Below are 112,298 nucleotides of genomic sequence, written 5' to 3'. Positions count from 1 at the left end.
CGTACGCGGTCGCCAGGGCGGCGAGCGAGCCGTTGAGACCGGTCGAGACCGCGAGCCCCGCGATAACGATCGAGAACTCGCCCCGCGGCACGAGCGCAAAGCCCGCACGCCAGCGGCCGGCCTCGCCGATGCCGGCCTTGCGCGCGGACAGGTAGCCGGTGAGGATCTTGGTCGCCGTCGTCACCACGCCGAGCACGACGGCCGGGATCAGCATCGGCACGAGGTCGGCGGGGTCGGTGGACAGGCCGAAGAAGAGGAAGAACACCGACGCGAACAGGTCGCGCAGCGGAGTCAGCACGCGCTCGGCGTGCTCGGCCGCAGGACCCGAGATCGCGATGCCCACCAGGAATGCGCCCACCGCCGCAGACACGTTCGCCTGCGCGGCGATGCCGGCGACCAGGAGCGTCAGCCCGAGCGCCGACAGCAGCAGCACCTCGGCCTCTTTCGACCACACGAGCTTCGAGACCAGGCGCCCGTGCCGCAGCGCCACGAACAGGATCACGAGCACCGCGACCAGCGCGATGAGCACCGCGGCGGTGCCGCGCGCAAGATCCATGTGCAGCAGCAGCGCCACCATGATCGGCAGGTAGAACGCCATCGCGAGGTCCTCGATCACGAGGATGGCCAGCACGACCGGGGTCTCGCGGTTCGACAGGCGCCCGAGGTCCTGGAGCATCTTCGCGATGACGCCCGACGACGACGCCCACGTGATGCCCGCCATCACGACGGCGCTGATCGGCCCCCAACCGAGCAGCAGCGCGATCGCGGCGCCCGGGACCGCGTTGAGCACCATGTCGAGGAATCCGGCCGTCTTGGACGTGCGCAGGTTGCCGACGAGCTCGCTCGCGTTGTACTCCAGACCGAGCATGACCAGCAGCAGGATGACGCCGATCTCGGCGCCGATCTCGATGAACTCGCCGCCCGCCGAGAAGGGGAAGATGCCTCCCTCGCCGAAGGCCAGTCCCCCGATGAGGATGAGCGGAATCGGCGAGATGCCCAGGCGCGAGGACAGCCGCCCGAGCAGACCGATGCCGAACAGCAGGATGCCGAGTTCGATCAGCGCGACGGCATCCTCATCCATGTGCGGGGGCTTCTCCGCCGATGATGCGCACGAGCTTGTCGAGTCCCTCGCGGGTGCCCACGACGATGAGCGCGTCGCCCGCCCCGAGGAGGTCGGCCGGCTCGGGAGAGGGGACGACACCGGCGTCGCGCACGATCGCCACGATCGAGCATCGCGTGAGCGTGCGCGCGCGCGTGTCGCCCATCGGGTGGCCGACGAACGGCGAGTCCGCGCGCACCGGGATCTGCTCCATGAACAGCCCCGCGATGTGGTCGCGGAGCCCCGCGACCTGCGTGAGGATCAGCGACCCTCCGAGCACTTCCGACAGCGCTGTCGCCTCGTCGTCGGTGAGCTCGATCGACTCGTCCGCGCGGTCGGGGTCGTCCTCGTCCGAGATCGCGAGCACGCGCCCGCCGTCGCGCATGTTGACCACCGAGAGCCGTCGACCCTCGTCGGTGAGGATGTCGTGACGCACCCCGATGCCGGGCAACTCGGCCCGCTCCACGTGAACTGGCATGCGAACATCATGGCATCCGCTGGTCCGGGGGTAGCCTTGGCTCGCACCGCAACGTCGCGGCGCGGCATCCGCCACCGCACCGGATGCCGACACCGGTCGTTCACCGAAGGAACCTAGCGTGACGAACATGGAACCCGATCCGTCCGCCGCCCCCGTCGTCTCGCCCGTGCCCGCACCGCCGGCCGCCGCGAACACGCTCGCCCTCGCCGCGATCGGGGAGGTGTTCGAGAACGCGGGCTCCGAGACGCCGGTCCCCCGCAAGCAGGTGATCTCGTGGGCGTTCTGGGACTGGGCGACACAGCCGTTCAACTCGGTGATCCTCACCTTCGTGTTCGCGTCGCTGTACCTGGTGTCGGCGAACTTCCTGCCCGACGCCATCGCCGCCCTGCCCGACGATGACCCGGTCAAGGATCGCGCGCTCGCCGACCTGTCGAGCGGCTACAGCCTGGCGACCACGCTCGCGGGCTTCCTGATCCTGCTGATCGCGCCCGTGCTGGGGCAGACGGCCGACCGCTCGGGCCGCAAGAAGCGCTGGCTGCTGGTGTTCACGGTGCTGCTCGCACTCGTGCAGTTCTCGCTGTTCTTCGCACAGGCCGACCCGGCGTTCTTCTGGTACGGCGCTCTCGTGCTGTCGGTGGGCGCCGTCGTGAGCGAGATCGCGGGCGTGAACTACAACGCGATGCTCGTGCAGGTGTCCACGCCCAAGACGATCGGCCGCGTCAGCGGGCTCGGATGGGGTCTCGGCTACATCGGCGGCATCGTCGCGCTCACCCTCGTGGTCGTGCTGACCCAGCTCGGCTGGTTCGGCATGGACACCTCGAACGGCATGGCCTACCGGGTGATCGCGGTCGGCTGCGCGGTGTGGACGATCCTGTTCTCACTGCCGCTCTTCTTCAACGTGCCCGAGGCCCCGCCCGCCGTCGGCCACGGCGAGAAGGTCGGGTTCTTCCGCGCGTACGTGGTGCTCGTGAAGGACATCGTGGCGCTCTACAAGGTGCACCGCCCGACGTTCTGGTTCCTCCTCGCCAGCGCCGTGTACCGCGACGGGCTGGCGGGTGTCTTCGCGTTCGGCGGCATCCTCGCCGCGGTCGCGTTCCGCTTCTCGAGCAACGAGGTGCTCATCTTCGCGATCGCCGCGAACGTGGTCGCGGGGCTGTCGACGATCCTCGCCGGACGAGCCGACGGCCGCTTCGGCGCTCGCAACGTGATCATCACCGCGCTCGTGGGCCTCATCGTGATGGCGCTCGCGGTGTTCTTCCTGCACGACACCGGCAAGCTCGTCTTCTGGATCGGCGGACTCGTGCTGTCGGCGTTCGTGGGCCCCGCGCAGGCGGCGAGCCGGTCGCTGCTGGCGCGCGTGACGCCGGCGGGCATGCAGGGCGAGATCTTCGGCCTCTACGCGACCACCGGGCGCGTCGCCAGCTTCCTCTCGCCGACGCTGTGGACGCTCGCGATCCTGTGGTTCGGCTCGACGATCTGGGGGGTGCTCGGCATCGCGATCGTGCTCGCCGTGGGCCTGGGACTGCTGCTGCTGGTGCGTTTCCCACAGCACGTGCGGGGGTAATCGGCAGGCTCGCTATCGTTTTGCGTATGTACAACGACTACTCCGCCTTCGCCGGGCTCGGCATCGGCATCTTCATCTTCGGCATCGTGCTCTACCTCGCGGTTCTGGCACTCGTTCTGTGGATCGGCTATCTCCTCATGCGCACTGCGGTCAAGAACGGAGTGCTGCTCGCGATGCGCCAGAGCGGCCAGCAGTTCCCCCCGACCTATCGGCCGCCGCAGCAGGGCGGCCCGACCTACCCGGGCGCACCCGGCGCCTGAATCCGTCGCACAGCGACCCCCGCGGCCTGAGCCTCGGGGGTCGCTGTCGTTCGAGTGCCCTCGGCATCCGCCCCGATGGCTCCGTCCGGCATGCGGTCAGCGCGGCCAGGCCTCGGCGAGCTTCGTCAACAGCCGCGCGAGCTCGGCACGCTCGGCATCCGTGAAGCCGCGCAGCGCGCTGTCGACCGCCTCGCGCCGCTCACCGCGAAAGCCCGTCACGATCGCGCGCCCCGCGTCGGTGAGCGCGACGCGCGTGCGCCGGGCATCGTCGGGATCGGCCTCGCGGCGCACGAACCCCAGTTCGACGCTCTGCTGCACGAGCCGCGAGGCCCGCGGCTGATCGACCCCGATCGCGTCGGCGATCTCGCCGACGGAGAGAGGGTCGGATGCCGCCACCAGCGCCTCGAGCAGGCGCAGCCGCGCGGGGCCGCCCATGCGCCCGGCCATCGCCCACGGCGAGACTCCGCGCCCGCGATGCGGGCCGCCGTGCGGGCCGCCGTGGGGGCCGCCGTGCATCCAGGGCGGGCCGCCGAAGTGCCCCTGATCGCCGTGTCGCGGGTCGTGTTCGCGGTCGTGTTCGCGGTCGTGTTCGCGTTCGCGCGAGGGATCTTCGGAGTCCCACGGGGGTCGGGGCATCCGGCGCCCGCGCAGCCTCGCGAGGGCTGCGGCGATCGCGTCGACGGGGTCGGAGGCGGGAGTCGGCATGCTCTCACGATACATGTCGCTTGACATGTATCCATATCCATGTCACACTACAACTACATGCGATATGACATGCAAAGTCCCACGGGCGATCCCGCCCGACGCGGACTCCCCACGAACTCCGCCGCCCCGTGCGGCAATCGAAAGGACCACTCATGAACATCGAGAACGAGAACAACGACACCCCGGCGCCCGAGGAAGGCGCCATCCCCACCGACCGTCGCCCGCTCGGCTTCTGGCTGCGCGCCGTCGACGGTCTGATCACGCGCGCGTTCGCCGAGGCGTTCGCCGGCGAGGGCGTCACCCGACGCGACTGGATGGTGCTGAACGTGCTGTCCGGCGACGTCGACGCACCGGCGCTCCGCGATCGCCTCGCCCGCAAGGGCAAGCGCCTGCGCGACCTCGAGGACCGGGGCTGGGTCGACCAGCAGGGCGACGGCACCTGGGTGCTGACCGACGAGGGCCGCGCCGCGAAAGAGCGCCTCGGCGCCGTCGTCGACGGCATCCGTCAGCGCGTCGCGGGCGCCGTCCCGCCCGAGCACTACGCGACCACGATCGCCTCGCTCGAGGCCATCGCGCGCGAGCTCGGGTGGAACCCCGAGTCAGGCGCCGAGCGCGGCCCGTGGGGTCGGCGCTTCGGCCGCGGTCGCCGGTTCAGCCCGAGCTTCGGCCCCTCCGGCCGCGGGCTGCGTCCCGAATTCCGCCCCGGCTTCGGCCCGGGCTTCGCGCCGGGTTTCGCGCAGTGGGCCGAGAACGGTCGCGGCTGCGGCGAGGGCTGGGGCGCCTACAGCGAACGCCACAGCGACGGATGCCGCGGCCACGGCGCCCACGCGCACGGCCACGGGCGTTCACACCACGGGCACGGCCACGACCACCGCGACCAGCACGGCCACGGGCACGGCGACCACGCCGAGCACGCGTACGAGCGCGGCTTCGACGCCGGCTACGCGCGCGGAGCCGCCGAACGCTGAGACGGCGGGCGCGGCCGAGCCGCGGCATCCGTCTCGAGAACAGGAAGGTCGGCCGACGTCAGGATGAGTCCGCTCAGAACGTCCTGCGTTCAGCCGCCTCACCTGTTCTCGGCGCCCGACGAGGGCACCGGCCGGTGCCCTCGTCAGCGTCGCGTCTGCTCGGAGCCCGACAGGCGCTGCGCGAGGTAGATCGGCACGATCGAGACGACCACGAGCACGACGGCGATCACCGACACGATCGGCGCCTGGTTCGGGCGGAACATGTTGTTCAGGATGAAGATCGGCAGCGTCGTGACCCCCGAACCCGCCGTGAAGGTCGTCACGATGATCTCGTCGAAGCTCAGGGCGAACGCGAGCAGCCCTCCGGCCAGCAGCGCCGACCGCAGCTGCGGGAACGTGACCAGGCGGAAGGTCGTCCACACGCCCGCACCGAGGTCGGCCGAGGCCTCTTCAAGGTTCGTGCCGGTGCGGCGCAGCCGCGCGATGACGTTGTTGAACACCGTCACGATGCAGAACGTCGCATGCGCGATCACGACCGTCCAGATCGACAGCGGCACGCCCAGGATCGTGCGGAAGAAGTTGTTCAGCGCGATGCCGGTGATGATGCCCGGCAGCGCGATCGGCAGAATGATCAGCAGCGAGACCGAGTCGCGCCCGAAGAAGTCGAACCGCTGCAGCGCGAACGAGATGAGCGTGCCCAGCACGAGCGCTACCACGGTCGCGACGAGCGCGACCTGCACGCTCGTGAGCACCGCCTCGATCGCGCCGGTGCTCTGGAACGCCTTTACCCACCATTCAAGGGTGAAGCCGGGCGGCGGCCACGTGAGCGACGTCGACGTCGAGAACGAATTGACGAGCACGACGAACAGGGGCACGTAGACGGCCAGCAGAATGAGGCCGGTGACGATCGCGAGCACCACGCGCGCCGAGGTTCCGAGTCGCATGTGCGCCGCCTAGAGGTTGTTCAGGGCACCCGTGCGGCGCACGAGCGCGAGGTAGCCGAAGATGATGACGATCGGAATGAGCGCGATCGCCGCCGCGAGCGGCAGGTTGTTCGCCGCGCCCACGTTCGTGTAGACGAGGTTTCCGAGCATCTGGTTCGCGCCGCCGACGATGTTCACCGTGATGTAGTCGCCGAGCGACAGCGAGAAGCTGAAGATCGTGCCCGCGATGATCGCGGGGAAGGTCAGCGGCAGCACGACGCTGCCGATCGTGCGCCACGTCTTGCCCCCGAGATCCGCGGATGCCTCGAGCAGCGAGTCCGGCACGCGCTCGAGTCCCGCGTAGATGGGCAGGATGACGTACGGCAACCACAGGTACGCCAGCGTGATGACCGTCGCGGTGATGCCGTAGCCGGGCGTGTGCAGGCCGAACGGGGCGAGGACCCACTCGAGGATGCCGTCCTGCGACAGCACCGAGCGCCACGCGTACGCCTTCACGAGATAGCTCGCCCACAGCGGCATGAGCACCGCGATCACGAGGAGGCGCTGCACGCGCGGCGAGGCCACCTTCGCCATGAAGAACGCGATCGGCAGCGCGAGCGCCACGTCGATGAGCGTCACGAGCAGCGCAACCCCCACGGTGCGCAGCGTCACCGTCTGGTACAGCGTGCCCGTGATGACGGTGACGATGTTGTCGAATGTCCAGTCGGTGACGATCTCGCCCGTGAAGCTGTCGACGGTCCAGAACGCGGTCACCAGCAGCAGCACGAGCGCGACGATGTAGACGATGCCGAGCCAGAACAGCGGCGCCGACAGCAGCAGCGCCAGGCGCGTGCGGGGGTGCGTGCTCAGGTAGGCCGAGATGCGGTGCGGCGCCGACTGACGCGGCGCGGGCACCGCCCGCTCGGTGCGGGTCGATTCGATGGTCATGCGTCTCCTCGCGTGATCGCTTCGTGCGAAGGCCGGGGGCGGGCCGCGCAGGCGCCGCCCCCGGCACGACGTCAGCCCTTGATCTCGGACCAGGCCGCGGTCCACTGCGCGTAGTCGACGCACTCGACGTCGGTGCGGCCGTCGACGCAGTCGGCGATGGGGGTCGTCCAGTACCAGATCTGCGACGCGTACTCTGCGTCACCGGCGTGGTACGCCTCGCAGTCATCGCGGTAGTCGCACGCCTCCTGGCTCGACGGGGCCTCGCCGAAGTAGGCGGTCGCCTGCGCGTTGACCTCGGGACTCGCGATCCAGTCGAGCCACGCGTATGCACAGTTCGGGCTCTTCGCCTGCGACGCGATCATCCACGTGTCGGACCACCCTGTGGCGCCCTCTTCGGGCAGCACGACGTCGGTCGTGGCATCCTCGCTCTCGAGCACGTTCTGGATGACCTGCCACGTCGTGCCCACGGCCGAGTCGCCGGTCTCGAACGACTGGATCTCCTTGAGGTAGTCCGACCAGTACTCACCGATGTGCGCGCGCTGCTCCTTGAGCAGGTCGACGGCGGCCTGGAACTGCTCCTCGTCGAGCGCGTACGGGTTCTCGATGCCGAGGTCGGGCTGATGCGCCATGAGGTACACGGCGGCGTCGGCGATGTAGATCGGCGAGTCGTACGCCGTCACCTTGCCGGAGTACTCCGACGCCTTGTCGAAGACGAGATCCCACGATGTGGGCGTCTCGGTGACGACCTCCGTGTTGTAGAGGAGGAGGTTGGCGCCGTAGCCGTGCGGAACCCCGTACGACTGGCCGTCGACCGAGTTCCAATCCTTCTCCTTCAGAAAGTCGAAGATGCCGGCGTAGCTCGGGATGAGATCGGTGTTGACCGGTGCCACGTTGCCCGCCGCGATGAGGCGCAGGGTCGCGTCGCCCGATGCGGCGACGACATCGTAATCACCCGTCTTCATGAGGTTGACCGCCTCGTCGGACGTGCCGTACGACTTGGACGTGACCTCGCAGCCGGTCTTCTCCTCGAAGCCCGAGACCCAGTCGACGCCGGGGTCGTTGCTGCCGTCCTCGACGTAGCCCGGCCACGCGAGGATCGAGACGCTCCCCTCGTAGTCGCCGAGCTCGGCAGCCTCCTCGCCGCCGCCGCTTCCGCCTGATGATGTGCCGCAGCCGGCCAGGAGGGCGATCGAGCCGATCGCCGTCGCGGCGACAGCGGAGATACGCGTTCCGCGTGTCATGAACATGTCTTGCTTCCTCTCGCGTGCTGTGTGCTGGGGTGCTTCCGGGGCGTGTGCCCGCGGTCTCGGGCCGGGCTCAGGCGCCCGGCGGGATGAGGGCGACGACGTCTTCGTCGTGCCACGTGACGTGCACCCGGTCCCCGCGGGCGTCGTCGCTCGTGCGGGACCGGTCGTTGGGCTCGAGCACGGTGACGCGGGCCCCGGCGTCGAGATCGATGACGCGACGGATGCCGCTGCCCACGTAGATCGACTCCACGATGGTCCCCAGCGCAGAGCGCTCGCCCGCCGTGGTCACCGGCACGGTGGCGAGGGTGAGCTTCTCGGGCCGGATGGAGTGGTGGCCGGCGCGTCCGATCAGGGTGGCCGACAGCTCTTCGTCGAACAGGTTCGACGTGCCGACGAAGTCGGCGACGAAGCGGGAGGCGGGGCTCTCGTAGAGCTCGCGGGGCGTGCCGAGCTGCTCGATGCGCCCATCGTGGAAGACCGCGATGCGGTCCGAGAGCGTCAGCGCCTCCTCCTGGTCGTGGGTGACGAAGATGAACGTGATGCCGAGGTCACGCTGAATCTGCTTGAGCTCGACCTGCATCTGCTCGCGGAGCTTGAGGTCGAGGGCACCGAGCGGCTCGTCCAGAAGCAGCACCTTCGGCTGCACGGCCGTCGCTCGCGCGAGCGCGACCCGCTGGCGCTGGCCGCCCGACAGCTGCGACGGCTTGCGGCCCGCCATCGCCTCGAGCCGAACGGCGGCGAGCGCCTTCATCGCGCGGTCGCGCCGCTCGCCGCGTTTGATCCCGCGCACGCGCAGACCGTACGCGACGTTGTCGAGCACCGTCATGTGGGGGAACAGGGCGTAGTCCTGGAAGACCGTGTTGACGTCGCGGTCGAAGGGCGCCTTCTTCGTGACATCCTGCCCGAACAGCTCGATGGTGCCGGCAGTGGGCTGCTCGAACCCGGCGATCAGGCGCAGCACCGTGGTCTTGCCCGACCCCGACGGGCCGAGCATCGAGAAGAACTCCCCTGCGCCGATCTCGAGGTCGACGTGGTCGACCGCTGACACGGTTCCGAACTCCTTCACGAGTCCGGTCAGCCGGATGGCCGGATGCTGTTCGGTCATGGACGATCTCCCTCGACGTCGATGAACTAAATCATATGGATCCATATGTCAAAAGGGCACCGCCCGTGTTACGGTCTTGTCACGGTTGGGGAGGATGGGCTTCCCGGCCCGCCCCTGGGAGCCCTGATGCCGCACGCCGCCGGACGCATCGACGCGACGCGCGCCGTCGTGTTCGCCCCGCTCGACGGCGCCGGCCGTGCCGAGCTCGTCGAGCAGCGACTCACCGACGCGATCGTCAGCGGCGTGCTCCACGACGGCGAGCGCCTCCCCAGCGAGTCCGACCTGTCGAGCAGGCTCGGCGTGGCCCTGGTGACCGCGCGCGACGCGCTCGAGACACTGCGCGACAAGGGGCTGGTCACCACCCGGCGCGGACGCGACGGCGGCAGCTTCGTCACCTTCGACAGCGAGGCGGCCACGCGCCTGCTCGCGCGGCGGCTGCGCGACCGCAGCCGCATCCAGCTGCGAGACCTCGCCCTGCACGTCGCCGCGATCGCCGGGACGGCGGCCGAGACGGCCGCCGGTCGCGCGAGCGACGACGACGTCGCGAACCTTGAGCGCATCGCCGGGAGCGCCGACCTCGAGACGGCCGGCGGCGCGCGGCGTGCGGTCGGGCGCTTCCAACTCGAGATCGCCGCGATCAGCCAGTCGCCCCGGCTCGTGCGCGAGGAGATCCGCCTGCAGAGCGAGGCAGGGCCGCTGCTCTGGATGTGCCTGCGCGATCAGGAGCACCGTGACCGCAGCGCGCTCGCACGCACACGGGTCATTCACGCGGTCCGGCGCAACGAGTCAGATGCCGCCCGCGCGGCGACGATCGCGCACATCGACGGCGCCTTCGAGTGGCTGATCGACGAAAGGGCGCGCATCGAGGCGCGCGAGGACGAGGCATCCGCCGTCAGTGTTCGGGAGGAAACATGACCGCCGCCACGAACCGCAGCCAGGTCGAGGTCGCCGCGCACGTGGCCGCCACGATCGACGGCATCTTCGCGATGATCGACAGCTGGAAGGCGCTGCTCGAGGCGCGCCTGGCGACCCTGGACGCGCCGTCCGCCGCATCGCTCGACCCGGTCGTAGAGGGCTTCGCCGTAGAGGCCGTGAACGGTGACACCCTGCTCACCGGCGCGGGCTTCGTCGCGGCGCCGGACGCGCTCTCCGACGCGGCGTGGCACCTCGCCTGGTGGCTGTCGGGCAGCGGCTCCGCGCGGGACGTGCGTCGGCTCGCGACGATCGACGACCCCTCGCACGAGCAGTTCCGCGACTACACCGCCCTCGAGTGGTGGCGGGTGCCCGCCGCCACCGGCGCACGGCATCTCACCGGCCCCTACGTCGACTACGTGTGCACCGACGACTACACCGTGACGATCACGGCGCCGGTCGTCGCCCGCGGCCGCCTGCTGGGCTTGGTCGGCGCCGACGCGCTCGTGGACCGGCTGGAACGCGAGCTGCTGCGCGTGCTGCGCAGCGGCGCCATGCCGGCGACGGTCGTGAACGCCTCGTGCCGGGTCGTCACCTCGACCGACGCGCGGCGCGAGCCCGGGTCGATCCTGCGGGTCGAGGGGCTCGCCGAGGCCGTGCGAACGGGCGGCACGGTGCCGCTCGTGCTGAGGGACGGGGCATCCGTCCTCGCGTGCGGCGACACGTCGCTCGCGCTCGTCGTCGGGATCTGACCCGACGCCCGAGGTCGAGACCCTCGGATGCCGCACCCCCGGCACCTCGTCGATCGAGCCGGCCCGCACCGAGTTGCCGTTTGCGACGCACACCGGCGGCTGCCGTGTCGCTCGTCACGCACCACGAGACAGGCCTCAGGCGCCGCGGGCCCCCGCATCTGTCGATCCCACGTCGGTCAGGTGGAAGTTCTGGAACGAGCGGGATGCCGTCGGCCCGCGCTGGCCCTGGTAGCGGTTGCCGTACGGGCCGGAGCCGTAGGGCGACTCGGTCGGCGACGACAGGCGGAAGAAGCACAGCTGCCCGATCTTCATTCCCGGCCACAGCTTGATCGGCAGCGTCGCGACGTTCGAGAGCTCGAGGGTCACGTGGCCAGAGAACCCTGGATCGATGAAACCCGCGGTCGAGTGCGTGAGCAGGCCCAGCCGGCCGAGCGACGACTTGCCCTCGAGCCGCGCGGCGACGTCGTCGGGCAGCGTGATCTGCTCGAACGTCGAGCCGAGCGCGAACTCGCCCGGGTGCAGGATGAACGGCTCTTGCGGCGCGACCTCGATGAGGTGCGTGAGGTCGGGCTGATCGAGCGCCGGGTCGATGAAGGGGTACTTGTGGTTGTCGAACAGCCGGAAGTACCGGTCAAGCCGCACGTCGACGCTCGAAGGCTGCACCATCGGCGCATCCCACGGGTCGAGGGCGATGCGCCCCGCTTCGATCTCGAGCCGGATGTCGCGGTCACTGAGCAGCACGAACCTCAGCGTAGCCGGGGCTCGCGCGACCGCGGTTACCCTGCCCTGGTGCTCGATACGCGGACCTGTCCTGCCGCGGCGATATTGAGCATCAGCCCGTCGCGGCTTCGTCACCACGTGCGCCTGGGCGACTTGACTCCGCACTTCTCCGGATCCAAGCCCCTGTACTTGCTCTCAGAACTGGAGCGGTTCGTCGCCGCGCTTCCTACTCGACCAGAACACCTGATGTCCCCGTATCGAGAACAGGGCACTCTTTGTCCGCGAGCGATAGGACCCCTGCGGGTCCTACCGTTCGGCGGAGAAGCCGAGGCGATCGGACATCGGCTCGCCGTCCCGTGATCGAAGAGCCGGGCTGCAGCTAATGGGGACGGCTCAGCCGCTGAACGAAGCAGCCTCGAATCCTGTCGTACGACACGTTTGCTCTGGCAACGCGCTCGTCCCGCGGCTCAAGGTAGAGCTCAGTCCGGTCGCTGAATGGATTGAGGAACCAGAACATCGGAGGACGGCGCCCTGAGCGGGCCGCGAACCAACTGCCATCCCTGCGTACGGCAACCTCTGTCGACGCGTACGACTCATTGTCTTCGTAGGTGGGCACGCCCACGAGCCACACATCAGATCCGCGATAGCGAAGGTCAGGTTTCACGCGCAACTCGGCTGCCGCCTTCGCGAACTCGCCCGCGCACGCGTCGACCGCGCGCTCCCATTGCTCGCTCGCAGAGCGTTCGGCTTGCACCGCTGCGCCTCGTTGATCCCCAGCCCGCCGTGCTTGCGCTCGTGCCTCGTCAGCCATCCCCACGAGCGAAAGAGTATCGGATCGCGTGGCTCCGCCGCCGAGCCGCTAACCCCGGCATTCCTGGCCGAAGTGTCGACGGTTCAAGGCCCTTACGCATACGCCCTCGGTTCGTTCCGGGCGTGTTCATCGCCTCGCGCTGGTTAGTATGGAAGCGTGACAACGGCTTGCTGGCGTCACACGCATGTGAACACCAATGCGTATACCTCGCCTTGACGGGTTCTCGAGATCCCAGTAATTTCAAGGCTTCGGGGCTGTAGTTCAATGGCAGAACTTCTGCTTCCCAAGCAGACAGCGCGGGTTCGATTCCCGTCAGCCCCTCCAATGACCCGAGATGGCACCGCAGGTGCCGGCTCGGGTCATTCGCGTTCTGCCGCAGGAATCGATCCGCGAGGCGAAGTCTCGCTCTGTCGGAGGGCGGGTGGCCGCGAACTGGTCGCGTTTGTAGGCTGGCTGTGAACAGGGGGGTCGAGGATGAGCGGACGCATCGTCGTCGGCGTCGTCGATTCGGCGGCGAGTGAGCGGGCGCTGGAGTGGGCTGCGGCGCGGGCGCGGGCGCGCAAGTCGCCGCTGCTGCTGGTCACCGTGGTCGGCGGGTCTGTGGGCGCCGTCGGCGAGGGCCCCGTCGTCGAAGGCGCGATCAGCGCCGCGAGCACCCTGCTGGTGGAGCACGCGACGGGTCTGAGGGCCTCCGGCATCGAGGTCGACACCGTCGTGCTGCGCGGGGATCCGGTGCGCCAGCTCGTCTCGGCGACCTCCGACGCGCAGCTGCTGGTGATCGGCAGCGACTTCCAGGGCGACGCCGGCGGGCCGCGGCGCGGGGTGCACGGGCTGCGGATCGTCGCGGGCGCGTCCTGCCCCGTCGTGGTCGTGCCCGATATCGACCTCGAAGGCCGCAACGGCGTCGTCGTCGGTGTGGACGGCTCCCCGACGTCAGAAGGGGCGGTCGCGTTCGCCGCCGCCGAGGCGGACCGGCTGGGGCAGCCGCTCGTCGCGATCGCGGTGTGGACCCCGCTCGTGGCACCGCGCAACCCGATGGTCTATCCCCAGCAGTACCTCGCCTCCATGCAGGCACTCACCGAAGAGGCTCTGGCCGTCTCGCTCGCGGGACTGCGGCAGACCTATCCCGATCTCGACATCCAGGCGCGTGCCGAGCGCGGCTACCCCTCGCAGGTCATCAACAGCGCGGCATCCGGCGCCGTCCTCACCGTGGTGGGCTCGCACGGCCGGGGCCCCGTCGCGCGATTCCTGCTCGGCTCCATCAGCCACGAGGTGCTCTCCGCCCTCGCCGCCCCCACCGTCGTCGTGCGGTGACGGCGCCGGCCTACTCCCGCCCCGGCGCCACGAACCCCGACTCGTAGGCCCAGACGACGAGCTGCGCGCGGTCGTGGGCTCCGATCTTGGCCATGATCCGGTTGACGTGCGTCTTCGCCGTCAGCGGCGAGATGACGAGCTCGGTCGCGATCTCGTCGTTGGAGCGTCCGCGGGCGACGAGTGTGAGGATCTCCTCCTCGCGCGGGGTGAGCGCGTCGAGGGGAGCCTGCGGGGCGTCCACGGGGCGTGCGGGCGCGGCCGCGAGGTACTTCGCGATCAGCCCGCGGGTCGCCGCGGGTGACAGCAGGGCGTCTCCGGCGTCGATGGCGCGCACCGCACGCACGATCTCGTCGGGCTCCGAGCCCTTGCCGATGAAGCCGCTCGCGCCCGCCCGCAGCGCCGCGACGACGTTGTCGTCGTCTTCGAACGTGGTGAGGATGAGCACGCGCGTGCGGGCGAGCGCCGGGTCGCGGCAGATGCGCGCCGTGGCTTCGATGCCGTCGAGCTGCGGCATCCGAATGTCCATCAGAACGACATCCGGATGCTGCGCCATGGCGACCGCGACGGCTTCGGCCCCGTCGACGGCCTCGCCGACGACCTCGACGTCGGCGGCTGCGCGCAGGATCTCGCGCACCGCGGTGCGGATGAGCGCCTGGTCGTCGACGATGAGCACGCGGATCATGCCGAGACCTTTTCGTTCGATGAGCGCCCGCACGGCAGCGTGATCGCGAGTCGGAACGTGCCGCCCGTGCGGCCGGCATCGATCGTGCCGTGCAGCGCGTCGACTCGTTCACGGATGCCGCGAAGACCGTGCCCGCCGTCGCTGCGCGTCTCGCCGCCGGGGTCGACGGGGTTGCTGACGATGATCGCGAGTTGGTCGGCGTCGGCGCGCAGGAGCAGGTGCGCGCGCCGTTCGATCCCGTGCTTGAGCACGTTGGTGAGGCCTTCCTGGATCACCCGGTACGCGACGACGTCCAGGCTCGTGGGAAGGTCGTCCAGCGAACCCTCGCGGCGCACGGTCACGTGAAGCCCCGAGTCCTCGAATCCGGCCACCAGTTCGTCGAGGCCGGCGAGTCCCACCGCGGGTGAGCGCTCGGCCTGGTCCTCGGGCAGGCGCAGCGTCGCGAGCAGGTCGCCGATCTCACCGAGCACGGCGCGCGACGCGGTGCGGATGGTCGACAGCGCCTCGCGGGCGACTTCGGGCCGGTCGTCGATCGCGGAGCTGGCGACTCCCGCGTTGAGGCTGATCACCGAGATCTGGTGGGCGACGGCGTCGTGCAGGTCGCGCGCGATGCGCAGCCGGTCCTCGACGACCCTGCGAGAGGCCTCCGCTTCGCGGGTCTGCTCCGCGGTGATCGCGCGTTGCACGATGCCCTCGACGTAGGCGCGGCGGGAGCGGGTGGCGTCGCCGACCGCGAAGGCGAGACACATCGTCACGACGACCTCGAACACCGCGGGAACGCGCATGTCGGGCCGCCACAGCAGAGCGACGAGCGTCATGACGGCGACTGACCCCGCGAGCGCCCACGCGGCAGCCTTCCGCTCCTTCTGCAGCGTCACGGTGTACAGGGCGATCACCGACGCGAACGTCGAGCCCGGCGTCAGCGGGAAGCTCACCATCGCGACGCAGAAGCAGGCCACGCATGCGATCAGCACCGGCCACGCAAAGCGCCGCCGCACAAGCACGAGCAGCGCCGGCAGCACCGAGACGATCCAGCCGAGCGTCGTGCGGTCGGCTGGCGACTCGGGAAACCGACCGGCCGCCGACAGCAGCACGACCAGGGCGGCGGCAATGTCCCACACGACCGGTGGCACGCGCAGCCCGGGCGGGCTCGGACGCAGCGGTTCGAAGGTCACGCTCTCAGCTTGCCCGCGGCTGCGGGCGTTGTCATGTACCCGGCACGGTAGGCCGGGTACCGCCAACGCGGTACGGCAATGCCCGCGCTGGGTGGATGCTTCGACCCGCGGCATCCGTGAGGGTGGAAAGAGCGGGCGCACTCGATGCCCGCGCCGTCAGGAGGCTCCCATGGGCACCCCCGTTCTCTCGGCCCGCGACCTGTACAAGACGTACGGGTCCGGCGCCGGCCGTTTCGACGCGTTGAAGGGGGTGGATCTGGACATCGCCGAGGGCGAGAGCCTCGCCATCATCGGCAAGTCCGGCTCGGGCAAGTCGACGCTCATGCACCTGCTCGCGCTCATGGACGAGCCCAGCTCCGGCGAGATCCTGCTGGAGGGCGCCGCGACCGACCGCCTGCGGGGCCGAGCCCTGAACCGCGTGCGCAACAAGACGTTCGGGTTCGTGTTCCAGCAGTTCTTCCTCACCGCCGGGCAGACCGTGCTCGAGAACGTGGTGCTGCCGTTGAAGATCGCCGGCGTCCCGGCCCGCGAGCGCCGGCGCCGGGGCATGGCCGCGCTCGAGCAGCTCGAGCTGGACGACAAGGCCAGGAACAAGGCCCTGAACCTCTCGGGCGGGCAGAAGCAGCGCACGGTCATCGCGCGCGCCCTCGTCAACAACCCGCGCATCATCTTCGCCGACGAGCCCACGGGCAACCTCGACTCGAACACCGGAGCGGTGGTGGAGGACATCCTGTTCGGACTCAACCGGGAGCAGGGCATCACCCTCGTCGTCGTCACGCACGACGAAGACCTCGCTGCGCGCTGCGACCGGCGCATCCACATCCGAGACGGACGCATCGTCCAAGAGGAGGCGGCGGCGTGAGAACCCTCGACCTGATCGGCACCGCGGTCGGCAACACGTTCCGCTCGAAGACCCGCACGATCCTGACGATCCTCGCGATCTTCATCGGCGCTTTCACCCTCACCGTCACCAACGGCCTCGGCACCGGCATCAACCGCTACATCGACGACACCGTGGCCACGTTCGGCGCCAGCGACGTCATGACCGTCACCAAGAACGCCGACGACGCTCGAACCGGCGACGGCCCTCGGGAGTACGACCCCGACACCGTCACCGCGGGCGCCGGGGGCGGGAGCATGCCCGGCACGAGCATCGCCGTGATGACCCAGGACGACCTCGACCAGCTCGCCGCCATCGACGGCGCCGAGAAGGTCGAGCCGGTGCGGTCGCTGTCGGTCGACTTCATCCAGTACGACGGCGGTACGAGGTACACCATCGGCGCGGGCTCGATCGTGCCGGGGCAGACGCTGCAGCTCACCTCCGGCGCGCAGCCCGACGACAGCGCCGGCGCGTTCGAGCTCGCACTGCCGGTCGCGTACGTCGACGCCCTCGGGTTCGCGGATGCCGATTCCGCCGTCGGCCGCACGGTGACGCTCGCCGTCACCGACGCGACGGGGGTGCGCCACACGCTCGAGGCCGAGATCACCGGCGTCGCCGAGGATACCTTCGACCTCACCGGAGGGTCGGGCAGCTTCACGCCCAACGACGCGCTCGCGACCGAGATCCACGACCTCGGTCAGACCGGGCTTCAGGCGGACCAGCAGGGCAGGTACCGGCAGGCCCGCGTGTGGTTCGACTCCGACGCGACCCCGCAGCAGGTCGACGACCTGAAGGCGGCGCTGTCCGACGCCGGGTTCACCGGCACGACCGTCGCCGACCAGCTGGGCACTTTCAAGACCGTGATCGACGGCATCGTGCTGGTGCTCAACGCGTTCGCGATCATCGCGCTGCTGGCTGCGAGCTTCGGCATCATCAACACGCTGTACATGTCGGTGCAGGAGCGCACGCGCGAGATCGGGCTGATGAAGGCCATGGGCATGGGCTCGGGCCGCGTCTTCAGCCTGTTCAGCCTCGAGGCGACCTTCATCGGGTTCCTCGGCAGCGCGCTGGGCGTCGTGATCGGCATGCTCGCGGGCACCGCGATCAGCGGTGTGCTGTCGTCCACGCTGCTGGCCGACCTGGCAGGCCTGCAGCTGATCGCCTTCGACGCGACCTCGATCGCGGCCATCGTGCTGCTCGTCATGGCGATCGCGTTCCTCGCCGGCACCCTCCCCGCAGCCCGCGCGGCCCGTCAGGACCCGGTCGAGTCGCTCCGCTACGAGTGACCTCGGCCGGACGGGGCATCCGTCCGGTCCGCTCGTCCCGGGGCGCGGGAGGATGATGGACCCATGCCCGCCGCCCACCGCCCCGGTCTCAGGGTGGACTCTGCGATCACGATCCCCGAGTCCGAGCTGACCTGGCGGTTCTCGCGATCCTCAGGGCCTGGCGGGCAGGGTGTGAACACGGCGGACTCCCGTGTGGAGCTCGCGTGGGATGCGGCGCGCTCGACCGCCCTCTCGCCGTTCCAGCGAGAGCGGCTTCTGGCGCGCCTCGGCGGCCGCCTCGTCGGTGGAGTGCTGACCATCACCGCATCCGAGCACCGCGCCCAGTTGCGCAACCGGGAGGCCGCGCGCGCTCGGCTGGCCGCCGTCGTGGCCGACGCCCTGCGCCCTCCCTCGCCGTCTCGCCGACCGACGGCTCCGAGCCGGCGCGCCAAGGAACGGCGGCTGGAGGCGAAGAAGCGACGCACCGACGTCAAGCAGCTGCGCCGACCCCCGCACGACTGACGACGCAGAGGCAGCCCGACGGCCCCCTTCGGGCTCGCCGGGCCTGGGGCACGGCAGCATGAACGGGTGAATGTCTTCGAGTTCTCGCCGCGGGACGTCGGGCGCCGGCATCCGTCGACGACCATGCGTTCCGAGCCGGCGCTCTGAACGGCCCCGCGACCGGTCGTCAGCGCGCGATGCCGCTGCGCGAGCGCAGCACCTCGGCGAGGCGCTCGAGCTGCGAGGCGTTCTCGAGGGCGGAGCCCACGGCCGCGACCCGCACGCCCGCGGCGAGGTATTCCTCGACGTTCGAGGCATCCAGCCCGCCCGTCGCGACGAACCGCACCTGCGGGAACGGCCCGCGCATGTGCCGGAACCACCCGCTGCCCAGCCACGTCGCGGGGAAGGCCTTCAGCCACGTGAGGCCGAGCGACACCGCGAGCTGCACCTCGCTGGGTGTCGCGACGCCGGGCAGGATCGGGATGCCGGCCTCCTGCGCCGCCCGCACCACGACCGGGTCCAGGCCGGGCGAGACGAGGTAGGCCGCGCCCGCGTCGGCGGCGAGCGCCACCTGCGCGGGCGTGAGGATCGTGCCGGCCCCGACGCTCTTTGCGCGCTGCGCGCCGAGGGCGACCACCGCGCGCAGGGCGCGTTCGTCCTCGTCGGTCTGCAGCGGCACCTCGACAGAGTCGATTCCGAGGTCCCACGCCGTCTCGGAGAGCCGCGCCGAGCGCTCCAGGCCCATGCCCCGCAGGATCGCCATGAGCGGCGCCCCCGCGAACGCGGTGTCGAACCAGTCGCCGCCGGTCGCGGCATCCGTTGTGATCGTCATGGGCGTCCTTCCGCCGGGGGCGTCGTTCAAGGTGTCGGATTCGGGATGCCGCCGGCCGGCGCGTCGTCGAGGGAGTCGGTCGTGGTCTGCAGGGTGCGCGCTGCGCGCTCGTGGCCGGCGCGCAGGCGATCGGCGACGGAGTCCCCCGAGAGGAGTCCCGCGAGATACCCGCCGGCGAACGCGTCGCCGGCCCCCACGGCCTCGACGACCTCGACCACAAGCGCCGGCTCGAACACCTCGTCGGCGCCGACGTACGCCGTCGCTCCCACGTCGCCGTCCTTGACGACGAGCTCTGCGACCCCCGGCAGCAGCGACCGCACGTCGGCCGCGGTGGGGGTGCCCCACAGGGTCTCGGCCTCGTCGCGGCCGACGAGCACGATGTCGGCGCCGCGGGCGAGCTCGAGCAGCACCGCGGCGGCCGGGGCGGCCTCGTCCGGTGCCGTCGAGGGCTGTGTGTCGAGACCATGCCACAGCGCAGCCCGGTGGTTCACGTCGAATGAGACCGGCACGCCGTGCTCGCGGGCGCGGGCGATCACGCGCGCGAGGAACGCGCGGGCCGACGTCGAGATCGCCGCCGTGATGCCCGACACGTGCAGCAGGTCGATGCCGTCGAACGACACCGCGTCGGCGTCGCGCAGGTCGAGGGCCGAAGCGGCCGAACCGCGGCGGAAGTACAGCACGCCGTTGCCGGGGTCCTTCACGTACAGGCCCGTCGGGCGCGCGGAGTCGTAGGCGACGCGCGACACGTCCACCCCCCGCTCGGCGAGCTGACGCGCGATGCGTCGCCCGAGCGCGTCCGCGCCCAGCCGGCTGAACCACACCGCCCGGTGCCCGAGCGCGGCCACATGGACCGCGACGTTCGACTCGGCCCCGCCGGCATCCAGCAGGAACGCGTCGGCGTCGGCGACCGGCTCGGCCACCACGGGCGCGACCATCGCCATCGTCTCGCCGATCGCGAGCAGGGTCTTCAGCACGGATCCAGCGTAGCCAGCGCGCGGGCTGCGGCCCGCCGCATCCGCTCTGCTCCCGAAGCCCGCCCCGACTCGGCGATCCGGCCGAACTCGGACGAGTCCCCCGCACTCGCCCGAATCCCGGCAGCTCCCCGAGCACCGGCCGGGCGAACGCCCGTCGCCTCCACGCAAGGCGGAACCGGCGGCAGGCTCATCGCAGCCCGGTGATGGGCGCGGCGTCCATGTCGTCGAAGGACTGGTTCTCGCCGGCCATCGCCCACACGAACGAGTACGCGGCCGTGCCGACGCCCGAGTGCAGCGACCACGACGGCGAGATGACCGCCTGCCGGTCGGCGACGATGAGGTGCCGGGTCTGGTCGCGCTCGCCCAGCAGGTGCACGACACGGGCGTCTTCGGGCACGTCGAAGTACAGGTAGCACTCGGTGCGGCGGTCGTGGGTGTGGGCGGGCATCGTGTTCCACATCGACCCCGGGTGCAGCTCGGTGACACCCATCACGATCTGGCAGCTCTTCACGCCGTTCTCGTGGATGATCTGCGTCAGCGTGCGGCGGTTCGAGGTGAGCTGGTCACCGAGCTCGCGCACCGTGCCCTCGCCGGGCGAGACGAGCGCGGCGGGGTACGCGGTGTGCGCGGGCGCCGAGAAGAGGTAGAACTGCGCGGCCGCGGCATCCCCCGCATCGGCGAAGACGACAGACCGGATGCCGCGCCCGAGGTACAGGCACGCGCCCTTGACGAGCGTGTGCACCTCGCCGTCGGCGGTGACCGTGCCGGTGCCCCCGACGTTGACGATGCCGAGCTCGCGGTGCTCGAGGAAGTACTCGCTGCGGATCTCGGGGTAGCCGCCCAGCGCGAGCGCTGCACCGGCGGGCACCGCTCCGCCCAGCACGATGCGGTCGTGGTGCGTGTAGGTGAGGCGGATCTCGCCCGGCACGAACACGTCCGGCACGAGATAGGTCGCGCGCAGTTCGTCCGTGGTCATGCCGGGGATCTGGACGGGGTTGGTCGCGTAGCGCTGGGGGATGCGGGTCTCGGTCATGGGTCTCTCCTGGTTCGGTGTCTTCGGTCGCAGTCGCGCTCAGCGCACGAGCCAGCCGCCGTCGACGGGGATGATCGCGCCGGTGACGTAGGCGGCGGCATCCGATGCGAGAAAGACGACAGCCCCCTGCAGGTCGGATGCCTCGCCCCAGCGCCCCGCGGGGATCCGGCCGAGGATCGACGCGGCGCGGTCCTCGTCGGCGCGCAGCGGCGCGGTGTTGTCGGTCGCGATGTACCCGGGCGCGATCGCGTTGACGGTGACCCCGCCAGCCGCCCACTCGTTCGCGAGCGCCTTCGTAAGCCCCGCGACCGCGTGCTTGGACGCGGTGTAGGCCGGTACACGGATCCCGCCCTGGAACGACAGCATCGAGGCGACGTTGATGATGCGGCCGCGACCCTGCGCGAGCATGTGACGGCCGGCGGCCTGCGAGAGGTGGAACACCGCGTCGAGGTTGACGGTGAGCACGTCGTCCCAGTCCGAGGCGGGATGGTCGACGGCGGGCGAGCGGCGGATCGTGCCGGCGTTGTTCACGAGGATGTCGAGGCCGCCGAGTTCGGCGATCGCCTCATCGACCGCCGCCGACAGCTCGCCGGGCGTCGCCGAGACGAGGTCGCGGCCGATCAGGTGCGCGCGTCGCCCTGCCCGGCGCACCAGATCGGCGGTGGCGGAGGCGTCGCCGCGGTCCAGCAGAGCGACGTCGGCGCCGGCTTCGGCGAGCGCGACGGCGGCGCCCTGCCCGAGCCCGCGGCTCGAGCCGGTCACGAGCGCGACGCGGCCGTCGAGGCGGAACGAGTCGAGGATCATGCGAAGGCTCCCGTCAGGGTCGATGCGCGACGGCGGGTGCTCACCAGTACTTCTTCCAGTCCGGCCGGGTCACCCGCATGAGCGCCTCGACGAAGAAGTAGTCGCCCCACAGGGTGCCCTCGTCCACGCCGTTGTCCCTGGGCAGGTCGTACACCGAGTGCAGGATCAGGGCGTCCGAGTCTTCGGGGCGGGCCGGCGTGTAGTGGTCGACGAGGGCTGCGAGCATGGCGTGCGCGCGAGCGGTCCACTCGGCCGCGGTCGCGGCATCCGTCTCGACCTGTGCCAGTTCGAGCAGCCCGCACACAGCGATCGCCGCCGACGAGCTGTCGCGCGGCGCGTCGCTGCCGTCGGTGTACACGAGGTCCCAGAACGGCACGCCGTCGGCGGGCAGGTGCGCCAGGAGGTAGCGGGCGCAGCGGCGGGATGCCTCGAGCAGGCGCTCGTCGCCGGTGGCGGCGTAGCTCAGCGCGAAGCCGTAGACGCCCCACGCCTGCCCGCGCGCCCAGCAGGAGTGGTCGAACGCGCCCTGCTCGGTCGCCCCGCGAACAGGTTCGCCGGTCTGGGCATCCCAGTAGAAGGTGTGGAAGGTCGAGTCGTCCTCGCGAACGATGTGCTCGCGCAGCTGCGCCGTGTGGCGACGGACCGCGTCGGCGTAGCGCTGGTCGCCCGTCTGCTCGGCTGCCCACGTGAGCAGCGGCATGTTCATCAGGCTGTCGATGATCGTGCGCCCGCGCTGGGCGGGGTCGGAGAGATCCCCCCACGCCTGGATGATGCCGGCCGGCTCGAGGAATCGGCGCATGAGCGCGTCGGCGGCCTCGATCGACGCGCGACGGGCGTCCTCATCGCCGAGCAGCCGCCACGCGGCGACCGTCGACAGCGTGTATAGGAACCCGAGGTCGTGCGTCTCAAGGTCTTCCTCGGCGCGTACGCGGCGGGCGAAGTCGCGCGTGTCGACCAGGGCCGCGTTCTTGAACGCGTCGTCGCCGGTGAGCTCCCACGCGAGCCACAGCTGCCCCGTGCGGAAGCTCGTGGTCCAGCCACGGTTGCCGCCCTCGGGGATGGCGCCCTCGGCCGGGCGGCGCTCGTAGCGGTCGCCCGCCGTCGTGTCGTCGGGGTACGCGGCGCCGAAGGTCTCGGTGTTCCGGCGGATCGTCGTGAGCGCGGCCTGCACGGCGGAGTCTGTGGTGGTCGTGCCCGGGATGGGCGACAGAGTCGTCATGGAGGGGATCCTTCGTGGGTCGTGACGGAATGGATGCCGGGGCTTCAGGCCCGAGCGGCGGCCGATCCGTCGATTCCGGGCGCGGGCCTGCGTCCAGGTCGCGCGGTAGCCGTACAGGGGCCCATCGATCACCGGTCGGTGCCGGAGGCGCCTGCGGGGCGTGCGAGGCGACTGGTGGTCGCCGTGCGGTCGGGCCACGTGACCCGGACGGTGGTCTGCGCGCCGCGCTCGTCGATCTCGACGGCCGCGGCGGCGGTGTCTGCGGCGCTGTGCGCGCGGGTGAGCTCCACGAGCGTCGCGACCCAGACGCCGACCACGAGCGGCTCATCGGTCACGGGCACGGCGGCGTCGCGGCCGAGCGGGCTCGCGTCTGTGCGGCGCTGGAGGCCGGGCGCGCCGGCGCCGAGAAGGGGGCGGATGCTGCTGCGCACCCCGTTCGCGCACGCCGAGGCGCCTCGCGACGAGACCCCGGCGGCCACGGCGCCGGCGGCGATCGCCCACCCGCCGACGCGCAGCCGCAGCGACGAGGCGTCCAGGCCGGGTGCGAGGGACTCGACCCGTGAGAGGCGCACCTCCCATGGTCCGCGCAGAAGCGAGTGGACTACGAGCGACGCGGCGACCTCGGCGTCTGCGGCCAGGCCCGAGCCGTGGCGGTGCTCGATCGGGTGCGGGGCGATCCAGTGGGCGCGGGCGCGGGATGCCGCGATCCCGACGATCCCGCCTTCGTCGTCCTGCACGCGCACGTCGATCAGCTCCATTGCGGCGCGGTGCGTGGCGCGGCCTGCGGCATCGACGAGTGCGACCGACTGCTCGAGCGGCTCCTCCCACGCCGACGCGTTCGCGAGCGGGCTCGTCGAGGTGGAGTAGCCGATGCGGGCATACAGCGGCGAGTCGCCGACGAGCGTGTCGGCGGCGGCGTGGTCGGTGCCGTGGTTCGCGATCCGCACGATGCCGTCTGCCGCGGTGCCCGACACGATCCATCCCGCCGAGCGCACGGCGCGCAGGTCGTCGCCGGTCTCGATCGGCAGCGGCTCGCTCGGGGCGCTCCACACGGGGTGATCCGCTGGCAGAGCCACGCCGAGCAGTCCCTTCACGGCCCAGTACGGCGACCCGGGGCCGGAGTAGGACTGGGCGAGGTCGCGCCATGGGCCGTGCCATCCCATCGTGAGCACGCCGTCGTCGTCCGGGACGCCCGCGTCGGCGAAGTGGCGCACGACCCTGTCCGCCGCGCGGCGCAGCCGTCCGAGCGGCACCGACGGCACCCCGACGAGCGCACCGGCCCAGAACGGGGCGGCGGCGGCGTAGCGGTAGATGAGGCTGCGACCCTGGATGAGCGGTGAGCCGTCCGCGCCGACGAGGGCGACGGCATCCTGAACAAAGCGGTCAAGGCGCGCGATGTCGCCCGCGGTGCGGCCCGCGGCGAGCTCGTCCGCGCCTTGCATGCGTGCCCACAGCACGGGGTACAGGTGCAGCGCCCACCCGACGTAGTGGTCGTACGAGCGCTCGAAGCCGTCGGAGATCCAGCCGTCCTCGCGCACGAGCGCGTCGTGCAGCGCGAGGTCTGCGGCGATGTCGTCCTGCGACCACGGGCCGCCGACCGAGCGCAGGAAGGTCTGCACCACGACCCGGAACCACAGCCAGTTCGTCTTGGGGTAGGTGTCGTCGCCGACGACGGGGGCCAGCCACGCGATGGCCCGCTCCTGCGTCACCGCGTCGAGGCGGTCCCAGATCCAGGGGCGGGTCAGATCGAGCACCAGGGCGATCGAGGCCGCCTCGACCTTCGCCTGCGCGTGCTCGTCGATGCGCACCCAGCGGTCCGCGGCATGCGGGTCGACACCCGTGGCAAGGCCCCGCGCGTAGAAGTCGATGAGATCGTCGACGCCCTCGCCGCGAGCGCCTGCGATACGGAAGCCGGCGAGCAGGAAGGTGCGCGCGAACCCCTCGAGGCCGTCGACCGCGCGGCCGTAGCCGCCCTCGGCACCGGGGAAGGTGATGCGGCCGTTGCCGGTCGAGGCGTACTCGCGGGCGGTGTCGAGAAGGCGGTCGGCGTACGCGAGCCATTCGTCGCGGGTCCAGTCGGCGCCCGTGAGCTGCTCGGGCGTGATGTGCTGGACCGACACGGCCTCTCCTTCGATGGCATTCCGTCTCCGCACGGTGCGGCGACCGTTTGGGAGCGTAGCAATCCATTTCGATCATTGCAAGATTGAATGCGGTTCGTTATGATCGTTTGTGATCGCTTGACGGCGAGGAGTCAACGAGGCGAGACCGACGACCCGGTGCTCGCGCACTCGTGGGGCGCGCGAGTGACCGCCTCGATCTCGGCGTCACGACGCGCGAGAGCGCCACGGTCGCGATAGAACTGGACCAGCCCTACCCAGAGGACGCCCGATGACCGACAACTCCCCGGCGCTGCTCGCCGCCGAGCGACACGCCCGCGTGCTGGCCGCCCTCGCGCGCGACGGCGCCGTGCGAGTGTCCCAGCTGCTGGACGAGCTCGGCGTGGCCCCCGTCACGCTGCGGCGCGACCTCGCCCAGCTCGAGCGCGACGGGCTGCTGGTGCGCGTGCACGGCGGCGCAGTGCCGCCGACCGAGAGCACGGCGCGCGAGGCCGGCGCGACGCGGGCGGCATCCGCAGCCGCAACCGGATCGATCGCCGTCCTCGTGCCGTCGCTGAACCACTACTGGCCGGCCGTCGTTCGCGGCGCCGAGGCCGAGGCCGCGCGCCAGGGCATGCGCGTCGTGCTGCGCGGCACGTCGTACGAACTGCAGGACGAGCGCCCCGTGCTGGAGCGACTGGTGCACGTCGAGGGGGTGCGCGGGCTCGTCGTGGCCCCGAACACCGACACCCCGCACGCGCAGGACGTCGTGCAGTGGCTGGCCGACTCGGGTCGGCCGAGCGTGCTCGTCGAGCGCGATGCCGTGCTGCTGCCCGGCGGCGCGCCCGTGGAGTCGGTCACGACCGACCACGCGCTCGGCGCGGTGCTGGCCGCGCGCCACCTCGCGGCGCTCGGGCACCGCCGTGTCGGGCTGATCCTCGCGCGCGACTCGCCCACCTCGCGCAAGATCGCGGCAGGCTGGCAGGCGGCGTGCGCCGAGCTGGGGCTGACTCCCACCGACCACTTCGAGACGAGCCTTCCGCCGCGCACCAGCCCGGACTTCTCAGCGGTCGTCGACACGGCGCTCGACGCGGCGCTGCGACACTCGGTGACGGCGCTGCTCGTGCACTCCGACCCCGAGGCGATGGCCTTCGTCGACCTCGCTCTCAACCGCGGCATCTCCGTGCCGGGCGACCTGTCGGTCATCGCCTACGACGACGAGGTCGCCGAGCTCTTCGCGCCTGCGCTCACGGCCGTCGCCCCGCCCCGGGTGCACCTCGGCCGCGCCGCCGTCGACCTCGTCACGCGGCGCCTCGACGACCCCGACCGGCCCGTGCATCGGGTGGTGCTCAGCCCGACGCTCAACGTGCGCGGGTCGACCTCGGCGCCCCGCGGCGCCTGACGGAGGGCGCCCCCGCCGGCCGGGGGTCGGCGATCCGCCGACCGGGGTCGGCGATCCGCCCAGGTCGGACAGCCCCGCCGCATCCGCCCCAATCCCGGCATCCGCCCCAATCCCGGCAGCCGCCCGAGTCTCGGCCGCCGTCAGCCGATGGGTTCGGCCGCCTTGCGCGCGGCGCGCGCCGACGAGCGGACCGCGCCGATGCTCGCGACGATCACCAGCGCGATGCCGCCCAGCTGCAGCGGCGTCAGCTGCTGGCCGAGCAGCGCGAAGCCGGCCAGGGCCGCCGTCGCGGGCGAGAGGCTCATGAGGATCGCGAAGGCGGCCGCCGGCAGTCGCCGCAGCGCGATCAGCTCGAGCGCGTAGGGGATCGTCGACGACAGCAGCGCGACGGCGGCGCCACGACCGAGCAGATCCAGCCGCAGGAGCGCGTCACCTGCCGACACGATGCCCAGCGGAAGCGACAGCACCGCGCCCACCGTCATCGCAAGCGCCAGCCCGTCGAGCTTCGGGAACTCGCGACCCACGCGCGCGGCCACCAGGATGTACAGCGCCCAGCTCGCCGCCGCACCGGCCGCGAAGAGCACGCCGAGCGGGTCGAGGCGGTCCCACCCCCCGCCGCCCAGGGCGGCGACCCCCGCCAGCGCGAGCGCCGCCCACAGCCACGCCGACGCCCGGCGGCTCGCCACGATCGACAGCACGAGCGGGCCGAGCACCTCGATCGTGACCGTCACTCCGAGCGGCAGCCGATTGAGCGCGAGATAGAACAGGCCGTTCATGGTCATGAGCACCAGGCCGAACAGCACCACCGCCCACCAGGCGGCACGCGAGTGCCCCCGCAGCGAGGGCCGCGCGACGAGCAGCAGCACGATCGACGAGAACACCAGCCGAAGCATCACCATGCCCAGCGGCCCGACCTCGTCGAACATCAGCACCGCGATCGCCGCGCCGATCTCCTGACACACGAGCCCGACCACGACCAGGAGGATCGCGGGGGTCGTGCCCGCCCGGGCGCTCACGGCCGCCCCGCGCGAGAGGTGCGCGTCAGGGCGCGGGGATCGGGCAGATCGCCCCCTGCGTGACGGCGTCGTGATACTGCTCGGCCGTCCAGGGCAGCCCCGCCTCGGGCAGGGTCGCGCCGGGCGCCGCAGGCGCCTTGGACGCGATCGCGGCCAGTTCCCACGCGAGCGCGGTGACGAGGTTGCCGCCGGAAGCGGAGTTGTTCAGCACGACTGCCACCGTGAGCCCGCTGTTCGGATCCGACCACGCCGAGACAGCGTACCCGAGGGTCGAGCCGGTCTGGCCGACCAGCGCCCCCGCGTGCAGGGCTCCGCCGTCGGCGGTGTACCACGTGGGCGCCCCCGCATAGGCCGGCATCACGTTGTCGAAGCGCTCGGCGCCCTCCTTCTGGAGCGCCCCGACCGCCAGCGCCCGAACGTACTTGCCGACGTCGTGGATGTCGGACACCACGCCGGTGTCGCCGTAGCCGACGCTCGCCGACAGCTGCGTGCGGTCGACCGGTTCGGCGCAGTCGAGCTCGCCCGCGCCGTCGGGCAGGGAGTGGTGCCCGGTCAGCACGGGCGCGTCGCTCGCGACGGCGGTCGTGCCGAGGCTGGGCAGCTGGGTGGCCGCGAGCCCGAGCGGAACCGTGACGTGCGACGCGATCAGGTCCGACAGGGATCGACCGGTCGCCCGTTCCAGCGCCAGGCCCAGCAGCACGTAGTTCGTGTCGGCGTCGACGTAGGTCGCTCCCGGCGCGGAGGCGCGGGGCTTGGCGAGCCCGTAGCTGACCTGCTCGCGCGGATCCCAGCGGCGGGTGGGGTTGCCGATCCAGATCCCCTGCAGCCGGTCGGCGAAGCTGCCGACGCCGCTCGTGCTGTCGCACAGGTCATCGAGCGTGACGTCGGACAGATCGGGCACGCCGGGAACATAATCCGTGACGCTGTCGGCGAGGGCGACGGTGTCCGAGTCGACGAGGTCGTACAGCACGTCGCACACCATGGGGCGGGTCAGCCGCGCCGCCCGGAAGCGCATGTCGTCGGTGATCTCCGCTCCGCCGCCCATCTGCTGCGTGCCCAGGCCCGTGACCCATGTGCCGCTCCAAGGCGCCCACACCCCGACGACGGCACCGGATGCCCCGGCCGCCGCCATGGCGTGGGTGACGGCATCCTCCAACTGGGCCTGGGTCTCGTCGGGGAACGCACGGTCGATCGGGGTCGGACCGGCGATCGGCACCTCGGCCGGAGGTGCGCACGCGCTCAGCCCGACGGCTGCCGCGAGCGCGATGGATGCCGCGACTGCCCGATGCCGCTTGCCCTGGCGCATTCTCACCCCCCGATGATCGTGCATTTCATTCAAACACAGCCCGCGCGATGCACGCGCCACCATCCGTAGGCTGTCGGGTATGACCCATCAGTTCGACGCCGACGCCATCGCCGGGGTGCTGCACCACATGAACGCCGACCACACCGACGACAACGTGCTGATCACCCGTGCTTTTCTGCCCGGCAGCGAGGTCGTGTCGGCGACGATGGGCGGCTTCGACGGCGACGGCGGCGACTGGACTGCGACCCTCTCGGACGGGCGCACGGTCGAGGTGCGGGTGCCGTGGCCCGGCGGCGGGATCACCGAGCGGCGCGAGGTGCGCCGCGAGATCGTCGCACTGTACGACCAGGCCTGCCGTGCGCTCGGGGTAGAGCCGCGTGCGCACGATTGACCGGCAGACCGGTTAGGTAAGGGTAGCCTCACCCCCTAGACTGACGGCATGTCTGAGGTGATCCCCTTCTCCACCGCGCTGCGCGAGCGGTCCAGCACCGCGCACTCTTCGAGCGAGGGCGCCGGATTCATGTCCGACCTCATGAAGGGCGAGGGCACGCGCGAGGACTACGTCGCGCTCGTCGCGCAGCACTGGTTCATCTACGCCGCACTCGAGGCGGCGACCGAGCGCATGCGCACCGACCCCGTGGCATCCGTCTTCATCAGCGACAAGCTGACGCGGCTTCCCGCGCTCGAGGCCGACCTCGAGTTCCTCGTCGGCCCGGACTGGCGCGAGCGCATCGAGCCGCTGCCGACCACACGCCGGTACGTCGAGCGCATCGAGAAGGTCGGCTCCGTGTGGCCGGGCGGCTTCGTCGCCCACCACTACACCCGCTACCTCGGCGACCTGTCGGGGGGCCAGTTCATCGGCCGCCTGATGGCGCGCCGCTTCGGCTTCGAGACCAACGGCATCGGCTTCTACGTCTTCGGCGACATCGCCGACCCGAAGGCCTTCAAAGACGTCTACCGCGAGCAGCTCGACGCGGCGCCGTGGGACGCCGCCGAGCAGGAGCGCGTCATCGATGAGGTGCTTCTCGCCTACCGCTTCAACACCGAGCTGTTCGAAGACCTCGCCGCCGCGAAGGCGTCGCAGGTCGCCTGAGCGCGGGGCCGCCGATTCGGCTCAGGATGCCGCGTCCCGCGCGAGCGACATCCACCTCGCGACGTCGGGGTCGACGCGGATGTCGCTCGGCCGCAGCGGCCGCGTGAGGTACAGGCCGTCGAGCGACGTGAGACGCGACAGTGCGACGTAGGTCTGCCCCGGAGCGAACGCGCCGGTGCCCAGGTCGATGATCGCGCGGTCGTAGGTCTTGCCCTGCGACTTGTGGATCGTGACCGCCCACGCCAGCCGCAGCGGGAACTGCGTGAACTCGGCGACGATCTCGCGGGTCAGCGACTTCGTGCCGGGGTCGTAGGCGTAGCGGAACCTCTCCCACACGGCCGGTTCGACGTCGAACTCCTCGCCGTCGACGTCGACACGCACGGTGCCGCCCGCGATGCGCACGACAGTGCCGATGGTTCCGTTCACCCACCGCGGCGGCTCGCCGAACGCGGCGGTGTCGTTGCGCAGGAACATCACCTGTGCGCCGACCTTCAGCTTCAGCTCGAGGTCGGCCGGGTACGCCGCATCCCCCCGCCCGAAGTCGCCGCTGACCTCGGCCGTCGCCGTCTGCTCGCGGCCGATCAGCTCAGTCAGGTGCCGGCGGTTGATGTTGTTGACGATGTCGTTGCGGGTGGCCAGCGTGATGATCGGATGCTCGCCGTCGGCGGGGTCGGGGGGCGTGCGGGCGCCCGTCTCGTTGAAGACCCCGGCGATGTCGGCGGTGACCCGGCCGTGCCGCACGGCGTTGAGCATCGCCTTGAATGCGGGGTCGTTCTGCCGATGGATCTCGGTCAGCTCGCGGATGTTCAGCTGCGCGCCGAACGGCCCCAGGTCGGCGAAGCCGTCGAGGGCGGAGCCGGCGGCGAGGGCGTCCTGCCGGCCCGTCCACACGTGCGCGTCGAAGAACCAGAACGACCGGTAGTGATCGCGGATGTAGCGCAGCTCGTCGCCGCGCGGCGGCACCGGCGCCAGCTGGTACGGGTCGCCGAACATGACCACCTGCACGCCGCCGAACGGCTCCGATCGCCGCCCCCGCGCCTGCCGCAGCGACCGGTCGATGCCGTCCATGAGGTCGGCGTTGACCATCGACACCTCGTCGATGACGAGCGTGTCGATCGCGTTCAGGATGCGCCGGGTCGCGTCGGACTGCTCGAGCTCGGTCTTGGCGATGAGCCCGATCGGCAGCCGGAACAGCGAGTGGATCGTCTGGCCCTCGACGTTGAGCGCCGCCACCCCGGTCGGCGCGCACACAGCGATCTGCTTGGACGTGTTCCATGCCAGGTGCTGCAGCAGGGTCGACTTGCCGGTGCCCGCGCGCCCGGTCACGAACACGTGCTCGCGCGTGTCTTCGATCAGGCGGAAAAGCGCCTCCTGTTCCGCGGACAGCGCAGTCGTGGTCATCGATTCATGCTAACGACGACGGATGCCTCACCCGCTGTTGTCCACACCCTCTGCGTCCTTCCGCGTCGCGCATCGGGCGGTCTGTCGGCGGTGTTTCCTAGACTGTCACGCGTGGAACACGAGGACACCGGCGCCTCCCCCGGGCGCGCGACCCCGCCCCCGGGCGCCACGGCGACCGCTGCTGACCCTCCCGGCGGGACCGCTCCGGGCGATGCCGTCTCGACTCCCCCGCTCCCCGCAGTCGCGCGGCGCTCCGCCCGCGCCGCGCGGCGCCGTGCCCCGCTGGGCGTCGACCTGGCGCTCCTCGGCGTCGTGGGCGTGCTGCTCATCGGCGCGATCGCGGCGGGCGCGGGCATCCTGTATCGCACCTTCTACAGCCCGTCGGCGTTCGTCGAGCGGTACGTGTCGCTGCTGGCCGAGGGTCGCGCGAGCGAGGCGCTCGCGGTGCCGGGGGTCGGGGTCGACTCTGCGCAGCTCGAGGCCGCGGGCCTGGCTCCGGATGCCTCCGACGCCCTGCTGCGCCCCGCCGCCCTCGCCGAGATCTCAGACGTGCACGTCGTGTCGGAGGTGGCCCACGACGACGTCTTCGACGTCACGGTCGCCTACTCCGCGGGCGGGCACGACACCACGAGCATGTTCAAGGTCGAGCGCTACGGCTCCATCGGCGTCGCCCCGACCTGGCGGTTCGCCCACAGCCCCCTCGCCGTGATGAGCCTCCAGGTGATCGGGTCGATGGTGTTCGAGGTCAACGGCTTCTCGATCGACAAGCGTCAGGTCTCGCCCGACGGCGTCGACGCCGATCCGGCCGCTCCCGTCGCGCTGCTGGCCTTCACCCCCGGCGTGTACTCCGTGGCGGTCGACACCGCGATCTCGCAGACCCCCGGCGTCGTCGTGGTGTCCGACGCCCCCCGGACCACGGTGCCGGTGGCGATCACCGCCGAGCCGACGGCAGAGTTCGTCGCGGCGGTGCAGGAGCGCGTCGAGCAGTTCCTGTCCGAGTGCGCGACCCAGCAGGTGCTCCAGCCGACGGCGTGCCCCTTCGGGCACTTCGTCCAGGACCGCATCGACTCCGACCCGGTGTGGTCCATCGGCATCCAGCCGGACGTCACCGTCGAGCCCGACGGCGCCGGATGGCGCATCCCGCCCACCGACGCCGTCGCCCACCTCTCGGTCGATGTGCGGTCGCTGTTCGACGGTGAAGTGACCCGCCTCGACCAGGACGTGCCGTTCGTGGTCACCGGCAAGATCACGGTGCAGCCCGGCGGCGCGGTGTCGATCCTCGTGGGCGGACCCGACACTCCGTAGCCCGCCGCGCCGCGAGCAGGTCAGGCGGACGGCATCGCCGCCGCGTCCTCCTGCTCCGCGGAGCCGGCCCGAAGCGGCTCGTCGTCCAGCATGCCCCGCAGCGTCGCGATGAGCGACAGCGGCTCGTCGAGCATGATGTGGTGCCCGGCATCCGGGATCTCGATCTCTGTCGCCGTCCCGCCCAGGCGCTCGCGCAGGGCGGCGCTCATGCGGCCCGTGAGCATGCCGTGCTGGCCGCGCACGAGCACGACGCGGCACTCGACCGGGTCGACCTGCCCCGGCTCGAGGAACTCGCGCCCGTAGATGCCCGTGTCGAACTTCCACACCCAGCCGTCCGGCACCGGCCGCAGCGAGTGACGCGCGATGTGCGCCGCGACGTAGTCGAGGACCTCCTGATCCGGAATCGGCCGGAACCGGCGCACCGCGGACTCGAACGACTCGTGCACCTTCGGCTGACGCGGCACGACCCGCGCCGCGCGCAGTTCGCGCTCTTCCCGGGTGAGTTCGCGCACGGGGGAGTCGACCACGATCGCGGCGGCGAGGCCGCGGCCGAGACGTGCGGCGAGCTTGAGCGTGACGAATCCGCCCATGCTGTGGCCGATCACCACCGGCGGCGCGCGGAAACCCATCGCCGCGACGACCCCCGCGACCTCGGCCGCCCACGCGTCGAGGTCGTACTCCTCGCGCCGGCCGCTGTCGCCGTGACCCGACAGGTCGACGGCCACCACGCGCCGCCCGCCCTCGACCAGCGCAGGGGCGATGTGGTCCCACCATCGCGCGTGCGCGGCGCCGCCGTGCACCAGCACGACCCCCGCCCCACGCGCGGGTCCCCACGCCCGCCACGCGACCGAGGTCCCGTCGACGACGGTCGTGCCGGTCTCGGGCTCGTCGGCGAGCGCGGCGACGAACCAGTCCGGCGCCTCGGCGCCGGGCGAGCGCCGCTTGCGCGCGCCCGCGGGCGTCGACTGCAGCTCATAGCGGAACTTCTTCTCAGACGTGGTCGTCATCCTCTCCTGGCTTTCTCCCCTTCGCGCACCGGCGCTCAGCGCCCCGCGCGGGCCTCGCGCTCGTCCTTCGCCGCGAGCGCCGCGAGGTGGGCGTTGTACGCCTCGAGCTCGGCATCTCCCGTGCGGTCCGCGTGCCGGTCGCGGCGCCTGGTCTCGCGGGTGTCGCTGCGGCTCCACTGGATCGCGACCGTGATCGCGAGGATCAGCGTCGGGATCTCGCCGATCGACCACGCCACGCCGCCGCCGATGTACTGGTCCTCGAGCGGGGTGGCTCCCCACGTGCGGCCCATCGCACCGAACCACTCCGAGACCATCAGGCCCGACTGCATCATGATCGCGATGCCGAAGAACGCGTGCATCGCCATGACCGCGATCAGCAGCACCAGGCGACCGGGGTACGGCAGACGGTACGGCGCCGGATCGATGCCGATCAGCGTCAGCACGAACAGGTACCCCGAGATCAGGAAGTGCACGACCATCCACTCGTGGCCGATGTGGTCGTACAGCGACCAGCGGAACAGGTCGGTGAAGTAGAAGACCCACAGCGACCCGACGAAGATGCCGGCCGCGACGAAGGGGTTCGTGACCACGCGCGCGAACGGCGTGTGCACGGCCCACAGGATCCACTCGCGGCCGCCGCGCGTGCCGTCATCGCGCTTGCGGATCGCGCGCGCCGCGAGCGTCACGGGAGCACCCGCGACCAGCAGCACCGGGATCGCCATGGTCAGCAGCATGTGCCCGATCATGTGCACGCTGAACAGGTAGTCCTGGTACGCGTTGACCGCGCCGCCGGTCACCCATGCGAGCAGCACCAGCCCGGCGACCCACAGCACCGTGCGGTACACCGGCCACGCATCGCCGCGGCGGCGCAACCGCCACACGCCCGCAAGGTAGAAGAACAGTCCGAACGCGGCCACGAACGCCCACAGCAGGTCGATCTCCCACGAGGTGATCCACCGCAGCGGCGTGAGCTCGGGAGGCAGCGCCGACCCGGTGAGGATCTCGGCCGGCGTGCGCACCGCGGGCAGGTTCGACGTCGTCGGCGGGGGCGTGCGCGCCAGCGCCGCGGCCACGCCTGCAGCCACCCCCATGAAGGCGAGCTCCAGCGTCACCAGACCCCAGAAGCGGGCGGATGCCCTGCCCTGCGTCATCCGTCCGATCAGGCGATTGCGATAGACGGCGCCGAGCACGCCGATCGCGATGAGGGCCGTGACCTTCACGAGCACGAGCACGCCGTACGCAGAGGCGAACAGCGCCTCCCACGTTCCGACGCCGATCGCCGCGCGCACCGTCCCCGACACGGCGACCACGATGAAGGCGACGAGAGCGATGCTCGAATAGCGGCGCAGGGCGGCGGCCGTGGCATCCGCAGTCAGCGCCGGCCTGACGACCACCATCAGCACCAGCCCGCCCAGCCACACCGCCGCCGCGATGGTGTGCAGCACGATCGCCATGACGGCCGCGTTGTGGTTGGACTCCTCGCCGGAGTGGCCGAGCGTCGCCATCGGCACGAGGGCCGCCACGGCGGCGATCGCCACGATCAGCGTCGGCGTCCACGACCGTACGGCGAACGTGAGCACCGTGAGCGCGGCCCCCGCGATCATCGCGATGAGCCACGCGCGGCCCGTCTCGGTCTCGACGAGGAACCTGCCCAGCTGCGCCCCGAACTGCGGCCCCGCGTCGATCGCGGGGTTGAACGCGTCGACGAAGGTGAGAAAGCCCGTGAGGCCCGCCGCGACCGTGAACACCGCTGCTGAGACGGATGCCAGATCCAGCGCGACGTCGAACTCGCGCTCGCGCGCACGCAGGGTGAACAGTGCGGTGACGAGGGTGCCCACCATGCCGGCCGCGCTCAGGTTGACGAAGAGCTTCGCGATCGGCACGCCCCAACGCGCGAAGGGGCCGGGGTCGCCGTACACGAGCGGCGCGGCGCCGCCGCCGTAGGCCAGCGCCGCCACGAGGGCGATCAGCGCGGCCACGACGAGGATCGCCGGCCCGGCGGCCCGCAGCGCGCGGGCGGTGTCACTGCGCCCCGAGGCGTCGCGCGGCGCATCGGCGACGCGGGAAGAGGGCGTGGAGATCACCCGTCCAGCCTAGTTCGCCGATTCCGGGAGGCCGCCGCCCGCCCCCGCCCCGCCCCGCCCGCGCCCGCGCGCCGCGCCCGCGTCGGTGCGGCGTCGGCGTCGAGATCACGCGAACTCGCCGAGTCCGCATGTCTTCGACGTCGACAGCGTGTGCTCTCGGCGAGAACACGGCTTCTCGACGGGCGGAGCAGGGCGGGTGGTGGGAACGACGGAGGGGGGATGCCGCGGGTCGCGGCATCCCCCCTCTTGCAGTCCTTCGGTTACTTGACCGCGGCCTTCAGCTTCGAGCCGGCGGTGACCTTGACGCGCTTGCCCGCGGGGATCTTGATCTCGGCGCCGGTCTGCGGGTTGCGGCCCGTGCGGGCGGCGGTGGCGACCTGTTCGAACGAGAGCCAGCCGGGGATCGAGACCTTGCTCCCCTTGGCGACCGCCTCGGAGACGGTGGAGAAGAGGGAGTCGAGCACGCTCGACACGGCGGACTGGCTCTGCCCGGTGGCGCTGGCGATGCTCGCGACGAGTTCGGTCTTGGTGATGGACTTGTCGGCCATGTGTTGTCCTCCACGGCGGCGGTCGCCGCCGTTTCATTGCGTGGACCGAGAGGCAGACACCCCCCGGGCGGTCTGTTCGACCGCCCCCGAATATACCCACGTTCCGCGGAATTACGCGGATTTCAGGCGATCGCGACGGATTCTTTCGCGTGTCGCGAACACGGGTGGGGTTCGTGAGACCAATGTGACGACGGCCCCGGGCGCGGCATCCGTCGTCTGTCCTCTCGGGTCGTTCGAGCGTTGTCGGGTCGAATGATGAGCCGACAACGCTCGGATGACCCGCCCTGCGCCGCCGGGATCAGGCCCGATGCGCGGCGAGCACCGCACGCGCGGTGCGTTCGAACGCCGGCGCGACGCGATCCTCGCCGTCGAGGTATCCGCCCACGAGCGCCGCGTCGCGCAGCAGCACGAGCGCGGCCGCCGCGGCGTCCGGGTCGGCCAGGCCCGCGGCATCCGCCAGCTCTCGCAGCGTCTCGCGGAACCACTCGCGATGCTCGGCGATCAGCTCGCGCACCGGCCCGTCGTCGGGGTACTCGGCGGCGGCGTTGATGAACGGGCAGCCGCGCGTGTGCCGCTCGCCGATGTCGGTGGCGATGCCGTCGATCACGAGGGCGAGCAGGACAGAAGGATCGGATGCCTCGGCCCCCGCCCCCGCGAACAGCGCGCGCAGCTGCTCGTCCTCGCTGCGCAGGTAGGCGAGCACGAGCTCCTCCTTGCCGCCGAACTGCTTGTACATCGTCGCGCGTGTGACGCCGGCCGCGCCGATGATGCGGTCCACGCCCACCGAGTGGATGCCCTCGGCGTAGAACAGCTCGGTGGCCGCGGCGAGAAGCCGCGCGCGAGCGCCCGTGACGGGTGGGGCGACGAGGGCGGTGCTCATGGTCCTGCTCGCTTTCGAGAAACTTCGTGAATCTGGGAATCAGTTGTGTAGATAGAACGTTCGGTCTACCATCGTAGGTTACCTCAGTCGAGACACACCGGCTCCGGGAACCGCAGCTTTCTCACAGAAGCACCGCCGACCAAGGAGAACCGCAATGAGCACGACCAAGACCCCCATCGTCCTGATCCACGGACTCTGGATGACCCCCAAGAGCTGGGACACGTGGGCCGAGCGCTTCCGCGCGGCCGGCCACGACGTCATCGTGCCCGGCTGGCCCGGCATCGACGACCGCTCGGTCGAAGACATCCGCTCGCACCCCGAGCCGCTCAAGGGCATCGGCCTCAAGCAGATCGCCGACCACTACGAGCAGATCATCCGCGCCCTGCCCGACAAGCCGATCATCATGGGCCACTCCTTCGGCGGCGTCATCACGCAGATGCTCGCCGACCGCGGGCTGGGCGTCGCCTACGTCGGCGTCGAGCCGGGCCAGACGGCCGGGGTCACCGCGCTGCCGCTGTCGACGCTGTGGACGGGCACCCCGATCCTGTCGAACCCGTTCGGCAAGAACGGCGCGAAGCCCCTCTCGAAGGGTCACTTCCACTTCACGTTCGGCAACGACCTGCCCCGCACCGAGTCCGACAAGCTCTGGAAGGAGTACGCCGTCAACTCGTACAACCGCGTCTTCTTCGAGGGCGTCACCTCGGTGCTCAACGAGAAAGGCGGCGTCACCCACGTCGAGTACGGACGCACCGACCGCGCTCCGCTGCTCATCATGACCGGCGAGATCGACCACGTCGTGCCGCCGGCGATCGGCAAGGCGATCGTCAAGAAGTACACCTCCTCGGGCAGCGGCGCGGTCGTCGAGTACAAGCAGTGGCCCGGCCGCACGCACCGCATCATCAGCCAGGACGGCTGGGAAGAGGTCGCCGACTTCGCCCTCGCGTGGGCGGTCGAGCACGCCCAGCCGGTCGCGGCCGTGTAGCCGCGGCATCCGTCATCGGTCTTCTCGGCTCATTTCGCTGTTCTGGGGTCGCGAAATGAGCCGAGAACCACAGAAAGAGCCGACGAGCCGGTCACGAAACCCCCGGTGACGGATGCCGCCACCCGGCGTCCGTCGACGCGAAAGGCCCGGAGTTCCGACGGGAACTCCGGGCCTTTCGGACGCGGATGCGCGGGCTGTCACCCGCTCGACAGTGCTTGTCGAAGCCTCGCTATTACCAGCTCGACTTGGTCACGCCGGGCAGCTCGCCACGGTGCGCCATGTCGCGGAAGCGCACACGCGAGATGCCGAACTTCGACAGCACACCGCGGGGGCGGCCGTCGATGACGTCGCGCGAGCGCAGACGAACGGGCGACGCGTTGCGGGGCAGCTTCTGCAGGCCCACGCGAGCGGCCTCGCGCTGCTCGTCGGTCGAGTTGGGGTCGATGAGAGCCTTCTTCAGCTCCGCGCGCTTGGCGGCATAGCGGTCGACGACCACCTTGCGCTGCTCGTTGCGCGCGATCTTGCTCTTCTTGGCCATGAGATCAGCGCTCCTCTCGGAATTCGACGTGCTTGCGGATGACCGGGTCGTACTTCTTCAGCACGATGCGGTCGGGGTTGTTGCGGCGGTTCTTGCGCGTCACGTAGGTGTACCCCGTGCCCGCGGTCGAACGCAGCTTGATGATCGGACGGACGTCCTGTGACTTCTTGGCCATCAGAGCTTCACACCCTTCGCCTGCAGGTCGCGCACGACTGCCTCGATGCCACGGGCGTCAATGACCTTGATGCCCTTAGCCGACACGTTGAGCTTGATGTTGCGGCCCAGCGACGGCACGTAGTAGGTCTTCTTCTGCACGTTCGGGTCGAAGCGGCGCTTCGTCCGGCGGTGCGAGTGCGAGATGTTGTGACCGAAGCCGGGAACAGCACCGGTCACCTGGCACACTGCTGCCATAGTGATGTCTCCTTAGTACCGTGGAGCCGGACGGCCCCACCCAAGATCCCTTGTCTGCACCCCGCGCCCGACCCGGCCGGTGAAGGCCCGATCGAAGAGGGGATGCGAACTGCGTGCTGGAGTGCGCGCAGACAAAGAGTCAGTCTAGCACGGATGCCTCGGCCCGCCTGATCCGGCCGGATCGGAGCCGATCCGCGGCGGCCTCCCGCGGCGCGCTCGTCGGTGTCCCCCATTCGGCCGACACCGTGCGTCTTTGTCGATGATAGCCAACCGATCTGGCCGCTTCCTGTTGTGGAGCGCCACAAATTTCCCCGATCGCAAAGGATGGCCTGCCAGCATCGTCGAACCCGGCAGAGGCCGGTTCCCGACCTCAGGAGCACCATGACGTCCTCACCCGTCGACACCGCAGACCCCGCGTATCCCGGCGTCCTCGCCGACGTCGGCCGCTGCCCGTCCTGCTTCGCCGCCGCGCCGGGCGCCCTCTGCGCCGGCTGCGGGCTCGACCTCGACGACGCGCGCATGCCGCGCGTGCGCAGTCTCGGCAGGCAGATCCTCGGGCTCGAGCGCGAGCGGTGTGCGACGATCCAGGCGATCCGGGCGACGCAGGCGGATGCCGCAGCCCGCGCGCGCGAGGCCGACGCGGCGCGCGCGGCCGAGGCGGCGCGCGAGCGCGAGGTCGCCCGCGAGCGCGAGGCCGAGCGGGTGCGTGCGGCCGAGGCGGCCCGAGCCGCCGAGCAGTCCCTCGAAGCCCAGTGGGCGTTCGAGGCTGAGCCCGCCCACGCGGACGCCGCGGTCGCCCTCACATCGATGCCGCCCGCGCCGGGCGGCGAGCCTTGGCCGTCACCGCGGCCTCCGGTGGAGGCATCCGCTCGCCGTCGGCGTCTGACGGTGCCCGCCCTCCTGCTCACGGTGGGCGTCTCGCTCGTCGGGATCGCGGCGGTGTTCTTCCTGCTGCTCGCGTGGTTCGTGTGGGGCCTCGCGGTGCGAGCGATGATCATCGGCGCGGTCACGCTCGCGGTGATCGGCGTCGCGACGTGGCTGCGGCGCCGGTCGCTCACGGCCACGGCCGAGGGCCTGGCCGTGCTCGGCATGGTGCTGCTCGGCCTCGACGGCTGGGCGATCCGCGCCAACGACCTGTTCGGCACAGGCGCGACCGACGCGGCGATCTACACCGGCGTCACGGCGCTCGTCGTCGGCGTCGGGGCACGCGCGTGGGCGTCGCTCTCGGGGCTGCGCGCGCCCGACCTCGCCGCCGCGGTCTCGGTGCCGGTCGGCGTCGGCCTGCTCGTCGGGGGCATGCTGCCGCTCGCGCCCGCCCCCGCCGCCGCGGCGGGTCTGCTCGCCGCGTCGGCGGCGACGCTCGGCCACGCGCTGCCGGTGCCGTGGTCGACCGCCGCGCGGGAGCGCGCCGGGGCGGCGACCCGCGTCGTGCTCGCGGGGCTCGGGGTCGCGGCGCTCGCCGCTGCCGCGGCCGTCTCGTTCGCCGCGATCAGCGGGGTCGCCGGGATCGTCGTCGTGAACCTCGCCGTGTGCGCGCTCGGGCTCGCGCACGCGCGGCTGCTGCCGCGGACCGCCGAGCGGCGCGTGCCGGCGGGCGACGTGCTCGCGGGCGTCGCGTCCGGCCTCGCGGCGGCCGTGGCGGCCCTCACCGGGTGGCAGCTCGCGATGCGCGTCGGGCCCACGCCCGACCCGCTGCTGTACGCACCGGTGATCGCGGTGGCCGTCGCGGTGGCGTGCGACCTCGGGCGCGTGCGGATGCCGCGGCTGCGCGCCGCCGCCGTCAGCGCCGGTGTCGTCGGGGCGCTGTCGATCCTCACGACGGTCACCGTGTGGTGGGCGTCGGCGGGCGCCGGGATCGCGGCATCCTGGATCCCGTGGCGCACCGCTGCCCTCGCGTGGCCGGCCACCGCCGACTGGCCGAGCATCGCGGCGATTTCCGTGGCCGTTGTGCTCGGCGGTCTGCTGTTCGTCTCGCCCACGCTCGCCCGGCCGGTGCTGCGCGACGTGCGCGTGGTCGTCGCCGCAGCCCTGCTGCTGTGCGCCGCCGCGGCGCCCGCCCTCGCCCTGCCGGCCGTCGCCGTGACCCTCGCGGTGGCCGCCGTCGCGGTCGCGGCGCTGGCCCGCGGCCGTGCCCGCACGCGCTCCGGCGCCGACCCGCGCTCACGCACGGGCTGGATCGTCGCAGGCGTCGGGGCCACCACGGCCGCCTACCTCGAGTCGACGGCCGCGCCCTGGCTGTGGGGCATCGCGGTCGCCGCGGCTATCGCCCTGCCGATCGCGCTTCGCCTCGCGCTGCGGCCCTCGAAAGCGGCATCGGTCGCACTCGCCGTCGCGCCCGTCGCCGTCGCCGCCGTCTCGGCCGTCGTCGCACCGGCCGCGCTCGGGGCGGTGCTGGAGGTGACGGGCCCGGGCGTGCGGGCCGCGACCCTGCTGGTGCAGGCGATCGCGTTCGTCGCGCTCGCAGTCGCTCTGCTCGTGCCGATCGACCGGGCGAGCCGGGCGGCGCTCGCGCTGGCGGCCGAGGTGATTCTCGTGATCACGATCCTCTCGGGAGCCGGGCTGGCCGCCGCGGGCTCCCACGACGAACTGGCAGCGCGGCTGGGCGGGCCGGTGACGGGATTCGCGATCGGATGCCTCGTCCTGGCCGCCCTCGTCGCGGCGGCGCGCCGCGGCTCGCTGCTGTCGGCGTCCGCCGCGATCGGGGCCGCCGCGCTCACCGCCCCGGTGCTCGCCCTCACCCTTCGCGCCGGGCTCGCCGCGCTCGCACTCGACACGCGCGCCTGGACGGCGGTCGCGCTGCTCGCGTCGGCGGTCGCCGTCGTGGGGCTGGCCGCGTGGACTGCGCTGCGCACGCCCGTCCGCGAAGGGATGCCCACGCTCCGCGTGCCCGCCGAGATCGGCGCCGCCGCCGCGGCGCTGCTGGCGGTGTGGCAGGTCGGCGCGACGTGGGCGTGGGCGGCCCTGGGCCTGACCGCGCTCGGGTTCGCCGCGATGAGCGTCACCCGGGGCTGGACGGGAGCGACGACCTCGCCCGAGGACGACGTCTTCGCGACGAACGCCGACGGCGCACCGCTGGCCGCCGCGCCGCGGCGCCTGTTCGTGTGGCCCGCGGCGACAGCCGCGGTGGGGGCGTGGTGGCTGTGGCTCGCGTTCGCGGGCCCCTCCGGCGCCCCGGTCGAGGCGTACGCGATCCCCGCGGGCGTCGCGCTGGTCGGGCTGGCCGGCGCGCTCGTGCGGCTGCGGCGCCGGGGCGAGGCATCCGTGTGCCTCGCCCTCGGTCTCGCGATCGGTCTCGGCATGCCCGCGCTGGCGAGTGCGGGTGCCGATGCCCGTGCGATCGCGGTCGCGGTCGTCGCCGCGGGCGCGTGCCTCGCGCTCGCCCTCACCCCCGTGCGGCGCGTGCGCCCGACGGCGCCGGTGGGTGCTGTCGTCGCGCTCGCCGCGCTCGGCACCGTCGCGATCGGGCGCGCGGTGACGGGCGGGGCGGGGGATGCCGCGTGGCTGGTGCTGCTCGTGGGTACGGCGATCGCGTCCGGGCGCGGGTTCGCGCTCGCCGAGCCCGCCCGCGCATCGTCGCGCGCCTTCGCCGCTGCCGTCGTGCCGCTCACGGTCGCCGCGGCGACGCTCGCGGTGCTCCCCTCCGGCCGGAGCGCGGCGGTCGTCTCGGCGGCGCTCGCGCTGCTGACCCTGCTGCACGTGGGGTGCGCCGCGCTCGGTCGCGAGCCGCTCACCGCCGCGACGCGCTGGACGGCGTTCGCCGGGGCCGCCGCGGTCGGCATCGCCGGTCTCGCGCTGGGCGGGCTGGCGCAGGTCGAGGCCGCGACGCTGCCTCTCGCTGGGGCGCTGCTGGCCGCAGCGGCGCTGTCGACGGCGCGTCGCCGCCGCGACGGGCAGCCGTGGCCGGCCGGTGAGACGTCGGTGTGGCTCGCGGGCCTCGCGCTCGCGACGGCGCCGAGCCTGTTCGCGCCGATCGACGCGGTGCGCGCGACGACCGTGATCGGCGCGGCGCTGGCGGGGGCGGTGGGCGTCGCGCTCGCGCCGATCCCGGCTGCGTGGCGCGTGCGCGTGCCCTCGGCGGTGCTGCTTGCCGCCTCTGCCCTGGCGATGGGCGCGCGCGTCCTCGCCGCCCCGTCGCTCGCCGGGAGCGAGGTGCTGGCACTGGGCGCCGCGCTCGGCGCGATCGCGGTCGCCGCCGCCCTCATCGCGACGAGCGCGCCGGCAGGCACGACGCCGGTCACGACCCCGCTCACCGCGGCCGGCGTCGTGCTGGCCGTCGCGGTCGTGGTCGTGCATGCCGACGGCGACCTCGTGCGCACGACCGTGACCGTGCTCGCGGCGGGACTGGCCGGCGTCGCGGTCGCCACGGTGCTGCGCTCGCGCACGTGGCGGGGATTCGCGGGCGTGGCGGCGATCGGCGCCGCGGTCGTCGCGACGGCGGCAAGCGGCATCCGCTTTCTCGCCGTCGGCGGGCGGCCCGGGCTCGAGGCGGACTTCTGGGTGCTCATCGCGGCGCTGGTCGCCACGTCGATCGCGGTCGCCGCGCTGGGCTCGACGCGGTCGCGGACGGTGTGGACGGCGACGGGCAGGCTGCTGGCGGCGCTCGTCGCGGCGCTGTCGGCGGGCGAGCTCCTGCTGGTCGCGCAGGCCGACACGGCGGACGTGCCCCGCACAGCGATCACGATGACGGCGCTCGTCGCCGCCACCGTCGCCGGCCTCGCATGGCGTCGCCGGTGGGGTTTCGCGCTCGCGCTGACGACCGGCGTCACGGGCGCGGTCTTCGCGCTGGCCACGACGCTCGCCTTCGGCGTGCGGCCGTTCGAGATCGTCGCGCTGCCGGCCGCGCTGGGCGGGCTCGCGGTCGGCGCGCACGTGCTGATGCGGCATCCCTCCGCGCGTTCGTGGCCGGTGCTCGGGCCGTGGATCACCCTGCTCACGCTGCCGTCGCTGTGCTATGACGCCGCCGTGGCGCCGGGGCTCGTGCGCGTCGTGACGCTGGGCGTCGCGGCGTTGGCGCTGGTCGTCATCGGCGCGCTGCTGCGGCTGCAGGCGCCGCTCGTGCTCGGATCGACCGTGCTTCTCGCGCACGGCGCCGCCCAGCTGTGGCCGTGGATCGCGGCGGCCTACGCGACGGTGCCGTGGTGGCTGTGGCTGGGCATCGGCGGTGCGGTGCTGATCTTCCTCGCCGCGACCTACGAGCGGCGCGTCCGGCAGCTGCGCACCGCCGTCACGGCGGTCGCGTCTCTGCGGTGACAGGTGGGCGGGCGACGGATGCCCCGACCCGCCCGCCTCAGGTTCCGTCGGCGCCGCGCCCCCACCGGAAAGGCGACACCGTCGGGTCTCCCGGAATCCAGAACCGCCACGGAAAACCCGTTCCCCCGGCGACGCCGGCGACCCCCACCCGGGGTCCCGAGGCGAAGTCGGCCACGGGTTCGGCGGCGAGCGCCAGGCGCGCCACGGCTCCGTGAAGAGGGGTCCCCGCGATCGCGTCGATGCCGTCGTGCACCGGATGCCGCAGCCCCACCGCGTCACCGAGGCGACCGGGCCCGCGCGCGAGGTCGCGCGGCGAGCGGGCGGCCGGACGGCGGCCGGTGGCGGCATCCGCGCCCTCGATCACCTCGCCCCCGCGCAGCAGGATTCCGCCCGCGACCCCCTCGGGGCCGCATACGACGTTGACGCACGAGTGGATGCCGTGACTGAGGTAGACGTACAGCCGCCCGGGTTCGCCCCACATCGTGGCGTTGCGCGCGGTCGGCCCCATGCGCGCGTGCGACCCTGGATCGGGCACGGAGCCGGTGCCGCGCCCGTGGTAGGCCTCGACCTCGGTGAGGCGCACCGCCACAGTCTCGCCCCGGACGGTCGTCGTCAGCACGGCGCCGAGCAGCCGCGGCGCGACGTCGACCGGCAGCCCCGAGAGGTCGGCGCGGGTCGCTCTTCGCAGTCCCGCCTCCGCCATGGGGCGAGTCTACGGCGGGCCCGCTGCGGCACGGATTCACCCGGCAGCCGCTCCTGCGGCGTTGCGACGCGAAGGCCGATTGCCGCAGCGCGGGAGACGGATGCCTCAGCCCGGCGGCACCTGGCACCACGAGATCGACGACCCGGCGAGCGCGACGACCTCCGAGCCGTCCGAAAGGTTCAGGATGTGCGTCTCGACCTTGCGCGGCAGGGGCAGCAGGTACGTGTCGTACCCGTTCGACACCGCGTCGGGCGCGACGAGCACGGCGACGTAGCGTTCGCTGGGCGACACGCACGTCTGCAGCACGGCGTCGGTGTTCGGAACGTCCATGAGCGGGCGCGTCGCGCCGTCGTCGCCCACGAACCCGACGATCGTGCGGCCGGTGGGCTGGCCGCTGGCCCCGTCGAGCTCGGCCGACGCCCGCACCGTCCCGCCGGTGGTGAGCGGCGTCACCGACGTGATGAGGCCCTTGCCCGCGGCGGCCACGAGCGGCTCCTCGCTCGCGTCGTTCAGGTCGATGACCGCGCGCGCCTCGGGGCGCATCACCACGGCAGCCGACGTGCCGCGGGCGATGCCGTCGATCCCGAACGCGAAGCCCAGCGCGGTCGGCGCGGCCGCGGCATCCGCGCCCGAGGTCAGCAGCAGACTGCCGTCGAACGACAGCAGCAGCAGGCTGTCGGAGTCGGGCACGAACTGATACTCCGAGACGCGGGCATCGGCACCGGCGACCTCGACCGCGCGCGGCTGGGCATCGGCCTCGGAGTCGTTCGTCGAGGCCACGAACAGCGTGCTCTCACGGCCGCCGTCGTGCGAGAGGTCCTCGTCCGAGAACGTGTAGCCGATCAGCTCGCCCCGGTCTGCGGTCTGCAGGTTCGAGACGAAGCCCTCGCCGGGCAGCTTCAGCGTGCGCTCGTTCTTTCCGTCGAGGTCGGTCACGATCAGCTGCGCCTCGTCGTCGTCGGTGCGCACCGACATCACGAGGTGGCTGGAGGTCGCGCGATAGTCCTCGATGTGCGGATGCCGGAACACCGGCCGCGCCTGCTCGCCGGTGAGGTCGGTGCGAAAGATCGCGTCGTCGCCGCCGCTGCGCTGCAGCAGGAAGACCTCGGCGGGCGGCGTGCGGAACGTCTCGGTGATCGTGGCCGCAGGCCCCGCGCCGGCGCCTGTCACCCCGGCGAACACCACCTTGTACTCGGTGTCGTCCCACAGCGGCAGCGTGAAGCGCACCCCCACGGAGCGGCCCGAGGTGTCGACGGCGAACGGCGTCGCGGGCGTGATCGTGACCTGCGACGGGTCGACCTCGGCGAGCGGCTGCGAGGTGGTGACGATCAGACGGGCGCCGGATGACGCGGCCGCCGCGGCCGGATCCACCTGCACTCCCGTCACACGCGGACCCTGCACGACGTTCGCCGTCGCGCCCGCGAGACCGACCACCGCCAGGATCGCCGCGACGGCCGTGAACGCCACCGCGAACGCGCGAAAGCGCCGCGTGCGCTTTCGGGTTCGACGGGTCGTGGCGTCAGTACTCATACGGGTCCGTCGGCTCGTCGATCTTCTCGACCGAGGACGCGTCGATCACCAACCGACCGTCCGAGGTGGCGCGTACGACGCCGGTGACCTGCAGCCACTGGCCGGTGTCGGGCGATGAGCTGCCGCCGGCGACCGGCACCCCGGCCGGCTGGGCGTCGATGACGCAGTGCGAGATCACCAGGCGCGTGAGGGTGAAATCCCCCTGGTCGGTGGGCGTCGCGAAGCCCGTGAGCTGCACCGTGTCGCCGTCGAAGGCCTCGGGGTTGGTCGCGGTCGCGAAGACCGTGGCCCACTCGCCGATGCCGAACGACGCGGTGTCGCCCGTCGCGGCGAGGCTCACGGCGTCGGCCCCTGCGAACAGCGGGGGCGCTCCCGTGTCGCGCGCCATCGCCAGGTCGGCCGACAGCGTCGCCGGCGGCAGCACGAGAGTCGCCACGACGACGGCGGATGCCACGACCCCGCCCGTCACGGTCAGAGCGAGCCCGAGCGGCGAGGCGCGGTGGCTGTGGTGGTCGTGGTCGGCGCGCGTCGCCCCGCGAGCGGAGCGAGACGAGTCGTCCCGCGCGGACGACCCGGCGCCACCGTGATCGTGTCCGTGGTCGGCCTCCGCCCCGAGCGGCAGCGCGAAGCTGGCGACGGCGCCGAGCAGCACGACGATCGCCATCAAAACGGCCCACCACGCCGACTCGGGGTTGATGTAGAGCCCAAGTCGCCCGGTCACACCGAGCCCGAGCGTCACGACGGCGAGCACCGACGCGAGGCCCACGCCGAGCCAGCGCGTGCCCAGCGAGGCGGCCCGCATCCGCCCGGATTCTCGCGAAGCGATCTCAGACAAGCAGGTTCACCGCCGTTCCGATGGCGAACGCCGACAGCACCACGATCACGACGATCCCGCCGAGGGTGCGCCAGGTGAAGGTCGTGCGCATGAGGGCGAGCATCTTGACGTCGACCAGCGGCCCGACCAGCAGGAACGCCACGATCGCTCCGGGCGTGAACGTCGACGCGAACGACAGCGCGAAGAACGAGTCCACGTTCGAGCAGATCGCCACGACCATCGCAAGCAGCATCATCGCGATGATCGACAGGGCCGGGTTCGATCCGATCGCGAGCAGGGTTTCACGTGGAACCAGCACCTGCACGGCCCCGGCGAGCGCCGACCCGATGACCAGGGCCGGCATGACCGCGCGCAGTTCGATGACGAACTGGGCGAGGCTGCGGCGCCACTGGCCGCCCGGCTCATGCACGACGAGTTCGCACGTGTCGCGGAAGCGCTCGGTCAGGAGCGAATCGGGTGACGGATGCCGCGAGTACAGCCACCCGATGAGGTTGGCGATCGCATACCCGCCGAGCAGGCGCGCGACGAGGATGCCGTCCGAGAACCCGAATGCCTGGTGCGTGGTGATGATCACGATGGGGTTCACGATCGGCGCGGCGATGAGGAACGTCATCGTCTCGGCCACGCTGAACCCGCGCATGAGCAGTCCCCGGGCGAACGGCACATTGCCGCACTCGCACACCGGCACGATCATGCCGAGCAGCGACAGCACCATGCGACGGGCCCACGCCCGCCGCGGCATCCATCGCTCGATCACTCCCGGCGGCACCCACACCTGCACGATGATCGACAGCGCCACCCCGAGCGCGACGAACGGCAGCGACTCGATGAGCACGCTGATCGCGAGCGTCAGGCCGTCCTGGGCGCGGCTCGGCAGCGATGCCGGATACAGCTGCGGCAGAAGCCAGTCGATGAGGAACAGCGCGCCGACGACGACGAGGCCGATCGCGATCGCGACGGCCGCCTTCGCCGGGGGCGAGGGCTCCACGCGCGCGGCGCGCGGCATCCGTGTGTCTGCCTGGCCCATGCCGGGGAGTCTACCGAGGGCAACCTCAGCGCCCGCCGAGAGCGGCCGCCCGCGACCCTACGGTCGCGCGCGTGTGCGCAACTCCTGAAGATCGGGTGCAGGACACCGTCGTCCGGGTTCCTGCGGTCGCGCCGAGGATTGCGCCGAGAACTTCAGGAGTTGCGCACGGCGTGCGTGCGGCATGGCTGGCGCAGCGACGGCGTGCCGGCCCTATGCGCGGGATCGCGCCCGCGCGCACGTCGCGCACAGGCCGAAGATATCGACGATGTGCTGCGCGTCGCTGAATCCGTGCTGCTCGGCGGTGCGGCGCGCCCAGACCTCGACCTGGCTCGCCTCGATCTCGACCGCGAGGCCGCACGAACGGCAGATCAGGTGATGGTGGTGGCCCGGGCTCGCGCACGCGCGGTACAGGTTCTCGCCCTCGGGGCTCTGCAGCGAGTCGGCCTCGCCGGTGGCGGCAAGACCCGCCAGGGCGCGGTACACGGTCGCGAGCCCGATGCCGGTGTTGTCTTCGCGAAGGGTGGCGTGCAGGGTCTGCGCGCTGACGAACCCGCGGGCGTCGGCGAGCGCCTCGCGCACGCGCTCGCGCTGCCACGTCGTGCGCTGGGGGGCTCGGGGTGTCGGGGTCGTCATGGGTGCACCTGGGCTCGCGTGACGCGATCCTTGCGCGCGCCGACTCCGCGACACACGAGGTAGATCACGAACGAGATGGTCGTGATGTAGGGGCTCACCGGCAGGGTTCCCATGACGGCGAGCAGGATGCCGCCCACGGCCGACACGAAGCCGAACAGGGCCGCCAGCAGCGGCACCGACAGCGGCCCCGCAGTCACCCGCATCGCCGCGGCGGCCGGGGTGACCAGGAGCGCCATCACCAGGAGCGCCCCGATGATGTGGACCGCGACGGCGACGATGAGGCCGAGCAGCAGCATGAACAGCAGCGAGACGGCGGTCGTGGGCACGCCGCGCGCGGCGGCGGCGTGCGGGTCGAGCGAGTCGAAGCGCAGCGGGCGCCAGATGAGCAGCAGCCCCACCAGCACGGCCGCGCCGATCACGATGAGCCAGCCGAGCTGCCCGGACTGCACCGAGACGATCTGCCCGGTCAGCAGGCTGAACCGGTTGGCGCTGCGGCCGTCGTAGAGCGACAGGAACAGGATGCCCAGGCCCAGCCCGAACGGCATCAGCACGCCGATGATCGAGTTGCGGTCGCGTGCGCGCGCTCCCAGCCACCCGATGATCGCGGCGGCGATGAGCGAGCCGACGATGGATCCCGTCACGACGTCGGCGCCGATCAGCAGCGCCGCGGCGGCCCCCGCGAACGACAATTCGCTGATGCCGTGCACCGCGAAGGCCATGTCGCGCTGCATCACGAACACGCCGACGAGCCCGCCGACGAGCCCCAGCACCGCGCCCGCCCACACCGAGTTCGACACGAGCGCGAGGATCTCGCCGTAGTACGGCAGCCCGCCGAACAGCGCGTCCCACACGTCGGGCCAGTTCATGCGGTGGCCTCGCCGTCGTGATGATGGTGGGATGCCTCGGCGTCGGGTGCCCCGACGACCACGAGCCGGTCGCCCGCGCGCAGCACGAACACCGGCGCCCCGTACAGCTCCGTGAGGGTGCGCGAGGTGAGCACGTCGTCGGGGGTGCCGAGCGTGAAGCGGCCGTTGGCGAGGTAGAGGATGCGGTCGACCCGCCCGAGCACCGGATTGATGTCGTGCGTGACGAGCAGCACCGCCGCTCCGGTGCGCCGGTGCTTGTCGATGAGGCCGACGACGGCCTGCTGGTTGGCGAGGTCGAGGCTCGTGAGCGGCTCGTCGCACAGCAGCAGCCGCGGATCGTCCGCGAGCGCCTGGCCCACCCGCAGTCGCTGCTGTTCGCCGCCCGACAGCGTGCCCGCCGGGCGGTTCGCGAAGCCCTCGGCGCCCACCGCGCGCACGAGCCCGTCGATGCGCGCGCGGTCGCCGCGTCGCGGCCACGGAAACCCGAAGCGGTGCCCGTCGACCCCGAGCGCCACGAGGTCGCGCCCGCGCAGCGCCGTCTCGGGCGGCAGCGGCCGCTGCTGCGGGATGTACCCGATGCGGCGGTTCCCGCGCGTGCGGACCGGTTCGCCGAGCGCCGTGATGGTGCCGGCGCTCAACGGCTCGAGGCCGAGGATCGCGCGCAGCAGCGTCGTCTTGCCCGACCCGCTCGGCCCGAGCACGGCGATGAGCTCGCCGGGCGCGACGTCGAGGTCGAGCCCGCTCCACAGCGCGCGGTCACCGCGCTGAAGGGCAGCGCCCCGTATGCGCAGCGGGGCCGCCGCGTCGGCGGGGTCGGTCACGCCGCGAGCGCCCCCGCGAGCGCCTCGATGTTCGCCTGCATCCACGAGAGGTAAGTCTCGTCCTCCGGGAGCGTTTCCGAAAACGCCAGCACCGGGATGTCGCGGCCCTGGGCCTCTTCGGCGATCTCGGTCGTCTCGGCGCCGCCGGTCTGGGTGTTGGTGAGCACGATGCGCACGTCGCCCGAGTCGATCAGCGCGAGGGATTCCAGCAGCGTCGCGGGCGCGACATCCTGCCCCTCCTCGACGGCCTCGCTGAACGCGTCGGGCGTGACGTTCACGAGCCCGGCCGCCTCGACGAGGTAGCCGGGGACCGGCTCGGTGAGGAACACCTTCGCGCCGGCGTGCTCGGCCGCGATGTCGGCGAGAGAGTCCTCGAGCCCTTCGATCTCGGCGGTGAAGGCATCGAGGTTCGCCGTCAGGTCGGCGGCGGCATCCGGAATCAGGGTCTCGAGCTCGTCGGCGATCGCCTGCGCGAACGCACCCATGGTGGCCGGGTCGTACCAGACGTGCTCGTTGAAACCCTCGATGTGGTCGTGGCCGTGCTCGTCGCCCTCGTCGGCGTGCTCGTCACCTTCGTCGGCGTGCTCGTCACCCGGCCACGCGGGCGAGAACTCGACGGCGGTCAGCACGGGGGCCTCGGAACCGGATGCCTCGATCAGCGCGTCGACGAACGCGTCGTAGCCGCCGCCGTTCTCGATGATGAGGTCGGCGCGGCTCACAGCGAGCTGGTCGCGGGCGCTGGGCTCGAACGAGTGCGGATCCTGGTTCGAGCCCGACACGATCGCGGTCACCTCGACGAGGTCGCCGGCGAGCTCGTCGACGATCTGCGCGTACACGTCGGTGGAGGCGACGATCTCGATCCGCCCGTCGTCGGCACCTCCCGTGGCGGGTGCGGCGCAGCCGGCAAGAGCGAGGACGGATGCCGCGGCGAGCGCGGAGACGACGAGAAAGCGACGAGCCATACCGCAACCCTATCGCTACTGATAATCGTTCTCAACTTTTGCGTTTCGTTCGCACGTCGAATACGCGGCTTCTCGCCGAGCGACCCCGTTATCCACGTCGACGACGGGGAGTCTCGGCGAGACAGCGGTTCGTCGACGCGCGGGAGGGCGGGGTGCGACGCGCGGCTCAGTCGAGCAGCAGCGCCGGCTCTTCGAGCACCGAGGCGACGTCGGCGATGAAGCGCGACATGCCGTCGCCGTCGATCACGCGATGGTCGAACGATCCCGCCACCGTCGTCACCCAGCGCGGACGCACCTCGCCGTCGACGACCCACGGCTTCTGGCGGATCGTGCCGAGCGCGACGATCCCCGACTCGCCGGGATTGATGATCGGGGTGCCGGCATCCATCCCGAACACGCCGATGTTGGTGATCGTGATCGTGCCGCCCTGCTGGTCGGCGGGCTGGGTCTTGCCCTCGCGCGCGGTCAGCGTGAGCTTCTCGAGGGCGCGGGCGAGGTCGCGCATCGAGAGGTCCTGAGCGTCCTTGATGTTCGGCACGAGCAGGCCCCGCGGAGTCGCGGCGGCGATGCCGAGGTTCACATACCGGCGCACGCGGATCTCGGCGCCGGCATCCGTGTCGATCCAGGCGGCGTTGACCATCGGCGTGCGCCGCACCGCCCAGATCACCGCGCGCGCCATGACCAGCAGCGGCGAGATGCGGATGTCGGCGAACTCGGGCGACGACTTCAGCCGCTTGACGAGTTCCATCGTGCGCGAGGCGTCGACATCGGTCCACACCGAGACGTGCGGCGCCGTGTACGCCGAGAGCACCATTCCAGATGCCACGGCCTTGCGCACGCCCTTGACGGGAATGGTCTCTTCACGGCCGTCCGGCGCGGGGGCGACCACGCGCTCCTCGGCGACGGCCGGCGCGAGCATCGACGGCGCCTGCGCCATCACGGGAGCCACAGCGGATGCCGCGACCGCCGGCTCCACCGGGATCGTCTCTTCGCGCACATCGCCCCAGTCCGGGGTGGTGATGTTGCGAAAGACGCTCGCCTGGTCGGCGCGCGAGAGCACGTCCTCGCGCGTGACGACACCCCCGGACCCCGTGGGGTTCACCTCGGCGAGGTCGACCCCGAGATCGCGCGCGAGCTTGCGGATCGGCGGCTTCGCGATGATCCCCACCGTCCCCGCGCCGGCTCGCCACGGCGCCGGCGCGCCCTGGCGAGCCTCCGGGCGCGTGGGCCCGGCCGCCACCTGCGCCGCGGCGGGCTCGGGCTTGCGGCGGCGGGACTGCACGTGGCCGCCGGTGCCGTAGCCCACGAGCACCGCACCCTCGCCGGCCTCGGGCTCAGGCGGGGCCCCGTGCTCGGAGCGGCCGACGGTGACGTCGTGGTCTGCGGCGGGCGAGGCATCCGTCGCCTGGGCCACGATCGTGATGATCGGCGTGCCGACGATCACCGTCGTGCCCTCGGTGACGAGCAGTTCGCCCACGGTGCCCTCGAACGGCGACGGCAGCTCGACGAGCGACTTGGCGGTCTCGATCTCGACGAGCACGTCGTTGACGGCGACCGTGTCGCCCGGGGCGACCTGCCACGACACGATCTCGGCCTCGGTGAGCCCTTCGCCGACGTCCGGGAGCACAAAGGTCTGGGTGGTCATGGTCGATCCTTTCGTCTCCCGTGAGACTCCACCTGCCGGCCGGGACCACGGGTGTCACCCGGTGTCTGGGCTATCGGATGGATTCTCACGGTAAGCGGGACGGAGCCGGGTCAGAAGGCCAGAGCCCGGTCGACGGCTTCGAGGACGCGGTCGGCATCGGGAAGGTAGAGGCCCTCGAGCTTGGCCGGGGGGAAGGGGGCGTCGAACCCCGACACGCGGATCACCGGCGCCTCGAGCGCGTAGAACGCCTGCTCCATCACGGTCGCCGCCACCTCGGAGCCCACCGACGTGAAGCCCGGCGCCTCCTGCGCGTAGACCATGCGGCCCGTTCGGCGCACCGAGTCGAGGATCGGCCCGTAGTCCAGCGGCGACAGCGAGCGCACGTCGATGACCTCGCACGACGTGCCCTCGGACTCGGCGATCGCCGCCGCCTGCAGCAGCGTCGTCACCATCGCGCCGTGCCCGACGAGCGTGATGTCGGTGCCGCGGCGCACGACCCGGGACGCGTGCAGCGGCAGCGCACGGGCGCCCTGGTCGACCTCGCCCTTCAGCCAATACTTCGACTTCGGCTCGAGGAAGATCACCGGGTCGTCCGAGTCGACGGCGTCCTGGATCATCCAGTAGGCGTCGTTCGGCGTCGACGGCGACACCACCCGCAGGCCCGCCGTGTGCGTGAAATACGCCTCGGGGCTCTCCTGGTGATGCTCGACGGCCCCGATGTGGCCGCCGTACGGGATGCGGATGACCACCGGCATCCGCAACGCCCCCTCGTGCCGGTTGGTGAGCTTGGCGAGCTGCGTCGTGATCTGGTCGAAGGCGGGGAACACGAACCCGTCGAACTGGATCTCGACGACCGGGCGGAAGCCTGCCATCGCGAGGCCGATCGCGGTGCCCACCAGGCCCGACTCCGCCAGCGGCGAGTCGATCACGCGGCGCTCGCCGAACTCGGCCTGCAGTCCCTCGGTGACGCGGAACACCCCGCCGAGCCGTCCGATGTCCTCGCCCATGAGCAGCACGCGGTCACTGCTTGCGAGCGCGCGGCGCAGTCCCGCGTTGAGCGCGCGGCTGAAAGGGAGAGTGGTCACGCCCGCGGCCGGCTTCGTCTCGCTCTGTTCGTGCAGCGACCGGGTCTCGCTCATGACGCCCCCTCCTCGAACGATGCCTCGTAGTCCGCGAGCCACGCCTTCTGCTGGTCGATGAGCGGGTGCGGCTCGCTGTACACGTGGTCGAAGATCGTGCCGGGCGGGATCGAGCCGAGCGCGTTCGTGCGCACGCGCGTGTCGTCGGCGACGGCGGATGCCTCGGCCTCGACATCCGCGAAGAAGGCGTCTGCCGCACCCCGCGCCCGCAGGTATGCGCGCATGCGGTCGATCGGGTCGCGGCGCGACCACGACTGCTCCTCGTCGGAGGTGCGGTACTTGGTGGGATCGTCGCTCGTCGTGTGCGCGCCCATGCGATAGGTCAGCGCCTCGATCGCGCGGGGCCCCTCGCCGGCGCGCGCATGGTCGAGCGCGACCTTCGTCACGGCGTAGCTGGCGAGCACGTCGTTGCCGTCGATCTGGATGCTCGGCATGCCGTAGCCCTCACCGCGTCGCACGAGCGGAACGGGCGACTGGGTGGCGACCGGCACCGAGATCGCCCACTGGTTGTTCTGCAGGAAGAACACCTCGGGGGTGCGGTAGCTCGCGGCGAACACCATCGCCTCGTGCACGTCGCCCTGGCTGGACGCGCCGTCGCCGTAGTAGACGATCACCGCCTCGTCGCGCTCGGGGTCGCCCGTGCCGCATTTGCCGTCGAACACGAGCCCCATGCCCAGGCCCGTCGCGTGCAGCGTCTGCGAGCCGAGCACGAGCGTGTAGATGTGGGTGTTGCCGTTGCGGGGATCGTACGGGTCCCACCCGCCGTGGGTGAGGCCGCGCATCACGCGGATGATGTCGAGCGGGTCGACCCCCCGGATGCGGGCCACGACGTGCTCGCGATACGAGGGGAACACGTGGTCCTGCGGGCGGGCGGCGCGGGCCGAGCCGACCTGCGCGGCCTCCTGCCCGAAGCTCGGCGGCCAGAGCGCCAGCTGCCCCTGCCGCTGCAGGTTCGTCGCCTGCACGTCGAACGCGCGGATCACGGCCATGTCGCGGTAGAAGCCCTCGAGCTCGGCGTCGCTGAGAGCGTCCACCACGGGCAGATAGGGCTCGGCCGCGGGGGTGGGGGCGAACGATCCGTCGGGTGCGAGCAGCCGCACCGGCTCGTCGTGCCTCAAGGTGTCCGAAGTCACCGTTCTACGCTAGCCGCCTGGCCACGTGCCCCTCTGGGAGAGTCCGAACAACGGATGCCGCGATCCCCAGTACCTTCTCGACAGATGCCTCCTCGCCCACCGACACCCGGATGCCGTCGCCGGCGAACGGGCGGACGATGAGCCCGGCCTGCTCGAAGCGCTCGGCGACCGCGAGCGTCTCGTCGGCTGCGGGGAACCACACGAAGTTGCCCTGCGCGTCGGGGATCGCCCAGCCGAGGTCGCGCAGCGCCGCCACGAGACGGTCCCGTCGCTCGGCGATGACCTCGACGCGCTCGAGCAGTTCGGACTCGGCGTCGAGGCTCGCCAGCGCGGCGACCTCGGCGTGCGCGGTGACCGACAGCGGGATGGCGGTGCTGCGTGCCGCGTCGAGGATGCGCGCGTGGCCGACGGCGTAGCCCACGCGCAGGCCCGCGAGGCCGAACGCCTTCGAGAAGGTGCGCAGCACGACGACGTTCGGGTGCGCGCCGCGCGACAGGATGCGCTCGCCGCCCACCGCGTCCACGTCGGTGACGAACTCGGCGTACGCCTCGTCGAGGATCACCAGGATGTCGGCGGGCACCTTCGCGATGAACGCGTCGAACTCGGCCTGCGTGACGATCGGGCCGGTCGGGTTGTTCGGCGTGCACACGATGATCGCGCGGGTGCGGCCGGTGACGGCATCCGCCATCGCCGCAAGATCGTGCCGGGCGCCGGGGGCGAGCGGGACCATCACCGGCGTGGCGCCCGCAAGCACCGCGAGCCACGGATAGGCCTCGAACGAGCGCCACGCGAAGACCACCTCGTCGCCGGGGCCGGAGGTCGCCAGCACGAGCTGCGCGAGGATCGAGACGCTTCCCGCGCCGATGTGCACCTCGTCAGAGGTGACGCCGTACCGCTCGGCGATGCGCTCGCGCAGGCGCGCGGCCGTGGCATCCGGATACCGGTTCAGCGCGGACGCGGCGTTGACGGCGTCGAGCACGCCCGGAAGCGGATCGAACGGGTTCTCGTTGCTCGACAGCTTGAACGCGTCGGCGCTGGCCTGCTTGCCCTGCTTGTACGGGGGCAGCGCCGCGATCTCGGGGCGCACACGGACGGGGATCGGCAGAATCTCGGGGGCGTCGGTCACGCGTCGAGTCTACGAGCGGGCGCGGGAACGGCGAGCGGATGCCGCAACGAGGCCTTTTCGTACCGACGAGGCATTCGAACTCGTGCTCATGGTGGCGCCGAGCCGCCTGAATCTCGACGAGATCGCGGCGGCGCTCTCTGGCCACCTCGAACACGGCGTCTAAACCACCCGCGCCCCGCCGCACAGACCTTCCGGCCCATCCGGCCCCCGTGCCAGACTCCCCCCATGGGCTTCCTCCTCCGCGTCGTCGTCAACGCGTTCGCGATCTGGATCGTGACGCTGATCCCCGCGCTGCAGGTCACCGTGATCGCGTTCCCCCCGGACGAGACGCTGCAGTACATCCTCACCCTGCTGATCGTCGCGGCGATCTTCGCGATCGTGAACACGATCATCGGCACGGTGATCAAGGTGCTCGCGTTCCCCCTCTACATCCTCACCCTCGGCCTCATCGGCCTGATCATCAACGCGTTCCTGCTGTGGCTGACCGCGTGGCTGACGCACTGGTGGAGCTGGGGCCTGCGCGTCGAGGACTTCTGGTGGGGCGTTGTCGCGGCGATCATCATCTCGCTCATCAACTGGCTGGCCGGCATCATCCTGCGCCCGAAGAAGTCGAGCTGACCTTCGCGGCCGAGTACTCGGTCACGGTGACCGATGCCGCGTCCCCGAGCCGCTCGAACACGTCGTTCACGCCCGCGAGGCGCGCATCGCCCGAGGCGTCGACGACCGCCGCAGTGCGGGTGTAGGCGTCCAGGCTGTGCGCCGGCATCTGCATGTCGTGGATCCCCGTGGCAGGGTCGTACGTGCGCTCGGCGACGAAGCTGCCCTCGGCGCCCACCGGCGTGAAGTGACCGCCTCCCGCAAGCGCGGCGACCGGATCGTCGCGATGGCGGATGCCGACGCTCAGCGTGCCGGGCCCCACATCGGCCTCGACGGGTGAGCCGTACGACACGAGCGTCTGCACGTCGTAGTCGCTCCCCGTGGCGAGGTGCGCGGTGATCATGGCCCCCTGCGAGAAGCCGAAGGCGTGTACGGTGTCGCCCGGCTGGGCTCCGGCGTCGGCGAGCGCCTTCTCGGTCGCCGTATACGAGGCCGACTCGTGCCCTGTGTAGAGGCTGCCGTTGGCCGAGAAGTCCCACGCCTCGCCCGCCGGCCCGTCACCGGTCTGGGTGCCGGCGACATACACGGCGAACTCTCTCGACCCATCGGGCATCGTGTACTTCTCGACCCGCACGCGCGCGGAGGTTCCGGATGGCACGCGCTCGGCCGCCGACGCGAGCGAGGTCGGCGCCGGGGTCGGCGCGGGCGCGGGCGGCACGCGTGTGATCGTCACCTCGGCGGGGCCGCCCGCGAGCCTCGCGTCGCGCGCGATGAGCCCGCTGCGACTGAGGCCGGTGGCGGCAGTGCCGGCCATCGCGCCGAGACCGAACACCAGCCCGCCGATCACCGCGGGCGGGCCCCCGATGATCGCCTTCGCCACCTCGCCCGCCGCTTCGCCGGCGACGTCGCCCGCGAGCTTGCGGAACAGGCCCGCCACACCATTGGCGAGAGGGTCGCGCACGACGTCGTCGAAGAACCCGCCGACATCGATGCCGAGCACCGTCGCCTGGTGCACGAGCTCGCCCTGCCACAGCCCCGCCCGGTTGAGCTCCAACGCCTTCGCACGCGCGAACGCGTCGGGGTCGGCGGCCATGATCGCCGCGCGGCGCGCATCGATCCGCGACATCGCGGCCGCGTCGCCGGCGGTCGACGCCGCGTCGTACTCGACATTGAGCTCGACCAGCTCGTACACCATCGCCGCTGACTGCAGGCTTTCGGCGAGATCCGTCGCCTCGTGCATCACGTCGCCCAGGCGGGAGAAGAGCACGAATGCCGCCGCCTCTGCCGCCGCCGCATCATCGCGGTGCTCCAGCAGCAGTGCGCGCGAGTGGTCCAGCCTCATCGCGAGCTCATCGAGGTCGGTGAGGGCGGCGGTGAACCCGCTCGCGGCGCGGCGCAGCGTGTCGGTGTCGACGGCGATCGCGCCGCCGGAGAGGATCTCGAGGTCGTCGCTCACCCTTCCCACCCCTGCCACGCGATCCACTCCATGCGCCGCTGGGCCTCGACCGCGTCGAGGCGCGCCGTCTCGGCGGCGCAGGCGAGCCCCGACACCTCGCCCGCCCAGCGCTCGGCCCGCGTGTGGAAGACGGCTGCGGCCTTCGCGCGCCAGTCCGTCTGTGCGGCCAGCCCTCGTGCGACGGCGGTGACCTCGACCAGCCGGTCGGCGAAGGCCTGCAGTTCGTCCACGACGATGCCGAGGTCGTGCGCGGCCGCGAGGGCCCGTGAGTTCGGAGGGGCGGCGAGATCAAGGGACATGTCGTCCATCGTGGGCGGGTCGAGGCATCCGTCACCGCACTCTTGACCCGATCTGTGCACTCTCGGGCCCGGCAGCGCACCTGGGGAGGAGGAGTCGCGCGCACCGCTCGCCGCCGAGACTCGCAGATCGGCCGACACGCGGTCGCTTCGGGCGCACTCGCCCGACAACCGCCGGATCTGCGCCTCTCGCCGGATGCCCCCACCGTGGCTCCCGCGCGGCGGTGCATCCGTCATCGCCGCGATCTCGAGCGCCACCCTTTTGACGCGGCCGCCTGTCGGGCCAAGATAAGACGCATGACCACGAGCGTCTCCGAACCCTTTCGGGTCGTCTTCGTGTGCACCGGCAACATCTGCCGCTCGCCGATGGCGGACATCGTGTTCCGGTGGTTCGCCGACGGTGCCGGTCTCAGCGAGCACATCGCCTCGACGAGCGCCGGCACAGGCGACTGGCACGTCGGCGAACGCGCCGATCAGCGCACGCTCGACGCGCTCGAGCGCCGCGGGTACGACGGCACCCGCCATCGCGCGAGGCAGTTCACCCACCACGACTTCTCACGCAACGACCTGATCGTGGCATTGGACCGCTCACACGAGCGGATCCTGCGCGGATGGGCCCGCAGCCACGGCGACATCGACAAGATCGCACTGCTGATGTCGTTCGAGTCCGGCGCGCACACCCTCGACGTGCCCGACCCCTACTACGCCGGCCCCGCGATGTTCGACGAGGTGCTCGGTATGATCGAGGGTGCGAGCCGGTCGCTCTTCCGGCAGCTCGAACCCGCGCTTCGCGCCGCGATCTGAATCACTGCGGGAGCGCCGAGCATTCACGAACCCCGGCTCGGGCATCTGTGCCTCAGCCGCGTCCGACGGGAGTCCCGTGACAGAGTTCCCCGCTCAGCCCCTCAGCCCGCTCGACGGGCGCTACCGCGCGGCCGTGGCGCCGCTGACCGCCTACCTGTCGGAGGCGGGTCTCAACCGCGCCCGCGTCGAGGTCGAGGTCGAGTGGCTCATCGCCCTGACCGGCAGGTCGCTGTTCGGCACCTCGCCGCTGACGGATGCCGACACCGAGCGCCTGCGCGCGCTCTACCTCGACTTCGGCCAGGCCGAGATCGACTGGCTCGCCGAGCGCGAGGCCGTCACGCGCCACGACGTCAAGGCCGTCGAATACCTCGTACGAGACCGGCTGTCGACCCTGGGGCTTGCTCGCATAGCCGAGCTGACGCACTTCGCCTGCACGAGCGAGGACATCAACTCCACCGCGTACGCGCTGATCGTCAAGCGAGCCGTGCACGAGGTGTGGCTGCCGAAGCTGCGGGTCGTGATCGCGGCGCTGCGCGCGCTGGCCGAGAAGCACAAGGATGCCGCGATGCTCGCCCGCACGCACGGGCAGCCGGCGACCCCCACCACGATGGGCAAGGAGCTCGCCGTGTTCGCGTGGCGCCTCGAGCGCGTGGCCGCGCAGGTGGAGGCATCCGAGTTCCTCGCGAAGTTCTCGGGAGCCACCGGCACGTGGTCCGCGCACGTCGCGGCCGACCCGGCCGTGGACTGGCCGGTCGCCACGCGCGAGTTCGTCGAGGGCCTGGGACTCGGGTTCAACCCCCTCACGACCCAGATCGAGTCGCACGACTGGCAGGTCGAGCTGTACGACCGCGTGCGGCACGCCGGCGGCATTCTGCACAACCTCGCGACCGACATCTGGACGTACATCTCGCTCGGCTACTTCGCGCAGATCCCGGTCGCCGGCGCCACCGGGTCTTCGACGATGCCGCACAAGATCAACCCGATCCGCTTCGAGAACGCCGAGGCGAACCTCGAGATCGCCGGCGGCCTGTTCTCGACCCTGTCGGCCACCCTCGTCACCTCGCGCCTGCAGCGCGACCTCACCGACTCGACCACGCAGCGCAACATCGGCGTCGCGTTCGGGCATTCGCTGCTCGCGCTCGACAACCTCGAGCGCGGACTTCGCGAGATCTCGCTGGCGCAGGCGGTGCTGGATGCCGACCTCGATGCCAACTGGGAGGTGCTGGCCGAGGCGATCCAGACCGTCGTGCGCGCCGAGATCGCCGCCGGTCGGTCGCAGATCACCGACCCGTACGCGCTGCTGAAGGACCTCACGCGCGGCCGCCGCGTGGGCGCTGCCGAGCTCGCCGAGTTCGTGAGCGGGCTCGACATCGGCGATGCCGCGAAGCAGCGCCTGCTCGCGCTGACTCCCGCGACCTACACGGGGCTCGCCGCCGACCTCGTGCGCTGACGCGGCTCGGCGCGCGCCACCTTCCGCAGGACGCGAACGGCCTGAAGTCGAGGGGTGGGTGATGGCGGCGGGTCGCGCGTAGCTTCGGGGTCATGGACGACGACCGCACCCGCAGCAGGACGCCCCAGAGGCCGCGACGACTGATCCCGAAGGCACGAGAACCGAAAAGCCTCGGACAGGACGGCACGATGCCGCTGATCGGTGCCTATACACTTGCGGGCCGCCCCAGGAGAGGCAAATGTCCTCAATTGCTCTTGACCCGACGGGCGGCAAGAACCTTAAGGGATGAGGCCGATGTAGATCTCGTCCTTCTTCGTTCCACTCGAACCGCCCCACAGCATTGAACCGTTGGCGCTCGAGCCAACAGTCGTGCGGGCCATATTTGAAGACCATCCGCCCGTAGTGTCGAAAGGCGTCTGTGTTGCCTCGTAGCCAGCGGCAGTCACGTCAGCCGCGACCTGCTCACGCGTTTGCTCATCCGCGCCCACCAGCCAGATGTCGTATTGGGTGACTCCACTGCTCGTAGTCTGCGAGTATGCACAACCTGACTGGTACTGCCCGGTGAGACCGAGTGCTGACTCTGCATCTGAGATTGAGATCGACTGGACTGTGGCGTAGGTGATGTCCGTGTATCGGGCAATGATCTCGTCTGAGCACCCAGAGGGGCTCGCCTCGGTCGGTGCGGCGAGATCCGCCGTCGGCGAAGCGGACGACGCGGAGTTGCTGCTCGCCGATACATCCGTCGGACTCTCGATGGCATCATCCTCAGTTGACGCACATCCGCCGAGCCCGACCACGGCAATCAGTACAACAGCGACAATCCACTTCTTCTGCATGGAATCCCCATTCCCCGGTTCGCAAGAGTGCCTGCACACCCTACCGTGCATCGAGACCTCGAGTTGAGCGGCATGGGTCTCATGCTGTCGACGGGATGCGTGCCAAGTTCCGCGAACTACGCTGCAACCTCACGCTCGTTTTCACATTCGCGAGCGCGCGCCACGTCTTCACGCTCAGTGCATCCTGTCCCGCTCGCTGCGCTCGGTATCTCAACCAACTAACCGCGTGGAGGGTCATTCCTCCCCGCAGGACCGGGGAGCGTAGCATCCGGTCCTTCGTCCTGCGCCTTCGGCGCGGTCGCGTCCGCGTCACCTTTGTCGACGAGCACGCCGCGATCGACCGGCTTCTGCACCTGCGCGGGGTCGACCGCGAGCAGCAGCAGCGCGAGGATCACGAGCACCGCGATAAAGGTGATGCCGGCGATGACACCGGCGACGACCAGAGCGCGTTGGGACTGACCGTCGAAGCGCGACTGGAAGAATCCCATCGAGATCAGCGTGACGACGCCGGCGAACACGGCCGAGCCGAACGCCAGCCCGAGCAGCTGCACCGGCTTCATGAGGTCGCGGCGGGTGGGACGTTCGTTCATGCGGGTTCTCCGTCGTCGGGGGCGGCGACCTGACGCGGCGCGGCCGGTTGCGCCTTGCGCGGCGAGAAGCCGGCGATCGCGAGGTACACCGCGACGATCGCCGCGTAGCCGCCGAAGATGCCGACCGCGAGGATGATGCCGGTGAGGGTGAAGGTCTCGCCCGCCTGGTCGATCGTGTAGTCGAGAGAGTACTCGGGCCGCACGAACAGCAGCACGATGCCGAGCACGAAGGTGACGATGCCCACGATCAGCGCGTCACGCGCCTGGACCGCCGGGCCGAGCTCGGTCTCACCGCGCTTGGCCGCGCGCAGGGCGCGCCATCCGGCGATCGTCTCGACGAGGCCGCTGGCGAGCGCCCACACGATGACGATCACGAAGAACAGGGTCGTCGTGCGCAGCGGCGGCAGCCCGCTGATCATGCCCGCGAGCATCGCGAAGACGCCGAGCACGACCGCCGGCCAGCGGCGGCGGGCCGGGTACACCAGCCACACCGAGACGAGGTGCACGATGCCGGTCGCGATCGCGAACCCGCTGAACACCGCGAGCCCCACCTCGGCCGAGTGGTCGGGCGAGAACGTGATCATGGCCGCCGCGATGCCGGCGAAGATCGCGCGGGCGAGCTGCACGTGCCATACCTCGAACGCGAGGGGCTGCGGGGTTTTCGTCACGAGGGTTCCTGAACGACGGAGGGGATGCCTCCAGTCTAGGCCGCGCGCACCGCGGGGCCGGTCGGCGGCGGTTTCTGCAGGCGCGGGGGTGCCGCCGGGCAGCGGCGCCGGGCCGGCCGGGGCGCCCGGGCGGAGCGAGGTTCGCGGGCTACGCGGCATCCGTCGTCTGTGTCGCGGCGAGCCGCAGGGCGCCGGTGACTCCCGAGCGGTCGCCGAGTGCGGGGCGCACGAGGTAGTGCTCGGGGTCGTTCGACGGATGCCCCGCCCCGAGCGCGCCGCGCAGCTCGCGCACCGACGCCTCGCGCACCGCGTCGAGGAGCCCGGGGATCTTCATCGCCCCGCCGCCGAGCACGATGCGCTGCGGCCGGTAGGCGTAGCTCACGGTGGCGATGAGCTGCGCGAGGTAGAAGGCCTCGAACTCGACGGCGCGGTCGAGGTCGACGCCGAGGTCGTGGCTGGGACGCCCCCAGCGTGCCGAGACGGCCGGGCCGGCGGCGAGGCCCTCGACGCAGTCCCCGCCGTGGAAGGGGCACGCGCCGCAGAACGCGTCACCCGGGTGGCGCCGCATCGAGATGTGCCCGAGCTCGGGATGCGACGTGCCAGAGAACGGGCGGCCGCCCAGCAGCACGCCCACTCCGATGCCGGTCCCCACGGTGATGTACGCCGAGTCGCGCACGCCCGCCGTCGCGCCCGCCGCGGCCTCGCCGAGCGCGGCGCCGGTGACATCAGACACGATCGCGACCGGCCTGCGCCCGATCAGCGCCGCGAGGTCGACACCTGACCATCCGGGCTTGGGGGTGGCCACCACCGTGCCGAACGCGGGCGAGGCGGGGTCGAGGTCGAGGGGGCCGAACGCGGCGACGCCGACACGCGCGATGTCGCCGTGCGAACGCAGGAACTCCCGCAGCCGCGCCCCGACCTCGTCGGGGGTCGTCGTGGGCACCTCGACCTCGGCGAGGATCGTCCCGGGCTCGCCCTGCGCCGCCACGGCGGCGACGGTCTTCGTGCCGCCGGTCTCGACGCCCGCGATCAGTCCTGTCACAGTCACGGATGCCACGCTACGGCGTCGCCCGGGGCGCTGCGCGCCAAGACCGCCGCCCGCGGGAAGAGTGGCGGCCCTGCGCGCGTTTCACCCCGCGTGAACCTCGAACCCCGCCACGCGACCGTCGTGGTGATCGGTGCGGGACAGGCGGGGCTCTCGGCCGCATACCACCTGCAGCGCCGCGGTTTCACCAGCGCGCTCGACGATCCCGCAGCGCCGCGCACCTTCGTCGTGCTCGACGCCGCGAGCGCCCCCGGCGGCGCGTGGCAGCACCGCTGGCCGTCGCTCACCATGGCCACCGTCAACGGCATCTTCGACCTGCCGGGCGTTCCTCGACCGCCGGTGGACGATCGCGAGGCGAGCCGCGACAGCGTGCCGCGCTACTTCGCGGCGTACGAGCAGGCGCTCGCGCTGCCGATCCTGCGTCCGGTGCGCGTATCGGCGGTGCGCCGGGCCGCCTCGGGCTTCGTGATCGAGGCGACGACCGGCGCGTGGATGGCCGACTACGTCGTCAACGCGACCGGCACGTGGGACAACCCCGTCCGACCGGCGTATCCGGGAAAGGACACGTTCCTCGGCCGCCAGCTGCACACCCGCCAGTACCGCTCGCTCGACGAGTTCGCCGGGCAGCGGATCGCGATCGTGGGCGGCGGGATCTCGGCCGTGCAGCAGCTCGAAGAGATCTCGCGCATCGCGACGACGTTCTGGTACACGCGGCGCGAGCCGGTGTTCCTCGACGGCCCGTTCATGCCCGAGACGACCGGCCGCGCCACGATTCAGAAGGTCGTCGCCGACGTCGAGGCGGGGCGTCCGACCGGCAGCGTCGTCGGTTACACGGGCCTCGGCTGGACGCCGTACGCGCGCGCCGCGAAGGCGCGCGGCGCGCTCGAGCGGCGCCCGATGTTCACGGCCATCGAGCCCCACGGCGTGCGCGAGGCCGACGGCACCTTCACGCCGGTCGATGCGATCCTGTGGGCGACCGGATTCAAGGCGTCTCTCGGGCACCTCGACCCCCTCGGCCTACGCAACGAGCTCGGCGGCATCACGATGCGCGGCACGCAGCCTCTCGCCGAGCCGCGTCTGCACCTCATCGGCTTCGGGCCCTCGCAGTCCACGGTGGGCGCGAACCGCGCCGGTCGCGCCGCGGTCGGGGCGATCGTGCGAGACCTTCAGCGGGCCGATGCCGCCACCGGCGTCGCCGACGCGAGCGAGGCTGGGCCCGACGCGGCCCGAGGCAGCGCCCAACGCGTCAGCGGTGCCGGGAGCGGGCGTGGGGACCGTCGCCTGCGACTGGCCTCGGAGTCGCACGGGACGGCGGTGTCGGCGGCATACCCCATGATGGACGACAGGGAGAGGGGGGATCGATGACGACGACGCCGGGAACTTCCGACGCACTCGAGGATCTCGCCGCGCTGTTGGGCGCAGAGCAGCCCGACGACGTCGGGCAGCCGCCCGTCGACCCCGCCCGCCGGCGCGCTCGGCGTCGGCGCGGGCTCATCATCACCGCGGCGATCGTCGCCGGCCTGCTCTTGCTCACCGGAGGCTACACGGGCTGGGCGCTCACCGCGCCGCTCAGCGATCCGGTCGCCGCCACCGGATTCCTGCGGGCGCCGGAACCCGCCCTCGCCACGATCGCACTGCCCACACAGGGCGCCTCCGCCATCTCGGTCACCGGCGCCGACGAGTATCTCGGGCCGTCCGCGAGCGGCATCTGGCTCGCCAGCGGCGACGACGAGTCACGCCCGATCGCGAGCATCACCAAGCTCATCACCGCGCTGGTGGTGCTCGACGCCCACCCGCTGACATCCGCCGACGATCCCGGTCCCACCCTCACCTTCGGAAAGGCGGACCACGCGCTCTACGACAAGTACTACGTGATGGGGGCGAGCATCGCGCCCATGCCCACGGGCACCACCATGTCGCTGCACGATGCGCTGGCGACCATGCTCATTCCGTCGGCCTGCAATTACGCCGAGGCGATCGCCGGGTGGGCGTTCGGGTCGCAGTGGGGGTTTCTCGATGCGGCACAGCGATGGCTCGACGCCCACGGGCTCGCGCGCACCACGATCGTCGAGCCCACGGGCATCGACGAGCGCAACACGAGCACGCCGAGCGATCTCATCGCGATCGGCCGGATCGCCGCGGCCGACCCGGTGATCGCGAAGATCGTCGCGACCCCCGCGATCGACTTCGAGGCCACGGGATGGATGCCGAACACCAACACCCTGCTCGGCACCGCGGGCGTCACCGGCCTCAAGACCGGAACCCTCGGCCCGAACAGCTCCAACCTGCTGTACACGGCGACCCTCGACGTCGGAATCGGGCAGCCGCTCACTGTGGTCGGAGTGGTTCTCGGCGGCGCGTCGAGAGACACCGTCGACCGCAGCGCGCAGAGGCTGCTCGACAGCATCCGGAGCGGGTTCACCACTGTGCCGCTCGCCGAACGGGGCCAGGAGGTCGGCTCGTACTCGACGCCGTGGGGCCAGAGCGCCCGCATGGTGCTCGGGGCGCCGGCCGAGGTGCTGACATGGTCGGACACCCCGATCTCCGTCGAGATGCAGACCGTGACTCCCGAAGCCTGGGAGGACGGCGTGGAGGTCGGCACCGCGACCTGGACGGCCGGCCCGAACTCGGTGACGGTTCCGATCGTCATCGAAGGCACGATCACGCCACCGACCCCGTGGTGGCGCCTCACGCATCCGGACGAGCTCGGCTGACGGCCCGGCGAGTGACCGTCACACGCCGGGCCCAGATCCTGCGGATCTCGGATGCGGCGGGGCGAGGCATCCGATCCTCGCGAGATCTCTCCGACTCTCGCAGGCGGCGCGGGGTCACACGAAGGCGCGGATCAGCAGCAGGATGCCGAGCACGGCCACCACGACATAGCCGATGACCACCGTGGCGCGCTGCGCGCGGGCGTTCGCCCGGCGGCCGAACACCGCGCCGAGAGTCACGATCACAGACTGCCACGCGAAGGATGCCGCGCCCACGCCGACCACGAACGCCCCTGCCGTGATCAGGTCGTCGTGCAGGTCGGTGAGGCTTGCGGTGACCGCGACGAAGTAGACGACCGTCGCGGGGTTGACGAGCGTGAGGCCGAAGAACACCGGGAAAGCCGAGATCGCCGACCCGCGCGGTGCGAGCACGACCCCCTCCTGCTTGTGTCGAGCCAGGCCGCGGCGCAGGCCGATCACCGCGATCGCGACCAGGGCGATGCCGCCGACCACTCCCGGCGACGGTTCGATGCGCGTGATCAGCGGCGCGACGACGGCACCCAAAGCGACGGCGAGAACGCAGTAGAGCAGGTCCACGCTCGCGACTCCCGCGGCAGCGGCCATCCCCGGCCGGAATCCGCCGCGGATGGCCTCCTGCACGAGCAGCACGCTGATCGCGCCCAGGGGCAGCGCGATGGCGAGCCCGGCCAGGGCTCCGCTAACGAGTGCGGTCGCGGCATCCATGATCGGAAGTATCGGATGCCGTCTTCACGGCGACTGCGAGATCATCCGTTGCGCGGGTAGATTCTCTGCATGGATGACCTCGACGACCGGATTCTCGGCATTCTGCTCGAAGACGGGCGAGCTTCGTTCAGCGCGATCGGGCGCGCGGTGGGGCTCAGCACGAACGCCGCCGCGGCGCGCGTGCGGCGCCTCGAGAGCACCGGGGTCATCGCCGGGTACCGTGCCGTGCTCGGCGTCGACGAGCCCATCCGCAACGACGCGATCGAGGCGTTCATCGACGTGCGACTGCGCTCGGAGCGTGACTCGGACGCCTTCCTCTCGTGGGCGCGCGCCCTTGCCTCGGTGATGGATGCGGCCCACGTCACCGGTCCGTTCGACTACCACCTGCACATCCGCGTGCGCGACATGGCCGCCCTCGACGCCCTCCTGCGCACCCTCAAGAAGGACGGGGGCGTCGAGCAGACGAGCACCACCATCGCCCTGCGCTGACGCGGCGGAGAGTCGCGGCGTGCGACCACCGAGCGGCTAGGAGGCAGGCTCAACCGGCTCCAGATCAGCAAGCAGCGCTTCGACGCCGATCACCTCGACGTCAGCTCCGATGAGCTGCTGATTCGCGGCACGCACCTGAAGCCAGCGATCCCGATCCATTCGATATCGCGTCTGCGTCGCCGCAACGCCCTCACGCACGACCCGCTGCACCCCGTCGAGCTCGTAGCCGGTCCGCAGTGACACCGCGTTGGACGCGGCATTGTCCGTGAAGGCGGCAGACACCACGTGCTCGGCGTGCATCGCCTCGAAGCAGAAGTGGAGCATCAGCGCACGCATGCGGCTGCCGATTCCCCTTCCCTGATGTGCACGCCCGAGCCACGACCCCGTCTCGACCTCGCGCAGCACCGACCAGTCGTCGGCGGATGCCCCCTGAATGCCGACGGGTTCACCGTCGATGAGCACACCGAACTCGAGGACGAGCCTCTTGGCGCTCACGTGCGGGCGGGCGGCCCACTGGAAGCTCAGCACGCTCCGACCGACCTCGCGTGCCGAGCCGCGCGTCCACGGGGAGTTGAAGGGCATGGACCCTTCTTCGTGAACACCGTTGCCCGCCAGCAGCGCGAGATCGACGGCGAGTTCGTCGTCGATCCACCGCATCTCAACCCCTCCCGCGCGGATCCGCACACCGGCGGCGGGCCACAGTTCGATGAGTCGGGGCGAAGCCATGCCGTCGATTCTGCGACACGAACGGCGTCTCGCACGAACGGAGGCCCGGCAAAACTCCTCCGATCCGGCGAGGCCGTGGCCCTCAGGCCCGCGCCGGGGCCTTTTCGAACCGGATCGAAGGAGTTCTGCAGACGCCGACCCGCGCAGGGGTGCACCGAACCCCGGCGGGACGCAACCGGTGACCCCCGCTCAGCCGTCGAGCATGTGGCGCAGCGCGCGGCGCAGCGCGGCGCGGTCCTCGGGCGACAGCAACCCGGTGAGCGCGCCGTCGACCCGGTCGACGAGCGGACGCAGGCGGTGCCGCTCGGCGAGGCCGTGCTCGGTGAGGCGCACGGCGTTGCGGCGTGCGTCCTGCGGGTCGCGGCTGCGCTCGAGCAGGCCCCGGCGCTCCATGCGCGAGACGAGGTCGGCCACGGTCGACCGATCGAGGTCGACCTCGTCGCAGAGTTCGCGCTGGCTGGCCTCGCCGAGGCGGTCGAGCACGACGAGGATCGAGTACTGCACGCTGGTGATCTCGGTCGAGACCATGCGGGTCCAGGCGGCCACGTGCAACTGCTGCGCGCGGCGGATGAGGTACCCGGTGTGCCGCTGCGGCTCGGGCTCGGTGTCGTCGAAAGCCGGCCCGGCGGCCAGAGACGCCGTCATCGCGTCACCAGGGCCCCCCGCTCGACGAGGAACCCGCCGAAGAACGCGGTGAGCTGGTCGCGGGCCGACAGGGGCAGCACGTGCGCGACGTACTGGTCGGGGCGGACGATCACGATCGCCCCCTCTTCTGCGATGCCGCGTTCGGCGAAGATGTCGCGCGCGGGGTCGGTCGCCCAGACCTTCTCCCAGTCCTGCAGCCCGAGCGGGCCTGACGTCGGCAGCAGGATCGACGGCAGTTCGGTGACGTCGACGCCGTGGTGCCCGCCGCGGAACACGGCGTGAACGTCGAGCACGGCATCGACGTCGGCGCCGGCGGGCGTGAACCGCGCGACGGGCGAGTCGGATGCCTCGCCCAGCCACTCCGCGAGCTCGCGCAGCCCTTCGCCGGTGGCGTCGCCGAAGGCGTACAGGCGCCAGCGGCCGTCGGCGCGGTGCGCGTGCCCCAGTTCGAGGCGCCGAGCGTCGGCCACCCGCACGACCGGGGCGGAGTGGAAGCGCGTGCCGATCTCGAAGCCGGGCGCGAGCGCCTGGTGCTCCGCCGCGCCGGTGAGCGCCGAGGGGCGGTAGCGGGTGGCGAGCCCGGCGGTGTACCGGCCCTGGCGCGCGAACTCGGCCTTCATCTCGTCGGCGGTGACGCCGCCGAGCTCGGAGTGGGCAGGGTCCAGCGTGGGCTGGGCGATGAACGCCGACCAGAACCGGTCGAAGTCGATGAGGTCTTGCGCGACGGCCTGACGCTCGGCCGAGTAGGTGCGCAGCAGAGCCTCGGGCGAGCGGCCCTCGAGCACGGCGGCGAGCTTCCACCCGAGGTTGAAGGCGTCCTGCATCGACACGTTCATGCCCTGACCGGCCTTGGCCGAGTGGGTGTGGCATGCGTCGCCGGCGATGAACACGTGCGGCAGGCGCCCGGTCGCGTCGTCTGCCGGCACGTCGTCGAAGCTGTCGGTGAGGCGCTGCCCCACCTCGTACACCGACGACCACGCGACGGCCCGCACGTCGATCGAGTACGGGTGCAGGATGCTGTTCGCCACCGCGGTCAGCTGCTCGACGGTCGTCAGGCGGATGCTGCGATCCCCGGCCGTCACCTCGCCGAGGTCGACGTAGCAGCGCACCAGGTTGCCGCCCTCGCGCGGGATCATGAGCAGGCTGCCTTTTCCGGCCGACTGGATGACGTTCTTGGTGCGCCAGTCGGGAAAGTCGGTGGTGGCGAGCACGTCCATGACGCCCCACGCGTGGTTCGCGGCATCCCCCCGCAGTTCTCGCCCGATGGCGCGGCGCACGTTGCTGCGCGCGCCGTCGCACCCGACCACGTATTTCGCGCGCACGGTGAACTGCTCGCCCGCACGCTCGCCTTCGGCGTGGCGCAGGGTGACGGTGACCGGATGCGACCCCTCGCCGACCTCAAGGGTGACCAGTTCGATGCCGTAGTCGGGCTCGAGCCGGCTCGCCGAGACGGCCGCGTGGTCGAGCAGGTACTGCTGCATGCGCGCCTGGTTGACGATGACGTGCGGGAACTCGCTGAGCCCCTCGGGGGTGTCTTCGACCCAGCCGGTGCGCACGATCTTGGAGCGATCGCCGTCGGACGGACCCCAGAAGCGCACCTCGTTGACCCAGTACGCCTCGCGCAGCAGCGCCTCGGCGAGACCGAACGCCTGGAACATCTCGACCGTGCGGCACGCGACGCCGTCGGCCTGGCCGACCAGAAGGGGCCCGGGGCGGCGCTCGACGACGCGGGTGTCGATGCCGGGGAACGCCGCGAGCTGCGCGGCCAGCACGGTGCCGGCGGGGCCGGTGCCGACGATGAGCACGTCGACCGTCTCGGGAACGGATGCCGGCCGGGCGTGCGCCTCTCGGGCGGCGGGCTGGACGTCGGGGTCACCGGGGCGGAAGCCCTCTCGATAGAACTGCATGCCCGATCTCCTTCGACTGCGGTGCGTGCGGGTGGCGCGGACAGCGCGCGCAAGCAGAATACCGTCAGTACCCCAACGATTTCAAGAGCCTCCCGCTTAGGATGGGGCGAACGTCGGCACCCGGTTCCACGTGGCGTGGCATCCGGATTCGCCATCGAAGCTCACCCGACCGCGACGACGCGGCCGGTCATCGGTTCAAAGGAGACCCCGTGTTCAAGAGCCCCTTCCCCGAGATCGAGATCCCCAACGTCAGCGTCCACGAGTATCTGTTCGACACGCTCGAGGAAGCCGACCTCGGCCGCGTCGCGCTGATCGACCCCGCCACGGGCGCCGAGACCACCTATGCCGCGCTGCGCGCCCAGGTCGACGCGTTCGCCGGCGCCCTCGCGGCGCGCGGCGTCGGCCCGGGTTCGGACGGCGACGACCCGACCGTGCTGGGCCTGCTGTGCCCGAACATCCCCGCGTTCGCGACGGTGTTCCACGGCATTCTGCGTGCGGGCGCGACGGTCACCACGATCAACTCGCTCTACACGGCCGCCGAGATCGAGAAGCAGCTGAGGGATGCCGGCGCCACCTGGCTCATCACCGTCAGCCCGCTGCTTGCCCAGGCCTCGGTCGCCGCCGAAGCGGTGGGCATCCCGCACGAGCGGGTCATCGTGCTCGACGGCGCGCACGGCCACCCGAACCTGCGGGAGCTGCTCACCGAGGGCTCGCCTGCGCCCGAGGTGTCCTTCGACCCCGCGACGCACGTGGCCGTGCTGCCGTACTCGTCGGGCACGACCGGCATCCCGAAGGGCGTCATGCTCACCCACCGCAACCTCGTCGCGAACGTCGCCCAGTGCCGCGTCAGCATTCGCCTGCACGAGGCCGACCGCGTGCTCGCGGTGCTGCCGTTCTTCCACATCTACGGCATGACGGTGCTGCTGAATCTCGCCCTCCGCCAGCGGGCGAGCCTGGTCACGATGCCCAAGTTCGACCTCGTCGAGTTCCTCACGAACATCCAGAAGTACGAGTGCACCTACCTGTACATCGCGCCGCCGATCGCCGTCGCGCTGGCGAAGCATCCGATCGTCGACCAGTTCGACATCTCGACCGTGCACACCGTGTTCTCGGGCGCCGCGCCGCTGGACGGCGAGACCGCCGAGATCGCCGGCCGCCGCATCCACGCCCGCATGATGCAGGGGTTCGGCATGAGCGAGCTCAGCCCGGTGTCGCACGCGATGCCGTTCGAGCGCGACGACATTCCGGTGAGCTCGATCGGCGTGCTGCTGCCGAACCTCGAGTGCAAGCTGATCGACACCGCGACCGGCGAAGAGATCACCGAGGTCGGCGACGACGGCCAGACCGCGCCGGGCGAGCTGTGGGTGCGCGGGCCGAACGTCATGCTCGGCTACCTGAACAAGCCCGAGGCGACCGCCGAGACGCTCGACGCCGACGGGTTCCTGCACACCGGCGACGTCGCGGTCTATCACGAGGGCGGCTACTTCTCGATCGTGGACCGCGTGAAGGAGCTCATCAAGTACAAGGGCTACCAGATCGCGCCGGCCGAGCTCGAGGCGCTGCTGCTGAGCCACCCCAAGGTCATGGACGCCGCCGTCATCGGCGTGCTCGACGACGACAAGCAGGAGATCCCGAAGGCGTTCGTCGTGGCCGCGCCCGACTCCGGGCTCACCGGCGACGAGGTCATGGCCTTCGTCGCCGCTGAAGTCGCCCCGCACAAGAAGGTGCGCCGCGTCGAGTTCATCGAGGCGATCCCGAAGTCGTCGGCGGGCAAGATCCTGCGCAAGGACCTCCGCGAACGCGAGAAGGCAGCGGCTGCCGGCTGAGCCGACGGGCGGATGCCCGCGGACCGGCGGTTCTCGTCGGCCCGCGGCATCCGTCGCCCGTTCCTGCACGCAAGCGCTGCGTTTCGGTGCGACCGCGCCATTTCCATGCACCGCCGTCGCACCGAAGTGCCGCAGTCACCCCGGTTCGCCGTGCGGGTGACCGCGGGGGCTTGACAATCACAGCTTTCTTCAAGAAAGTACCCACATGCCCCTGCGCTCGGACTGGTCCGCCGCGACGTGCCCGATCGCCCACGCCGCCGACGTGCTGGCCGACCCGTGGGTGCTCGTGATCCTGCGCGAGCTGTTCTCGGGCCGCAGCCGGTTCGACGAGCTGCGCCAGGCGACCGGTGCGGCCGACAGCGTCCTCTCGCGGCGGCTGCGGCGGCTGATCGAGGTCGGGTTGATCGAACGTCGCGAGACGGGCGGGTACCTGCTGACGGATGCCGGCGCCCGCGCCCTCCCGATCCTCCACGCCTATGCGCGCTTCACGCGCGCCGCCGACCCCGAGGGACCCTGGGGCCTGACGATCCTGTGCGCGCGCTGCGCTGCCCCGGCCGAGGCATCCGATTGGTGCCCCTCGTGCGGCGCACCCCTCGACGCCTGGACCACGCTGTGGGCCCGCCGCAGCATGGGTGGGCTGCCGTTCGCCCTCGCCGTGCCCGCCGGGGAAGTCGTGCGAGCCGGGGCAGCCGTGCGCGCCGGGGCAGCCGTGCCCGCCGGGGCAGCCGTGCCCGCCGGGGAAGTCGTGCGAGCCGGGGCAGCCGTGCCCGCCGGGGCCGTTCCCGCCGCGGACGCGCCCGCCCACGACTCCCCGCGAGACCCCGCATGACCGACCCCCGCGACACGCTCCCCGCCCTCGCACCACGCACGCGCCGCATCCACCCCGCGTGGTGGGTCGCCGCCGTGGCGTTCGTGGCGCTCATGGCCGCCGCGGGCTTCCGTGCGGCGCCGGGCGCGCTCATGGTGCCGCTGCACGACGAGTTCGGGTGGTCGACGAGCGTCATGTCGCTCGCCGTGAGCATCAACCTCGTGCTGTTCGGCCTCACCGCGCCGTTCGCGGCGGCCCTCATGGACCGCTTCGGCGTGCGGCAGGTCGTCGCCACCGCGCTCACCCTCGTCGCGCTCGGCGCCGGCGGCAGCGTGCTGATGACGGCGTCCTGGCAGCTGCTGATCTTCTGGGGACTGCTCATCGGGCTGGGCACGGGCTCGATGGCGCTCGTGTTGGCCGCGACGATCGCGAATCGCTGGTTCGTCGCCCGCCGCGGACTCGTGATGGGCATCCTCACGGCGGGGTCTGCCACCGGCCAGCTCGTGTTCCTGCCGCCGGTCGCCGCTCTGGCGGAGTCGGTCGGGTGGCGCGCGGCGTCGCTGCTGGTCGCCGCGATCGCGCTGATCGCCGTGCCGATCGTGTGGCTGGTGCTGCGGGACCACCCGTCCGATCGGGGCGTGCTGCCTTATGGGGCGGATGCCGCGACCTGGGTCGCCCCGCCCCGCCACACCGGCGGCGCGGGCCGCCGCGCCTTCGAGGGTCTCGCGTTCGCGGCGAAGTCGCGATCGTTCTGGGCTCTGGCCGCCGCGTTCGCGATCTGCGGGGCGACGACGAACGGGCTGATCGGCCTGCACTTCATCCCGTCCGCGCACGACCACGGCATGCCGACGACGGTCGCGGCGGGCCTGCTCGCCGTGGTCGGGGTGTTCGACATCGCCGGCACGATCGCGTCCGGATGGCTCACCGACAAGTTCGACCCGCGCAAGCTCCTCGTCGGCTACTACGTCTTCCGCGGCGTCGGGCTGCTGCTGCTTCCGTGGCTGCTCGCCGACGTCGTGAACCCGAGCATGGTGCTGTTCGTGGTGATCTACGGACTCGACTGGGTCGCCACGGTGCCCCCGACCGCGGCGCTGTGCCGCGAGCTGTACGGCGAGCGCGGCACGATCGTGTTCGGCTGGGTGTTCGCGTCGCACCAGGTGGGCGCGGCGATCGCCGCGATCGCCGCCGGGGTCACGCGTGACGTCTTCGGCAGCTACACCTACGCGTGGTGGGGCGGGGCGGCGCTGTGCGCGATCGCGGCCGTGCTGTCGATCACGGTCCGGCGGGCGCGCGGGACCGCGCGCCGGGTTCCGTCGGACCAGGGCCGGGCATATCCTGCCTCGCAGGGGGATGGTGTTTGACACCGAGGGAGACGCCGTGGTTCGCATCCGACGTGAGGTTCACGCGCTCGGGCCGGGGTGGCCCGACACGCTCGTCTGGTACGCGAAGGCGGTGCGCGCGCTGCGTGCGCGCCCGATGAGCGACCCGACGAGCTGGCTGTTCCTCGCCGCGATGCACGGCATCGATCCCCAGCTGTGGGCCGACGCCGACTACATCGACGGCTCGACCGCGCCTCCCACTCAGGCCGTGCAGCGCACGTACTGGTGGCAGTGCCAGCACCAGAGCTGGTACTTCCTGCCGTGGCACCGCGGCTACCTGTCGGCGTTCGAGCAGATCGTGAAGGACGCGGTCGTCGACCTGGGCGGACCGGCCGACTGGGCTCTGCCGTACTGGAACTACAGCGCACCTGCCGCGGGTGCGCGCGTGCTGCCCTCCGCGTTCTCAGACGACGAGATGCCCGACGGCAGCGACAACCCGCTCAAAGTCGAGCGGCGCTTCGGCGACGGCACCGTGCCCATCACGATCCCCCGCCGCCTGGTGGCGCTGGGCGCCCTCGACGAGGACGACTACACCGCCGGCCGGCAGGGAATCCCCCCAGGATTCGGCGGTCCCCAGACCCTCTTCAACCACTCCGGTGGAACGAGCGGCGCCGTCGAGTCGCTGCCGCACAACCAGGTGCACGGCGCGATCGGGGGCGCCGGCGGCCTCATGTCGAACCCGAACACCGCCGGGCTCGACCCGATCTTCTGGCTGCACCACGCCAACATCGACCGCCTGTGGAGCGTGTGGCGTCGCGAGGGCGCCGATCCGCAGGACGACACCTGGCTCAAGGGCCCCGTCGCGCGCGCCTTCGTGGCTCCGAAGGTCGACGGCACCGAGTGGAGGTTCGCCGCGCGAGACGTGCTCGACACGCGCGCCGCGCCGCTGGACTACGTGTACGACGACGAGGTGGCGCCCGCCCCACCCGCTGCCCCCGCACCCCGGCGGCGCACGCGACGCATCGGCGTGTTCGCGGCCGCCGGAGGCCAGGTCCGCGCCGAGGGCGCCGCGCCCGACGAAGGAGCCGACATGGGCCAGGACCGCACCCCGGAGCTGATCGGCGCGAGCGACCGCGATGTGCCCGTCCAGGGCGCCACGGACGTGCCGGTGCGACTCGACGAGTCCGGCGTGCGAAACCTGCGCCGGGGTCTGCGCCGCCGGGAGGGGTTCGGCCTGGACGAGGCATCCGAGCCGCCGCGCGTCTTTCTCAAGCTCGAGGGAATCCAGGGCACCGACGATGCCGCCAACTACGACGTGTACGTCGGCCGCCCCGGCGGCCTCGACGATGTCGCCGGCGGCAAGGCGTTCGGCGCCGTCGACGACGAGGACGACGAGCGCCTGGCCGGCACGGTCTCGCTGTTCGGAGTGACGGCTGCGACCGACCCGGACGGCGCTCGGGCCGGCGTCGGCATCAGCCAGGTCATCGAGATCAGTGAGATCGTGGACGCCCTGCACCTGTCCGGCGAAGAGCTCGCCGAACTCGACGTGCGGTTCGTCCCGGCCAATGCCACGGTCGCCGAGATGAACTTCTCGATCGGGCGGGTGTCGGTGTACGTTCTTCCGACATGAGCGACCGGCTCCGGCTTCAGGCGCGCGCCGCGACGGTCGCGGTGCGGCGCGATCCGGTACCGGCGGCGCTGCTCGCGAGCGCGGCCGGGTGGGTGGCGATGGTGTGGCTCGTGCTCGTGGGCGGCCCGGGTGCGGCCGGGGGCACGGGGCACGGCGGCCACTTGGTCGTGGGGGCAGCGGATGCCGCGGCCCTGCCCCTCACCTCCGGCGCCTCGCACGGACTGGCGCTGTGGCTGCTGATGGTGCTCGCGATGTCTCCTCTGCTCATCGTGCGCGACGTGGACCGCATCTGGGCGGGCAGCCTGCGCCGCAACCGCACCGCGGTGCTCACGGCGTTCCTCGCCGGCTACACGGCGCCGTGGGCGGCGTCGGGGATCGTGGCCGTTCCGCTCGCCGACGCGATCGCGTCGACCGCGGGGAACGTCTGGCCCGTCGTGGTGGCCGTGCTCGCCGTCGTCGTCTGGCATCTCTCGCCCGCGCGGCGACGGTTTCTCAACGTGTGCCACCGCAGACCGGCGCTGCGTGCGTTCGGCGGCGGAGCGCTGTGGGACGCGACGCGGTTCGGGCTGATCGATGGGGCGGCGTGCACCGCCGCCTGCGGCCCGCTGATGGTACTGGTGATGCTGGCCGATGGCTGGCACCTCGTGGTGATGGCCGCGGCGACGGTGGTGCTGGTCGTCGAGCGCCACCTTCCGGCGCGGCGTCCACGGTGGCAGGTGCCGTTCATCGGTCGCCTGTCGCGGGGCCCGCGAGGATGGAGGGATGCCTCGGCCGCCCACCACTGAGCCGCCGGGGCCCGCCCCCGTGACGGCGGACGGCGACCCCGGCGATCACGCCGCGGGTGCGGGCGCCTGAGGCCCGCCGTCTCGCGCGCCGCGGCATCCCCTGCGAGAATCGCCACCGTGAGCCTGACCGTGAACGAGGTGAGGGTGTTCGTGGATCGCGAGGGCGCCCACGGCAACCCGCTGGCGATCGCGTGGGCGGATGCCGCCACCCGTGGCCGCGAGCAGCAGATCGCGGGCGACCTGGGTTTCAGCGAGACGATCTTCATCGACGCGATCGCCGATGGCGTCGTTCGCGCGCGGATCTTCACCCCGGCGGTGGAGCTGCCCTTCGCCGGGCATCCCACGGTGGGGCTCGCGGCATGGCTGCGCGAGTCGGGGGACGAGGTGCGCCAGATCGTGGTGCCGGCGGGGAGCGTGCGCGTGCGCGCGGACGGCGACGTCGTGTTCGTGACGGCTATGCCCGACTGGGCGCCCGAGTTCGAGATCGAGCGGTTCGACGCCCCCGCCGATGTGGATGCGATCGATCCCGAAACCTACGCGGACGGAATGCATTACGTGTGGGCGTGGATCGACGAGGGGGCGCACACCGTCCGAGCCCGCATGTTCGCGCCCGACCTGGGGATCCGAGAAGACGAGGCCACGGGTTCGGCGGCGATCCGGCTCACCGCCGCACTCGGGGTCGATCTCGACATCCGCCAGGGCCGCGGCTCGCGCCTGCACACCCACGTGCGCTACCTCGGCCAGCAGATCGAGGTCGGCGGGCGCACGAGCGCGGCACGGGTCATCGAGCTCGGCTGATCCCGCCCCCGGCAGATCACGTGCCCAGGAACGCGAACCCGGCCTCGCGGAAGGCCCGCGACCCCGGCGCGTTGAAGTGGTGGCGGCCGGCGATCTCGACGAACGTCCCGTTCGCAACGGATGCCGCGAGCCGCTGCGACCTGGGCAGGATCGGGTCCTCCGACCCGGTCGCGAAGAGCACGGGCTGGGTGGGCGGGCGCGACGGGTCGGGGTCGGCTTCGCCCAGCCGCATCCCCTCGGCCAGCGCGACGAGCGCGTGCAGATCGTTGCCCGCCACGCGCTCGGCGAGCGTGACGTAGCTTCTCGTGATCGGGTCGTCGACGGGGACTGCCTCGTCGGCGTAGGCGCGCGCCTGCTCGATCTGCATACGCGCGAGGGGCCGTCCGTCGGGGATGCCCCCGAGCACGGCCCGCGACACGTGCTCGGGGTGGTCGACGGCGAACTGCCAGCCGACGCGCGCGCCGAGCGAGTACCCGACGTAGCGCACGGCGTCGAGCAGGTGGGTGTCGAGGGCGATCAGCAGGTCTGACACGAACCGGTCCATCGCGTAGGCCCGAGGGTCGTGCGGCTTGTCGCTCGCGCCGTGCCCGCGCTGGTCGATGCCGAGCACGCGGTAGCCGCCGCGCAGCAGCTCGCGCACCCAGCCGGTGTCGACCCAGTTGTCACGACAGCTGGAGGCGAAGCCGTGCACGACCACGACGGGCGGGGCATCCGGGTCACCCCACGTGTAGGTCGCGATGCGGTGGCCCTCCTCCGACATCACGAACTGCGGGTCGGGCATCGTCGTGCGAAGCGCGGCATCCATTCCGCCATTCTGCTCCCGCCCGGCGGCGGTCAGCGCGAGCGGCTGCCGACCCGCCGCGCCCGCCGCGCCGGCTTCGGCAGCGGGACCGGCGCGGTCACGACGGTCTCCACGGTCATCGAGCCGTCGGTCGGGCCGACGAGCGCGATCGGCGTCGTGGGCGTGACGATGCCGGGGGCCGATGGCATGCGCGCCAGGCGCCGGTCGGCCGCGAGGTAGGCGGCAACGAGGATCACGACCGCGCCGACCCACGCCAGCGGGTTCGACCACACCACGCCGATGTAGCCGAAGACCGAGCCGAGCACGACCGCGGCGCCGACGCGCATGACGAGCTCGATGACTCCGGTGACGGTCGGGATGACGGCATCCCCGAGCCCCTGCAGCGAACCGCGCAGCACGAACAGCGGCCCGAGCACCCAGTACATCGCCCCGTTGACGACCAGCATCTGCGCGGCAAGCGCCACCACATCGCCCGACCCGTCGCCGACGAAGAGCCGGATCAGCGCGGGGCCGAACACGATGAGCGTCCCGCCGAGCACGACCGCGACGGCGACCGACATCCACGTCGCCTGCACCACGCCGCGGCGGATGCGGTCGGGGCGCCCGCCGCCGAAGTTCTGCGCGACGAACATCGACGAGGCCAGCCCGATCGACTGCAGCAGCGCCACGGCGAGCGAGTCGACGCGCGATGCGGTCGTGTAGGCGGCGACGGATGCCGCGCCCAGGCCGTTCAGCGCGACCTGCACCGACAGCGTGCCGATCGCGATGATCGACGCCTGGAAGCCCATCGGAAGGCCCAGTCGCAGGTGCGCGACGCAGTCCGCGCGCGTCACCTTCCAGTCTGCGCGGCGCGGGTGCAGCGGCTGTATGCGCCGGCGGACATATACCAGGCACAGCGCGACCGAGACCGCCTGCGACACGACGGTCGCGACCGCAGCCCCGCCCACGCCTCCGTTGAGAAAGCCGACGATCAGGATCACCAGGCCGATGTTGAGCCCGCACGACAGGATCAGGAACACCAGCGGCGTGCGCGAGTCGCCGATCGCGCGGATGAGCGCGGCGAGGTAGTTGAACAAGAGCATCGTGGGCGCGCCGAGCAGACTCACCTGCGCGAACACCGTCGCGTCGGCCATGAGCGCGTCGGGCGTGCGCATGAGCGCGAGGGCGGGCCCCGCCAGCAGCGGCCCGACGGTCATCAGCACGACGCTCGCGATCGCCGTGAGGATCGTGCCCGTTGCCACCGAGCGGCGCACGGCCGCGGCATCCCCCGCTCCGTAGGCCTGTGCGGTCGGGATCGCGAACCCGCTCGTCATGCCCCACACGAAGCCCAGCAGCAGGAACAGCAGGCTCCCCGTCGCCCCGACTGCGGCGAGCGCGTCCACCCCGAGGTGCCGGCCGACCACGACGGCGTCTGCGAACTGGTACAGCTGCTGAACGACGTTGCCGATCAGCAGCGGCACCGAGAACGTCAGGATGACGCGCCACGGGCTGCCGGTGGTGAGGGATCGGGGCATGGCTGACCTCAACGAAAGAGTCGGCCCGCTCGGGGCCGACTTCAGGGGAATCGGATGCTGGCGCTCCGCGTCGACACGGCGGCTGTGCCGTCGGGGTGTCGAATCGTTTCGAAGTTGTCATCAATTCTGGCACGCGCCCACCTGAAGCCCCGCTGAATGCGCGACGGAGCGCGAATCCGCGTTCCATAGAATGGACGCGACCCTCCCAGAAGAATCGTGAGGCCCGGCCTCGCGAGGATTGGCGCCATGCAGTACATCTCCACCCGCGGCGGCTCACTCGGCCAGTACTGCGACGTCCTCCTCGAAGGGCTGGCCCCGAACGGCGGCCTGGCCGTGCCCGAGCGCCTCCCGCAGCTGAGCGGCGGCGACCTCGAGCGGCTGCGCGAACTGGCCTACCCCGAGCTTGCGACCGAGATCCTCAGCCTCTTCGCCACCGACATCCCCCGCGACGACCTGGCCCGGCTGACGGCGGCGGCGTACGGCGGCGGAAAGTTCGCGGCGGCCGAGATCGTGCCCGTCGAGCCCCTCAGTGACGAGCTGACGCTCGTCGGACTCTCCGAGGGCCCCACCCTCGCCTTCAAAGACATGGCGATGCAGTTCCTCGGTGAGGCGATCGAGTACGTGCTCGACAAGACCGGCCGCGTGCTCAACGTGCTCGGCGCCACCTCGGGCGACACCGGCTCCGCGGCCGAGCACGCCTTCCGCGGACGCGAGCGGGTCGCGATCTTCATGCTCTCGCCGCAGGGCCGCATGAGCGCGTTCCAGCGCGCGCAGATGTACTCGCTGCAGGACGCGAACGTGCACAACCTCGCCGTCGAGGGCGTCTTCGACGATTGCCAGAACCTCGTCAAGCGCCTGTCCGAAGACATCGACTTCAAGCGTGCGCACAGCCTCGGCGCGGTCAACTCGATCAACTTCGGCCGCATCTCGGCGCAGATCGTCTACTACGTGTGGGCGTGGCTGCGCGCCACCGACGCCGTGCCCGCCGCCGAGCGCGCTGGCTTCGAGGTGTCGTTCGCGGTGCCGTCGGGCAACTTCGGCAACATCCTGTCGGGGTACTACGCCAAGAGCATGGGCGTGCCCGTGCGCCGGCTCGTGCTCGCGTCGAACGAGAACAACGTGCTCGACGAGTTCTTCCGCACCGGCCGCTACCGCCCGCGCTCGGCCGAGCACACGCTCGCCACCTCGAGCCCGTCGATGGATGTCTCGCGCGCGTCGAACCTCGAGCGCTTCGTGTTCGACCTGCTCGGCCGCGACCCCGAGCGCACCGCCGCCGCGTGGCGCGAGCTCGCCGAGACGGGCCAGATCGACCTATCGGCCGAGCAGCCCCGTCTCGAGACCGAGTTCGGGTTCGTGAGCGGCACGAGCACCCACGCCGACCGCCTCGCGACGATCCGCTCGGTGTTCGAGAGCACCGGCGTCACCATCGACCCGCACACCGCCGACGGCGTCAAGGTCGCGCGCGGCCACATCGAGCCGGGCATCCCGATGCTCGTGCTCGAGACCGCGAAGCCCGAGAAGTTCGCCGACACGATCGCCGAGGCGCTCGGCACGCCGATCGAGACGGATGCCGCCACCCGGGCGCTCCTGGACGCGCCGCAGCGCGTGACCGACATCGCCGACGACGAGCAGCTGCTGCGCTCGTTCATCGCCGAGCGCGCGCTGCGCGCCTGACCCGCGCGGCATCGCCGAGCGAGCGCTGCACTTCGCGGCGAGCGCTGCGTCGCGCGACGCAGCGCTCGCAGGAAACTGCCGCCCTCGCGTAGGGCGAGACCGGCCCGCGTGAGCGACGGGGCGGAGGAGGTTCAGACCGTCGCAGACAACGTCACGCGGCGGCGCAGTCCGCGCAGAGGCCGAAGACCTCGAACACGTGCCGCGTGACGGTGTAGCCGCGGGCGGCAGCGGCGCTCTGGATCCACGACTCCGACGGAGGATCGATCTGGTCGGACCTTCCGCACCGCTCGCACACCAGGTGATGGTGATGGGTCCGGTCTCCGCACGCCTTGTAGAGAATCTCCCCGTCCACGGTGATGGTGTCGGCCAGCCCCGCCGCGGCGAGGGCGTTCAACTGCCGGTACACCGTCGCGATGCCCACCCGGTCGCCGGCGGCTTCCAGCGCGGAATGAAGCTGCTGAGCCGAGACGAAGCCTTCGCGCTGGTCCAGCGCCTGGCGGATCACCGTCTTCTGTACGGTTCGGCGGCCCTCGGTCGCAGTCTCCATCCGGCCCCCCTCACGGATCCGCCTCTCATCCATTGTAGGCGGCGGCACCGCCCCGGTCTCCGGGCCGGCCCGGGTGGGCCGGCCGAGCGGCGGTCACGTTCGCGGCGGCGGTGCCACCGACTCGCGGAGGAGCGCGCTCACAAGAGCGGCGCAGCGCCCGCGTCGGCGTGGGTCGACGCGGCGACGGGATCGGCGCCGCGCAGCCGCCGTCGCAGGTTGACGATCGCCACGGTCATGGCGACGGCCAACAGCGCGATGATGACGACCAGCACCCACGGCACAGCCCACACGACGGTCGTGGCGGAGGTGATCGCGGTGATGCCCGTGACGTCCTGTCCGGCTGAGGTGACGTCGGTGATCTCGACGGTGACCCACAGCGGACCGATCGGGGGCACGTCGCCGACCTCCGTCACGACGCTCTGGGCGCCCTCGGGCAGGATCTCGTCGAGGCCGTCCACGGGTGCTTCGGCGCTCCACCATCCGAACAGGCCCGTCACCCGGACGTGCGCGGCGGGCTCCACACGCACATTGCCGGTGTTCTCGAGGGTTGCCACGACATCGAGGGGAGCCGTGGCCCAGGGCGCCCACCGGCCTTCGTAGCTTCCGTCGATGCGGTCGATGTCGAGGGCGGCGTCGACGAGACCGGCGACGCGGAGATGGATGCGGGTGCCGACGCGGTACTGCACGGTGGCGCTGTCTGCTTCCGACGGGGTGCTGACAGCCACGATGGCGCCGGCATGGTCACCGGGCTCGGCGCCTTCGGGGACGGTGACGGTGAAGGGCACGACGACGTTGGATCGAGCGGGGACGGTCACCTCGGTGGCGTCGAGCCGAACCCAGGCACCGATCCGTTCCGCGTCGTCTTGCTCGGTCAGCACCTCGAACGCGTTCTCGGGGGTCTGCACGGCGTCTTGGGCGTAGAGCGCGACTGTCAGGGGCCGTTCTCCGAGGTTGCGTACGGCGACGGCGTCATCGGCGCTGTCGCCAGGCTCCACGACGTAGTCGAACGCGGGTCGCCCGTCGGGCCCGTCCGCGGTGGCGGGGGCGACGGCCCAGGTCTGCGGGCCTGCGTCGTCATCGGCGGCCGCGTGCGCGGCTGAAGGAAGGGCGGCTGCCGCGGCGAGGAAGCCGAGGACGGTGAGGGTGGCCAGACTGCTGCGTGTGGATGACATGGGTGTTCCTGGACGCGTGTGATCGGGTGCCGGCACGTGCTGGCGCCGGCACCCGACCCGCGACTGCTGCTAGATGACGGTGATCAGCACGACGCCGGTGTAGTCGCCGACCCGGGTGGTGGTCGGCGCTTCGATCCGGATGTCGGCGCCGAGCACGGCGGTGCCGGTGGACGATCCCGCCGCGCTCGTGCCGAGGACGCTGAAGCCCTTGATCCCGTTGCCCTCGATGTAGCCGGGGGCAATGACGGGACCGGCGGTCACGGTCTGGCCGGCGGAGGAGCTGACCACCTTCGGGGTCCAGCCGATGTACTTGCCGTCCAGGTATGCGCCGTCGATCGTGCCCAGCGCGCGCACCCGGCCGGACGCCGACCAGCCGGGCGCGCCGGAGCGCGTGTCGGTGACGGTGATGCCGCCGATCGTGCCCTCAGACACGTAGCGGTCGGCCTGGGCGTTCAGCTGCAGATCCGACAGCTCGCTGCGCTCGCTGCCCGACGCCACGCTGATCACCAGCGCACCCTCGGTCTCAGCGAGGCTGGTGGCGATCTGCGGGCCGACCCCGGGAGTGCTCCCGTGGTCGTCGACGCGGATGCGGACCGGCTCGCTCTCGGCGATCACGTTGTGGTCGTGGTCGTAGATCGCGGCCTTCACCTCGTGCCCGGCGGTGACCACGAACCCGTACGTGTCGGTGTCGGCACCGTCGACGACGGTCCACTGCGCGTCAGCGTTCGGGCGCGTGAACCAGTGATAGTGATAGCTGGCCGACTCCGGGCTCGGGATGGCGAACAGGGCCGCCACGTCCCCGGTGTGGTAGTGCGCCCCAAGGCCCAGGATCGACAGGGTGGTCTCGCTCGGCTGCGGCTCCGGCTCCGGCTCCGGCTCGCTGCCGGCCTCGCCGACCTGGAACGTGTAGGTCTCGGCATCCGAAGTGGACGTCTTGGTGCCGTCCTGACTGGTGATCGTCGCCCGCGCGGTGAGGGTGTAGGTGCCGGCGGCGGTGAACCCCCAGTTCGCATGCGTGTGCGCGAGGAAGCTCTGGTGGATCGTGGCGGGGAGCTTCCAGTCGTCCTGCAGCAGCTGGACGATGTCGCCGAAGACGCCGTTGGTCCACAGGTAGACGTCGCCGGGACCGTCGACCTCGCTGATGACGATGTCGACATCGGCGTCTGCGCCGTAGACGGATGCGGCGCCCATGCTGTCCCACCCGGGCCACAGCAGGCTCGAGTCCTGGGTCAGCGGCAGGTACCACAGCGAGGTGGGCGCGCCGGGCGGCAGGTACGCCGCCGGCAGCCCTTCTCGATGGGCGTCCTGCTTCACGACCAGGGTGACCTTCTCGGGACTGTGTTCCACGTGCGAGCCGGTGACGTCCTCCTTGAGGTTCAGCCGGATGCTGCCGTCGGGGTTCAGCGCGAGATTGAACGCGTCGATGTGACCGGTGTCGAACGAGACCGGGTCCTCGACGTCGGCCGCGTATGCCGGCGCGGCCAGCAGCGGGGCCGCGGCCACCGCGAGCGCAGCGATGGCGGCGACCGCGGTGCGTGGCCGGGCGAGGGTAGATGTCATCTGAGGCATCCCTTCCTGTGGGTCATGGCTGTTGCCAGCCGTCGTTGTGAGCGGTGCGCTCACGAGGTTCAGGTCACGTACGGCGGCGCGGAGCGAGCGCCGATGCGCCGAGGAACGCCAGCCCGACGACCAGGGCGGCGCCGGCAAGACTCGCCAGATCCGTGGTGGACTGCGGGTCGGCAGGACCGGTGGCCGCCAACGACAGCTCGCACTCGGCGCCGCTGGCGGTGCGGCCGACATAGGTGGTCACGGTCTGTTCGCGCACCGCGGAGCGCGGGTCGCCCGCCCCGACGAAGAACGTCAGCGTGGAGGTAGCGGTCACCCGCTCGCCGTCGATGGTTCCCGCGAAGGTGAGATCGGCATGGTAGGCGCCGGGCTGGGTGAATGCCCAGATGCCGTGCACGTGCACTCCGCTGGGGCCGACCTCGATGCTGGTCGAGCGGGGGAACCCGCTGACGGTGCCGAAGTACCGTGCGCCCAACTGGCCCCACGAGTTCACCGAGTACACCGCGAGCTCGCCGGGGCCTTCCAGGCCGTCCAGGGTGAGCGTGACGGGCCCCTGCGCCCTGCCGGCCACAGACGGGTGCTGGGTGTTCCAGCCCAGCCACGGCACATCCGGCTGCTGCGTGAGCGGGATCTGCCAGACCTGCCCCGAGCCGAGGAAGTCGAACTGACCGCCCGGAACCTGCACGGCGGCGGCATCGGGAAGGTGGAACACCAGGGTGGCCGGGTCGACCCACGGAGCGGGGGCCGAGCGGTCGTCCTTGATCAGGGCGCGCAGCGTGCCGCCTTCTCTGACCGGGCCGAAGTCGAAGTGCCCGCCGGTGGCCACATCGACGTTCTCCGGGCGCACGGTCGTGGTGACCGGGGTGGGGACGCACTCCTCGACGGCTGCCTCCGCGGCGACGACGTCGATCTCGGTCCAGCCGACCAGCGCCGCCGTGGTGTCGCGCACCACGATCCGGTGTGCGCCGACGGCCGTGTCGGGCGGGATGGCGACGGTGAAGGCCCCTTCGTCGTTCACCTGCTTCCATCCCAGATCCACCGGGGCCGACAGCAGCCACGGCGACACCCAGTGCGAGGCGGGCGCGGTCGTGGTCGTGACCGTCACCGTCGCCCCCGGCGCCACTGTCGGCGACGAGACCGTGACGCCGCCGCGGGAGCCATCGGTGAGCGCCGCCGGGTCCGGCGCCGGCAGCGACCTCTCGGGTGCGACGGTCGGATCCACCGGGGTCGGCGCGGGCTCGGGCGTGACGGAGTCGGTCGGGGCCGGCGACGCCGTGGGGGACGGCACGACGGTGGCCGACGGCGACGGGATGGGTGAGGGCTGACCCGGGTCGGACTCGGTCGGCGAAGGGGTGGGGTCGGGTCGTCCGGGATCGGTGACGGCGGATGAAGGCTGCGGCGCGGGCGTCTGCGAGGGCTGCGGGTCGGGCGCGCCGACGAGGAAGGTGTACGTCTGGGGTTCGGACCGGATCGCGCGGCCGTCCACGAGGTCGGCTTCGGCGACGAACGTGAAGGTGTGCGTGCCGGCGGCGGTGAACACCCAGTTCGCGTGCGTATGCGCCCCGACGTTCTCCGTGATCGTCCGCAGGCTCGCGTCGGTGGAGCTGAGCAGGCGGCGCGGGCCCTGCACCTCGTTGACGAACAGCTCCACACGGCCGGGGCCGCTGATCTCTTGCAGCCGGATGCGCACCTGCTCGGACGCGAAGACGCCCCGAGGCAGCGACTCGGTCTCCCACCCTGCCCACAGCACTCCGGGCTGGTAGGTCTGCGAGATCCGCCAGATGGGGGCACCCGCCTCCCCGAGGAACGAGAACGCGGGCAGGTCGGGGACGGTGTCCTTCAGTTCATCGGTGACGTGGAACAGCACCTGCGCCGGGTCCAGGATCCGACCTGGCCCGCTGTCGAGATCGGCGCGGGTCTTGAGCACCAGGGCGTCGTTCTCATACCGGACGCTCAGCGCGTCGGTGTGGTTCCGATCCAGCACCACTGTGGCCTCCGCGGCCGCCGACGCCCGCACGGCATCAGCCAGCCCGGTCACAGCGGACAGCGAAACACAGGCCGCACCGATCACCGCCAGGAATCGGCGGGTGGCGAACGAACGGGCTCGGGAGGTCACGGTGGCAGACATATGCGGCAGAGATCGCTTTTCACATCGGTTCGGGTGGGGCACGGCTCGCGCTCGGTGGTCACAAGCCTTATTGATAATAAGTATCATTACCAACATCGGGGATGCAAACCCCGTCGCTTCGAACCTCGTCCCCGCAACGGAGACCCGCCATGCACCGACACGAACGCCCCCTGCTCCGGGCTGCGGCGGTCCTCCTCGCGACTGCTGCGCTCTCGGGGTGTGCGGCCCCCGGCACCGCGCCATCGACCGATTCGCGCCTGCGGGTCGTGACCACGACGGGCATCCTGGCGGACTTGGCTCGCAACGTCGCCGGAGATCGGGCAGAGGTGACCTCGATCGTGCCGGACGGCGCGGACCCGCACAGCTACGAGCCGACGCTGCGCAACGTCCGCGACATCGTCTACGCCGATGTGGCATTCACGAACTACCTGCTTCTCGAGGAGCAGAGCATCATCAAGGCCCTCGACGCGAACCTGCGCCGCGGCATCCCGAACATCTCCCTCGCCGAGAGCGCGGTGAAGTACGCAGCCGAGATCATCCCGCTCGTCGAGGACATCTCACTCGACACCGTCTGGCTCGGCGTGCGTGTCACCGGCGACGGGTCTCAGCTGGGGGCCGACCGCAGCTCGGACGTGCTGCTGTCGGCGACGGGGATGACCGGACCCGGCGACCTGCACGCGTACCTGACCGGCACGTTCGGCGACGTGGCGCACTACATCGACTCCACCGACGGCTTCGACGAGACCACCGGATACCGGGCGGACACGATGCTTCTCCCGCCCGACGCGCACACCCACCTCAGCTGGGCGTTCACCGAACCAGGCATCTACGAGCTCGACGTCCAGGCCAAGCTGCAGGTCGATCCCCAGTCCAAGCCGATCCCGATCGCCGAAGACACGATCGTGTTCGCGGTCGGCGTCGATGCGCACACCGTGCCCGGCCGGGAACAGGCGCAGGTGCTGGACTCCGGCCACTCCGACCTCACCGTCGACCTCGACCGGGGAGTGTTCCAGGTGGTGCGGGACCATGAGCACGGCAGCGGCGGCGCCCACCAGGAGATCCTCGACGTGCACGACGTGGTCGTCGAGGTGCCCGGCAAGGCGTTGCACGAGATCCCCGGCGACCCTTCCTTCCGGTTCCTCGGTCGCGCGGGCGAGCCTGTCTACCAGCTGCCGCAAGCGGTGCTCGGCAAGCACATCCACGGTGAGATCGACCCGCACCTGTGGCAGAACGTCCGCAACGCGATGGCCTACGTCGAGATCATGCGCGACACCCTCACCCAGGCCGATCCCGAGGGTGCGCGGGAGTACCGCGACAACGCGCGTCGGTACCTGGGAGAGCTCGAACGGCTGGACGACGACGTGCGCGCGGCGATCGCGAGCATTCCGCCTTCGCGGCGGGTGCTGGTCACCACGCATGACGCGTTCGGGTACCTCGCGGCCGCGTACGACATGACCATCGCCGGGTTCGTCACTCCCGATCCGGCAAGCGAGCCCAGCATCGCCGAGCGCAAGCGGCTCACGCAGACCATCCAGAACCTGAACGTTCCCGCGGTGTTCCTCGAACCCAACCTCGCGGCGCGCTCCTCCACTCTCGTCGAGGTCGCGAAGGAGCAGGGCGTTCAGGTGTGCCCGATCTACGGGGACGCGCTCGATGAGAGCGCCCCCACCTACACGGACATGATCCGCGCCAACGCCGCCTCACTCGTGCGTTGCCTCACCGACTAGACCCACGAAGAAGGAACACATGCCACGCACCGCCCTGTCCCGACTCGCCCGCCGCAGCGGGCTGATCCTCGCCGCAGCACTCCTGGCCGCTCAAGGCGTGCTGCCGGCGGCAGCATCCGTCGACGACGACCTCGATCAGGTCATCGACTCGAACCAGCAGCAGGGCACAGGGCAGGTCGTTCTCTCGGCCGGGCACGCCGACTTCGGGCCCACCTTCGGCACCGGTCGGTGGGCGCTGCAGATCCACGACGACACCAGCGTGCCCCGCTACTGGCGCAACCCTGAGGACGTCGTGCTCCAGGTGACGGATGCCGCGACCCTCACCGTCCCCGAAGACGAAGCGTTCGCCTTCCTGCAGCTGCCCGCGGGCGCGCCCGTGCACGTCATCCCGCAGACCGAGCAGCCCGGAGTGATCTGGGCGGGCTGGAACACGCAGGAGCCGACCCTGCTCGGCTCTCTGAGCCTCGGCGCCACACTGCGTGTCCACGCCGTCGAAGGCCCCGGCGACGTCGTGGTCTACCTGCAAGGCGGCAACTTCGGGGCGCCGCAGCCGCTGTGGAGCACACACGAGCCGTTCCCCCAGGACGCCTGGATCGAGGTCAACACCCACACCCATGCGAACTGGGTGTTCAGCCGGCCCGGCGTCTACCTCGTCGACGCGGAGTTCACCGGCGACCTCGTCACCGGCGAGACCATGACAGCCCGAGGCACGCTCCGTTTCGCCGTGGGCGACGCCACCGATCCCGCCGACGCGTTCGCCGCCCACCTGAGCCGGAGCCCAGAGGGTGACAGCGCCCAGACGGCCGCCGCGCCCGCGAGCGGCGACGAGTCGGCCGCCGGCGCGGATGCCTCCGACAGCGCGGTCTGGTACCTCGTCGCGGGAGGCGCCGCTGTGCTGGTCATCGCCGTCCTGGTCGTCGGCATCGCCACCACCCTGGCCCGGCGCCGCGGCCGGGGCGATGCCGGCACGCACGGAGACGCACGATGACGCAGCAGTCCCCACGCCCGGCGCACGGGATCGAGGTCGACGCGCTGAGCGTCGATCTCGGCGGGCGCCGCGTGCTGGCCGATGCCACCGTGCGGGTGCGTCCCGGCGAGCTCGTCGGGCTGCTCGGCCCGAACGGAGCCGGCAAGACCACGCTGCTGCGCTCCATCCTCGGCCTCGTCCCGGCCCGCTCGGGCACGGTGCGAATCGACGGGCGCCGACCGGCTGAGGCGCGCTCCCTGGTCGGGTACGTGCCGCAGCGACACGAGTTCGCGTGGGACTTCCCCATCACCGTCGAAGAAGCCGTGCTGACGGGTCGCACCGCACGGATCGGATGGATGCGCCGCCCCAAGACCGCCGACTACCGGGCCGCCGACGAAGCCCTGGGCCGCGTCGGGATGGCCGCACTCCGGCGCCGTCCCGTCGGCGAGCTCTCCGGTGGGCAGCGGCAACGCGTCCTGGTGGCGCGCGCACTCGCCCTCGCCCCGACCGCCCTGCTGCTCGACGAACCGTTCACCGGCCTCGACATGCCCAGCCAGGAGCTGCTCACCGACCTGTTCACCCGACTCGCCCGAGAGGGTCACGCCGTGCTGATGACCACCCACGACATCGCCGCCGCCCTGCACGACTGCACCCGGCTGTGCCTGATCAACCGCCGCATCATCGCCGACGGGACGACGGCGCAGCTCGGCGACCCTGCGGTGTGGATGCGTGCGTACGACATCCGTCCCGACAACCCCCTGCTGCGTGTCGTGGCCGCCGCCGTCGATCAGGAGGAGCCCGCCGATGCTCTCACCCGTTGACTTCATCGCAGACCTGCTCAATCCCGATCTCGCCTTCCTTCCCAAAGCCCTCGCCGTGGCGATGATGTCGAGCCTGGTCTGCGGCATCGTCGGCAGCTACGTCGTGCTGCGGGGCATGGCCTTCATCGGCGACGCCGTCGCCCACGCCGTCTTCCCGGGGCTGGCGGTGGCCTTCGTGGTGCAGGGCAGCCTCGTCGTGGGCGGGGCCATCGCCGGCGTGCTGACCGCGATCCTGGTCGCTGTGTTCGCACAGAACCGGCGCCTCAAGGAGGACAGCGTCATCGGCGTCTTCTTCGTGGCCGCGTTCGCCCTCGGCATCGTCATCATCAGCCGCGCCCCTGGCTATGCCGGCTCCTTGCAGCAGTTCCTGTTCGGCTCCATCACCGGCATCCCCGACGAAGACGTGCTCGTCGTCGCCGCCACCGGGCTCGTGCTGCTCACCGTCGCGTTCCTGCTCCACAAGGAGTTCGTGCTCGTCACCCTCGACCGCGAGATGGCACGCGCCGCCGGCATTGCGGTCTTCGTGGTCGACCTGGTGCTCTACGTCATGGTCGCCGTCGCGATCGTGATCTCCATCCAGACGATCGGCAACATCCTCGTCCTCGCCCTGCTCATCACCCCCGCGGCCGCCGCGCGCCTGCTCACCGACCGGCTCGCCGTCATGATGCTGCTGGCCCCCGTCATCGGCGCCTCCTCCGCCCTGATCGGCCTCTACCTGTCGTGGAGCCTCGATCTGCCTGCCGGCGGCATGATCGTTCTCGTCGCCACCGGCGTCTTCCTGCTCTCGTGGCTGCTTGCCCCCCGGCACGGCATCGTCGTGCGCGCCACGGGCCGCTACCGGCGCTCGGGCGACCCCGATCCGGCTCTGGCTGCGACCTGACCCGGCTCTGCTCGTCGCGGCGCGCCGCGACGCGCGGCGGTGATGCGGACTGGTGCGCCCTGGTCCGGCCGTCACGGCGTGAACGCGTCGACGAACCGGTCGCGGAAGGCGTCCATGCGCCAGACCGGTGCATCGGCGGACGGGCGGACGCCCGGTTCCCAGCGCCACGATGCGATCCGCGCGAACACCGCCGGGTCCTTCGCGATGATCGTGACCGGTACGTCGTGGTCGGCATCCGCGCCGCTCACGATCCGCGCGGGCTGATGGTCGCCGAGCATCACCAGGACGAGGTTCGGCTGGTCGTAGGCGTGCAGGTACGTAAACAGCGCGCCGAGGCTGTACTCCACCGACTCTCCGTACATCTCCTGGACTCGGTGCGGGTCGGCCCAGAGCTCGATCGGCGCCGGGTCCTGGGCGGGTTGGGCGTCGAAGACCGACGCGTCGGCGACCTCGGACCACGGCACGAGCCGCGGCAGGGGCGTCCACGGCGTGTGCGACGAGACCAGGTCGATCTCGGCCATGACGGGCGCGTGCGAGCCGGTGAGCTCGCGGTCGTGGAAGGCCTGGAGCGTGAACTGGTCGGGGACGCGCGCATAGCTGAAAGCGGGACCGGTGTAGCCCAGGTTCCCGGCGTCGAGCATCGCGTCGTAGCCGTAGAACGAACGGCCGACCGGCCACGTGCCGGTGTTCGAGGGCACCACCGAGACCGTGCGCCAGCCGGCATCCGCGAACAGCCGCGCGAGGGTGAGCCGGTCGCTCGAGGTGAGACTGTCGTACTTCTGCGGCGAGTCGGCCCACACGCCGCTGTGCAGCGTGGCGTGCGCGAGCCAACTGACCCCGCCGAACGTCGGTGAGGTGAGCAGGGCGCTCTGGGCCGAGTAGCCGTCTCGGGTCAGCTGCTCGCCGCCTTCGCGGAGCGTCTGGGCGACGCCCTGTGTGAAGGCCGAGTCCCGCACGGCGACCTCGCCGTAGCTCTCCACGAACACGATCACGACGTCTTTGCCGGCGAGGGCGCCGAACAGCCCTCCGTCCGGTGCGTCGCGCAGCGGGTCCGAGGCGAGCGCGCGCTGAAAGTCCGCCTGATCGCGCACGCTCTGCGCCGTGCGCGCCGCGGTCGCGGCGAGCGCACGGGCGGACTCGGCCGCCGCGAGAGGCACGCCCGGCACCAGCTGCGTTCCGGCCAGAGCCCCCACGATCCACGCTGCGGCGACCGCGGTGATCGCGATGCGCCCGGCTCCCTCCGACCGCGCCGCCACGCGCCCGACCCGAAGGGCGCAGCGCGCGAGCACCACGGCGGCCGCGGCGAGCACCCCCGCCACGAGCGCGACCAGCAGGCCCGCGTTGACCGGGCCCGCGGCATCGGCCACCACGCCCACGGCGCTCACGACCGCCGGTGCGTCCTCGGCGGGGCTGAACCCCCGGTCGATCGTCGCCCGGAATCCGGCGTCGAGCGCCGCCGCCAGCACGGCCGCGACGACGACCGCGCCGAAGACGCCGGCGACGACCGCCCGCCATCGCGGGGAGGCCACCGCCACGAGCAGAAGCACGACGACGATCGACTCGACCGGCAGGCTCAGCAGCGCCGCGGGTGTGCCGGCCGAAAGCGCTCCGGCGACCAGCGGCACCGCCAGCAGCACCGCGAGCGCGGCGACCGTTGCGACGCGCGCTCGTCGCGACGCCATTCGCTCATCGATGCCCGCGTGCACGTCCGGGCCTCACGAACGCACGCGGAACTCTTCGACGGGTGGCCGCGAAGAGGCGCCTGCCTCGTGCGCCCCGGCGCGACGGCCAAGAGCGGATGCGGCGACCACGGCCGCCCCGGGCATGACGGCGATCAGCGACAGCACGCCGAAGGCCGTCGAGGCGGCGATCCCCGCCGTGGCGCCGAGTCCGGCGGCGGCGAACGCCCACGCGGCGGCGCCCTCGCGCGGACCCCACCCGCCGATGCTGAGCGGGATCGCCCCGGCGAGCACGGCGATGAGCCCGGCGACGACGAGACGTGCCAGAGGGGCCTCGACGCCGACGGCGAGCGCAGCGATGACGAACGTCGTGACGTGGCAGGCGACGGCGACCGCAGAGGCGACGGCGACGCGGGCCACCGTGCCGACCGTGCCGAACGCGACGGCGAGGTGGGCGAGCTCCCGCCGGATCGCCGCGCGGGCGGAGGCGTTCATGGCCGCCGCGACGGTCAGCCCGACTCCGGCGGCGACGATCGCAAGGAGCACGATGCCCAGGGTGGGAGCGTATGCCCACCGCTGCAGCGTCACCACGACCGCAGCGGCGAGGACGAGCTGCACCGCCTGCCCCGCGGCGCGTTCGGCCGCGACCGCGCGGGACGCCTGGGCGAGCCCGCCGCCGCGTGCATGCCAGACGGCCCGGTGCACGTCGCCGACCACCCCGCCCGGAAGGACCGAGTTCAGAAACTGCGACCGGTAGTAGGCGGTGACCGCCTGCGCCCACCCGAGGCGCAGCCCCAGGCGCCCGGCGAGGATGCGCCAGCGCCATGCGGCTGCGACCGTCGCCGCCGCCCCGAGCACGACCGCCGCGGCGATCGCCGGTGGCGACACTGCGGCCAGCCCCGTGAGGAACGGCCCCGCTCCGAGCTGGAGCAGGAGCGCGAGAAGGATGCCCGCCCCCACGCCCGCGCGCACCCACGCCCGCACGCGGCGGGAGGCGAGCACCGCGCGCACCCGGCGCGACCGGATGAGCAGGGTCATGGCGACCACGCGAGCAGATCCAGGTGGTCTACGACCACGCGAAGGGTGCCGGCCGTCGATTGGGCCGTGCGGACGGCGCGGTATTCCTCGGCCCACTCCTCCAGCGCCGGGCGCGCCTCGACCGCAGCCCCCAGCCACCCGTCGAGCCACTCCGCGACGAGCGCCGCCTCGGACTCGTCCAGGCGCCAAGGCGACGCAGCGGTTCGCACCGACCAGCCAGCACGCTCGAAGAGGTCGATCGCAGAGGTCGCGGCATCCGGACCGAGAAGCCGTCGCCCGTCGACGGTGCGCCGTTGATGACTGTTGAACGCCGACGCGAAGACGCCGTCGCCGGGGCCGACCGGATCGAGCCCGACGCGCCCCGTCACGCTCAGCGTGAACAGGCACGGCGCGCCGGTGGCCACGCAGGCTCGCACGATCGCCTCCAGCTCGTCGCGCGTCAGCACGTCGAGCAGGGCCGACATGGTCACCAGCGACGCTCCGGAAAGATCGGCGGCGGCGAGTTCGGCGACGTCTTTGACGCTCGTGCGCACCACGGCTTCGGGTGAGGGCGGGCGAGCGGCGGCATGCTCGAGCAGCAGCGGGTTCCAGTCGTGCAGCACCCACGTCTGCGGGCCGTGCAGCAGCGGGGCCAGCCACCGCATCATCGAACCCGTTCCGCTGCCCAGGTCGTGCACGACCGCGCCGGGGCGCAGCATCCGTGCCGCAGCCATGCCGAGCCGGCGCGAACGCGACCTGGCGTCTGCCCGCTCGCGCAGGGTCAGCCATTCCGCCGAGACGGGGATGACGTCGGTCATCGCGGCCTCGCGAGCCCCGGCGGCGCGCCCCCCGCCGGGCTCTGCGCCCACGACCCCGCCGCCGAGGTCACCGGTTCGCACCCTGCGGATGAACCGACCGGCGCGCGAACGACGTGTCATGAGTGGTACCCATGAAGACAGAACGGTCTCTGCGATGCAAAAGGTTCACCTCGCTCCCCTCTGGTCGGTCGGCGCTGGCGTCGCCGGGCTGATCGCCATCGACCGGTTCAGCGCCCTGTCGGTGGCGGGGTGGTGCATCGGCCTCGCCTACCTTCTCGTCTCGAACGCCCTGCTCGCCAGGGGGTTGCGCAGACGCGCGACCGTGCGATTCGGCCCCGCGAACGCCGTCACCCTTGCCCGCTCGACGCTGGTCGGGCTCATCGCCGCCCTCGTCGCGACCTCGTTCACCGGCGCGATCGCGGTGCCGCTGCTCATCGCGCTGACGGTTCCGGCCCTGGCCCTCGACGGGATCGACGGCTGGGTCGCCCGCCGCACCAGGACCGTGAGCGAGTTGGGCGGGCGCTTCGACATGGAGGTCGACGCGTTCCTGCTGCTCGTGCTGAGCGCGTACGTCGCGCCGACGCTGGGCTGGTGGACGCTGACGATCGGCCTGCTGCGCTACGCGTTCGTGGCGGCGGGCCTCGTGATCCCGGCGATGCGCGCGACGCTGCCGTACCGGTACTGGCGCAAGGTCGTGACGGCGGTCGCGGGCGTGGCGCTGACGATCGTCGCGTCCGGCATCGCCCCGCGCGAGGTCGATTGGCTTGTGACCCTGATCGCCCTCGCGCTGCTGCTCGAGTCGTTCGGCCGCGACGTCGTGTGGCTCGTGCGCCGGCGTGCCGAGACGGCCGGGGCCGGGGCATCCGGCGCCATCGTCACCTCAACGGATTGAACCCGAAGCGGCTCGGGATCGTGTCTAGCAAGAGGTCCTCGGCAGAGGGACCACCGAATCGGAACGGATGAACCGATGGCCGAAAGCAACCAGCGCCTGCTGTGGACCATGCGCATCCTGAGCGCGGCCCTCCTTCTCGCAACGGGCGGAATCCACATCTACCTCGTCTTCGCCGGCGTCGGCGGCATTCTGGGGGTGCTGTTCGTGCTGAACGGCATCGCCGGCATCGTGCTGGCGGTCGCGATGGTCGTGACCCGCGGCCGGCTGCTGCAGCTGACCACGGTGCTCAGCCTGCTGTTCCTGATCGCGACGCTCGGCGCGCTCCTGCTCGCCCTCACGGTGGGGCTTTTCGGCATCACCGAGACGTGGGACTTCACGCTCGTCCCCGAGACGGTCATCGTCGAATCGATCGGCATCGTGGTGCTCGCGATCACCACCGCGCTCGCGCTGCGCGCACCGCGGGCGGTGCGGCCGGCATAAGGGGCGGATGCCCCCGGCGCACTCGCTCACCCGGCGCGCTCGCTCACCCGGCGCACTCGCCCACCCGGCGCCCTGCCGGGCCGACTGCTGCTGATTCGTGCAACCGCGGCGAACAGAAGTGGCGCACCCGCACGAATCTGCCGCACTCGCGAGGCGCCGAGACCACCTCGCCGCCCGAGGGTCATGCTTGGATGAAGCATGTGAAGGCGTGGCTCGCGCGAGCACTCGGCGCCCCGGGCTCGGTGTCGTTCCGGAGTTTTCGGGGCATCGTCGAGGAAGCGGGCCGGTGGCACGATCGCACCGCCGGCCTCACCGACGCCGAGCTCGTCCGGTCCGCCCTTCGTGAGCTCGCGACGGGCGGCGGCGGAACCAGCATCGCTCCGACGGCCAAGCTCCTCGCGGTCCTGAGCGCTGCGGCGGAGCGCTCGCTCGGCCAGAGGGCGTTCGACGAGCAGCTCCTCGCCTGCTGCGCGCTGCTGGCCGGGCACTGCGTCGAGCTCGACACGGGCGAAGGAAAGACCCTCGTGGGCGCCCTCGCCGCGGCGGGGTTCGCGCTCGCCGGCCGACGGGTGCACGTGCTGTCGGTGAACGACTACCTGGCGCAGCGCGACGCCGAGTGGATGAGCCCGCTGTTGGCCGTCCTGGGGCTGCGGGTCGGATGGGTCGGACAGCTCACCCCCACCGCCGACCGACGGCAGGCCTACCTCTGCGACGTGGTCTACGCCTCGGTGAGCGAGGTCGGCTACGACGTGCTCCGCGACCGGTTCGCGACGACGGATGCCGACCGCGTGCGGCCTGCGTTGGACGTCGCGATCGTCGACGAGGCGGATGCCGTCATGATCGACGAGGCGCTGTCGCCGCTCGTGCTCGCCGGCTCGTCGCCGGATGCGCCCGAGGACTTCGCGCTCGCCGATGCCCTCGTGCGAGACCTCGAGCCCGGCACCGACTTCGCGGTCGACGCCGACCGCGCGACCGTCACCCTCACCGACGCCGGACTCGATCGGCTCGAGGCGCGCCTGGGCGGGGTGAATCTGTACGAGGAACCCCATAGCGACACCCTCACGCGGATCAATCTGGCCCTGCATGCGCACGTGCTGATCGAGCGCGATGTCGACTACCTCGTGGTCGACGGCGGGATCAAGCTGATCAACACCACACGCGGTCGCCTCGCCCATCAGCAGCGCTGGCCCGACGGTCTGCATGCGGCGATCGAGGCGAAGGAGCAGCTTGAGGTCTCATCCGCCGGCGTCATCTTGGACACCCTCACCGTGCACGATCTGCTGCGCCGCTGCGAGACGCTCGTGGGAATGAGCGGCACCGTGATCGCCGTCGCCGAAGAGCTCGCCGAGTTCTACGAGCTGACCTCGGGCCGCGTCGATCGACGGCTTCCGAACCGGCGCGTCGACGAGCCCCAGCGGGTGTTCACGAACGACCGCGAGCGGACGGATGCCGCCGCCCGCGAGGTCCGGGATCGACATCGCACCGGGCAGCCGGTGCTGGTCGGGACTCAGAGCGTTGCGGCATCCGACGAGTTCGCCGCGCTCCTCGCGCGGCTCGGGGTGCCGGCGCGCGTGCTCAACGCCCGCAATGACGAGGACGAGGCCGCGGTGATCGCTCGCGCGGGCGAGTTCGGAGCGGTCACGATCTCGACCCAGATGTCGGGCCGCGGCACCGACATCCGTCTCGGCGGCCTGGACGAACGCGATCACGCACGCGTCGCCGCGACCGGAGGGCTTGCCGTGGTGCAGATCGGACGATACCCCTCCGGACGCCTCGATGCGCAGCTGCGCGGTCGCGCCGGCCGGCAGGGCGATCCCGGCTGCTCGGTGACCTTCGTGAGCACCCAGGACGAGCTCGTCCAGGCGAACGCGCCCGCTCATCTGCTCGAAAAGACCCGTCGGAAGGGCACGCGGCTCGACCAGGCGGCGCTCGGACGGATCGTCGACACGGCGCAGCGCATCGCCGAGGGCATCCGGCGCGACCGGCACCGCGACACCTGGGACTTCACTCGCGCCATCGTGCGCCAGCGCGACACCGTGCTCGCCCGACGAGAAGAGGTGATGGATGCCGCAGACCCGCCCATCGAGCTCACCGAGCGAATCGCCGCAGAGCTCGAGAATCTCACCGCCGCGGCATCCGCTGCCCTCGTCTCGGAGCTGACGCGGTCGGTCACGCTGTGGTGCCTCGACGAGCAGTGGCGCGATCACCTCGCGAATCTCAGCGAGATCCGAGACGGCATCCACCTGCGGGCGCTCGCCGGCGTCAAACCGCGCGACGAGTTCCACCGGATCGCGCTGCGGGAGTTCGCCGGCTTCTTCACGGCGGCCTTCGACAGGGCGGCGGGCATCGTTCGCGGGGTCACCGCCGACCAGCTCGGACGCGGGATCGGCGCGCTCGGGCTGCGTCGCCCCTCGGCGACCTGGACCTACATGATGAGCGACAATCCGCTGGGGAGCCCCCTGGATCGCGCCGGGAGCCAGATGGGACGGTGGATGCGGTCCCGCGTCTACCGGATCGAGTAGCCACGGCGCCTCCGGGCGCGACTGCCGGGGCCAGTCACTTCACGCGGCTGCTCGCGTGGGTCGGTACCGCACGACGACCGCACCCGACCGGAACTCGCGGCGATCGACGAGTTCGAGCTGAATGCGCTCGCGCAGACCCGCGAGCAGCGTCGGCCCGTGTCCGGCGAGGACCGGCTGCACGAGGAACTCGTACTCGTCGATCAGTCCCAGATCCGCCAGCGCCAGGGGGAGCGTCACTCCCCCCACGGACAAGCCCTCGCCAGGGGCCTCCTTGAGCCGTCGAACCGCCTCCCCGAGATCGCCGCGCACCAACTCGGCGTTCCAATCGACCGCGCTCAGCGTGCTCGACACGACGTGCTTCTTGGCCCGGTCGATCGTCTCGGCGAACGGAACCGCCCACTCATCCATCCAGTCGGGCCATTCGCCCGTCGCAGGCCTCCGCCACGCCGACTCCATCATCTCGTAGGTCACCCGACCGAACAGCAGGGCATCGGCCTGCGCCATCTGCGCAGTCCAGTAGCGCATCGACTCCTCGTCCGGCGGAATCCCCGCCTCGTGATGGACGCAGCCGTCGAGCGTGATGTTGATCGAGTATCGAAGTGGTCTCATACTGGTGCCCGCCTTCGAGGATCGGTGTTCTTACGCCCTTACTGTCAGGCGCCTGACCAGTTTGTCCGGCAACGGCGGCGAGCGCACCGACCTGACGCAAAGGCCGTAGCTCGCATCAAGTGGAGCCCAGCGTCAGGTGCGGCTTGCGGGGCCCTCACCTGTGGTCGTGGGCACGGTGTCGGTTCGGCAAGCCGCAGCGCTACGTCACAAAGAAGCTGATCGCATCCCGCGATCACGCGGTGCTGACTGGTGCTTCGCTGGTCTACCGCCTGGCGAGGCTCGCTGGTGTGCACCGGTTTGGGCGATCGCCCGCGCCGCGGGCATCGACCGCGAATACGCCCACCGTTGGCCCCAAGCTCGCGTCCACCCACACGCCGCTCTGACCCGGAGCAGAACTGATTCGCCGAAACCGCGTCACAGAACAGCACCCGCTGCATCTAACCGAATGAAGTGAACCCCAACCCCCGAACTCGAACCCCTCCCCTCGAACAGGACTCAGATCATGACCGTCGACCCCCTCACCGAAGACCGGGCCACCCCCACGGAGGGTGAGCAAGTCGCTGCTTCTGCCGAGGAGCCGCGCTCGAACAAGCGTCGCTCGATCATCATCACGGCCATCGTCGCGGTGCTCGTGCTGATCGCCGCAGGGGTCGCCGTGCCGCTCGTGCTGTCCGCCAAGGCGCACGACGAGGCGTTGGCTGCGTACAGCCGTGCTCAGACTGCGTACGAGGGCGCCAACGACGCCGTTGACGCCGCTCACAAGGAGCTCACCGCCGCTCAGGAGGCCGCACTGGTCGACTACGGCGCTTCCAAGGCGCTGCTAGGCCGTGTTGCTAAAGGCGCTGGTGAGCCAGTGGAGTGTCGCGGCGAGGCAGAGGCCGGCGTGGTAGTTGCGGGCGGTCTTGTCTGAGCGCATCGCGATCCCGCGCCACTGCTTGAGCTTGTTGAAACACCGCTCGACGACGTTGCGGCCGCGGTAGCGGGCCCGCTGCTGGTCGCCGAAGTCGATCGGTCGCCCGCGCCGCCTGCGGCGGTGGGCGATCTGATCGTCGCGTTCGGGGATCGTCGCGGCGATCCCGCGCTCGCGTAGCCACGCCCGGTTCGCCTTCGACGGGTAGCCCTTGTCTGCGAGCACCCGGTCCGGCCGGGTCCGCGGCCTACCCCGAGCGCCTGGCACGCGGATCTCGCCCAGCGTCGCGGTCAGCATGCTGGTGTCCGCCGCCTGCCCAGGCGTGAGAATGAATGCGAGAGCCCTGCCCTTCCCGTCGCAGACCAGGTGGTTCTTCGTCGTCAACCGCCGCGAGAACGGCCGATCGCATGATCCGCCGGCTCGTCACCGAACTTCTTGTAGTTCGACAGCGCCCCCTGTGACACGGGGAAGGGTCGCGCCGTGCTGGTGCACGCGCACGATCGTGGAGTCGATCGACGTGACCCAGTCCAGCTCGCCGGACTGCTGCGCAAGCGACTGCGTCTTCTCCAGCACCCGCGCCCATACGCCCTGCTCGGACCACCGGTTGAAGTTCTTGTAGATCGTGTTCCAGTTCCCGAACCGCTCCGGCACGTCCCGCCACGGCGCGCCGGTCCGGAACCGCCACGCCGTCGCCTCGACCACCATGCGCCGATCCACCGGCGGACGTCCCGTCGACTTCGCAGTGGGGAACAGTGGCGCGATCACCGCCCACGCTTCATCCGAGATCACATCACGCGACACGCGTTCAAGACTCGCCCACAAGGCACCCGAAGGCGTTTAGCAACACGGCCTAGACGCTCGAACGACACTGCGATCGCTTCATACTGAAGGCTCCAAGGACCGCCGCCCGTGCGGGCCACGACCAGCCCAGTTCCAACCAAGTACAGGACTCATGTACCGGTACTCACCCCACCCGGGTCGGTGACGTCCCGTGGGGTGGTGGGGACTCTGGCGGGGTCGTCGGCGTCGTAGGCGTTGGTGAGTCATCGTGCGATGGTCAGTGGAACCGGCTAAAGCTACTCACAGAAGGGCACAAAGCACGATGGCTCTCGACCAGTCTGCCCTCCTCGAGCTCCTCGGGGAACTGAAACTCACCGACGTCATCGACCGGCCACGGGTCGCGACCGAAACGCTCTACCAGGAACTGATCGACGCGGAAGCGGCCGCGTTCATCGGCGCAGCCCGCTACGAACGCAGCGTCGACCGGTTCGCGGTCCGCAACGGCACCCGACCGAAGACCGTCTCCACGACGGTCGGGGATCTGGAGTTGCGGGATCCCGAAGCTGCGGACCGGCAGTTTCTTCCCGTCGCTGCTGGAACGGCGCCGCCGGGTCGACCAAGCACTGTTCGCGGTCGTGATGGAGGCATGTGTTCACGGCGTCTCGACTCGCAAGGTCGACGATCTCGTGAAGGCGCTGGGGGTCGACACCGGCATCTCCAAGTCCGAGGCGTCGCGGATCTGCGCCAACCTCGACGAGGACGTCGCCGCGTTCCGCGACCGGCCGCTGGCCGACACCACCTACCCGTATGTGTTCCTGGGCGCGACCTACTGCAAAGCCCGCGTCGGCCGGCGGGTGGTGTCGCAGGCCGTGATTGTCGCGATCGGAGTCGCCGCGGACAGGCGCAGGGAAGTGCTCGGGTTCGAGGTCGGGCAGACCGAATCGCAGCCGTTCTGGACCACGTTCCTGCGCTCCTGAAAGCCCGCGGCCTCGGCGGGGTGAAGCTCGTGATCAGCGACGCCCACACCGGGGTGATCGCCGCTGTCGACACCGTGTTCCAGGGCGCCAGTTGGCAATGATGCCGGGTTCATTTCATGAGGAATGTGCTCACCGCGGTCCCGAAGGCGGCCGGGCCGATGGTCGCGTCGATCATCCGCACGATCTTCGCGCAACCCGATACCGAGCACGTGTTCACCCAGTTCCACGAGGTCGTCCGCATGCTGAGCCGATCACACCCGAAGGTCGCGGACATGCTGGAAGACGCCAAGGACGACCTGCTCGCGTTCTGCCAGTTCCCGTTCCCGCACTGGCGTCAGATCTGGTCCACGAATCCGCTGGAACGGGTCAACAAGGAGATCAAACGCCGCACGGACGTGGTCGGCACGTTCCCCAACCCGGCCGCGCTGCTGCGCCTGGCCGGGCACGTCCTGATCGAGCAGCACGATGAATGGGACGGCCCCGACCGCCGCTACTTCAGCGAGCACTCCATGGCTTTGCTGCTCACCGACAGCGAGGAGGTGAACATCCCGGAACTGACCGCGGCATAATCACACAAGCTGACCCGCACGGTATCGAGAAACTCCACCAACAATCGGGCCGTCACCCACCGGGTCCATCTCGTCGCCGCTGCCGTTGATCGCACACGGTCGTCTACGGCACGCGGGTTTGTGCCTTTGGTTTCAGCGGGCTGGACCATCTGGCAAGGGCGAATCCGTCCGGGTGCCAACTGTTCGGCGAACGCTTCGATTATGGATGCATAATGGTCCTACCATTTGTCCCTTCGGAGGAGCATCATGTGTGGCGACGGCAGCGCGACTCCGCCGGACCGAGCACGACTACGCCGAGATCAATGGTTCAGCCAGTCCGCGAGCATTTCCTTCTCCGTTGGCCAGTCGATGGCAGCCGTGGCTGTGCCACTCCTGGCGGTTCAGGCCGGCCATCCCATCGAGGCGGTGGGCCTCATCGTGGCAGTGTCCGCGATCTCGCAAACCGTCGCCCGTCTGGGCATGGGCTCCCTGATGAGCCGGATCCCCACCAAGTTCTTCATCATCGCGGCGACTCTTCTTCTGGCCGCTTCGTGCTTCACTCTGGCTCTGAGCAGCGCTCTCTGGGCGCTTATCGTGGCACAGCTGCTCCAAGGTGTGGCACGCGCTTACTTCTGGACCGGCAGCCAGACGCATGTCCTCCGCGCCTCGGATTCAGCACTGAGGGCACTCTCACGCCTCAACGTGGTCCAGGGTGTGGGTCAGCTCGTGGGCCCGGCGCTGGCCGGCCTGATCGGCGCTTGGTCTCTGCAGGCCTCTTTGGTCGGCGCAGGCGCACTCGGCATGCTAGCGGTCGCCCCGTCCCTCTTGCTCATTTCCTTCGCACCCTTCGCCTTCACGCGCCGGCGAGACGGCGCCGGCCGACGTCAGATCTGGCGTCGGCCGGGTGTCTCCAAGGCCGCCAGCATGACGGCCGTCGCGGGCGCCTGGCGCGGCATCCTCAACTCCTATCTCCCGGTCATTCTCACCGCTGCCGGTCACGCGATCCCCGCCGTGGGCGCGCTCGTGACCCTCACAAATCTCGCGTCCCTGGTAGGCAGTGCGATCTCGCGTCCTGTTCAAGCGCTCGGCTCGCGAGTCGCAAACGCACTCGGCACGACAGCCGCGGGTATCGGACTAGCCGTAGCCGCGCTGTCTCCCGCGCCGATCTGGATCCCCGCGGCAGCACTCGGCGTGTCGGGGCTGGGTGCGGGCATTCTTCAAACGGTTGGTCCCGCACTGGCTGCGGACTCAGTCGGAGCCGAGGAGCGAGGGCGCGCCATCGCATCAATCGGCACGTTCCGCTCGGTGTCCCTGCTATTCTCGCCGGTCATCACGGCGGGACTGGTGCTCGTCGTGCCCAGCGCTGCTGTCGCCTGCGGGGTCGCGGGTATCATCATCTCCACGCCCGCCCTCGCCGAATTCATAGGGCGTCCATCCGCCGCCGAACCACCTCGCGGCAACCAGGAAGACGAGGAAGATGCCGAAGACGACAGCGCCGCGGCGTAGGCACGTGGCAGAGGCTGTGTCCGGTGACCTGTTCGCCGCTATCGAGTCTCAGCGCTCCTCTCATGCCGTCGCAGACCAGATCCGCGCGCTTATCCAAGAAGGAGTCATCGAAGTCGGCGACCGGCTGCCTCCGGAGCGCGAGCTGTGCGAACGTCTGGGGGTCAGCCGCGTGACGCTGAGGGAAGCACTTCGCATACTTGAGACGAACGGACTCATCATCGTGAAGGTCGGGGTCGGGGGAGGTGCGATCGTCACCGTTCCGTCCGTCGACGTCGTCCGTGAGAGCATCAGCGACCTGCTCGCCCTGTCTGCGCTCACGGGGGCCCAGGTCACAGAGGCGCGGTCCGTGCTCGAACTCGGCATAATCCCGCTGGTCTGCGAACGGGCGACCGACGATGACCTCGCGGAGCTCCGAAGGATGTGCGACGACGCGTACGCGGCGCGCAAGGTTGGTGAGTTCGACGTGCGCACATCCCTCGCTTTCCACCTGAGGCTGGCAGCGGCGGCCCACAACCCGGCGATTGACCTCCTCCTCACGTCGTTCCAGCACCCGATCCTGCGTACGCTCTCCGAAGCCGGTCACCGCGATATGAGCGGCATCGACGAACACCGACAGCTCATCGACTCCATCGCCGAGCGCAACGTCTCGGGTGCACTCAGAATCATGCAAGCGCACCTGCAGCGCACGGCGAGGGTCGTCGGCTGAGTCCCGGCATCTCCGAATCCCGGTTGACACTCATAGCTGAACCGTTCATAATTCTTAATGGTCTTACCATTTGCACTCCCGGATGTTCGACGACGAACGAGCCTCCAGATCCACCGCCGCGCCGCGGCCCGAGTCCCCTCAGGAGTGACCATGCGAATCGAATCAAAGCGGTGGCTCTGCCAGAGCTACGGCAATTGCGTCGCCATCGATCCCGGCCACCTCGATCTAGACGACGAAGGCCTTGTCGTCATCACTCACGAGACCGTCGAGCATGACGACATCGAAACCGTGCAGGCCGGCATCCGCAGTTGCCCAGTGAACGCCCTCATGCTGGTCGAGAGCGAGTGACGATGACCACCCGTACCAGCGCTGCACTGAACCGGATCGTCATCGTCGGTGGGTCGGTGGCCGGCGCGCGCACGGCCCAGGCGCTCCGATCCCGCGGCTTCGCTGGCGAACTCGTCGTCATCGAGCCCCATGCGGGCGAGGCATACGACCGCCCACCTCTGTCGAAGGACTATCTCACGGGTGCGCGGGCGCGGGCCCAGCTCGATCTAATCCCCGGTGGGTGGGCCTCGCTCGACGTTCACGTGATCACGGCATCCGCGGCGTCACTCGATACCGCGTCGCGCGCTGTTACCGTCTCCGACGGCCAGGTCATCACGTATGACGGTCTCGTAATTGCCACCGGCCTCTCGCCCCGGAAATTGCTCACCGACGACGGCGAGCCGATCGGCCATGTCATCGGGTCGCTCGCAGACGCCGATGCGTTGCGGGCCAAGCTACACGAAGGCGCACATGTCGTCGTCGTGGGAGGCGGGTTCATCGCCGCCGAAGCGGCGTCCGTCGCTCGTGGCCTCGGCCTCCGCGCATCGATCATCAACCGCCACGCGAACTTGCTCCAAGGCAGTCTCGGCCCCGTCGTTAGCGCCCACATTGCCGCAACCCACCTGGCCAACGGTGTCGACCTCATCAGCGAGGCGCGCCTCGCTTCGATCGCGCGCGATGGCGACGGCGCGGTGATCACGCTGGAAGATGGGAGGCGAGTCCACGCCGACGTCCTCGTCGTCGGCGTCGGATCCGAACCGAACACGGGGTGGCTAGAGGGCTCGGGAATAAGAGTCGACAACGGTGTCATCACAGACGCCCGGTGCCGCGCGTTCGGCGCGGCTGGTGTGTACGCGATCGGTGACGTCGCGCACTTTTACGATGTGCACTCTGCCAAGCCACGGCGGGTCGGCCACTGGAATCACGCGGCAGACCAGGCGACTATCGTCGCCCACAACCTCCTGCACCGTGACGACCCGATCGGCTACCGGGAGGCGCCCTACTTCTGGTCCGATCAGTTCGGCGAGAAGATCCAGGTCGCCGGCTACCCGGATCCGGACGCCCACGTCGACCTCCTCATGCTCGATGGAGCGCCCCCCCGGCGGGTCGCCGTCTACACGCACGGCGACGACGACGGCTGCGGCGCGGTCGTAACCTTCGGGTGGCCACGCGGCATGGCGGCCGTCCGGCGGCTGCTGCCCCTAGACCCCACCACGGCTGAGATGCTCGTCGAGCTCGGGAAGCTCGCGGCGGGCCCTCGCCCGGCCCCTGTTCCCACTCCCTGACCTTCACCACCCGTCGTCCCCACACGAAAGCGAGTGTCCCCCATGGCCATCAACATCGGCTCCACCACGCAGGCGCGTTCTCCGCGACAGGCTCGGGATCTGGTCGACCTGGAGACCGGTCAGATCAGCCGTGAGGTCTTCATGAGCCCGGAGGTCTTCGATCTCGAGATGAAGAACCTGTTTACCCGCGCCTGGCTCTTCGTCGGCCATGCGTCACAGGTCGCCAACCCTGGTGACTACTTCTCATCGTGGATGGGCAGCGACCCAGTGCTTCTCACGCGCGACGTCGACGGTGAGATCTACGTGTTGCTCAACTCTTGTCGCCATCGCGGCATGCGGGTCTGCCGCTACGACGAGGGCAACACCACCCAGTTCACCTGCCCGTACCACGCTTGGTCGTACTCGATGGACGGTAGCCTCGTCAACGTCCCGGGCGACCTCTTCGGCGTGCCGCACATGAAGGCGGCGTACGACGGCAAGCTGGACAAGCCGAACTGGGGTCTCGTGCGTTGCCCCAACGTCTTCAACTACAAGGGCCTCATCTTCGCCAACTGGGACGAGGACGCGGAGGAATTCCTCGACTACGTCGGCGACTTCCACTGGTGGCTCGACAACCTCGCGGACGCGTTCGACGGCACACCCGGCGACACTGAGGTGTTCCGCGGCGTGCTCAAGTGGCGCATCAAGTCGAACTGGAAGTTCGTCTCGGAGAACTTCCTAGGCGACACTTACCACGGTGCGTCCACGCACGCGTCGGTCGAAGCCGTGGGCATCGGACCCGGCGGACGCGGAAAGCGCCGCCACGGCGAGCGGCAGGATCAGGGCGGCCACTCGGCTGGCCGAATGAAGACATCGTTTCGTAACGGCCACGGCGCGAGCGACAACCTGGCCTATGAGATCGCGTACCCCGAGTTCGTCGAGCCCGAGATGAACGAGTACTTCGACGAGGCCTGGGCGGTGCGCAAGGAGCGCCTCCAAGCCGAGAGTCGTCGACTCGGCGGTCGGGGCCCCGCGACGATGTTCCCGAACATGTCGTTCGCAGCAGGCTTCCCCCGCACCATCCTCGTCGCCCACCCGATTAGCCCGACTGAAACCGAGGTATGGCGCTGGTTCCTGACCGACAAGCGCGCGCCGCAGCACGTGCGCGAGTGGCTGCGGCAGTACTACATGCGATACGGCGGCCCTGCCGGCATGACAGAACAGGACGACATGGAGAACTGGGACTACGCGACACAGGCCTCCAAGGGCGTTATCGCGCAACGCTACCCCTACAACTATCAACAGGGCCTCGGCACAGAGGTGCTCTCCGAGCTCGACCGCGCGGTGCACTCTAACCACGCGATCTCGGGCGAGGTCAACGCCCGCGCGTTCTATCGCCGCTGGGCCGAGTTCGTCGACAATCTCAGCTGGGAGGAGCTCATCGAGATTGCGCGTGACGATGACCGCGTCGAGGCGATCATCCGTCGACAGGAGGAAGAGATGACGGCCGAGTTCGCTGAACAGAAGGAGGCACACTGATGGCTAACGCACCTGACTACAGCGCAGGCCCCGACCGCTGGGCCCTGTTGCAGGAGGTGTCGGAGTTCCTCTTCGCCGAGGCCGACCTCATCGACGAGCGCCGCTACCCCGAGTGGCTCGATCTCCTCGCCGAGGACTACAACTACAGCGTGCCGCTGCGGAGGAACGTTGAGTACGCCGACGCCGACACACTCGGTGAGACTGCCGTTGGGTCCGAGGTGTGCTGGTTCGACGAGCCGAAGTCGACGGTGGAGCTGCGCGTGATGCAACTCGCCACCGGCGTGCACTGGGCCGAGGAGCCCGTCTCGCGGGTATCGCACCTCGTGACGAACATACGCATTGAGGAGGTGAACTGGCCCGCGGTCAAACTCTCGAGCAGGTTTCTGGTCTACCGCAACCGCGTCGCCGACGAAACGGACTTCTTCGTCGGCCGCCGGAAGGACACGCTCCGTAAGACGGATGACGGATGGAAGGTCGTACGCCGCCATCTCCTGCTCGACCAGACGGTGCTCCTAGCCAAGAATCTCTCGGTCTTTCTCTGAGGCGGAGACGACATCGCAAACACCGTTCCCGCAGTGCGGAAAGATCATCGTATTCTTACCGCATTGCGGGATCGGTCTATACTGGCCCGGTGTCCGAAGTCGAAAGCGCGAAGCAGCCCAATTACCCCATCTCGTCGGTCGGCAATGCACTCCGGCTGCTCCTTATGTTCAACAATCACCCTCGGCTCCGTCTCTCCGATGCGGCGACGGCCCTGGGCGTTTCGACATCCACCGCCCATCGCCTGCTCGCGATGCTGCAGTCATTCGACTTCGTCCGGCAAGAGGAGGAAGTTCGCACCTACGTGCTCGGCCCGGTCTTTCTCGACCTGGGCTTGTCCGCTGTGCGGAACATGGACGTCCGGGCAATCGCGCGTCCAATCCTCAGTGAATTGGCGGTGCGTCTGGATCAGACCGTCCACCTCGCAGTTCTGGAGGGCTTGAATGTGCGGTACGTCCTCGGAGCAGAGGGTCAAAGCCAGTTGCGCGTCGCAGACCGCACGGGCGAACTCCTGCCAGCGCACACGAGCGCTATGGGGCGAGCATTGCTCGCGGATATGAGCAATGAACGGCTCGACAAGATCCTCGCTCAGCTAGTGGAACAGAGAGTCGACGCCAAGCAACTCCAGACTGAGCTCGATCAGATCCGAGAAATCGGATACGCCCTCAACTTCCGCCACGACGATGTGACGTCGATGGCGATGACCGTCCATGACCCAGACGGCGCGACGATCGCGGCGATCAACGCGGCCGGACCGTCGTCACGGATGTCGAAGCAGGATCGGAAGCTCATCGCCCGGCAGTTGCACGCGGCTGCGGCCGAGATCGAGGAAGCGCTGCGCACGGCGCCGAACAAATGATGGCGGTGGGCCCGTCTACCTGCCACCGTCCGTTAATGAACTGCAGCCGTGCGCTCAACGTACCGCCAGGCCGGCGTGCTCTAGCCGCGACCGCTGGTAACGCCACACGAAGGTGTCGTTGAAAGCCGAGCCGAGGTCCGGCATGGCGGCGATGTCCTCCGCCGACACCTCATACTCGACCTTCCCCTTCGCGCTCGCAAGCACAAGCATCCTGGCCAGGATCTCGACGTTCAGCGCCCGTATCACGGCCTCCTCAAGCGTGTGGCCGACGGTTACGATTCCATGGCCGCGTAGGACCAGCGCAGGAGCCGGCCCGAGCGCAGTCGCCACCTCGCGACCAAGTTCATTCGTATTGATGAGAGCGCTGCGAGGGTAGATCGGGATGCGGCCGACCGCCATGCGCATGACCGGGATGTTGTAGGCACCGACGACCGGCCGCAGCTCGATTCCCGCGAGGTCCGCGGCGATGACGTGCGGCGCGTGCACGTGTACCACCGCCCGAACATCGGGCCGCGCACGCATCGCTTCGGTGTGAATCGGCAACTCGTTCGGCGGGTCGTATCCCGGCTCTAGCTCCACCCCGGGCGCGACCTCGTGGATGTCTTCCGGACGCGTGAAGAGCAGACCACTCTCCAGGGGTCCCCGGCATCTGACGGCCAGCCCACGCTCGGTCCGCACGCTCACGTGACCCAGGATGTCCTCCGCGAGACCCGCATGCGCCAGGATGCGACACGCCTCGGCTAGAACGACCGGCGTCGAGTTGTCGAGTGGCATCAGGCCTCCTGCGGGACGGTGCGAAGCTCTTCGAGCCGGGCAATGGTCTCGGGATAAGGGCGTTTCGCGTACGCACCCTCGGCCGCCTCGCCAAAGAAGGCGTACGCGGCGGCTAGCGTGGCGCTGGAAACGCCGACCGATTCGGCGAGCGCCGTCGCCAGCCGCATGTCCTTGGCGATTGTCGTCGTGGGTGCGTGCTTCGCGACGGCGCGTGCATTCCCCGAGAAGTACTCGACGACGCCCTTCAACCCACCTTCGACACCAGTCGATAGTTCGATCGCCTCGATCGTCGTCGGGATGTCGAGACCGACGCGCTGCGCGATGACGAGCGCCTCGGCGACGGCCAGGTGCGTGGCGTACTTGACGTGCTGGTGAGTGAGCTTCGTCGCGAACCCCATGCCCAGGGCGCCGGCGTAGATGATCGCTCCCGCGACATCGGCCACGATCGACTCGGCATCGCCGAGTGCGCCTGGTGAACCGCCAACCATGACGGTCAGCTGCGGAGGCTTACCCGACACCGGCGCATCGATGTAGTGTGCCCCGCGACCGAGATCCTTGACCCTGTTAGCGACCTCCTCAGCGAGCTCAGGATCGCCCGTGGTCATGTCGATGATGAGCGCACCCTCCCGCAATCCAGCGAGCACGCCGATCTCCTCGTCGTAGAGGACCTCCCGGACGGCGGTCGGGTTCGGCAGTGCGAGAAAGACCAAGC

The 112,298-nt window shown here is 71.0% G+C and carries 103 protein-coding genes, 1 tRNA gene and 3 pseudogenes (2 of these 107 running past the window's edge); 46 read left to right on the top strand and 61 right to left on the bottom strand.

Annotated elements, in window-relative coordinates; all coding sequences use genetic code 11:
* Positions 1-1,081: the 5' portion of a cation:proton antiporter gene (locus AB1K54_RS09650; RefSeq protein WP_371202529.1), read on the bottom strand. 122 nt of this gene lie to the left of the window's left edge; 1,081 of the gene's 1,203 nt are visible here — the first part of the coding sequence; the start codon lies at positions 1,079-1,081; its stop codon lies off the left edge, out of view.
* Positions 1,074-1,577, bottom strand: coding sequence for a cation:proton antiporter regulatory subunit (locus tag AB1K54_RS09645; protein ID WP_371202528.1), 504 nt, complete (start codon positions 1,575-1,577; stop codon positions 1,074-1,076). Before AB1K54_RS09645 ends, AB1K54_RS09650 begins: the two co-directional genes overlap by 8 nt.
* A gap of 127 nt (positions 1,578-1,704) precedes the next feature.
* Here AB1K54_RS09645 and AB1K54_RS09640 point away from each other — a divergent pair, with 127 nt between their 5' ends.
* Together AB1K54_RS09640 and AB1K54_RS09635 are read left to right on the top strand one after the other, a co-directional pair.
* Entirely contained in the window at positions 1,705-3,141 is a 1,437-nt protein-coding gene (locus AB1K54_RS09640) for an MFS transporter (RefSeq protein ID WP_371202547.1), read from the top strand.
* Between the two features lie 26 nt (positions 3,142-3,167).
* Positions 3,168-3,401, top strand: coding sequence for a hypothetical protein (locus AB1K54_RS09635; RefSeq protein ID WP_371202527.1), 234 nt, complete (start codon positions 3,168-3,170; stop codon positions 3,399-3,401).
* A 96-nt stretch (positions 3,402-3,497) separates the two neighbouring features.
* Here AB1K54_RS09635 and AB1K54_RS09630 read toward each other — a convergent pair whose 3' ends face one another.
* Positions 3,498-4,106, bottom strand: coding sequence for a MarR family winged helix-turn-helix transcriptional regulator (locus tag AB1K54_RS09630; protein ID WP_371202526.1), 609 nt, complete (start codon positions 4,104-4,106; stop codon positions 3,498-3,500).
* A 152-nt stretch (positions 4,107-4,258) separates the two neighbouring features.
* On the opposite strand from AB1K54_RS09630, the gene AB1K54_RS09625 reads away from it, so the two are divergent.
* Positions 4,259-5,074, top strand: coding sequence for a MarR family winged helix-turn-helix transcriptional regulator (locus tag AB1K54_RS09625; RefSeq protein ID WP_371202525.1), 816 nt, complete (start codon positions 4,259-4,261; stop codon positions 5,072-5,074).
* Positions 5,075-5,217: 143 nt separating this feature from the next.
* Here the strand turns inward: AB1K54_RS09625 and AB1K54_RS09620 are convergent, their stop codons facing one another.
* The 4 genes from AB1K54_RS09620 to AB1K54_RS09605 form a co-directional block, all read right to left on the bottom strand.
* A complete protein-coding gene (locus AB1K54_RS09620) occupies positions 5,218-6,018 on the bottom strand; it encodes an ABC transporter permease (RefSeq protein ID WP_371202524.1) in 801 nt (266 codons plus the stop codon).
* Between the two features lie 9 nt (positions 6,019-6,027).
* On the bottom strand, positions 6,028-6,945 hold the full coding sequence (locus tag AB1K54_RS09615; RefSeq protein ID WP_371202523.1) for an ABC transporter permease: 918 nt from the start codon (positions 6,943-6,945) through the stop codon (positions 6,028-6,030).
* A 71-nt stretch (positions 6,946-7,016) separates the two neighbouring features.
* Complete coding sequence (locus AB1K54_RS09610) at positions 7,017-8,192, bottom strand: extracellular solute-binding protein (RefSeq protein ID WP_371202522.1); 1,176 nt, start codon at positions 8,190-8,192, stop codon at positions 7,017-7,019.
* Positions 8,193-8,262: 70 nt separating this feature from the next.
* The gene (locus AB1K54_RS09605) at positions 8,263-9,297 is read right to left on the bottom strand and encodes an ABC transporter ATP-binding protein (protein ID WP_371202521.1); all 1,035 of its coding nucleotides are present in this window, start codon (positions 9,295-9,297) and stop codon (positions 8,263-8,265) included.
* A gap of 126 nt (positions 9,298-9,423) precedes the next feature.
* Here AB1K54_RS09605 and AB1K54_RS09600 point away from each other — a divergent pair, with 126 nt between their 5' ends.
* Positions 9,424-10,212: a FadR/GntR family transcriptional regulator gene (locus tag AB1K54_RS09600; RefSeq protein WP_371202520.1), complete on the top strand. Its 789-nt coding sequence runs from the start codon at positions 9,424-9,426 to the stop codon at positions 10,210-10,212.
* Entirely contained in the window at positions 10,209-10,961 is a 753-nt protein-coding gene (locus AB1K54_RS09595; RefSeq protein WP_371202519.1) for a hypothetical protein, read from the top strand. Before AB1K54_RS09600 ends, AB1K54_RS09595 begins: the two co-directional genes overlap by 4 nt.
* A gap of 135 nt (positions 10,962-11,096) precedes the next feature.
* Here the strand turns inward: AB1K54_RS09595 and dcd are convergent, their stop codons facing one another.
* Positions 11,097-11,702, bottom strand: a complete 606-nt coding sequence (gene dcd, locus AB1K54_RS09590; protein WP_371202518.1) for a dCTP deaminase — start codon at positions 11,700-11,702, stop codon at positions 11,097-11,099.
* 1,040 nt (positions 11,703-12,742) lie between these two features.
* Between dcd and AB1K54_RS09585 the strand changes: the two genes are divergently transcribed.
* Both AB1K54_RS09585 and AB1K54_RS09580 read left to right on the top strand, forming a co-directional pair.
* Positions 12,743-12,816, top strand: a tRNA-Gly gene (locus AB1K54_RS09585).
* Between the two features lie 150 nt (positions 12,817-12,966).
* Positions 12,967-13,806: a universal stress protein gene (locus AB1K54_RS09580; RefSeq protein ID WP_371202517.1), complete on the top strand. Its 840-nt coding sequence runs from the start codon at positions 12,967-12,969 to the stop codon at positions 13,804-13,806.
* A gap of 10 nt (positions 13,807-13,816) precedes the next feature.
* Here the strand turns inward: AB1K54_RS09580 and AB1K54_RS09575 are convergent, their stop codons facing one another.
* A complete protein-coding gene (locus AB1K54_RS09575; RefSeq protein WP_371202516.1) occupies positions 13,817-14,488 on the bottom strand; it encodes a response regulator in 672 nt (223 codons plus the stop codon).
* Complete coding sequence (locus AB1K54_RS09570; RefSeq protein WP_371202515.1) at positions 14,485-15,663, bottom strand: sensor histidine kinase; 1,179 nt, start codon at positions 15,661-15,663, stop codon at positions 14,485-14,487. The genes AB1K54_RS09575 and AB1K54_RS09570 overlap by 4 nt, the downstream gene beginning before the upstream one ends.
* A gap of 169 nt (positions 15,664-15,832) precedes the next feature.
* Between AB1K54_RS09570 and AB1K54_RS09565 the strand changes: the two genes are divergently transcribed.
* The 3 genes from AB1K54_RS09565 to arfB all read left to right on the top strand — a co-directional run bounded on the left by AB1K54_RS09565 (position 15,833) and on the right by arfB (position 18,330).
* Positions 15,833-16,525 carry an ABC transporter ATP-binding protein gene (locus AB1K54_RS09565; protein WP_371202514.1) on the top strand — a complete coding sequence of 231 codons (693 nt, stop codon included), beginning with the start codon at positions 15,833-15,835 and terminating at the stop codon, positions 16,523-16,525.
* The gene (locus AB1K54_RS09560) at positions 16,522-17,829 is read left to right on the top strand and encodes an ABC transporter permease (RefSeq protein ID WP_371202513.1); all 1,308 of its coding nucleotides are present in this window, start codon (positions 16,522-16,524) and stop codon (positions 17,827-17,829) included. The genes AB1K54_RS09565 and AB1K54_RS09560 overlap by 4 nt, the downstream gene beginning before the upstream one ends.
* Positions 17,830-17,892: 63 nt before the next feature.
* Positions 17,893-18,330, top strand: a complete 438-nt coding sequence (arfB, locus tag AB1K54_RS09555; protein ID WP_371202512.1) for an alternative ribosome rescue aminoacyl-tRNA hydrolase ArfB — start codon at positions 17,893-17,895, stop codon at positions 18,328-18,330.
* A gap of 166 nt (positions 18,331-18,496) precedes the next feature.
* Here arfB and AB1K54_RS09550 read toward each other — a convergent pair whose 3' ends face one another.
* The 6 genes from AB1K54_RS09550 to AB1K54_RS09525 all read right to left on the bottom strand — a co-directional run bounded on the left by AB1K54_RS09550 (position 18,497) and on the right by AB1K54_RS09525 (position 25,291).
* On the bottom strand, positions 18,497-19,141 hold the full coding sequence (locus AB1K54_RS09550; protein WP_371202511.1) for a bifunctional 4-hydroxy-2-oxoglutarate aldolase/2-dehydro-3-deoxy-phosphogluconate aldolase: 645 nt from the start codon (positions 19,139-19,141) through the stop codon (positions 18,497-18,499).
* 26 nt (positions 19,142-19,167) lie between these two features.
* Entirely contained in the window at positions 19,168-20,115 is a 948-nt protein-coding gene (locus AB1K54_RS09545) for a sugar kinase (protein ID WP_371202510.1), read from the bottom strand.
* A gap of 187 nt (positions 20,116-20,302) precedes the next feature.
* Positions 20,303-21,148 carry a 5-dehydro-4-deoxy-D-glucuronate isomerase gene (gene kduI / locus AB1K54_RS09540; RefSeq protein ID WP_371202509.1) on the bottom strand — a complete coding sequence of 282 codons (846 nt, stop codon included), beginning with the start codon at positions 21,146-21,148 and terminating at the stop codon, positions 20,303-20,305.
* 39 nt (positions 21,149-21,187) lie between these two features.
* Positions 21,188-21,952: a 2-dehydro-3-deoxy-D-gluconate 5-dehydrogenase KduD gene (gene kduD / locus AB1K54_RS09535; protein WP_371202508.1), complete on the bottom strand. Its 765-nt coding sequence runs from the start codon at positions 21,950-21,952 to the stop codon at positions 21,188-21,190.
* 40 nt (positions 21,953-21,992) lie between these two features.
* Positions 21,993-23,171, bottom strand: coding sequence for a glycoside hydrolase family 88 protein (locus AB1K54_RS09530; RefSeq protein ID WP_371202507.1), 1,179 nt, complete (start codon positions 23,169-23,171; stop codon positions 21,993-21,995).
* Between the two features lie 128 nt (positions 23,172-23,299).
* Positions 23,300-25,291 carry a DUF2264 domain-containing protein gene (locus tag AB1K54_RS09525; protein ID WP_371202506.1) on the bottom strand — a complete coding sequence of 664 codons (1,992 nt, stop codon included), beginning with the start codon at positions 25,289-25,291 and terminating at the stop codon, positions 23,300-23,302.
* A 268-nt stretch (positions 25,292-25,559) separates the two neighbouring features.
* On the opposite strand from AB1K54_RS09525, the gene AB1K54_RS09520 reads away from it, so the two are divergent.
* Positions 25,560-26,669 (top strand): substrate-binding domain-containing protein, encoded by a 1,110-nt coding sequence (locus AB1K54_RS09520; RefSeq protein ID WP_371202505.1) that lies wholly within the window; start codon positions 25,560-25,562, stop codon positions 26,667-26,669.
* Between the two features lie 140 nt (positions 26,670-26,809).
* Here the strand turns inward: AB1K54_RS09520 and AB1K54_RS09515 are convergent, their stop codons facing one another.
* Positions 26,810-27,685, bottom strand: a complete 876-nt coding sequence (locus tag AB1K54_RS09515) for a DMT family transporter (RefSeq protein WP_371202504.1) — start codon at positions 27,683-27,685, stop codon at positions 26,810-26,812.
* Positions 27,686-27,710: 25 nt separating this feature from the next.
* The gene (locus AB1K54_RS09510) at positions 27,711-28,991 is read right to left on the bottom strand and encodes a serine hydrolase domain-containing protein (RefSeq protein WP_371202546.1); all 1,281 of its coding nucleotides are present in this window, start codon (positions 28,989-28,991) and stop codon (positions 27,711-27,713) included.
* A gap of 79 nt (positions 28,992-29,070) precedes the next feature.
* Between AB1K54_RS09510 and AB1K54_RS09505 the strand changes: the two genes are divergently transcribed.
* Both AB1K54_RS09505 and AB1K54_RS09500 read left to right on the top strand, forming a co-directional pair.
* Positions 29,071-29,382, top strand: coding sequence for a DUF2470 domain-containing protein (locus AB1K54_RS09505; protein WP_371202503.1), 312 nt, complete (start codon positions 29,071-29,073; stop codon positions 29,380-29,382).
* 48 nt (positions 29,383-29,430) lie between these two features.
* Entirely contained in the window at positions 29,431-30,084 is a 654-nt protein-coding gene (locus AB1K54_RS09500) for a heme oxygenase (biliverdin-producing) (protein WP_371202502.1), read from the top strand.
* Positions 30,085-30,105: 21 nt separating this feature from the next.
* Here the strand turns inward: AB1K54_RS09500 and AB1K54_RS09495 are convergent, their stop codons facing one another.
* On the bottom strand, positions 30,106-31,485 hold the full coding sequence (locus AB1K54_RS09495; protein ID WP_371202501.1) for an ATP-dependent RecD-like DNA helicase: 1,380 nt from the start codon (positions 31,483-31,485) through the stop codon (positions 30,106-30,108).
* A 111-nt stretch (positions 31,486-31,596) separates the two neighbouring features.
* Between AB1K54_RS09495 and AB1K54_RS09490 the strand changes: the two genes are divergently transcribed.
* A complete protein-coding gene (locus tag AB1K54_RS09490; protein WP_371202500.1) occupies positions 31,597-32,790 on the top strand; it encodes a hypothetical protein in 1,194 nt (397 codons plus the stop codon).
* Between the two features lie 20 nt (positions 32,791-32,810).
* Here AB1K54_RS09490 and AB1K54_RS09485 read toward each other — a convergent pair whose 3' ends face one another.
* The 4 genes from AB1K54_RS09485 to AB1K54_RS09470 all read right to left on the bottom strand — a co-directional run bounded on the left by AB1K54_RS09485 (position 32,811) and on the right by AB1K54_RS09470 (position 37,309).
* Positions 32,811-33,797, bottom strand: a complete 987-nt coding sequence (locus AB1K54_RS09485) for an alpha/beta fold hydrolase (protein WP_371202499.1) — start codon at positions 33,795-33,797, stop codon at positions 32,811-32,813.
* 35 nt (positions 33,798-33,832) lie between these two features.
* The gene (locus tag AB1K54_RS09480) at positions 33,833-35,806 is read right to left on the bottom strand and encodes a cytochrome c oxidase assembly protein (protein WP_371202545.1); all 1,974 of its coding nucleotides are present in this window, start codon (positions 35,804-35,806) and stop codon (positions 33,833-33,835) included.
* A 335-nt stretch (positions 35,807-36,141) separates the two neighbouring features.
* Entirely contained in the window at positions 36,142-36,429 is a 288-nt protein-coding gene (locus tag AB1K54_RS09475; RefSeq protein WP_371202498.1) for an HU family DNA-binding protein, read from the bottom strand.
* Positions 36,430-36,727: 298 nt separating this feature from the next.
* Entirely contained in the window at positions 36,728-37,309 is a 582-nt protein-coding gene (locus AB1K54_RS09470) for a TetR/AcrR family transcriptional regulator (protein ID WP_371202497.1), read from the bottom strand.
* A 154-nt stretch (positions 37,310-37,463) separates the two neighbouring features.
* Here AB1K54_RS09470 and AB1K54_RS09465 point away from each other — a divergent pair, with 154 nt between their 5' ends.
* Positions 37,464-38,291 (top strand): alpha/beta hydrolase, encoded by an 828-nt coding sequence (locus AB1K54_RS09465; protein ID WP_371202496.1) that lies wholly within the window; start codon positions 37,464-37,466, stop codon positions 38,289-38,291.
* A 232-nt stretch (positions 38,292-38,523) separates the two neighbouring features.
* On the opposite strand, the gene rpsN is transcribed toward AB1K54_RS09465, so the two are convergent.
* The 3 genes from rpsN to rpmB are packed head-to-tail and all read right to left on the bottom strand — an operon-like array spanning position 38,524 to position 39,240.
* Complete coding sequence (rpsN, locus tag AB1K54_RS09460) at positions 38,524-38,829, bottom strand: 30S ribosomal protein S14 (RefSeq protein WP_371202495.1); 306 nt, start codon at positions 38,827-38,829, stop codon at positions 38,524-38,526.
* Between the two features lie 4 nt (positions 38,830-38,833).
* The gene (gene rpmG, locus AB1K54_RS09455; protein ID WP_195692547.1) at positions 38,834-39,004 is read right to left on the bottom strand and encodes a 50S ribosomal protein L33; all 171 of its coding nucleotides are present in this window, start codon (positions 39,002-39,004) and stop codon (positions 38,834-38,836) included.
* Positions 39,004-39,240, bottom strand: coding sequence for a 50S ribosomal protein L28 (gene rpmB / locus AB1K54_RS09450; protein WP_141896204.1), 237 nt, complete (start codon positions 39,238-39,240; stop codon positions 39,004-39,006). The genes rpmG and rpmB overlap by 1 nt, the downstream gene beginning before the upstream one ends.
* A 381-nt stretch (positions 39,241-39,621) precedes the next feature.
* Here rpmB and AB1K54_RS09445 point away from each other — a divergent pair, with 381 nt between their 5' ends.
* Positions 39,622-44,490: an SCO7613 C-terminal domain-containing membrane protein gene (locus AB1K54_RS09445; protein WP_371202494.1), complete on the top strand. Its 4,869-nt coding sequence runs from the start codon at positions 39,622-39,624 to the stop codon at positions 44,488-44,490.
* 37 nt (positions 44,491-44,527) lie between these two features.
* Here the strand turns inward: AB1K54_RS09445 and AB1K54_RS09440 are convergent, their stop codons facing one another.
* The 12 genes from AB1K54_RS09440 to AB1K54_RS09385 form a co-directional block, all read right to left on the bottom strand.
* Positions 44,528-45,193, bottom strand: a complete 666-nt coding sequence (locus tag AB1K54_RS09440; protein ID WP_371202493.1) for a DNA-3-methyladenine glycosylase — start codon at positions 45,191-45,193, stop codon at positions 44,528-44,530.
* 105 nt (positions 45,194-45,298) lie between these two features.
* Positions 45,299-46,723, bottom strand: coding sequence for a hypothetical protein (locus tag AB1K54_RS09435; RefSeq protein ID WP_371202492.1), 1,425 nt, complete (start codon positions 46,721-46,723; stop codon positions 45,299-45,301).
* Positions 46,713-47,525, bottom strand: coding sequence for a TIGR03943 family protein (locus AB1K54_RS09430; RefSeq protein ID WP_371202491.1), 813 nt, complete (start codon positions 47,523-47,525; stop codon positions 46,713-46,715). The genes AB1K54_RS09435 and AB1K54_RS09430 overlap by 11 nt, the downstream gene beginning before the upstream one ends.
* A gap of 25 nt (positions 47,526-47,550) precedes the next feature.
* The gene (locus tag AB1K54_RS09425; RefSeq protein WP_371202490.1) at positions 47,551-48,585 is read right to left on the bottom strand and encodes a permease; all 1,035 of its coding nucleotides are present in this window, start codon (positions 48,583-48,585) and stop codon (positions 47,551-47,553) included.
* A gap of 210 nt (positions 48,586-48,795) precedes the next feature.
* On the bottom strand, positions 48,796-49,218 hold the full coding sequence (locus tag AB1K54_RS09420; RefSeq protein WP_371202489.1) for a Fur family transcriptional regulator: 423 nt from the start codon (positions 49,216-49,218) through the stop codon (positions 48,796-48,798).
* Positions 49,215-50,084 (bottom strand): metal ABC transporter permease, encoded by an 870-nt coding sequence (locus AB1K54_RS09415; protein WP_371202488.1) that lies wholly within the window; start codon positions 50,082-50,084, stop codon positions 49,215-49,217. Before AB1K54_RS09415 ends, AB1K54_RS09420 begins: the two co-directional genes overlap by 4 nt.
* On the bottom strand, positions 50,081-50,905 hold the full coding sequence (locus tag AB1K54_RS09410; RefSeq protein ID WP_371202487.1) for a metal ABC transporter ATP-binding protein: 825 nt from the start codon (positions 50,903-50,905) through the stop codon (positions 50,081-50,083). Before AB1K54_RS09410 ends, AB1K54_RS09415 begins: the two co-directional genes overlap by 4 nt.
* Positions 50,902-51,867 (bottom strand): metal ABC transporter solute-binding protein, Zn/Mn family, encoded by a 966-nt coding sequence (locus AB1K54_RS09405; protein WP_371202486.1) that lies wholly within the window; start codon positions 51,865-51,867, stop codon positions 50,902-50,904. The genes AB1K54_RS09410 and AB1K54_RS09405 overlap by 4 nt, the downstream gene beginning before the upstream one ends.
* Positions 51,868-52,033: 166 nt before the next feature.
* The gene (locus tag AB1K54_RS09400) at positions 52,034-53,512 is read right to left on the bottom strand and encodes a dihydrolipoamide acetyltransferase family protein (protein WP_371202485.1); all 1,479 of its coding nucleotides are present in this window, start codon (positions 53,510-53,512) and stop codon (positions 52,034-52,036) included.
* Positions 53,513-53,622: 110 nt separating this feature from the next.
* Positions 53,623-54,651: an alpha-ketoacid dehydrogenase subunit beta gene (locus AB1K54_RS09395; protein WP_371202484.1), complete on the bottom strand. Its 1,029-nt coding sequence runs from the start codon at positions 54,649-54,651 to the stop codon at positions 53,623-53,625.
* Positions 54,648-55,784, bottom strand: a complete 1,137-nt coding sequence (locus AB1K54_RS09390; RefSeq protein ID WP_371202483.1) for a thiamine pyrophosphate-dependent dehydrogenase E1 component subunit alpha — start codon at positions 55,782-55,784, stop codon at positions 54,648-54,650. Before AB1K54_RS09390 ends, AB1K54_RS09395 begins: the two co-directional genes overlap by 4 nt.
* Before the next feature lie 4 nt (positions 55,785-55,788).
* Positions 55,789-56,910 (bottom strand): histidinol-phosphate transaminase, encoded by a 1,122-nt coding sequence (locus AB1K54_RS09385; protein ID WP_371202482.1) that lies wholly within the window; start codon positions 56,908-56,910, stop codon positions 55,789-55,791.
* A gap of 225 nt (positions 56,911-57,135) precedes the next feature.
* Here AB1K54_RS09385 and AB1K54_RS09380 point away from each other — a divergent pair, with 225 nt between their 5' ends.
* Complete coding sequence (locus tag AB1K54_RS09380) at positions 57,136-57,528, top strand: phage holin family protein (RefSeq protein ID WP_371202481.1); 393 nt, start codon at positions 57,136-57,138, stop codon at positions 57,526-57,528.
* Here AB1K54_RS09380 and AB1K54_RS09375 read toward each other — a convergent pair.
* Positions 57,500-58,963, bottom strand: coding sequence for a hypothetical protein (locus tag AB1K54_RS09375; RefSeq protein ID WP_371202480.1), 1,464 nt, complete (start codon positions 58,961-58,963; stop codon positions 57,500-57,502). The two genes, AB1K54_RS09380 and AB1K54_RS09375, sit on opposite strands and share 29 nt — an antisense overlap.
* Positions 58,960-59,262, bottom strand: coding sequence for a hypothetical protein (locus tag AB1K54_RS09370; protein WP_371202479.1), 303 nt, complete (start codon positions 59,260-59,262; stop codon positions 58,960-58,962). The genes AB1K54_RS09375 and AB1K54_RS09370 overlap by 4 nt, the downstream gene beginning before the upstream one ends.
* A gap of 294 nt (positions 59,263-59,556) precedes the next feature.
* Here AB1K54_RS09370 and AB1K54_RS09365 point away from each other — a divergent pair, with 294 nt between their 5' ends.
* Positions 59,557-60,063 carry a low molecular weight protein-tyrosine-phosphatase gene (locus tag AB1K54_RS09365; protein ID WP_371202478.1) on the top strand — a complete coding sequence of 169 codons (507 nt, stop codon included), beginning with the start codon at positions 59,557-59,559 and terminating at the stop codon, positions 60,061-60,063.
* Between the two features lie 76 nt (positions 60,064-60,139).
* Positions 60,140-61,513, top strand: coding sequence for an adenylosuccinate lyase (purB, locus tag AB1K54_RS09360; protein WP_371202477.1), 1,374 nt, complete (start codon positions 60,140-60,142; stop codon positions 61,511-61,513).
* 278 nt (positions 61,514-61,791) lie between these two features.
* Here purB and AB1K54_RS09355 read toward each other — a convergent pair whose 3' ends face one another.
* The 4 genes from AB1K54_RS09355 to AB1K54_RS09340 all read right to left on the bottom strand — a co-directional run bounded on the left by AB1K54_RS09355 (position 61,792) and on the right by AB1K54_RS09340 (position 64,655).
* Positions 61,792-62,349, bottom strand: a complete 558-nt coding sequence (locus tag AB1K54_RS09355; RefSeq protein ID WP_371202476.1) for a hypothetical protein — start codon at positions 62,347-62,349, stop codon at positions 61,792-61,794.
* A gap of 218 nt (positions 62,350-62,567) precedes the next feature.
* Positions 62,568-62,939: an amino acid transporter gene (locus AB1K54_RS09350; RefSeq protein ID WP_371202474.1), complete on the bottom strand. Its 372-nt coding sequence runs from the start codon at positions 62,937-62,939 to the stop codon at positions 62,568-62,570.
* On the bottom strand, positions 62,936-63,607 hold the full coding sequence (locus AB1K54_RS09345; RefSeq protein ID WP_371202473.1) for an acyl-CoA synthetase: 672 nt from the start codon (positions 63,605-63,607) through the stop codon (positions 62,936-62,938). Before AB1K54_RS09345 ends, AB1K54_RS09350 begins: the two co-directional genes overlap by 4 nt.
* Positions 63,608-63,755: 148 nt before the next feature.
* Positions 63,756-64,655 (bottom strand): ROK family protein, encoded by a 900-nt coding sequence (locus AB1K54_RS09340; protein ID WP_371202472.1) that lies wholly within the window; start codon positions 64,653-64,655, stop codon positions 63,756-63,758.
* Between the two features lie 90 nt (positions 64,656-64,745).
* On the opposite strand from AB1K54_RS09340, the gene AB1K54_RS09335 reads away from it, so the two are divergent.
* Positions 64,746-66,017 carry an NAD(P)-binding domain-containing protein gene (locus AB1K54_RS09335; RefSeq protein ID WP_371202471.1) on the top strand — a complete coding sequence of 424 codons (1,272 nt, stop codon included), beginning with the start codon at positions 64,746-64,748 and terminating at the stop codon, positions 66,015-66,017.
* Complete coding sequence (locus AB1K54_RS09330; protein ID WP_371202470.1) at positions 66,014-67,366, top strand: D-alanyl-D-alanine carboxypeptidase family protein; 1,353 nt, start codon at positions 66,014-66,016, stop codon at positions 67,364-67,366. The genes AB1K54_RS09335 and AB1K54_RS09330 overlap by 4 nt, the downstream gene beginning before the upstream one ends.
* A 114-nt stretch (positions 67,367-67,480) precedes the next feature.
* Here AB1K54_RS09330 and AB1K54_RS09325 read toward each other — a convergent pair whose 3' ends face one another.
* Positions 67,481-68,107: a LysE family transporter gene (locus AB1K54_RS09325; protein ID WP_371202469.1), complete on the bottom strand. Its 627-nt coding sequence runs from the start codon at positions 68,105-68,107 to the stop codon at positions 67,481-67,483.
* A gap of 69 nt (positions 68,108-68,176) precedes the next feature.
* On the opposite strand from AB1K54_RS09325, the gene AB1K54_RS09320 reads away from it, so the two are divergent.
* The gene (locus AB1K54_RS09320; protein ID WP_371202468.1) at positions 68,177-68,596 is read left to right on the top strand and encodes an Lrp/AsnC family transcriptional regulator; all 420 of its coding nucleotides are present in this window, start codon (positions 68,177-68,179) and stop codon (positions 68,594-68,596) included.
* Between the two features lie 36 nt (positions 68,597-68,632).
* Here AB1K54_RS09320 and AB1K54_RS09315 read toward each other — a convergent pair whose 3' ends face one another.
* From AB1K54_RS09315 to AB1K54_RS09305, 3 genes are all read right to left on the bottom strand, one after another.
* On the bottom strand, positions 68,633-69,322 hold the full coding sequence (locus tag AB1K54_RS09315; RefSeq protein ID WP_371202467.1) for a GNAT family N-acetyltransferase: 690 nt from the start codon (positions 69,320-69,322) through the stop codon (positions 68,633-68,635).
* A 189-nt stretch (positions 69,323-69,511) separates the two neighbouring features.
* Positions 69,512-69,967, bottom strand: a complete 456-nt coding sequence (locus AB1K54_RS09310) for a MarR family winged helix-turn-helix transcriptional regulator (protein ID WP_371202466.1) — start codon at positions 69,965-69,967, stop codon at positions 69,512-69,514.
* Positions 69,964-71,874, bottom strand: coding sequence for an FAD-dependent monooxygenase (locus AB1K54_RS09305; protein ID WP_371202465.1), 1,911 nt, complete (start codon positions 71,872-71,874; stop codon positions 69,964-69,966). Before AB1K54_RS09305 ends, AB1K54_RS09310 begins: the two co-directional genes overlap by 4 nt.
* Positions 71,875-72,083: 209 nt before the next feature.
* Here AB1K54_RS09305 and AB1K54_RS09300 point away from each other — a divergent pair, with 209 nt between their 5' ends.
* The 6 genes from AB1K54_RS09300 (at position 72,084) to AB1K54_RS09275 (ending at position 79,040) form a co-directional block, all read left to right on the top strand.
* Entirely contained in the window at positions 72,084-73,700 is a 1,617-nt protein-coding gene (locus AB1K54_RS09300) for an AMP-binding protein (RefSeq protein WP_371202464.1), read from the top strand.
* Between the two features lie 205 nt (positions 73,701-73,905).
* Positions 73,906-74,529, top strand: a complete 624-nt coding sequence (locus AB1K54_RS09295; RefSeq protein WP_371202463.1) for a winged helix-turn-helix transcriptional regulator — start codon at positions 73,906-73,908, stop codon at positions 74,527-74,529.
* Positions 74,526-75,869, top strand: a complete 1,344-nt coding sequence (locus tag AB1K54_RS09290; RefSeq protein WP_371202462.1) for an MFS transporter — start codon at positions 74,526-74,528, stop codon at positions 75,867-75,869. Before AB1K54_RS09295 ends, AB1K54_RS09290 begins: the two co-directional genes overlap by 4 nt.
* On the top strand, positions 75,859-77,457 hold the full coding sequence (locus tag AB1K54_RS09285; RefSeq protein ID WP_371202461.1) for a tyrosinase family protein: 1,599 nt from the start codon (positions 75,859-75,861) through the stop codon (positions 77,455-77,457). Before AB1K54_RS09290 ends, AB1K54_RS09285 begins: the two co-directional genes overlap by 11 nt.
* Entirely contained in the window at positions 77,454-78,242 is a 789-nt protein-coding gene (locus AB1K54_RS09280; protein WP_371202460.1) for a DUF2182 domain-containing protein, read from the top strand. Before AB1K54_RS09285 ends, AB1K54_RS09280 begins: the two co-directional genes overlap by 4 nt.
* Before the next feature lie 117 nt (positions 78,243-78,359).
* Positions 78,360-79,040, top strand: a complete 681-nt coding sequence (locus AB1K54_RS09275) for a PhzF family phenazine biosynthesis protein (protein ID WP_371202459.1) — start codon at positions 78,360-78,362, stop codon at positions 79,038-79,040.
* A gap of 16 nt (positions 79,041-79,056) precedes the next feature.
* Here the strand turns inward: AB1K54_RS09275 and AB1K54_RS09270 are convergent, their stop codons facing one another.
* Both AB1K54_RS09270 and AB1K54_RS09265 read right to left on the bottom strand, forming a co-directional pair.
* The gene (locus tag AB1K54_RS09270; protein WP_371202458.1) at positions 79,057-79,845 is read right to left on the bottom strand and encodes an alpha/beta fold hydrolase; all 789 of its coding nucleotides are present in this window, start codon (positions 79,843-79,845) and stop codon (positions 79,057-79,059) included.
* 29 nt (positions 79,846-79,874) lie between these two features.
* Positions 79,875-81,356: an MATE family efflux transporter gene (locus AB1K54_RS09265; protein ID WP_371202457.1), complete on the bottom strand. Its 1,482-nt coding sequence runs from the start codon at positions 81,354-81,356 to the stop codon at positions 79,875-79,877.
* Positions 81,357-81,602: 246 nt separating this feature from the next.
* Between AB1K54_RS09265 and thrC the strand changes: the two genes are divergently transcribed.
* A complete protein-coding gene (gene thrC / locus AB1K54_RS09260) occupies positions 81,603-83,030 on the top strand; it encodes a threonine synthase (protein WP_371202456.1) in 1,428 nt (475 codons plus the stop codon).
* 151 nt (positions 83,031-83,181) lie between these two features.
* On the opposite strand, the gene AB1K54_RS09255 is transcribed toward thrC, so the two are convergent.
* From AB1K54_RS09255 to AB1K54_RS09240, 4 genes are all read right to left on the bottom strand, one after another.
* Complete coding sequence (locus AB1K54_RS09255) at positions 83,182-83,577, bottom strand: Fur family transcriptional regulator (protein ID WP_371202455.1); 396 nt, start codon at positions 83,575-83,577, stop codon at positions 83,182-83,184.
* A gap of 137 nt (positions 83,578-83,714) precedes the next feature.
* Positions 83,715-84,749, bottom strand: coding sequence for a WxL protein peptidoglycan domain-containing protein (locus AB1K54_RS09250; RefSeq protein ID WP_371202454.1), 1,035 nt, complete (start codon positions 84,747-84,749; stop codon positions 83,715-83,717).
* A 69-nt stretch (positions 84,750-84,818) separates the two neighbouring features.
* Positions 84,819-86,309: a choice-of-anchor M domain-containing protein gene (locus AB1K54_RS09245; protein WP_371202453.1), complete on the bottom strand. Its 1,491-nt coding sequence runs from the start codon at positions 86,307-86,309 to the stop codon at positions 84,819-84,821.
* 73 nt (positions 86,310-86,382) lie between these two features.
* On the bottom strand, positions 86,383-88,431 hold the full coding sequence (locus tag AB1K54_RS09240) for a TIGR03773 family transporter-associated surface protein (RefSeq protein WP_371202452.1): 2,049 nt from the start codon (positions 88,429-88,431) through the stop codon (positions 86,383-86,385).
* Positions 88,432-88,709: 278 nt separating this feature from the next.
* Between AB1K54_RS09240 and AB1K54_RS09235 the strand changes: the two genes are divergently transcribed.
* From AB1K54_RS09235 to AB1K54_RS09220, 4 genes are read left to right on the top strand one after another with little or no spacing between them, the layout of a single operon-like run.
* On the top strand, positions 88,710-90,170 hold the full coding sequence (locus AB1K54_RS09235) for an anchored repeat ABC transporter, substrate-binding protein (RefSeq protein WP_371202451.1): 1,461 nt from the start codon (positions 88,710-88,712) through the stop codon (positions 90,168-90,170).
* Between the two features lie 19 nt (positions 90,171-90,189).
* Positions 90,190-91,158 (top strand): choice-of-anchor M domain-containing protein, encoded by a 969-nt coding sequence (locus AB1K54_RS09230; RefSeq protein WP_371202450.1) that lies wholly within the window; start codon positions 90,190-90,192, stop codon positions 91,156-91,158.
* Positions 91,155-91,958: an anchored repeat-type ABC transporter ATP-binding subunit gene (locus AB1K54_RS09225; protein ID WP_371202449.1), complete on the top strand. Its 804-nt coding sequence runs from the start codon at positions 91,155-91,157 to the stop codon at positions 91,956-91,958. Before AB1K54_RS09230 ends, AB1K54_RS09225 begins: the two co-directional genes overlap by 4 nt.
* Positions 91,942-92,838, top strand: coding sequence for an anchored repeat-type ABC transporter permease subunit (locus AB1K54_RS09220; RefSeq protein WP_371202448.1), 897 nt, complete (start codon positions 91,942-91,944; stop codon positions 92,836-92,838). The genes AB1K54_RS09225 and AB1K54_RS09220 overlap by 17 nt, the downstream gene beginning before the upstream one ends.
* A gap of 71 nt (positions 92,839-92,909) precedes the next feature.
* Here AB1K54_RS09220 and AB1K54_RS09215 read toward each other — a convergent pair whose 3' ends face one another.
* Genes AB1K54_RS09215 through AB1K54_RS09205 form a run of 3 tightly spaced genes read right to left on the bottom strand, consistent with a single transcriptional unit; the run spans position 92,910 to position 96,472 of the window.
* A complete protein-coding gene (locus AB1K54_RS09215) occupies positions 92,910-94,520 on the bottom strand; it encodes a CDP-alcohol phosphatidyltransferase (protein WP_371202447.1) in 1,611 nt (536 codons plus the stop codon).
* A gap of 33 nt (positions 94,521-94,553) precedes the next feature.
* Complete coding sequence (locus AB1K54_RS09210) at positions 94,554-95,555, bottom strand: lysylphosphatidylglycerol synthase domain-containing protein (RefSeq protein WP_371202446.1); 1,002 nt, start codon at positions 95,553-95,555, stop codon at positions 94,554-94,556.
* Positions 95,552-96,472, bottom strand: coding sequence for a class I SAM-dependent methyltransferase (locus tag AB1K54_RS09205; RefSeq protein ID WP_371202445.1), 921 nt, complete (start codon positions 96,470-96,472; stop codon positions 95,552-95,554). The genes AB1K54_RS09210 and AB1K54_RS09205 overlap by 4 nt, the downstream gene beginning before the upstream one ends.
* Before the next feature lie 34 nt (positions 96,473-96,506).
* Here AB1K54_RS09205 and AB1K54_RS09200 point away from each other — a divergent pair, with 34 nt between their 5' ends.
* The 3 genes from AB1K54_RS09200 (at position 96,507) to secA2 (ending at position 100,246) form a co-directional block, all read left to right on the top strand.
* Positions 96,507-97,244, top strand: a complete 738-nt coding sequence (locus tag AB1K54_RS09200) for a CDP-alcohol phosphatidyltransferase family protein (RefSeq protein ID WP_371202444.1) — start codon at positions 96,507-96,509, stop codon at positions 97,242-97,244.
* Between the two features lie 75 nt (positions 97,245-97,319).
* Entirely contained in the window at positions 97,320-97,724 is a 405-nt protein-coding gene (locus AB1K54_RS09195; protein WP_371202443.1) for a hypothetical protein, read from the top strand.
* Between the two features lie 191 nt (positions 97,725-97,915).
* Positions 97,916-100,246 (top strand): accessory Sec system translocase SecA2, encoded by a 2,331-nt coding sequence (gene secA2, locus AB1K54_RS09190; protein ID WP_371202442.1) that lies wholly within the window; start codon positions 97,916-97,918, stop codon positions 100,244-100,246.
* A 39-nt stretch (positions 100,247-100,285) separates the two neighbouring features.
* Here the strand turns inward: secA2 and AB1K54_RS09185 are convergent, their stop codons facing one another.
* Complete coding sequence (locus tag AB1K54_RS09185) at positions 100,286-100,855, bottom strand: dihydrofolate reductase family protein (protein ID WP_371202441.1); 570 nt, start codon at positions 100,853-100,855, stop codon at positions 100,286-100,288.
* 502 nt (positions 100,856-101,357) lie between these two features.
* Here AB1K54_RS09185 and AB1K54_RS09180 point away from each other — a divergent pair.
* Positions 101,358-101,765 (top strand): hypothetical protein, encoded by a 408-nt coding sequence (locus AB1K54_RS09180; RefSeq protein ID WP_371202440.1) that lies wholly within the window; start codon positions 101,358-101,360, stop codon positions 101,763-101,765.
* On the opposite strand, the pseudogene AB1K54_RS09175 reads toward AB1K54_RS09180, so the two are convergent.
* Positions 101,676-102,554: pseudogene (locus AB1K54_RS09175) on the bottom strand (IS5 family transposase). The gene AB1K54_RS09180 and the pseudogene AB1K54_RS09175 overlap by 90 nt on opposite strands.
* 313 nt (positions 102,555-102,867) lie before the next feature.
* Between AB1K54_RS09175 and AB1K54_RS09170 the strand changes: the two are divergent.
* From AB1K54_RS09170 to AB1K54_RS09130, 9 genes and pseudogenes are all read left to right on the top strand, one after another.
* Positions 102,868-103,119 (top strand): annotated as a pseudogene (locus AB1K54_RS09170) (transposase); the annotation flags it as partial.
* A gap of 64 nt (positions 103,120-103,183) precedes the next feature.
* Positions 103,184-104,091 (top strand): annotated as a pseudogene (locus AB1K54_RS09165) (IS256 family transposase).
* A 246-nt stretch (positions 104,092-104,337) separates the two neighbouring features.
* Positions 104,338-105,576: an MFS transporter gene (locus tag AB1K54_RS09160; RefSeq protein WP_371202439.1), complete on the top strand. Its 1,239-nt coding sequence runs from the start codon at positions 104,338-104,340 to the stop codon at positions 105,574-105,576.
* Complete coding sequence (locus tag AB1K54_RS09155) at positions 105,548-106,282, top strand: FadR/GntR family transcriptional regulator (RefSeq protein ID WP_371202438.1); 735 nt, start codon at positions 105,548-105,550, stop codon at positions 106,280-106,282. The genes AB1K54_RS09160 and AB1K54_RS09155 overlap by 29 nt, the downstream gene beginning before the upstream one ends.
* Positions 106,283-106,432: 150 nt before the next feature.
* The gene (locus tag AB1K54_RS09150) at positions 106,433-106,630 is read left to right on the top strand and encodes a ferredoxin (RefSeq protein ID WP_371202437.1); all 198 of its coding nucleotides are present in this window, start codon (positions 106,433-106,435) and stop codon (positions 106,628-106,630) included.
* Positions 106,631-106,632: 2 nt separating this feature from the next.
* Positions 106,633-107,895, top strand: coding sequence for an NAD(P)/FAD-dependent oxidoreductase (locus AB1K54_RS09145; protein WP_371202436.1), 1,263 nt, complete (start codon positions 106,633-106,635; stop codon positions 107,893-107,895).
* A gap of 42 nt (positions 107,896-107,937) precedes the next feature.
* Entirely contained in the window at positions 107,938-109,413 is a 1,476-nt protein-coding gene (locus tag AB1K54_RS09140) for an SRPBCC family protein (RefSeq protein WP_371202434.1), read from the top strand.
* A complete protein-coding gene (locus tag AB1K54_RS09135; RefSeq protein ID WP_371202433.1) occupies positions 109,413-109,955 on the top strand; it encodes a 3-phenylpropionate/cinnamic acid dioxygenase subunit beta in 543 nt (180 codons plus the stop codon). Before AB1K54_RS09140 ends, AB1K54_RS09135 begins: the two co-directional genes overlap by 1 nt.
* Positions 109,956-110,044: 89 nt before the next feature.
* Positions 110,045-110,812 (top strand): IclR family transcriptional regulator, encoded by a 768-nt coding sequence (locus tag AB1K54_RS09130; RefSeq protein ID WP_371202432.1) that lies wholly within the window; start codon positions 110,045-110,047, stop codon positions 110,810-110,812.
* 54 nt (positions 110,813-110,866) lie between these two features.
* On the opposite strand, the gene AB1K54_RS09125 is transcribed toward AB1K54_RS09130, so the two are convergent.
* Both AB1K54_RS09125 and AB1K54_RS09120 read right to left on the bottom strand, forming a co-directional pair.
* Positions 110,867-111,586: a class II aldolase/adducin family protein gene (locus AB1K54_RS09125; RefSeq protein ID WP_371202431.1), complete on the bottom strand. Its 720-nt coding sequence runs from the start codon at positions 111,584-111,586 to the stop codon at positions 110,867-110,869.
* Positions 111,586-112,298, bottom strand: the 3' portion of a protein-coding gene (locus AB1K54_RS09120) for an NAD(P)-dependent oxidoreductase (protein ID WP_371202430.1). 181 nt of this gene lie beyond the right edge of the window; only the last 713 of its 894 coding nucleotides appear in the window; its start codon lies beyond the right edge, outside the window; its stop codon occupies positions 111,586-111,588. The genes AB1K54_RS09125 and AB1K54_RS09120 overlap by 1 nt, the downstream gene beginning before the upstream one ends.

The sequence above is a fragment of the Microbacterium sp. BWT-B31 genome, from assembly GCF_041379855.1.
GTDB lineage: Bacteria > Actinomycetota > Actinomycetes > Actinomycetales > Microbacteriaceae > Microbacterium.
This window is presented reverse-complemented; position numbering and strand designations above follow the sequence as displayed.

Excerpts from the sequence above, each read along its gene's own strand:
- AB1K54_RS09330 (WP_371202470.1), top strand. The coding sequence starts at position 66,014 with ATGACGACGACGCCGGGAACTTCCGACGCACTCGAGGATCTCGCCGCG.
- AB1K54_RS09610 (WP_371202522.1), bottom strand. The coding sequence starts at position 8,192 with ATGTTCATGACACGCGGAACGCGTATCTCCGCTGTCGCCGCGACGGCG.
- AB1K54_RS09215 (WP_371202447.1), bottom strand. The coding sequence starts at position 94,520 with ATGGCGTCGCGACGAGCGCGCGTCGCAACGGTCGCCGCGCTCGCGGTG.
- AB1K54_RS09160 (WP_371202439.1), top strand. The coding sequence starts at position 104,338 with ATGTGTGGCGACGGCAGCGCGACTCCGCCGGACCGAGCACGACTACGC.
- AB1K54_RS09415 (WP_371202488.1), bottom strand. The coding sequence starts at position 50,084 with ATGAACTGGCCCGACGTGTGGGACGCGCTGTTCGGCGGGCTGCCGTAC.
- AB1K54_RS09485 (WP_371202499.1), bottom strand. The coding sequence starts at position 33,797 with ATGACGACCACGTCTGAGAAGAAGTTCCGCTATGAGCTGCAGTCGACG.
- AB1K54_RS09470 (WP_371202497.1), bottom strand. The coding sequence starts at position 37,309 with ATGAGCACCGCCCTCGTCGCCCCACCCGTCACGGGCGCTCGCGCGCGG.
- AB1K54_RS09125 (WP_371202431.1), bottom strand. The coding sequence starts at position 111,586 with ATGCCACTCGACAACTCGACGCCGGTCGTTCTAGCCGAGGCGTGTCGC.
- AB1K54_RS09550 (WP_371202511.1), bottom strand. The coding sequence starts at position 19,141 with ATGACGATCACAACGGATGCCGCGACCGGCGGCGACTGGTTCGACACC.
- AB1K54_RS09575 (WP_371202516.1), bottom strand. The coding sequence starts at position 14,488 with ATGATCCGCGTGCTCATCGTCGACGACCAGGCGCTCATCCGCACCGCG.
- kduD (WP_371202508.1), bottom strand. The coding sequence starts at position 21,952 with ATGATCCTCGACTCGTTCCGCCTCGACGGCCGCGTCGCGCTCGTGACC.
- AB1K54_RS09520 (WP_371202505.1), top strand. The coding sequence starts at position 25,560 with ATGACCGACAACTCCCCGGCGCTGCTCGCCGCCGAGCGACACGCCCGC.
- AB1K54_RS09180 (WP_371202440.1), top strand. The coding sequence starts at position 101,358 with ATGACCGTCGACCCCCTCACCGAAGACCGGGCCACCCCCACGGAGGGT.
- rpsN (WP_371202495.1), bottom strand. The coding sequence starts at position 38,829 with ATGGCCAAGAAGAGCAAGATCGCGCGCAACGAGCAGCGCAAGGTGGTC.
- AB1K54_RS09530 (WP_371202507.1), bottom strand. The coding sequence starts at position 23,171 with ATGACGACTCTGTCGCCCATCCCGGGCACGACCACCACAGACTCCGCC.
- AB1K54_RS09310 (WP_371202466.1), bottom strand. The coding sequence starts at position 69,967 with ATGACGGCGTCTCTGGCCGCCGGGCCGGCTTTCGACGACACCGAGCCC.
- AB1K54_RS09250 (WP_371202454.1), bottom strand. The coding sequence starts at position 84,749 with ATGTCATCCACACGCAGCAGTCTGGCCACCCTCACCGTCCTCGGCTTC.
- AB1K54_RS09135 (WP_371202433.1), top strand. The coding sequence starts at position 109,413 with ATGGCTAACGCACCTGACTACAGCGCAGGCCCCGACCGCTGGGCCCTG.
- AB1K54_RS09405 (WP_371202486.1), bottom strand. The coding sequence starts at position 51,867 with ATGGCTCGTCGCTTTCTCGTCGTCTCCGCGCTCGCCGCGGCATCCGTC.
- AB1K54_RS09635 (WP_371202527.1), top strand. The coding sequence starts at position 3,168 with ATGTACAACGACTACTCCGCCTTCGCCGGGCTCGGCATCGGCATCTTC.
- AB1K54_RS09370 (WP_371202479.1), bottom strand. The coding sequence starts at position 59,262 with ATGTCCCTTGATCTCGCCGCCCCTCCGAACTCACGGGCCCTCGCGGCC.
- AB1K54_RS09200 (WP_371202444.1), top strand. The coding sequence starts at position 96,507 with ATGCAAAAGGTTCACCTCGCTCCCCTCTGGTCGGTCGGCGCTGGCGTC.
- AB1K54_RS09465 (WP_371202496.1), top strand. The coding sequence starts at position 37,464 with ATGAGCACGACCAAGACCCCCATCGTCCTGATCCACGGACTCTGGATG.
- AB1K54_RS09420 (WP_371202489.1), bottom strand. The coding sequence starts at position 49,218 with ATGACGACCCCGACACCCCGAGCCCCCCAGCGCACGACGTGGCAGCGC.
- AB1K54_RS09270 (WP_371202458.1), bottom strand. The coding sequence starts at position 79,845 with ATGGATGCCGCGCTTCGCACGACGATGCCCGACCCGCAGTTCGTGATG.
- AB1K54_RS09365 (WP_371202478.1), top strand. The coding sequence starts at position 59,557 with ATGACCACGAGCGTCTCCGAACCCTTTCGGGTCGTCTTCGTGTGCACC.
- AB1K54_RS09580 (WP_371202517.1), top strand. The coding sequence starts at position 12,967 with ATGAGCGGACGCATCGTCGTCGGCGTCGTCGATTCGGCGGCGAGTGAG.
- AB1K54_RS09280 (WP_371202460.1), top strand. The coding sequence starts at position 77,454 with ATGAGCGACCGGCTCCGGCTTCAGGCGCGCGCCGCGACGGTCGCGGTG.
- AB1K54_RS09285 (WP_371202461.1), top strand. The coding sequence starts at position 75,859 with ATGGTGTTTGACACCGAGGGAGACGCCGTGGTTCGCATCCGACGTGAG.
- AB1K54_RS09475 (WP_371202498.1), bottom strand. The coding sequence starts at position 36,429 with ATGGCCGACAAGTCCATCACCAAGACCGAACTCGTCGCGAGCATCGCC.
- AB1K54_RS09400 (WP_371202485.1), bottom strand. The coding sequence starts at position 53,512 with ATGACCACCCAGACCTTTGTGCTCCCGGACGTCGGCGAAGGGCTCACC.
- AB1K54_RS09630 (WP_371202526.1), bottom strand. The coding sequence starts at position 4,106 with ATGCCGACTCCCGCCTCCGACCCCGTCGACGCGATCGCCGCAGCCCTC.
- AB1K54_RS09230 (WP_371202450.1), top strand. The coding sequence starts at position 90,190 with ATGCCACGCACCGCCCTGTCCCGACTCGCCCGCCGCAGCGGGCTGATC.
- AB1K54_RS09265 (WP_371202457.1), bottom strand. The coding sequence starts at position 81,356 with ATGCCCCGATCCCTCACCACCGGCAGCCCGTGGCGCGTCATCCTGACG.
- rpmB (WP_141896204.1), bottom strand. The coding sequence starts at position 39,240 with ATGGCAGCAGTGTGCCAGGTGACCGGTGCTGTTCCCGGCTTCGGTCAC.
- AB1K54_RS09510 (WP_371202546.1), bottom strand. The coding sequence starts at position 28,991 with ATGCGCCAGGGCAAGCGGCATCGGGCAGTCGCGGCATCCATCGCGCTC.
- AB1K54_RS09640 (WP_371202547.1), top strand. The coding sequence starts at position 1,705 with ATGGAACCCGATCCGTCCGCCGCCCCCGTCGTCTCGCCCGTGCCCGCA.
- AB1K54_RS09245 (WP_371202453.1), bottom strand. The coding sequence starts at position 86,309 with ATGACATCTACCCTCGCCCGGCCACGCACCGCGGTCGCCGCCATCGCT.
- AB1K54_RS09225 (WP_371202449.1), top strand. The coding sequence starts at position 91,155 with ATGACGCAGCAGTCCCCACGCCCGGCGCACGGGATCGAGGTCGACGCG.
- AB1K54_RS09620 (WP_371202524.1), bottom strand. The coding sequence starts at position 6,018 with ATGCGACTCGGAACCTCGGCGCGCGTGGTGCTCGCGATCGTCACCGGC.
- AB1K54_RS09425 (WP_371202490.1), bottom strand. The coding sequence starts at position 48,585 with ATGGGCCAGGCAGACACACGGATGCCGCGCGCCGCGCGCGTGGAGCCC.
- AB1K54_RS09645 (WP_371202528.1), bottom strand. The coding sequence starts at position 1,577 with ATGCCAGTTCACGTGGAGCGGGCCGAGTTGCCCGGCATCGGGGTGCGT.
- AB1K54_RS09430 (WP_371202491.1), bottom strand. The coding sequence starts at position 47,525 with ATGCGGGCCGCCTCGCTGGGCACGCGCTGGCTCGGCGTGGGCCTCGCG.
- AB1K54_RS09625 (WP_371202525.1), top strand. The coding sequence starts at position 4,259 with ATGAACATCGAGAACGAGAACAACGACACCCCGGCGCCCGAGGAAGGC.
- AB1K54_RS09435 (WP_371202492.1), bottom strand. The coding sequence starts at position 46,723 with ATGAGTACTGACGCCACGACCCGTCGAACCCGAAAGCGCACGCGGCGC.
- AB1K54_RS09600 (WP_371202520.1), top strand. The coding sequence starts at position 9,424 with ATGCCGCACGCCGCCGGACGCATCGACGCGACGCGCGCCGTCGTGTTC.
- AB1K54_RS09355 (WP_371202476.1), bottom strand. The coding sequence starts at position 62,349 with ATGCAGAAGAAGTGGATTGTCGCTGTTGTACTGATTGCCGTGGTCGGG.
- AB1K54_RS09320 (WP_371202468.1), top strand. The coding sequence starts at position 68,177 with ATGGATGACCTCGACGACCGGATTCTCGGCATTCTGCTCGAAGACGGG.
- AB1K54_RS09315 (WP_371202467.1), bottom strand. The coding sequence starts at position 69,322 with ATGGCTTCGCCCCGACTCATCGAACTGTGGCCCGCCGCCGGTGTGCGG.
- secA2 (WP_371202442.1), top strand. The coding sequence starts at position 97,916 with ATGAAGCATGTGAAGGCGTGGCTCGCGCGAGCACTCGGCGCCCCGGGC.
- AB1K54_RS09615 (WP_371202523.1), bottom strand. The coding sequence starts at position 6,945 with ATGACCATCGAATCGACCCGCACCGAGCGGGCGGTGCCCGCGCCGCGT.
- AB1K54_RS09565 (WP_371202514.1), top strand. The coding sequence starts at position 15,833 with ATGGGCACCCCCGTTCTCTCGGCCCGCGACCTGTACAAGACGTACGGG.
- AB1K54_RS09325 (WP_371202469.1), bottom strand. The coding sequence starts at position 68,107 with ATGGATGCCGCGACCGCACTCGTTAGCGGAGCCCTGGCCGGGCTCGCC.
- AB1K54_RS09155 (WP_371202438.1), top strand. The coding sequence starts at position 105,548 with ATGCCGAAGACGACAGCGCCGCGGCGTAGGCACGTGGCAGAGGCTGTG.
- AB1K54_RS09380 (WP_371202481.1), top strand. The coding sequence starts at position 57,136 with ATGGGCTTCCTCCTCCGCGTCGTCGTCAACGCGTTCGCGATCTGGATC.
- AB1K54_RS09290 (WP_371202462.1), top strand. The coding sequence starts at position 74,526 with ATGACCGACCCCCGCGACACGCTCCCCGCCCTCGCACCACGCACGCGC.
- AB1K54_RS09255 (WP_371202455.1), bottom strand. The coding sequence starts at position 83,577 with ATGGAGACTGCGACCGAGGGCCGCCGAACCGTACAGAAGACGGTGATC.
- AB1K54_RS09210 (WP_371202446.1), bottom strand. The coding sequence starts at position 95,555 with ATGACCCTGCTCATCCGGTCGCGCCGGGTGCGCGCGGTGCTCGCCTCC.
- rpmG (WP_195692547.1), bottom strand. The coding sequence starts at position 39,004 with ATGGCCAAGAAGTCACAGGACGTCCGTCCGATCATCAAGCTGCGTTCG.
- AB1K54_RS09500 (WP_371202502.1), top strand. The coding sequence starts at position 29,431 with ATGTCTGAGGTGATCCCCTTCTCCACCGCGCTGCGCGAGCGGTCCAGC.
- AB1K54_RS09595 (WP_371202519.1), top strand. The coding sequence starts at position 10,209 with ATGACCGCCGCCACGAACCGCAGCCAGGTCGAGGTCGCCGCGCACGTG.
- AB1K54_RS09205 (WP_371202445.1), bottom strand. The coding sequence starts at position 96,472 with ATGACACGTCGTTCGCGCGCCGGTCGGTTCATCCGCAGGGTGCGAACC.
- kduI (WP_371202509.1), bottom strand. The coding sequence starts at position 21,148 with ATGACCGAGACCCGCATCCCCCAGCGCTACGCGACCAACCCCGTCCAG.
- AB1K54_RS09140 (WP_371202434.1), top strand. The coding sequence starts at position 107,938 with ATGGCCATCAACATCGGCTCCACCACGCAGGCGCGTTCTCCGCGACAG.
- AB1K54_RS09150 (WP_371202437.1), top strand. The coding sequence starts at position 106,433 with ATGCGAATCGAATCAAAGCGGTGGCTCTGCCAGAGCTACGGCAATTGC.
- AB1K54_RS09220 (WP_371202448.1), top strand. The coding sequence starts at position 91,942 with ATGCTCTCACCCGTTGACTTCATCGCAGACCTGCTCAATCCCGATCTC.
- AB1K54_RS09305 (WP_371202465.1), bottom strand. The coding sequence starts at position 71,874 with ATGCAGTTCTATCGAGAGGGCTTCCGCCCCGGTGACCCCGACGTCCAG.
- AB1K54_RS09605 (WP_371202521.1), bottom strand. The coding sequence starts at position 9,297 with ATGACCGAACAGCATCCGGCCATCCGGCTGACCGGACTCGTGAAGGAG.
- AB1K54_RS09505 (WP_371202503.1), top strand. The coding sequence starts at position 29,071 with ATGACCCATCAGTTCGACGCCGACGCCATCGCCGGGGTGCTGCACCAC.
- AB1K54_RS09495 (WP_371202501.1), bottom strand. The coding sequence starts at position 31,485 with ATGACCACGACTGCGCTGTCCGCGGAACAGGAGGCGCTTTTCCGCCTG.
- thrC (WP_371202456.1), top strand. The coding sequence starts at position 81,603 with ATGCAGTACATCTCCACCCGCGGCGGCTCACTCGGCCAGTACTGCGAC.
- AB1K54_RS09295 (WP_371202463.1), top strand. The coding sequence starts at position 73,906 with ATGCCCCTGCGCTCGGACTGGTCCGCCGCGACGTGCCCGATCGCCCAC.
- AB1K54_RS09145 (WP_371202436.1), top strand. The coding sequence starts at position 106,633 with ATGACCACCCGTACCAGCGCTGCACTGAACCGGATCGTCATCGTCGGT.
- AB1K54_RS09350 (WP_371202474.1), bottom strand. The coding sequence starts at position 62,939 with ATGAACGAACGTCCCACCCGCCGCGACCTCATGAAGCCGGTGCAGCTG.
- AB1K54_RS09445 (WP_371202494.1), top strand. The coding sequence starts at position 39,622 with ATGACGTCCTCACCCGTCGACACCGCAGACCCCGCGTATCCCGGCGTC.
- AB1K54_RS09395 (WP_371202484.1), bottom strand. The coding sequence starts at position 54,651 with ATGAGCGAGACCCGGTCGCTGCACGAACAGAGCGAGACGAAGCCGGCC.
- AB1K54_RS09195 (WP_371202443.1), top strand. The coding sequence starts at position 97,320 with ATGGCCGAAAGCAACCAGCGCCTGCTGTGGACCATGCGCATCCTGAGC.
- arfB (WP_371202512.1), top strand. The coding sequence starts at position 17,893 with ATGCCCGCCGCCCACCGCCCCGGTCTCAGGGTGGACTCTGCGATCACG.
- AB1K54_RS09185 (WP_371202441.1), bottom strand. The coding sequence starts at position 100,855 with ATGAGACCACTTCGATACTCGATCAACATCACGCTCGACGGCTGCGTC.
- AB1K54_RS09440 (WP_371202493.1), bottom strand. The coding sequence starts at position 45,193 with ATGGCGGAGGCGGGACTGCGAAGAGCGACCCGCGCCGACCTCTCGGGG.